Annotated in this window: 98 protein-coding genes and 5 riboswitches; of the genes, 67 read left to right on the top strand and 31 right to left on the bottom strand. The window is 50.2% G+C overall.

The features are described from left to right. From Pmgp_RS06325 to Pmgp_RS06305, 5 genes are all read left to right on the top strand, one after another. Window positions 1–149 (top strand): ferredoxin family protein (locus Pmgp_RS06325; protein ID WP_192902814.1); only part of this gene is annotated, 149 nt, incomplete at its 5' end. 189 nt (window positions 150–338) lie between these two features. Next, window positions 339–1,679 (top strand): MFS transporter, encoded by a 1,341-nt coding sequence (locus Pmgp_RS06320; RefSeq protein WP_134213125.1) that lies wholly within the window; start codon window positions 339–341, stop codon window positions 1,677–1,679. A 442-nt stretch (window positions 1,680–2,121) separates the two neighbouring features. Continuing rightward, window positions 2,122–2,640: a pantetheine-phosphate adenylyltransferase gene (coaD, locus tag Pmgp_RS06315; RefSeq protein ID WP_134213124.1), complete on the top strand. Its 519-nt coding sequence runs from the start codon at window positions 2,122–2,124 to the stop codon at window positions 2,638–2,640. 45 nt (window positions 2,641–2,685) lie between these two features. Next, window positions 2,686–4,089, top strand: a complete 1,404-nt coding sequence (locus Pmgp_RS06310) for a radical SAM/SPASM domain-containing protein (RefSeq protein WP_134213123.1) — start codon at window positions 2,686–2,688, stop codon at window positions 4,087–4,089. A gap of 212 nt (window positions 4,090–4,301) precedes the next feature. Next, window positions 4,302–5,471 (top strand): class I SAM-dependent methyltransferase, encoded by a 1,170-nt coding sequence (locus Pmgp_RS06305; protein WP_427910015.1) that lies wholly within the window; start codon window positions 4,302–4,304, stop codon window positions 5,469–5,471. 60 nt (window positions 5,472–5,531) lie between these two features. On the opposite strand, the gene Pmgp_RS06300 is transcribed toward Pmgp_RS06305, so the two are convergent. Then, on the bottom strand, window positions 5,532–5,801 hold the full coding sequence (locus Pmgp_RS06300; RefSeq protein ID WP_134213122.1) for a hypothetical protein: 270 nt from the start codon (window positions 5,799–5,801) through the stop codon (window positions 5,532–5,534). Between the two features lie 451 nt (window positions 5,802–6,252). Continuing rightward, window positions 6,253–6,383: riboswitch (FMN riboswitch) on the top strand. A 187-nt stretch (window positions 6,384–6,570) separates the two neighbouring features. Between Pmgp_RS06300 and ribD the strand changes: the two genes are divergently transcribed. From ribD to ribH, 4 genes are all read left to right on the top strand, one after another. Then, a complete protein-coding gene (ribD, locus tag Pmgp_RS06295) occupies window positions 6,571–7,662 on the top strand; it encodes a bifunctional diaminohydroxyphosphoribosylaminopyrimidine deaminase/5-amino-6-(5-phosphoribosylamino)uracil reductase RibD (RefSeq protein ID WP_134213121.1) in 1,092 nt (363 codons plus the stop codon). 12 nt (window positions 7,663–7,674) lie between these two features. Then, window positions 7,675–8,325, top strand: a complete 651-nt coding sequence (locus Pmgp_RS06290) for a riboflavin synthase (RefSeq protein WP_134213120.1) — start codon at window positions 7,675–7,677, stop codon at window positions 8,323–8,325. A gap of 57 nt (window positions 8,326–8,382) precedes the next feature. Beyond that, complete coding sequence (locus Pmgp_RS06285; protein ID WP_134213119.1) at window positions 8,383–9,588, top strand: bifunctional 3,4-dihydroxy-2-butanone-4-phosphate synthase/GTP cyclohydrolase II; 1,206 nt, start codon at window positions 8,383–8,385, stop codon at window positions 9,586–9,588. 342 nt (window positions 9,589–9,930) lie between these two features. Further along, window positions 9,931–10,404 (top strand): 6,7-dimethyl-8-ribityllumazine synthase, encoded by a 474-nt coding sequence (gene ribH / locus Pmgp_RS06280; RefSeq protein ID WP_134213136.1) that lies wholly within the window; start codon window positions 9,931–9,933, stop codon window positions 10,402–10,404. Between the two features lie 39 nt (window positions 10,405–10,443). Here the strand turns inward: ribH and rpmB are convergent, their stop codons facing one another. Beyond that, on the bottom strand, window positions 10,444–10,635 hold the full coding sequence (gene rpmB, locus Pmgp_RS06275; RefSeq protein ID WP_134213118.1) for a 50S ribosomal protein L28: 192 nt from the start codon (window positions 10,633–10,635) through the stop codon (window positions 10,444–10,446). A 95-nt stretch (window positions 10,636–10,730) separates the two neighbouring features. Between rpmB and recG the strand changes: the two genes are divergently transcribed. Both recG and Pmgp_RS19675 read left to right on the top strand, forming a co-directional pair. Further along, window positions 10,731–12,800: an ATP-dependent DNA helicase RecG gene (recG, locus tag Pmgp_RS06270; protein ID WP_134213117.1), complete on the top strand. Its 2,070-nt coding sequence runs from the start codon at window positions 10,731–10,733 to the stop codon at window positions 12,798–12,800. A gap of 349 nt (window positions 12,801–13,149) precedes the next feature. Beyond that, on the top strand, window positions 13,150–13,323 hold the full coding sequence (locus Pmgp_RS19675; RefSeq protein WP_192902813.1) for a hypothetical protein: 174 nt from the start codon (window positions 13,150–13,152) through the stop codon (window positions 13,321–13,323). 182 nt (window positions 13,324–13,505) lie between these two features. Here Pmgp_RS19675 and gpr read toward each other — a convergent pair whose 3' ends face one another. After that, on the bottom strand, window positions 13,506–14,489 hold the full coding sequence (gene gpr, locus Pmgp_RS06265; protein ID WP_134213116.1) for a GPR endopeptidase: 984 nt from the start codon (window positions 14,487–14,489) through the stop codon (window positions 13,506–13,508). Between the two features lie 153 nt (window positions 14,490–14,642). Here gpr and rsmD point away from each other — a divergent pair, with 153 nt between their 5' ends. The 3 genes from rsmD to Pmgp_RS06250 are packed head-to-tail and all read left to right on the top strand — an operon-like array spanning window position 14,643 to window position 16,176. Then, window positions 14,643–15,218: a 16S rRNA (guanine(966)-N(2))-methyltransferase RsmD gene (gene rsmD, locus Pmgp_RS06260; RefSeq protein WP_134213115.1), complete on the top strand. Its 576-nt coding sequence runs from the start codon at window positions 14,643–14,645 to the stop codon at window positions 15,216–15,218. Between the two features lies 1 nt (window position 15,219). Then, complete coding sequence (gene coaD, locus Pmgp_RS06255) at window positions 15,220–15,711, top strand: pantetheine-phosphate adenylyltransferase (RefSeq protein WP_134213114.1); 492 nt, start codon at window positions 15,220–15,222, stop codon at window positions 15,709–15,711. An 18-nt stretch (window positions 15,712–15,729) separates the two neighbouring features. Next, entirely contained in the window at window positions 15,730–16,176 is a 447-nt protein-coding gene (locus tag Pmgp_RS06250) for an ATPase (RefSeq protein WP_134213113.1), read from the top strand. Window positions 16,177–16,187: 11 nt separating this feature from the next. Here Pmgp_RS06250 and Pmgp_RS06245 read toward each other — a convergent pair whose 3' ends face one another. The 3 genes from Pmgp_RS06245 to ylbJ form a co-directional block, all read right to left on the bottom strand. Continuing rightward, window positions 16,188–17,240 carry a phosphotransacetylase family protein gene (locus Pmgp_RS06245; protein WP_134213112.1) on the bottom strand — a complete coding sequence of 351 codons (1,053 nt, stop codon included), beginning with the start codon at window positions 17,238–17,240 and terminating at the stop codon, window positions 16,188–16,190. A 10-nt stretch (window positions 17,241–17,250) separates the two neighbouring features. Continuing rightward, on the bottom strand, window positions 17,251–19,353 hold the full coding sequence (gene acs / locus Pmgp_RS06240; protein ID WP_134213111.1) for an acetate--CoA ligase alpha subunit: 2,103 nt from the start codon (window positions 19,351–19,353) through the stop codon (window positions 17,251–17,253). Between the two features lie 342 nt (window positions 19,354–19,695). After that, on the bottom strand, window positions 19,696–20,946 hold the full coding sequence (ylbJ, locus tag Pmgp_RS06235; protein WP_243119748.1) for a sporulation integral membrane protein YlbJ: 1,251 nt from the start codon (window positions 20,944–20,946) through the stop codon (window positions 19,696–19,698). Window positions 20,947–21,083: 137 nt separating this feature from the next. On the opposite strand from ylbJ, the gene Pmgp_RS06230 reads away from it, so the two are divergent. The 19 genes from Pmgp_RS06230 (at window position 21,084) to Pmgp_RS06140 (ending at window position 39,345) form a co-directional block, all read left to right on the top strand. Further along, the gene (locus Pmgp_RS06230) at window positions 21,084–21,587 is read left to right on the top strand and encodes a YceD family protein (RefSeq protein ID WP_134213110.1); all 504 of its coding nucleotides are present in this window, start codon (window positions 21,084–21,086) and stop codon (window positions 21,585–21,587) included. Window positions 21,588–22,119: 532 nt separating this feature from the next. Continuing rightward, the gene (rpmF, locus tag Pmgp_RS06225; protein WP_134213109.1) at window positions 22,120–22,299 is read left to right on the top strand and encodes a 50S ribosomal protein L32; all 180 of its coding nucleotides are present in this window, start codon (window positions 22,120–22,122) and stop codon (window positions 22,297–22,299) included. 141 nt (window positions 22,300–22,440) lie between these two features. Next, window positions 22,441–23,019 (top strand): transcription factor FapR, encoded by a 579-nt coding sequence (gene fapR / locus Pmgp_RS06220; protein ID WP_134213108.1) that lies wholly within the window; start codon window positions 22,441–22,443, stop codon window positions 23,017–23,019. Next, window positions 23,016–24,041, top strand: a complete 1,026-nt coding sequence (plsX, locus tag Pmgp_RS06215) for a phosphate acyltransferase PlsX (protein ID WP_134213107.1) — start codon at window positions 23,016–23,018, stop codon at window positions 24,039–24,041. Before fapR ends, plsX begins: the two co-directional genes overlap by 4 nt. Further along, entirely contained in the window at window positions 24,022–25,014 is a 993-nt protein-coding gene (locus Pmgp_RS06210) for a beta-ketoacyl-ACP synthase III (protein ID WP_134213134.1), read from the top strand. Before plsX ends, Pmgp_RS06210 begins: the two co-directional genes overlap by 20 nt. Before the next feature lie 57 nt (window positions 25,015–25,071). Continuing rightward, window positions 25,072–26,022: an enoyl-[acyl-carrier-protein] reductase FabK gene (fabK, locus tag Pmgp_RS06205; RefSeq protein ID WP_134213106.1), complete on the top strand. Its 951-nt coding sequence runs from the start codon at window positions 25,072–25,074 to the stop codon at window positions 26,020–26,022. Beyond that, on the top strand, window positions 26,022–26,966 hold the full coding sequence (gene fabD, locus Pmgp_RS06200; protein ID WP_192902812.1) for an ACP S-malonyltransferase: 945 nt from the start codon (window positions 26,022–26,024) through the stop codon (window positions 26,964–26,966). The genes fabK and fabD overlap by 1 nt, the downstream gene beginning before the upstream one ends. 1 nt (window position 26,967) lies before the next feature. Next, entirely contained in the window at window positions 26,968–27,714 is a 747-nt protein-coding gene (fabG, locus tag Pmgp_RS06195; protein WP_134213104.1) for a 3-oxoacyl-[acyl-carrier-protein] reductase, read from the top strand. Between the two features lie 40 nt (window positions 27,715–27,754). After that, entirely contained in the window at window positions 27,755–27,985 is a 231-nt protein-coding gene (acpP, locus tag Pmgp_RS06190; protein ID WP_134213103.1) for an acyl carrier protein, read from the top strand. 64 nt (window positions 27,986–28,049) lie between these two features. Beyond that, entirely contained in the window at window positions 28,050–29,291 is a 1,242-nt protein-coding gene (gene fabF, locus Pmgp_RS06185) for a beta-ketoacyl-ACP synthase II (protein ID WP_134213102.1), read from the top strand. Window positions 29,292–29,430: 139 nt separating this feature from the next. Next, entirely contained in the window at window positions 29,431–30,138 is a 708-nt protein-coding gene (rnc, locus tag Pmgp_RS06180; RefSeq protein ID WP_134213101.1) for a ribonuclease III, read from the top strand. 319 nt (window positions 30,139–30,457) lie between these two features. Beyond that, a complete protein-coding gene (gene ftsY, locus Pmgp_RS06175; protein ID WP_134213100.1) occupies window positions 30,458–31,468 on the top strand; it encodes a signal recognition particle-docking protein FtsY in 1,011 nt (336 codons plus the stop codon). Window positions 31,469–31,767: 299 nt separating this feature from the next. Continuing rightward, window positions 31,768–32,025, top strand: coding sequence for a hypothetical protein (locus Pmgp_RS06170; RefSeq protein WP_134213099.1), 258 nt, complete (start codon window positions 31,768–31,770; stop codon window positions 32,023–32,025). 109 nt (window positions 32,026–32,134) lie between these two features. Then, window positions 32,135–32,932 (top strand): S-methyl-5'-thioadenosine phosphorylase, encoded by a 798-nt coding sequence (gene mtnP / locus Pmgp_RS06165; RefSeq protein ID WP_134213098.1) that lies wholly within the window; start codon window positions 32,135–32,137, stop codon window positions 32,930–32,932. Window positions 32,933–33,082: 150 nt separating this feature from the next. After that, window positions 33,083–34,132, top strand: a complete 1,050-nt coding sequence (gene mtnA, locus Pmgp_RS06160; RefSeq protein WP_134213097.1) for an S-methyl-5-thioribose-1-phosphate isomerase — start codon at window positions 33,083–33,085, stop codon at window positions 34,130–34,132. Window positions 34,133–34,282: 150 nt separating this feature from the next. After that, window positions 34,283–35,533: an adenosylhomocysteinase gene (locus Pmgp_RS06155; RefSeq protein WP_134213096.1), complete on the top strand. Its 1,251-nt coding sequence runs from the start codon at window positions 34,283–34,285 to the stop codon at window positions 35,531–35,533. 19 nt (window positions 35,534–35,552) lie between these two features. Beyond that, entirely contained in the window at window positions 35,553–36,854 is a 1,302-nt protein-coding gene (locus Pmgp_RS06150; RefSeq protein WP_134213095.1) for an amidohydrolase, read from the top strand. A gap of 214 nt (window positions 36,855–37,068) precedes the next feature. Then, entirely contained in the window at window positions 37,069–38,244 is a 1,176-nt protein-coding gene (locus tag Pmgp_RS06145; RefSeq protein WP_282432880.1) for a class I SAM-dependent rRNA methyltransferase, read from the top strand. Window positions 38,245–38,304: 60 nt separating this feature from the next. Further along, window positions 38,305–39,345 (top strand): GGDEF domain-containing protein, encoded by a 1,041-nt coding sequence (locus Pmgp_RS06140; RefSeq protein ID WP_153189192.1) that lies wholly within the window; start codon window positions 38,305–38,307, stop codon window positions 39,343–39,345. Here Pmgp_RS06140 and Pmgp_RS06135 read toward each other — a convergent pair. Then, window positions 39,329–40,747 carry an aspartate aminotransferase family protein gene (locus tag Pmgp_RS06135; protein ID WP_134213093.1) on the bottom strand — a complete coding sequence of 473 codons (1,419 nt, stop codon included), beginning with the start codon at window positions 40,745–40,747 and terminating at the stop codon, window positions 39,329–39,331. The two genes, Pmgp_RS06140 and Pmgp_RS06135, sit on opposite strands and share 17 nt — an antisense overlap. A 425-nt stretch (window positions 40,748–41,172) precedes the next feature. On the opposite strand from Pmgp_RS06135, the gene ylxM reads away from it, so the two are divergent. From ylxM to Pmgp_RS06080, 11 genes are all read left to right on the top strand, one after another. Next, a complete protein-coding gene (gene ylxM / locus Pmgp_RS06130) occupies window positions 41,173–41,517 on the top strand; it encodes a YlxM family DNA-binding protein (RefSeq protein ID WP_345789127.1) in 345 nt (114 codons plus the stop codon). Between the two features lie 26 nt (window positions 41,518–41,543). Beyond that, window positions 41,544–42,896, top strand: coding sequence for a signal recognition particle protein (gene ffh / locus Pmgp_RS06125; protein WP_192902811.1), 1,353 nt, complete (start codon window positions 41,544–41,546; stop codon window positions 42,894–42,896). A gap of 24 nt (window positions 42,897–42,920) precedes the next feature. Continuing rightward, window positions 42,921–43,187 carry a 30S ribosomal protein S16 gene (gene rpsP / locus Pmgp_RS06120; RefSeq protein ID WP_134213091.1) on the top strand — a complete coding sequence of 89 codons (267 nt, stop codon included), beginning with the start codon at window positions 42,921–42,923 and terminating at the stop codon, window positions 43,185–43,187. 18 nt (window positions 43,188–43,205) lie between these two features. Next, window positions 43,206–43,433, top strand: a complete 228-nt coding sequence (locus tag Pmgp_RS06115) for a KH domain-containing protein (RefSeq protein WP_134213131.1) — start codon at window positions 43,206–43,208, stop codon at window positions 43,431–43,433. 38 nt (window positions 43,434–43,471) lie between these two features. Next, window positions 43,472–43,912 (top strand): YlqD family protein, encoded by a 441-nt coding sequence (locus Pmgp_RS06110; protein WP_134213090.1) that lies wholly within the window; start codon window positions 43,472–43,474, stop codon window positions 43,910–43,912. Further along, window positions 43,902–44,420 (top strand): ribosome maturation factor RimM, encoded by a 519-nt coding sequence (rimM, locus tag Pmgp_RS06105; protein WP_134213089.1) that lies wholly within the window; start codon window positions 43,902–43,904, stop codon window positions 44,418–44,420. Before Pmgp_RS06110 ends, rimM begins: the two co-directional genes overlap by 11 nt. Then, window positions 44,410–45,165, top strand: coding sequence for a tRNA (guanosine(37)-N1)-methyltransferase TrmD (trmD, locus tag Pmgp_RS06100; protein WP_134213130.1), 756 nt, complete (start codon window positions 44,410–44,412; stop codon window positions 45,163–45,165). Before rimM ends, trmD begins: the two co-directional genes overlap by 11 nt. A gap of 169 nt (window positions 45,166–45,334) precedes the next feature. Continuing rightward, window positions 45,335–45,676: a 50S ribosomal protein L19 gene (rplS, locus tag Pmgp_RS06095; protein ID WP_134213088.1), complete on the top strand. Its 342-nt coding sequence runs from the start codon at window positions 45,335–45,337 to the stop codon at window positions 45,674–45,676. 76 nt (window positions 45,677–45,752) lie between these two features. Continuing rightward, the gene (gene lepB / locus Pmgp_RS06090; protein ID WP_134213087.1) at window positions 45,753–46,295 is read left to right on the top strand and encodes a signal peptidase I; all 543 of its coding nucleotides are present in this window, start codon (window positions 45,753–45,755) and stop codon (window positions 46,293–46,295) included. A gap of 26 nt (window positions 46,296–46,321) precedes the next feature. Then, a complete protein-coding gene (gene ylqF / locus Pmgp_RS06085) occupies window positions 46,322–47,173 on the top strand; it encodes a ribosome biogenesis GTPase YlqF (protein WP_134213086.1) in 852 nt (283 codons plus the stop codon). Window positions 47,174–47,263: 90 nt separating this feature from the next. Next, on the top strand, window positions 47,264–47,500 hold the full coding sequence (locus Pmgp_RS06080) for a twin-arginine translocase TatA/TatE family subunit (RefSeq protein WP_134213085.1): 237 nt from the start codon (window positions 47,264–47,266) through the stop codon (window positions 47,498–47,500). Between the two features lie 103 nt (window positions 47,501–47,603). Here Pmgp_RS06080 and nrfD (Pmgp_RS06075) read toward each other — a convergent pair whose 3' ends face one another. The 18 genes from nrfD (Pmgp_RS06075) to Pmgp_RS05985 form a co-directional block, all read right to left on the bottom strand. After that, a complete protein-coding gene (gene nrfD, locus Pmgp_RS06075; RefSeq protein WP_134213084.1) occupies window positions 47,604–48,776 on the bottom strand; it encodes an NrfD/PsrC family molybdoenzyme membrane anchor subunit in 1,173 nt (390 codons plus the stop codon). 31 nt (window positions 48,777–48,807) lie between these two features. Further along, window positions 48,808–49,623: a 4Fe-4S dicluster domain-containing protein gene (locus tag Pmgp_RS06070; protein WP_134213083.1), complete on the bottom strand. Its 816-nt coding sequence runs from the start codon at window positions 49,621–49,623 to the stop codon at window positions 48,808–48,810. A gap of 58 nt (window positions 49,624–49,681) precedes the next feature. Beyond that, window positions 49,682–51,127 (bottom strand): nickel-dependent hydrogenase large subunit, encoded by a 1,446-nt coding sequence (locus Pmgp_RS06065; protein ID WP_134213082.1) that lies wholly within the window; start codon window positions 51,125–51,127, stop codon window positions 49,682–49,684. Window positions 51,128–51,146: 19 nt separating this feature from the next. Then, on the bottom strand, window positions 51,147–52,145 hold the full coding sequence (locus Pmgp_RS06060; RefSeq protein WP_134213081.1) for a hydrogenase small subunit: 999 nt from the start codon (window positions 52,143–52,145) through the stop codon (window positions 51,147–51,149). A 199-nt stretch (window positions 52,146–52,344) separates the two neighbouring features. Next, window positions 52,345–52,463, bottom strand: a riboswitch (molybdenum cofactor riboswitch). A 71-nt stretch (window positions 52,464–52,534) separates the two neighbouring features. Further along, a riboswitch (cyclic di-GMP riboswitch) is annotated at window positions 52,535–52,625 on the bottom strand. 10 nt (window positions 52,626–52,635) lie between these two features. Beyond that, a riboswitch (molybdenum cofactor riboswitch) is annotated at window positions 52,636–52,758 on the bottom strand. 63 nt (window positions 52,759–52,821) lie between these two features. After that, window positions 52,822–53,295, bottom strand: a complete 474-nt coding sequence (locus Pmgp_RS06055) for a HyaD/HybD family hydrogenase maturation endopeptidase (RefSeq protein WP_134213080.1) — start codon at window positions 53,293–53,295, stop codon at window positions 52,822–52,824. A 460-nt stretch (window positions 53,296–53,755) separates the two neighbouring features. Further along, window positions 53,756–54,772 carry a hydrogenase expression/formation protein HypE gene (gene hypE, locus Pmgp_RS06050; RefSeq protein ID WP_134213079.1) on the bottom strand — a complete coding sequence of 339 codons (1,017 nt, stop codon included), beginning with the start codon at window positions 54,770–54,772 and terminating at the stop codon, window positions 53,756–53,758. Window positions 54,773–54,786: 14 nt separating this feature from the next. Beyond that, window positions 54,787–55,893 carry a hydrogenase formation protein HypD gene (hypD, locus tag Pmgp_RS06045; RefSeq protein ID WP_243119747.1) on the bottom strand — a complete coding sequence of 369 codons (1,107 nt, stop codon included), beginning with the start codon at window positions 55,891–55,893 and terminating at the stop codon, window positions 54,787–54,789. Next, window positions 55,883–56,110 (bottom strand): HypC/HybG/HupF family hydrogenase formation chaperone, encoded by a 228-nt coding sequence (locus Pmgp_RS06040; RefSeq protein ID WP_134213078.1) that lies wholly within the window; start codon window positions 56,108–56,110, stop codon window positions 55,883–55,885. Before Pmgp_RS06040 ends, hypD begins: the two co-directional genes overlap by 11 nt. Continuing rightward, a complete protein-coding gene (gene hypF / locus Pmgp_RS06035; protein ID WP_243119746.1) occupies window positions 56,101–58,425 on the bottom strand; it encodes a carbamoyltransferase HypF in 2,325 nt (774 codons plus the stop codon). The genes Pmgp_RS06040 and hypF overlap by 10 nt, the downstream gene beginning before the upstream one ends. Before the next feature lie 164 nt (window positions 58,426–58,589). After that, entirely contained in the window at window positions 58,590–59,318 is a 729-nt protein-coding gene (locus Pmgp_RS06030; protein WP_243119745.1) for a P-loop NTPase, read from the bottom strand. After that, window positions 59,315–59,728 carry a hydrogenase nickel incorporation protein HypA gene (gene hypA / locus Pmgp_RS06025; protein WP_134213077.1) on the bottom strand — a complete coding sequence of 138 codons (414 nt, stop codon included), beginning with the start codon at window positions 59,726–59,728 and terminating at the stop codon, window positions 59,315–59,317. The genes Pmgp_RS06030 and hypA overlap by 4 nt, the downstream gene beginning before the upstream one ends. A 130-nt stretch (window positions 59,729–59,858) precedes the next feature. After that, entirely contained in the window at window positions 59,859–61,028 is a 1,170-nt protein-coding gene (gene nrfD / locus Pmgp_RS06020) for an NrfD/PsrC family molybdoenzyme membrane anchor subunit (RefSeq protein ID WP_134213076.1), read from the bottom strand. Between the two features lie 29 nt (window positions 61,029–61,057). Continuing rightward, on the bottom strand, window positions 61,058–61,888 hold the full coding sequence (locus Pmgp_RS06015) for a 4Fe-4S dicluster domain-containing protein (RefSeq protein ID WP_134213075.1): 831 nt from the start codon (window positions 61,886–61,888) through the stop codon (window positions 61,058–61,060). A gap of 54 nt (window positions 61,889–61,942) precedes the next feature. Next, window positions 61,943–65,029 (bottom strand): formate dehydrogenase-N subunit alpha, encoded by a 3,087-nt coding sequence (fdnG, locus tag Pmgp_RS06010; protein WP_153189191.1) that lies wholly within the window; start codon window positions 65,027–65,029, stop codon window positions 61,943–61,945. A 16-nt stretch (window positions 65,030–65,045) separates the two neighbouring features. Next, window positions 65,046–65,166: riboswitch (molybdenum cofactor riboswitch) on the bottom strand. A 311-nt stretch (window positions 65,167–65,477) separates the two neighbouring features. Continuing rightward, a complete protein-coding gene (locus tag Pmgp_RS06000) occupies window positions 65,478–65,801 on the bottom strand; it encodes a hypothetical protein (RefSeq protein WP_134213072.1) in 324 nt (107 codons plus the stop codon). 32 nt (window positions 65,802–65,833) lie between these two features. Beyond that, a complete protein-coding gene (gene tatC, locus Pmgp_RS05995) occupies window positions 65,834–66,607 on the bottom strand; it encodes a twin-arginine translocase subunit TatC (protein WP_134213071.1) in 774 nt (257 codons plus the stop codon). 27 nt (window positions 66,608–66,634) lie between these two features. Then, complete coding sequence (gene tatA, locus Pmgp_RS05990; RefSeq protein WP_134213070.1) at window positions 66,635–66,844, bottom strand: twin-arginine translocase TatA/TatE family subunit; 210 nt, start codon at window positions 66,842–66,844, stop codon at window positions 66,635–66,637. 75 nt (window positions 66,845–66,919) lie between these two features. Continuing rightward, window positions 66,920–67,738, bottom strand: a complete 819-nt coding sequence (locus Pmgp_RS05985; protein ID WP_134213069.1) for a formate dehydrogenase accessory protein FdhE — start codon at window positions 67,736–67,738, stop codon at window positions 66,920–66,922. A gap of 230 nt (window positions 67,739–67,968) precedes the next feature. On the opposite strand from Pmgp_RS05985, the gene Pmgp_RS05980 reads away from it, so the two are divergent. The 4 genes from Pmgp_RS05980 to Pmgp_RS19670 all read left to right on the top strand — a co-directional run bounded on the left by Pmgp_RS05980 (window position 67,969) and on the right by Pmgp_RS19670 (window position 70,715). Then, window positions 67,969–68,751 carry a ribonuclease HII gene (locus Pmgp_RS05980; RefSeq protein WP_134213068.1) on the top strand — a complete coding sequence of 261 codons (783 nt, stop codon included), beginning with the start codon at window positions 67,969–67,971 and terminating at the stop codon, window positions 68,749–68,751. After that, on the top strand, window positions 68,748–69,110 hold the full coding sequence (locus Pmgp_RS05975) for a YraN family protein (protein ID WP_134213067.1): 363 nt from the start codon (window positions 68,748–68,750) through the stop codon (window positions 69,108–69,110). The genes Pmgp_RS05980 and Pmgp_RS05975 overlap by 4 nt, the downstream gene beginning before the upstream one ends. Window positions 69,111–69,408: 298 nt before the next feature. Next, entirely contained in the window at window positions 69,409–70,407 is a 999-nt protein-coding gene (locus Pmgp_RS05970) for an arsenic resistance protein (protein ID WP_134213066.1), read from the top strand. Between the two features lie 137 nt (window positions 70,408–70,544). Beyond that, complete coding sequence (locus Pmgp_RS19670; RefSeq protein WP_192902810.1) at window positions 70,545–70,715, top strand: hypothetical protein; 171 nt, start codon at window positions 70,545–70,547, stop codon at window positions 70,713–70,715. Between the two features lie 98 nt (window positions 70,716–70,813). On the opposite strand, the gene Pmgp_RS05965 is transcribed toward Pmgp_RS19670, so the two are convergent. After that, window positions 70,814–71,428 (bottom strand): deoxynucleoside kinase, encoded by a 615-nt coding sequence (locus Pmgp_RS05965; protein ID WP_134213065.1) that lies wholly within the window; start codon window positions 71,426–71,428, stop codon window positions 70,814–70,816. 207 nt (window positions 71,429–71,635) lie between these two features. Between Pmgp_RS05965 and Pmgp_RS05960 the strand changes: the two genes are divergently transcribed. Then, a complete protein-coding gene (locus Pmgp_RS05960) occupies window positions 71,636–72,361 on the top strand; it encodes a peptidoglycan recognition protein family protein (RefSeq protein ID WP_134213064.1) in 726 nt (241 codons plus the stop codon). Between the two features lie 286 nt (window positions 72,362–72,647). Continuing rightward, the gene (locus Pmgp_RS05955) at window positions 72,648–73,049 is read left to right on the top strand and encodes a hypothetical protein (protein WP_153189190.1); all 402 of its coding nucleotides are present in this window, start codon (window positions 72,648–72,650) and stop codon (window positions 73,047–73,049) included. A gap of 41 nt (window positions 73,050–73,090) precedes the next feature. Here Pmgp_RS05955 and Pmgp_RS05950 read toward each other — a convergent pair whose 3' ends face one another. Continuing rightward, window positions 73,091–74,647 carry a YifB family Mg chelatase-like AAA ATPase gene (locus tag Pmgp_RS05950; RefSeq protein ID WP_134213062.1) on the bottom strand — a complete coding sequence of 519 codons (1,557 nt, stop codon included), beginning with the start codon at window positions 74,645–74,647 and terminating at the stop codon, window positions 73,091–73,093. 1,083 nt (window positions 74,648–75,730) lie between these two features. On the opposite strand from Pmgp_RS05950, the gene Pmgp_RS05945 reads away from it, so the two are divergent. Beyond that, complete coding sequence (locus tag Pmgp_RS05945; protein WP_243119744.1) at window positions 75,731–76,045, top strand: hypothetical protein; 315 nt, start codon at window positions 75,731–75,733, stop codon at window positions 76,043–76,045. A 20-nt stretch (window positions 76,046–76,065) separates the two neighbouring features. Here the strand turns inward: Pmgp_RS05945 and Pmgp_RS05940 are convergent, their stop codons facing one another. Further along, a complete protein-coding gene (locus tag Pmgp_RS05940; RefSeq protein ID WP_192902809.1) occupies window positions 76,066–76,401 on the bottom strand; it encodes a DNA glycosylase family protein in 336 nt (111 codons plus the stop codon). Between the two features lie 318 nt (window positions 76,402–76,719). Here Pmgp_RS05940 and Pmgp_RS05935 point away from each other — a divergent pair, with 318 nt between their 5' ends. The 6 genes from Pmgp_RS05935 (at window position 76,720) to Pmgp_RS20535 (ending at window position 80,022) form a co-directional block, all read left to right on the top strand. After that, window positions 76,720–77,025 carry a hypothetical protein gene (locus Pmgp_RS05935; RefSeq protein ID WP_134213060.1) on the top strand — a complete coding sequence of 102 codons (306 nt, stop codon included), beginning with the start codon at window positions 76,720–76,722 and terminating at the stop codon, window positions 77,023–77,025. Between the two features lie 104 nt (window positions 77,026–77,129). Beyond that, complete coding sequence (locus tag Pmgp_RS05930) at window positions 77,130–77,357, top strand: hypothetical protein (protein ID WP_134213059.1); 228 nt, start codon at window positions 77,130–77,132, stop codon at window positions 77,355–77,357. Next, window positions 77,351–77,857 carry a GNAT family N-acetyltransferase gene (locus tag Pmgp_RS05925; RefSeq protein ID WP_134213058.1) on the top strand — a complete coding sequence of 169 codons (507 nt, stop codon included), beginning with the start codon at window positions 77,351–77,353 and terminating at the stop codon, window positions 77,855–77,857. The genes Pmgp_RS05930 and Pmgp_RS05925 overlap by 7 nt, the downstream gene beginning before the upstream one ends. A 171-nt stretch (window positions 77,858–78,028) precedes the next feature. Next, entirely contained in the window at window positions 78,029–78,688 is a 660-nt protein-coding gene (locus Pmgp_RS05920; protein WP_134213057.1) for a metallophosphoesterase, read from the top strand. A gap of 32 nt (window positions 78,689–78,720) precedes the next feature. Beyond that, a complete protein-coding gene (locus Pmgp_RS05915) occupies window positions 78,721–79,113 on the top strand; it encodes a hypothetical protein (protein WP_205077958.1) in 393 nt (130 codons plus the stop codon). Window positions 79,114–79,332: 219 nt separating this feature from the next. After that, window positions 79,333–80,022: a phosphatase PAP2 family protein gene (locus Pmgp_RS20535; RefSeq protein WP_134213056.1), complete on the top strand. Its 690-nt coding sequence runs from the start codon at window positions 79,333–79,335 to the stop codon at window positions 80,020–80,022. 58 nt (window positions 80,023–80,080) lie between these two features. Here Pmgp_RS20535 and Pmgp_RS19665 read toward each other — a convergent pair whose 3' ends face one another. Further along, window positions 80,081–80,236, bottom strand: coding sequence for a hypothetical protein (locus Pmgp_RS19665; protein WP_192902808.1), 156 nt, complete (start codon window positions 80,234–80,236; stop codon window positions 80,081–80,083). A 30-nt stretch (window positions 80,237–80,266) separates the two neighbouring features. Next, complete coding sequence (locus Pmgp_RS05905) at window positions 80,267–81,445, bottom strand: C40 family peptidase (RefSeq protein WP_134213055.1); 1,179 nt, start codon at window positions 81,443–81,445, stop codon at window positions 80,267–80,269. Window positions 81,446–81,891: 446 nt separating this feature from the next. Here Pmgp_RS05905 and Pmgp_RS05900 point away from each other — a divergent pair, with 446 nt between their 5' ends. Next, window positions 81,892–82,167: a hypothetical protein gene (locus tag Pmgp_RS05900; RefSeq protein ID WP_134213054.1), complete on the top strand. Its 276-nt coding sequence runs from the start codon at window positions 81,892–81,894 to the stop codon at window positions 82,165–82,167. 57 nt (window positions 82,168–82,224) lie between these two features. After that, window positions 82,225–82,509, top strand: a complete 285-nt coding sequence (locus tag Pmgp_RS05895) for a hypothetical protein (RefSeq protein WP_134213053.1) — start codon at window positions 82,225–82,227, stop codon at window positions 82,507–82,509. Here Pmgp_RS05895 and Pmgp_RS05890 read toward each other — a convergent pair. Next, window positions 82,506–83,444: an isoaspartyl peptidase/L-asparaginase family protein gene (locus Pmgp_RS05890; RefSeq protein WP_134213052.1), complete on the bottom strand. Its 939-nt coding sequence runs from the start codon at window positions 83,442–83,444 to the stop codon at window positions 82,506–82,508. The genes Pmgp_RS05895 and Pmgp_RS05890 overlap by 4 nt on opposite strands. A gap of 138 nt (window positions 83,445–83,582) precedes the next feature. Here Pmgp_RS05890 and Pmgp_RS19660 point away from each other — a divergent pair, with 138 nt between their 5' ends. From Pmgp_RS19660 to Pmgp_RS19655, 8 genes are all read left to right on the top strand, one after another. Then, on the top strand, window positions 83,583–83,747 hold the full coding sequence (locus Pmgp_RS19660) for a hypothetical protein (protein WP_192902807.1): 165 nt from the start codon (window positions 83,583–83,585) through the stop codon (window positions 83,745–83,747). Continuing rightward, entirely contained in the window at window positions 83,748–83,996 is a 249-nt protein-coding gene (locus tag Pmgp_RS05885) for a DUF1294 domain-containing protein (protein ID WP_134213051.1), read from the top strand. A 263-nt stretch (window positions 83,997–84,259) separates the two neighbouring features. Then, window positions 84,260–84,976 (top strand): sigma-70 family RNA polymerase sigma factor, encoded by a 717-nt coding sequence (locus tag Pmgp_RS05880; protein ID WP_134213050.1) that lies wholly within the window; start codon window positions 84,260–84,262, stop codon window positions 84,974–84,976. A 10-nt stretch (window positions 84,977–84,986) separates the two neighbouring features. After that, window positions 84,987–86,054, top strand: coding sequence for an anti-sigma factor domain-containing protein (locus Pmgp_RS05875; protein WP_134213049.1), 1,068 nt, complete (start codon window positions 84,987–84,989; stop codon window positions 86,052–86,054). A 355-nt stretch (window positions 86,055–86,409) separates the two neighbouring features. Beyond that, on the top strand, window positions 86,410–86,532 hold the full coding sequence (locus tag Pmgp_RS20530; protein WP_282432879.1) for a hypothetical protein: 123 nt from the start codon (window positions 86,410–86,412) through the stop codon (window positions 86,530–86,532). A gap of 62 nt (window positions 86,533–86,594) precedes the next feature. Next, window positions 86,595–87,140: a reverse transcriptase domain-containing protein gene (locus Pmgp_RS20060; RefSeq protein ID WP_205077956.1), complete on the top strand. Its 546-nt coding sequence runs from the start codon at window positions 86,595–86,597 to the stop codon at window positions 87,138–87,140. After that, a complete protein-coding gene (locus tag Pmgp_RS20825; protein WP_205077954.1) occupies window positions 87,115–87,435 on the top strand; it encodes a reverse transcriptase domain-containing protein in 321 nt (106 codons plus the stop codon). Before Pmgp_RS20060 ends, Pmgp_RS20825 begins: the two co-directional genes overlap by 26 nt. A gap of 301 nt (window positions 87,436–87,736) precedes the next feature. Further along, window positions 87,737–87,877: a hypothetical protein gene (locus tag Pmgp_RS19655; protein WP_192902817.1), complete on the top strand. Its 141-nt coding sequence runs from the start codon at window positions 87,737–87,739 to the stop codon at window positions 87,875–87,877. The last annotated feature ends 112 nt before the right edge of the window (window positions 87,878–87,989 follow it).

Raw genomic sequence — 87,989 nt, 5'->3', positions numbered from 1 at the left:
TGTACACGCTGAAGGAGGACGGTGAGCTGTCCTTTGACTACGCGGGCTGCCTGGAATGCGGCACCTGCAGGATTATTTGCCCGAAGGAGGGGGCGATCAGCTGGCAGTATCCCAGGGGCGGGTTTGGGGTTAGTTTCAGGTATGGTTAAACCATTGTAGGATGTTTGCTGTCCTTGCAGTTCTTTATCTTGTAATTACTGTATGTGGAGTAAATGCTCATTTCAGGAGCAGTTATTTAAAAAGTCGATTTTCAGGGAAGGAGGGTAGTTACAAAGTCGTTATTTTTATAAAAACTTAATAGTGAAGGTATGATATTAAAGAATACAAGGAGGATTGCTATGAATCAAGCGGCAGCCGAATTAGGCACAAAAGCGCAATTGTCCGACAAAGCAAGGAAAATGCTCAGTTATCGTTGGGTTTGTTATGGTATTTTATTGTTTACTTACGTTTTTGTATATTTCGACCGTGTTTGTCCCGCTGTTGTCGCGCCGGAGCTGATGAAGGAATTCGGCCTGACAGCAACAGCGCTGGGGGTTCTGTCGTCCATGTATTTTTATCCCTACGCGGCTATGCAGATACCGTCAGGTGTACTGTCAGACTACCTGGGGCCGAGATTTTCGGTGGGTACTTTCTTCCTTATCGCAGCTATCGGGACCATAATGTTTGGTCTTGCGAAAAGTTTCGGCATAATCATTTTTGGCCGCTTCCTGATGGGTGTCGGCGTGGCGGTCGTGTGGATACCTTGCATGAGGATCCTGGCCAACTGGTTCCGACCTAAAGAGTTTGCCACGCTGACGGGTACCATGCTCACTCTGGGTAACGTCGGCGCTATTATCGCTTCCGCCCCGCTGGCGTTAATAGTGGGCGCAATGGGTTGGAGAGCCGCGTTTTATTGGGTCGGCGCCGGCTTGGTAATAGTGGCCATACTGAACTTTATCCTGCTCAGGAACAAGCCGCAAGACATGGGACTGCCGACCGTTTCGGAAATTGATGGTGTGAATTACTACACATCGGCAGACGGCTCGCACAATGCGACCTTCCTGCAAAACTGCGGCAAACTGTTCAGAATGAAGAACTACTGGCTGATAGCTGTCTATGCGTTTATGATTTACGGTACGGTCATGGGATTCCAGGGACTCTGGTTTGTGCCCTACGCGCAGGATATCTACGGTCTCACTAAACAAGCGGCCGCCAACATGCTGATGATGTGGCCGATAGGTATGGCTATAGGCTGCTTCACCATAGGTTTGACTTCAGACCGGGTGCTGAAGTCGAGGCGGAAAGCGTCTCTCTATGGCATGATAATCTACATCATCGTCTGGCTGCCTGTGGTTTTAGCGACTGGTCATATTCCTGTAGGAGCTTTCTACCCCTTGCTGTTCATCATGGGCTTTTTCTGCGGCAGTTACGTGCCCAACTACGCTCATGTATCCGAGGGGCAGCCGCACAGCTTTATTGCAACAGCAAACGGTATGGTAAACATCTGGTATTTCGTTGGGGGAGCATTTTTCCAGACTATTATGGGCCGTGTACTTGACGCCTACGGCAAGGTCGGCGGCAAGTTTCCGGTTGAAGCTTACCAGAGAGCTTTTTGGATTTGTATAATCGCGCTTGTTATCGGAGCAATAGCCATGTACTTTACAGAAGACTCCAAAGAATTGCAGAAGACGAAGGCCTGATGTGAAGCTGTTTTTTTAAAATTAAATGTTATAGTGTGTATTTATGTAAAAAAGAGCAAGGTAGTCTAAAAGAAAAAAGATATAAAGAAACAGGGAGTATCTCAAAGAGATTTTACAGTTCGTTGTAAACGGACGCGTTAAAGTCGCAATCGGTTTTGGGGGAGGGGGCATGGATACCGGTTGAAAGCCGGCATTCCATGCCTTCCGGCTTTAGTGCCACATCTTTTATAAGTAAAGGTGATTTTTATGCGCTATGTCTTGTGTAAAAAAGGGAAAAGCGGAAAAACTTCAAGTGCAGGTTACGTGTATATTGAGGAACATGGTTGGATCAATATTGAACTATTCCTCGATAGAATTAGAAAATATGTAAAGAGATTTGAGCAAGAACTTGGCAGCACGCAAAAAAAAGCAAAGTTGAGTTTAAACCAGGAGGTGAGCTAGCATGCGTGCCATTTACCCCGGAAGCTTTGATCCAGTAACCTTTGGTCATTTAGATATTATTGAAAGGGCTTCTTTGCTCTTTGACAGTGTAATTGTGGCAGTTTCCCGCAATCCGTTGAAGAATCCACTCTTTTCAACAGAAGAGCGGGTTGAGATGCTCAGGGAAGTCCTTGCGCTATATCCCAATGTTGAGGTGGATTCATTTGAAGGTTTGACGGTGGATTATGCGCTGCAAAAGAAGGCCAAACATATCGTGCGGGGGCTGCGGGTGATCTCTGACTTTGAAAACGAGTTTCGCATGGCACTTACAAATAAAAAGCTGACAGGTGTTGTTGAAACGATATTTTTGATGACTAAAGCTGAATATTCCTGCATAAGCTCAAGCACGGTAAAAGAATTGGCATCTTTTGGCGGTTCACTGAGTTGCTTTGTACCACCTCTGGTAGAAGAGAGATTAATTGAAAAAAATAAAAACCGGTCATTTAAGCTGGAGAAAATTCAAGAAATGTGCGCAGTTTAATATGGTTGATTTTTATTATTAAATAGCTGAAAGAAGGCAGAAGTCATGAGTCTGGCTACAAAAGTTCTTGGAGAAACTACTTTAAAAATGGTAGTTAATTATGCAAACAAAAATCCTGAAAAAGGTATTCAATCTCTTTTAAACCTGGCTGCAAGGATCCCTTTCGACCCGGTATACCGGGAGATGGTTCGTGATGCCGAAAAGGCTTTCCAGAACAAGAACAACAACTGGTATCAATTGTTTATGAGGTTTTTTAGAGAAGCGCACCCCAGGGTCAGGGAACGCCTGTTTACAAACATGTTTTTAAATGCCTGGTTTTTGGGGGTTCCAAAACAACGGGAGATGAGCGAGAAACTAGGTGTCAACATACCGTTTGCACTGCTTGTTGACCAGACTTCCAGGTGCAACCTGCGCTGTACGGGTTGCTGGGCTGGCGATTACAGCAAGGAGCAGGAGTTGAATTACACAACTTTCGTAAGAATTTGTGGCGAAGCCAGGGAACTGGGCATCTATTTTATAGTGATTTCAGGCGGAGAGCCGCTTATGAATAAGGACGTCATACTTAGGCTGGCTGCCAGGTATCCGGATATGGTTTTTCATGTCTATACCAACGGCACCCTTATAGACGACCGTTTTGCCGAAGAGGTAGCCCGGCTTGGCAATATAGCTTTTGCCATCAGCCTGGAAGGGTTCCGGGAAAACACCGATAAAAGGCGGGGACAAGGTGTATTTGACCGTGTAATGAAGGCGATGGACACCCTCCATAAGGCCGGAGTGATATTTGGTTTTTCCGCCACTTACACCCGCTACAATACTGAAGAGGTCGGCAGTGAAGAATTTTGGGATCTGATGATCAAAATGGGATGCACATTCGGCTGGTATTTTACTTACATTCCCATCGGGAGGGATATAAACCTTGATATGATGGCCACTCCGGAGCAGCGCGCCTTTATGTACCGGCAGGTGCAACGTTTCAGAAAGACCAAGCCGATAGCTGTTATTGATTTCTGGAATGACGGAGAAGCTGTAAACGGGTGTATCGCCGGTGGCCGCCGCTACCTGCATATCAACGCCGCCGGGGAAGTGGAGCCCTGCGCGTTTGTTCACTACGCCACAGATAATATCAAAAATATATCCCTGCTTGAGGCGCTGAAATCGCCGCTTATGCAGGCCTATCAAAAAAGGCAGCCTTTTAACAGCAATATGCTTCGCCCCTGTCCCATTATTGACAATCCGGAGGCTCTGGCGGAGATTGTCGCCGAAACGGGAGCCCGCTCTACACAGATAAACTCCAATGGGGGAGCGTCGGAGCTTGCTAAGAAGCTGCGGGATTATTCTCGCGCCTGGGGACGTGAGGCTGACATGCTCATTGAAAGCAAGCAAAAGGCCAAGGCTTTACGTAAAGTAGTTGAATACGCAAACATTTTCTATTATCATAAATCCTCATGAATAATTTACCAACAATAGTTAAATAATTTAATTAGGGAGCGGCCGAACCTGCTAAAAAACAGCGGGATTAGTCTCGCGCCTGGGACAGGTGACCGTCCTGCTCTGTGAAAGCAAACAGCAGGCCGAAGTTGCCACGTCATGAAGGGAGATCCGTAAAGATGAAAGTGCCGCTGAGTCAGATCTTTAACCGCTTTGAAACGGAGATGGATGATTTGGAAAAGAAACTGCTGCAACAATTATTCAGTCACATAAATACAGGTGCTTTTGCGGTTGTTTTCTGGGATGGGTCCGAGGAACAGTATGGAGAAGGTCAGCCTTTCTTCAAGCTGATAATTCGGGATAAATCAATTGTCGGAAAGCTGGTAAAAAACCCGGCCCTGGTTTTCGGCGAAGCCTACGTTGACGGTCTAATAGAACTGGAAGGCGATATCGCCGAAGTGATCAGGCTAATACACTTGAATAAGGAGTTTATCGAGAAGTATACCGGCGGCAAGGCTGTTCAAAGGGTCGCTTCCCTGCTCCGCCACGTTTCAATCGAAAAACAAAAAAAAGATGTCCGGCACCACTACGATATCAGCAATGATTTTTTCGCCCTCTGGCTTGATCCCACTATGAGCTACTCTTGTGCTTATTTCAGATCCCCGTCAGATTCACTTGAAGAGGCCCAACTGCAAAAAATCGACCACAGCCTGAAAAAATTACACTTGAAAAAAGGAGAAACACTTCTTGATATAGGCAGCGGCTGGGGCTGGCTGATCATCAAAGCCGCTCAGCGGTACGGGGTAAAGGCTACCGGTATAACCGTAAGCAAAGAACAATACGAAAAGACAAAGCAGCGGATTACAGATCTGCAGTTGGATAATTTAGTAGAAGTATTGCTGATGGACTACCGGGAGTTACTAAAAACAGGACGTAAATTCTCCAAGATAATAAGCATTGGTATGTTCGAACACGTGGGCAGGGACAACATGCCGGTCTACATGAAAGCTGTGCGGGATCTGCTGGAACAGGGCGGCCTTTCATTACTACACACCATAACCCATCCTGTCGAAGGCCCGGTTAACCCCTGGATCGAAAAATACATATTCCCGGGCGGCTACATTCCCTCACTCCGGGAAGTTATCTGGCTCCTGCCTGACTATGATTTTCACCTTCTTGACATCGAGTGCTTACGTATGCATTATGCCATGACTTTAGACCGCTGGGCGGAAGGGTTTGAAAAAAACGTACATATAGTGCTTGAAAAATACGGTGAAAGTTTTGTCCGCATGTGGCGGATGTACCTGCGCTCATGCGCCGCGTCGTTCCGTTACAGCGGGCTCTCGGTGCACCAGATTCTCTTTTCCAAAGGTCTTGTCAACGATCTGCCGCTAACCCGTTAGCGCTAATTTTGAAAGAGGTTTCCCGGATTTTTACTGATGGCGTAATTTTTACCTATACGTCTAATTCTTATTGTCTTTTTTAATAAACTCTTTTACATATTGCTCACCTTCTTCGCTGAGCTTATAGTGATTCTGATCGTCTAAAACAATGTATCCTTCTTTTACCAGAGAAGATACTGCCGTCTTTGTTGCATCATGAGGCAATGGACGGTAAGACGGGCATCCTGCGCAATATCCGAGGCAGGATTCATGTATGCGTTCTTCAGTTAATTTATATAAATCGAGAAGCAGCAATTTTTTGTCCTCATCTAAGTCCTTTACTTTAAGCAACCAAATACACCCCCTTATAGAATTTCTATTTTTAGTTCCTATTCCCCTCCCCCAAAAATGCCGGTTTAACCGAGCCTTCTATTTTTTACTGATGCGATAATCCATCAGGTGATGTATATCTGCAAATATGAAAGTGATGTATTATTACATAAAAGAAGGCAAATTCCAATCAACTGATGCATATGTTCATCGCATGAAATTTTTCTCTGGATTGCATAATCATTAAAAAATCCACATTCCACGGGGTAATTTTTGTTTTCAATCACTTCTCCGGGAGTGCTGATATGCTGGCACGATAATTGCTTTAATATAATAACGTCGGATATTTGCGTTATAGGTGCGCACTGGTTATTGCCAGGCCTGGTTGCCGCATTTTAATATGACACGATTATTGACATATCGCAAATCGGGTCATATAATAGCTTTATAAGTTTATACGGGAAAATAAATATTAAACCTTCAGGGACGGGTGTAATTCCCTACCGGCGGTAAAGCCTTATAAGCTGAGCCCGCGAGCCCTAACGGGCAGATCCGGTTAAAGTCCGGGGCCGACAGTTAAAGTCTGGATGGGAGAAGGTGAGTGTTGGCCTTTTTAAAAGTTCGCTTTTCTTAAGGCTGGCTGTCTTTTTCTTGTTGCTTTCAAACCCTGAGGTCTAACGCCCCAGGGTTTTAATTTGTTTTTTAACCGGCTACCGACTACCAAAAAGGTAGGCTAAGAAATCTTTTTAAGTTTTTTGCCGACTACCGACTACCAAAATGAGGCTGATAAATGGACAGGATCTTCATGAAAACCGCTCTGGAACTGGCCGTCAGAGCCAGGGGACGGACCAGCCCCAACCCCATGGTCGGCGCCGTGGTGGTCAGGGAAGGGAAAATAATCGGACAGGGTTATCATCTGAAGGCCGGTACACCGCACGCTGAGATTCACGCGCTTAACGAGGCGGGGCAGGAAGCAAAAGGAGCGACACTATATGTGACTTTGGAACCGTGCTGCCACCACGGGCGCACCGGCCCGTGCACGGAGGCGGTAATCAACGCGGGTATTGCCAGGGTTGTCGCCGCAATGGCCGATCCTAACCCGCTGGTTGCCGGCAAGGGGCTGGCAAGGCTGCGAGAGGCCGGTATAGATGTGACGCTGGGTGTAATGGAGAAGGAAGCGCTCCGGCTGAACGAGGTGTTTATTAAGTACATCACAACCGGCAGCCCTTTTGTGGTAGCCAAGGCAGCCATGAGCCTGGACGGGAAAATTGCCACCCGTTCCGGCAAGTCAAAGTGGATCACAGGCCCGGCGGCGCGGGCTTTCGGGCACCGGCTCAGGGACTGGTATGACGCGATACTGGTGGGCATCGGGACGGTACTTGCCGACGACCCATCTCTCACAACCCGGCTGCCGGGCGGCGGGGGGCGTGATCCGGTCAGGGTGATCCTGGACAGCCGGGCGCGTATTCCGCCGCAAGCCAGGGTATTAACCCAGCAGTCCGAAGCTCCTACTATTATAGCTGTTACTTCCGCGGCGCCGCCGGAGAGACTCAAGACGCTGCGCGAGTCAGGCGCGGTGGTGCTGGTGGTCAATGAAGGGCCGCGGGTTGACCTGGCTGAGCTGTTGAGAATTCTGGGCTCAAGGGGGATTACCTCCGTTTTAATAGAAGGTGGGGCGGGTGTGCACGGCTCTGCGATCAGCGCCGGGCTTGTTGACAAAGTGGCCTGGTTTATCGCTCCTAAGATTATTGGCGGAGCCACGGCGCCCGGCCCGGTAGGGGGTACAGGCGCGGACGACCCCGCCGGGGCGTCGGCGCTGGAGAGGGTCCGGGTGAGACGCCTGGGGCCGGATATACTGCTGGAAGGATATTTTAAGCATTGAGGTGATAGATGGTTGTTTACAGGAATAGTAGAGGAACTGGGAATTATCTCCGCTGTCCGCCGCGGGGCGGATTCAGCCCAGCTTGTTATTGAAGCGTCAAAAGTGCTGGAAGGCAGCAGGGTGGGCGACAGCATTATGGTAAATGGTGTATGCCTCACCGCCGTTCATTTCGGCGCGACCGGCTTTACCGCCGACGTTATGGCCGAAACACTGGATAAATCCAACCTGGGCGGTTTGAGGACAGGTGACAGGGTGAACCTGGAAAGGGCGCTGCGCCTGAGCGACAGGCTGGGAGGACACCTGGTCAGCGGACATATCGACGCGGTGGGGAAAATAGCCGGGCGGCGGCAATATGACATAGCCATCTTAATTGAGATAAAGGCTCCCGCCGAGGTTTTGCGTTACATTATTAAGAAGGGCTCTGTGGCAATAGACGGGACCAGCCTTACTGTGGCGGATTTAGGGCCCGACAGCTTCCAGGTCTCGCTGATCCCGCACACAGCCCATATGACCACCCTGGGCTTCAAAAAACCGGGAGACACGGTAAACCTGGAAGGCGATCTGATTGGGAAGTACGTGGAGAGGTTGCTGAACCTGCAGGAAAACAGCACCGGCAAGTCAAAACTGAGCATGAGCTTTTTAGCCGAACACGGCTTTCTCTAATAAAAAGCCGGTACCCAAACATCATCAATGTCGAGGGATAAACAAGGGGGCAGTTAAATGAAATTCAACAAAATTGAAGAAGCTATTGAAGACATCAGACAGGGCAAGATCATTGTCGCGGTAGACGATGAAGACCGTGAAAACGAAGGCGACCTGATCATGGCCGCTGAAAAGGTAACCCCGGAAGCCATTAACTTCATGGCTGTCCACGGCAGGGGCCTCATTTGCCTGCCGATTACCGGGCAGCGGCTTGATGAACTGGAATTGCCGGCCATGGTAACCAACAATACCGACCCGCACGCTACCGCTTTTTCCGTTTCCATCGACGCCGCGTCATGCACGACCGGTATTTCCGCACACGAAAGGGCCATGACTGTCAAGGCCGTTCTCGATCCTGACACCAAGCCGGCGGACCTGCGCCGCCCCGGTCATATTTTCCCGCTGCGCGCCAAGGAAGGCGGTGTGCTGAGGCGGACGGGGCATACCGAGGCAACCGTTGACCTGGCCAGGCTGGCGGGACTGTACCCGGCCGGTATTTGCTGTGAAATCATGAAGGAAGACGGGACTATGGCCAGGGTGCCCGAACTGATGGAGTTTGTCAAAACTCATAATTTGAAAATCATCACCATAGCCGACCTGATCCAGTACAGGCGCCGTACTGAGCGCCTGGTGCGCAGGGTTGACGCGGCGAAACTGCCGACCACGTACGGCGAGTTTAACGCTGTTGCTTATGAGAGCGTCCTGGACGGCAAGGGGCATATCGCCCTGGTTATGGGTGACCTGGAAAAGGTGGAAGCCCCTCTGGTACGGGTGCACTCAGAGTGCCTGACGGGGGATGTCTTCGGCTCAATACGCTGCGACTGCGGCGACCAGTTGGCGCGGGCCATGGAAATGATTGCGGAGGAGGGCACGGGTGTACTCTTGTACATGCGCCAGGAAGGACGCGGCATCGGGCTGTTGAACAAAATACGGGCCTATAACCTGCAGGATCAGGGCAAGGATACAGTGGAAGCCAACCTGGCACTTGGTTTTCCGGCCGACCTCAGAGACTACGGTCTTGGGGCGCAGATCCTGTCCGACCTGGGGCTTAAAAAAATAAAGCTGATCACCAATAACCCGCGTAAAATCGCCGGCCTGGAAGGCCATGGCCTGGAGGTAGTACAGCGGGTGCCGATCGTAATCCGTCCCGGCAAGAACAACCGTTTTTACCTTGCCACCAAACAGAAAAAACTGGGCCACCTGCTCAACATCAGCGAACGCTAAGTAAACATGTCGTAAGCTATAGGACGTAAGGCGTAAGCATAAATGTCGTAGGCCGTAAGACGTATGGCGTAGGAATGCATGGGTGAGACAAGGGGACGGTTCGCTTGTCTCATCCCAGGAAGACTATAAGCAAGAAATAGTCGTAAGGCGTAGGGCGTAAGGCGTAGGTGTGCAAGAAAGCTTCATAAGCCAAAGACCCAAAAGGAATGCAGGATATACCTACGGCCTACGCCCTACAGCCTACAACAAAAACCCAAGAGGAATACAGAATATACCTATGGCCTACGACCTACGACAGACCAAGAAGGAATACAGAATAAGGAATGTGAAGGGAGATTAATGATGCCAAAACTTTATGAAGGACATTTACTGGGACAGGGACTTAAATTCGGGCTGGTAGCGGGACGTTTTAACGAGTTTATCACCAACAAGCTGATCAGCGGCGCTCTTGACGCCCTTAACCGGCACGGTGTGCAGGACCAGGATATCGAGGTGGCCTGGGTGCCGGGTGCGTTTGAAATACCTTTTGTCGCCCGTAAAATGGCTTCTATGAAGAAATATGACGCGGTTATCTGCCTGGGAGCGGTTATTCGCGGCGCGACCCCGCATTTTGACTATGTGGCCGGCGAGGTGGCCAAGGGTGTGGCCAAGGTCGGGCTGGAAAGCGGTGTGCCCGCCATATTCGGTGTTATTACCGCCGACACCATCGAGCAGGCTATCGAGAGGGCTGGCACCAAAGCCGGCAATAAAGGATGGGATGCGGCTGTAACCGCGATTGAAATGGCAAATTTGATGAAGAATATGAATGACCGGTAAAAAATAAAAAACGGCATGCGCCGCTTTTTAACAATCTGCTTATATGGCACGCTGGACCTTGCCGCTTCTCAGACAGCGGGTGCAAACCAGCACTCTTTTGGGGGTGCCGTCAACGATAGCTTTGACCCGCTGCAGGTTCGGGGACCAGGTCCTTTTAGTGCGGATATGTGAGTGACTGAGCTTAATACCGACGACGATGCCCTTGCCGCATACGCTGCAATTTCTGGCCATGAAAACACCTCCTTTGAAACCACTCCTTCATTCTACCAAAAAATTTTTTCGGCTGCAAGGGCGGATTCTATGTCGGGCTGTTTGAGAGGTTTTTTATGGCGGACAATTTTTTGCTGAGACCAGTGCAGGGCATTAAAATGGTGGGGCCGCGGCGGGCCGTGACCCTGCAGAAGCTGGGTATATTCACAATCAAAGACCTGTTGTATCATTTTCCCAGGCGTTATGAGGACCGGACCCGGCTGCGCCCGGCGGGCGCCTGCGCGCACGGGGAATCTGTCACCGTGCGCGGGACTGTCCTCACCGCCCAGGATTTAAAACCGAAACGCGGTTTGACTGTTACTAAACTGGCTGTGCATGACGGAGTCGGTATTTTTTATGCCGTCTGGTTTAACCAGCCTTTTATCAAGAAGAATCTCCCGCGGGGTACAAGTGTTTTTATAACCGGCAAGGTGGAAAAAGGTTTTGGCGCAACCCAGGTAATAGTGGAAGAATATGAGGTGGATGACGGTCAGGACAGCCTCAGTGCCGGGCGCCTGGTCCCGGTCTATCCTTTATCGGCCCAGTTAAACCAGCGCCTGCTCCGCTTAATGGTAAAAACGGCGCTGGACGGTATCGGCTCCTCCGGTGAATTTCTGCCTGGAGAAATTATCAGGAAATTTGCCCTGCCCGGTTTTGCGGAGGCTGTTTCAGACATTCATTTTCCTGTCGGGTTAAGCGGCGCTGAGTCTGCCAGGCGGCGTTTTGTTTTTGAGGAGCTGTTTCTTTTTCAACTGGCCTTGGCGGTGCGGCGCAGGCATATTGCCGGCAGGAGGAAAAGCCACCGCTACCTGCCTGAAGGCAAGCTGTTGAAACTATTTAAGAAAAACCTGCCCTACCAGCTAACCGCCGGTCAATTAAAAGTATGGGAGGAAATATCGGGTGACCTGGAGGCGCCGGCGCCAATGAACCGCCTGCTGCAGGGGGACGTGGGCGCCGGCAAAACGGTAATATCGGCCCTGGCGCTGCTCAGGGCTGTGGAAAGCGGGCTGCAGGGCGCCTTGATGGCCCCAACTGAAATACTGGCAGAGCAGCATTACCTGGGTATGAAAGACGCCCTGGAATCCATCGGAGTGCAAATTGGCCTGCTGACCGGGGGCACTAAAAAAAAGGACAGGGATGAGCTCCTGCGAAGAGTCCGGGAGGGTGAATTGCAGGTGTTGATCGGCACCCACGCCCTGATCCAGGAAGATGTTGATTTTCAAAAACTTGGCCTGGCGGTGGTTGACGAACAGCACCGGTTCGGTGTGCGTCAGAGGGCGACGCTTGAGCATAAAGGGCATTATCCTGACACCCTGGTGATGACCGCGACACCGATCCCCCGCACCCTGGCCCTGACCCTCTACGGGGACCTGGATATTTCAGTGATAGGCGAGCTGCCGCCCGGCAGGCGCCCGGTCAAAACATTCGCGGTTTTACCCAGTGCCCTGCCCAAAGCCTTCAACCTGATCAGGGAGCAGGCCGCCCTTGGCCGGCAGGCATATATAGTATGTCCCTTGGTGGAAGAGTCGGAAAAAATTGATTTGCAGGCAGCGGTAGACCTGGCTGAAAACCTCGCCAGGACCGAATTGAAAGAACTGCGGGTGGGGCTGCTGCACGGCCGCATGAAAGCGGAAGAAAAAGACGAGATAATGGCCTCTTTCCGGCGGGGGGAGATTAAGGTCCTGGTTTCAACCACGGTTATCGAGGTGGGAGTGGATGTTCCCAATGCTACAGTTATGCTGATCCTGGACGCCGACCGCTTCGGACTGGCCCAACTGCACCAGCTCAGAGGCCGGGTGGGACGCGGCAGCCACCAGTCATACTGCATTTTGCTCGCCAGCCCCAAAACCGAAGAAGGCCGCGCCAGGCTGAAGGCGATGACCACAACCACAGACGGCTTCGCCCTGGCCGAAGAAGACCTGCGCCTGCGCGGTCCGGGTGAATTCTGCGGCACGCGCCAGTCCGGCCTGCCTGAATTTAAAGCAGCCGACCTGCTGCGCGACTGGCGGGTCTTGGAGACCGCACGGGAGGAAGCCCTGAACTGGGTCAAACAAGACCCGCTTTTAAAGAAAGCCGAAAGCCAGGCGCTGCTCAGCGAGATGAAAGAAAGGTTCGGCGCCGCCGGGAATTTTATTGGAGTAGGCTAATAAATGTCGTAGGCCGTAAGCCGTATGTCGTAGGTATGCATGTAATTCTTATAAATATTTGGGTTTAACTTGTTAGTAATACAGGAAATATCTACGGCCTACGCCCCACGACAGAATCCAAAGAGGAATGCAGAATATTCCTACGGCCTACGACTTACACCCTACAGCGGGTTTCAACACTATCGACGGCTCTATCAACAAACTGCGCTGACTTGTCATTTCAAGTGCGCATTTTTTTGATTTATTATCAAGTTTTTCTTTTTTTATATGGATTTTAAAGAAACATTTTATCAGTATATATAGGTTATTTTGATTAATACTATATTAAAATAAACATGGAGGTGTTTTTATGGCTCATAGGAAAAGGACCAACGCGGGAAATTTCCAAATGAATAATAAGGTCCGTGATTTTGCAAATGAGGTTGGACGTGAAATAGCCGTTGATTTTAAGGACCCGGCTAACAGGCGGAAAAAGGGGTTTGCCAACCCAAACGCAAATCAAAACTGGTATCAAAAGTCATAAGTTAGTAAGGGAACAAGTTCCAGGCATAACGAAACAGGGTTGAGTTAATACTAGACTCAGAAAGAACCGGGTAGTAGAACTAAAACGAATCAAATCATCCCAAAATAAAAAACTTGTCAACCCACTCTCCACAAATCAGTAAGACAGGCAGCAAGCGAAAAAAAACATCCGCTTGCTGCTTTTTAATTCAAATACATACTGTATTGTTCAGCATTGATGGCAGGGTGCAGGGCCATGGAAACCCCGCCGGCAATAATTTTTGAGGTGCTTAGAATCAGATCGTCGATCTCTTTGGGGGTTACCATCAGGTTCCCGGCGAAAGGCGCCAGGACACTGTTAATCACATCCTGGGCGTAATCGGGGCTAAGATTATTGTATATCTGTGAAAACATCGGGTTTTGCTGGAGCTTCTCCAGAAAATGCTCTGAGGTTACCTGGGCTATTACCGCCGCGTGGACAACTGTGGGCACACCAATGGCGATAGTTTTCACACCCATCGTTTCTTTGTTGATGCCGGTGCGCTTGTTGCCTATACCCGAACCGGGGCTTACTCCCGTATCAGCAAGCTGAATGGTGCTGCCGATCCGTTCCACACTACCCGCTGCCAGGGCATCAATGGCGACAATCAGGTCCGGTTGAATTTTTTCCACCACGCCCTTGATTATTTCTGCCGTCTCTATGCCGGTAATGCCCAGGACGCCTGGCGCCAGGGCACTTACTGAACGCATGCCTCCCTGTAATTCCTCGGGCGCGTATTTATACAGGTGCCGTGTAACTATGGTCTGGTCTACCACCCTTGGTCCCAAAGAGTCGGGCGTGGCCTGCCAGTTGCCCAGGCCGACCAGCAGCACGTTGGCATTTTCCGGCAGGTTAAAGAGTGATGACAGCTGCGCGGCAAGAATCTCTGCCACTTCTTTCTGGGCCACACGGTTGTTGTCCCTGATTGCGGGGGCATCGATTGTTATATAGGTGCCTATCGGCTTGCCCATCATCTGCGCCGCCTGGGGTTCAACTATTTTGACTACGGTTACGGTGGCGTTTTCGTAATTATGCCGGTCAACCACCGCTCCCGGAATTTCCGTCTCCAGTTGGCCCCTGACAATGTCGTGCGCTTCGATTGCCAGGTCAACACTGATATTGTTATTCTTGAAAAAGTCGAGATTCAAAAAAACACCTCCAATTTATTTCAACCAGTAGTAGGGTATCCTATTAAAGTGGTGTTATGCAGTAAAAAAATCATGTAATTCGTAAAATTACGAAAAAAATCGATTTTATAAATTAAATATGCTATAATAACTGATTAAAGGAAGGGATTTTACATTTTACGTGTTATTTCCGGTTCTGCCAAGAAGCGCAGGCTGAAATCCCCCCGTGGGATGGCGGTAAGGCCCACATCTGACAGGGTAAAAGAAGCTCTTTTTAACATAACAGGAAGCCGTATCCCAGGCTGTTTTTTTCTTGATCTATTTGCGGGAACCGGCAGCATCGGCATAGAAGCGCTGAGCAGGGGCGCCTCCAGCGTGGTTTTTATAGAAAACAACAGCAGGAATATCCAGGTAATCAGGGAAAACTTAAAGAGCACCGGCTTCACGGAAAAAGCCCGGCTGATCTGCCAGGCCCTGCCGCCTGCCCTTAATGCTCTGGGCAGGGAAGGCCTGAAGTTTGATTTGATTTTTTTAGACCCGCCATATTTAAAGGATTTTGAGACAAGCACCCTGGCGGCTGTGGCCGCCAACTCCCTGCTCAAGACTGAAGGGAGAGTCATTGTTGAAAGCAGCAAAAAATGTGTCCTGCCCGGGCGGGTAGCGAATCTGGAAATGTCCCGGCAGGAAAAGTACGGAGATACATTGCTTTCTTTTTATCAAATTAACGGTAGCACGGGGGTGAAAAACTAATTTGCGAACTGCAATTTGTCCGGGAAGTTTTGATCCGGTTACACTGGGTCATTTAGACATCATCGGAAGGGCCTCTTTGCTTTTTAACAAGCTGATCGTGACAGTTTCCCGGAACCCGATTAAAAACCCTCTTTTTACAATAGAGGAACGCGTGGAAATGCTGAAAGAGGTACTTGAGCCCTATCACAATGTTGAAATAGATACCTTTGACGGCCTGACTGTCAATTATGCTATTAAAAACAAAGCTATTGCTGTTGTACGGGGGCTCAGGGTCATTTCAGATTTTGAGAATGAGTTTCGCATGGCTCTTACCAATAAAAAAATTGCCTGCCATATAGAAACCATTTTTTTGATGACCAAAGCAGAGTATTCGTTTATTAATTCCACTACGGTAAAAGAGGTAGCGGCCTTTGGTGGTTCGGTAAGGGGCCTGGTGCCGCACCAGGTTGAACAAAGGCTGAAAGATAAGTTTAAAACCAGTCTTAAAATTTGAGGGGGGAAAGATAACAAAGTGGATCTTTTAAGCGCTCTTAACGAATTGGAAGAATTAATTGAAACCAGCTCAAAAGTTCCTTTTACCAGGAAGGTGATGGTGGAAGAGGAGCGCCTGCTTGACCTTTTGGACCGCATCAGGACAACCATGCCGGAAGAAATTCGCCAGGCCAAGTGGATCATTCAGGAGCGGGAGAAAGTCCTGGGCGATTCACAAAAAGAGGCCATGCGCATTTTGGACGATGTCCAGAAGCAGGTTGAGAGAAAGGCTGACGATAGTGAAGTAGCTCGCCAGGCCAAAATCGTAGCAGAAGAAATAGTCGCCAAGGCTGAATCCGTAGCCAGAGAAATGCGTGAAGGCGCCAAGGGATATGCGGATGATATTTTAAGTAATCTCCAAGACAGCCTGGGCAAGATTATCAGCCAGATCGAGCAGGGGCGCTCTGAACTGAGGCTGATGAAATAAGCATGGAAAAACTACTGCAGGGCTTTTAAGATACCTCGCCAGTCAATATGTTTTTCCGTGTTTGCCAAAGCCATGTTTACCGCCTTTTCGTCATCAGCCCTGATCCTTCTTGTTACTTCAGACATTTTTTCAATAGTGGTATAAGTGTCGAGATGAACCAGAATAAGCGGCACACCCTTTTGCTCGGCACGCGCGACGACCTTAACATCGGGGTAAAGTCCTCCTGTCAGGATGAGCGCCGATGTATTTGTTTCCAGCGCCGCCAGAGCTACCGCGGAGCGATCTCCCCCGGTAATTACCGCTTTGTTGGCAGCCCGCCTCAGGTAGCCTAAAGCGCTTTCCGCAGTCATAGCGCCAATGACAATGTCTTCTACAATACGGTCCATTTTATCTCCGCCGGCCAGGACTTCTCCACCCAGAACATCGTAATATTCCTTTACCGACGGTGAGGTTATTTCCGGTTGGCTGGGCACCACACCCAGAGTGCGGTAGCCGAACTCCTCCAGCACCGGGCGGTAAATTCCCTGTGTCTTGGCCTGCAGGGGCCGCGGCACGTTGTGAAAGATATTCCCGTATACCGGCACCCCCTTGCACTGCATGTAGCTGTTGATGAAAATGGCGTGGTCGAGGCTGTAGTCGTTTTCTATCCTGATCACAAATACCGGAACGGCCGTAAGTTCCTGAGCCAGGCTCGCGGCGTCAAGACCCAGGCAGCCCATGATGTGCGGGAAACCGGCGCCCCCGATGATCACCATGTCGTTGCCGGAGACCACACTCTCGTAAGCCGCCCGGATGGTCTTCATTGATTCACAAGAGTTGTGGCGGCCTGACAGGTAGTTTGGACCGGCCATGTAGGGCACGATATTTTCCAGGGGCTGTTCCATGCGCAGCACCTGTTTCATCAGCACAGCGTCTTCGTCTTCACGGGATGCCGCGGCGGCAGGGCTGCCAACCGGCTTGAAGTAGGCTACCCGCAGGCCCTCCTGGCGGAACTTTAGAGCCAGGCCCAGTCCGGCACTGGTTTTGCCGCTGCCCGGTGTTCCCATCACATACAGGTTTTTCAACTTGAGCACCTCACGATATGGTTATTTTCACGTCCAGGGCGCTGATGCCCTGGCTGTAGGCGAAAGCGGGATTTATGTCCATCTCGGTAATCTCGGGAAAATCGGTAACCAGCTTGGCCACCCGCCCGATTGTATCGACAACGGCATTTATATCAGACGGTTTTTCTCCCCGGTAACCTCGGAGCAGGGTGTAAGCCCGGGTTTCTGAAATCATCTTTTCTATTTCTTTGGTGACGAGCCCGTTGGCCAGCCGGAAAGCCACGTCCTTCAGCAGGTTTACATAAATGCCGCCCAGGCCGAAGGCTATCAGCGGGCCGAACTGGACATCCCTGGTCACGCCGATGATCAGTTCCACGCCTTTCGGCATCATTTTTTGCACCTCGACCCCGTATAAAACAACGCGGGGCAGGTAACGGTGGACATTGTCCATAATCTCAATGAACCCCTTGCTTACTTCATCACGCGAACTCAGACCTATTTTCACACCGCCGACATCAGTCTTATGCATGATCTGGGGAGAGGCTATTTTCAGTACCACCGGGAAACCTGCCTGCTCCGCGAACTCTGCCGCTTCCTCCGGGCTGTTGGCCAAAAACGTCGGGACGGCGGGAATACCATAGGCGGATACTATCTCAGCAGCTTCACTGCCCAGCAGCACCAGCCTGTTGTCTCTTTTGATGTCGAACAGGGTGGCCTTAACCGTTTTCAGATCCAGATCAGGAAATGAGAGCTGTTCCTGCTCCTCCGGCATGTCCCTGATCCTGCCGTAGTTTGCCATGCCGCTGATGCTGGTTATGGCCGGCTCCGGGAATGTAAAACAAGGTATCTGCGCCTGGGCGAGAGTTTCAATCCCCTCAGCCAGTTTTTCACCGCCCATGAAGGCGGCAAAGACAGGCTTGTCCGGGTAGGTCCGGCGCATGTCAAGCATCGCCCGCGCGGTCTCCCGCGGTTCAGTAACCGCTGTGGGGCAGACCAGGACTACAGCGCTGTCTACACCAGGGTCGGCCAGCACTTTTTCCAGCGAAAACCGGAACCGGTCGGCTTTGGCATCCCCCAGCACATCTACAGGGTTGTAAATATTGGCTTCCGCGGGCAGGCGCTCCCGCAGGGCGTCTATGGTCTCCTTGGTAAAGCGGGCCATGGCAAGGTTTTTTTGCTCTATACTATCGGTGGCGATAATGCCCGGGCCGCCTGAATTGGTTACTACCGCCACCCTGTTACTCCTGGGCACCGGCTGTTTGGCAAAGGCCACAGCCAGGTCGAACAGCTCGGACATCTCCCTGGCCCGGATAATGCCGCACTGCCTGAACGCTGTTTCGTAAGCCAGGTCGCTCCCCGCCAGGGCGCCGGTGTGAGAGGAAGCCGCCTGGGCGCCGGCCTGGCTGATCCCCGATTTTAAGATGATGATGGGCTTCTTTTTCACTGCCCGCCTGGCCACCTCGAGGAAGTGAGAGCCGTCTTCCACATCCTCAATATAACAGAGGATCACTTTGGTGTTGGGGTCTTCAGCGGCGTCTTCAATGAAATGGGCCTCGGTCAGGTCGGCCTTATTGCCCAGGCTGACAAACTTGCTGAAACCCAGGCCTGCCCTAAAGCTCCAGTCCAGGATCGACAGGACCATGGCGCCGCTTTGTGAAATGAACGCGATTTCTCCTTCCAGCGGGTACCCGGCCGCGAATGAGGCGTTGATAGGTGTGTGGGTATCCATCAGGCCGACACAGTTGGGCCCGAGCAGCCTCATTTTGAAATTGCGGCAGGTATCCAGCAGCTTTCGCTCCAGTTCCAGCCCTTCTTTGCCGGTTTCCTTAAAGCCCGCGGTGATCGCCACCAGATGTTTGACGCCGCTTTTGCCGCACATCTCGGCGATTTCCAGCGACCTGGCCGCCGGCACCGCCAAAACCGCCATTTCAGCCGGTTCCGGTGTCTTATCCACAGAAGGGTAGCAGCTCAGCCCCTCTATTTCAGGCTCCTTTGGATTTATGGGGAAGACTTTACCTTTATAACCACAGCTAATCATGTTTTTCACAATCACGTTGCCGATCTTGCCGGGTGATTTTGAAGCGCCGACTATTGCCACCGACTTGGGGCTGAACAGGCTGGTCAGGTCGGTCAAGTTTTATTCACCTGCTTCTCTGCTGCGACTTTTCACTGGTGCCTGTTTTATCTTTTCCATAATGTAGAGGAAAATTCATAAAAATAATGTCGCAGGCTTCTGCATTCCTTTTAGGTTTTGTCGTAGGTCGTAAGTCGTAGGCCGTAGGCATATACTGCATTCCTTTTGGGTTTTGTCGTAGGCTGTAGGGCGTAGGGCGTAGGAATATACTGCATTCCTAACAAGTTAGATCTAAAGACCTATAAGAATTACATGCATACTTACGGCTTACGGCCTACGGCTTCAGTAGTTTCGTGTGCGACTAAAGTCGCACCTACAATTATAAGCACCAGAACATTATCTTTACAGCTTTATCCTTGTGATGTAAAGCCTCAGGCTGCGGGCGGTGTGCAGGAGCAGGGCTGTGGTAATTATTGTGGTTAGTAAGAGAATAAAGAGGAAAAAAACCTTCAGGTTAAAACCAACCACGCCGGCATCTCTTAACAGCCCGGCAGCGGCCATGACCGGGGCCGCTGTTTCTTCAAGAGAGCCGGCCCACCTGCAGGCCAGGTAGGTGTAAAAACCGGCCAGACAGGTATGGCAAATACGTGAAAATATAAACGGCCGCATCCTGATGTCAGTGTCCGCGATCATGCTCGCCGCCTGGGCATGGACTGAAAGCCCGCTCCAGGCCAGGATCATCCCTACCGCGACCACCTGTTGGAGCAGCGGGGCCGCAGCCTCGCTGGCCAGTTTAGAGCCTATGGTCATTTCAAAAAAACCGCTGCCCAGCGCCGGTAAGATTTCGCGTGCGAAACCCAGCGGCAAAAGAAATACGCCAAGAGCCCTGGCAATAATCTCAATAATTCCGGCGGCGCTCATCAGCCTGATGAGCACGGCGAACAGAATGATAAAACCGCCTATGTTAAGCAGGTTGGTAACCGATTTTTTCACGGCGTCTCCCATTATTTTGCCTGCAGGCCTTTTTTCCTGTCTTTGCGTCTGCAGCATCTTGCTGAAGGCCTGTCTCACCACGCCGCGCCCGCTGACAGGCGGTTCCGCCAGGCGCTCGGTGTCGCCGGCGGCGTAGAAGCGCAGGAGCAGGCCCAGGGTCAGGTTTGATAAATAATGGGCGGCGGCGATTAACATACCCAGGCCGGGGTTGTTGAACATCCCGACCGACACGGCGACCAGCATGAAGAGAGGGCTGGAGTTGTTGGTGAAGGACATCAGGCGCTCAGCCTCGACCCTGGTGCAGAGGCCGTCGGCGCGCAGTCTGGCTGTGAGCATGGCGCCAATAGGATAGCCGGAGGTAAAGCCTACCGCCACAACAAAAGCCCCCGCGCCGGGCACCTTGAAAAGGGGCCGCATGACAGGCTCCAGGAGCACTCCCATAAAATTAACCACGCCGAAACTCATCAGCAGCTCGGAAGCTATGAAAAAGGGCAGGAGTGAAGGAAAAACTATGTTCCACCAGGTTTTGAGACCTGTGACTGAACCTTCAAAAACGATGCGCGGGTTAAAAATCATGGCGGCCGTGAAAGCCAGCGCCAGCACCGTCCAGCCCAGCCTGGCAGCATCTTTGCGGCTGGTGTTTTTGACCTTTATGAACAATTTAAATTCGCTCCTTTTGGGACAGCCTAAGAAAGTATATTGTTGCAGGCCGGCTGTAATGAGTCAAAAAGGAAAATTCTTGACAAAACACTGCCTTCTTAATATAATTTGTGGTGTTGAATTCGGAGTGATATATTGTGCTGCAGCTTGATGTTGCCAGACTAAAAAGGTCTCCAGGGGATACGGCCAGTTTTGACCTGCTGGAGGATTTACCGCCGCTGGAGTTATCCGGGGAGGTTATCAGCTTTGCGGCGCCGGTTAACGCCCGCCTGTCCGCTTTAAATACCGGCAAAACTATTGCCGTTACAGGGGAAGTCGGCGGTAAACTGGAGCTAAAGTGCGGCCGTTGTCTGGGGACGTTTATTTACGATTTTGCAGTACCCTTCGAAGAAAATTATGCCATGGCGCAGGATACGGCAGCCGGGAACCTTCTTTCTTTCTCCGGGGATTATCTGGACGTGACGCCGGAAGTTGAAAAAAGTATCTATCTGGCCCTGCCGATGAAAGCTTTATGCAGCGAAGAATGCCGGGGGCTTTGCCCCGTGTGCGGCAAAAACCTTAACGAAGACGCCTGCGGTTGTGCCGCGGAAGAAATTGACCCGCGTCTGGGCATCTTAAAAGACCTTTTAAAGAAAGAGTAACGCCTATTCATAAGACCTGAAGTGCGGGTAATCCGTACTCTAAGGAGGTTGTAAGCAGCTACAAAATAGTTAAATAAAAGTATGTAAAGAATGATAATTCATTGACACGAACACCTGTTCTATTTTATAGTGGACACAGGAGGTGAGTGGCATATGAGAGTTAAGTAAAATTTAGAGAGGAAAAGGTTTCTAAGCAGTTACATCCGATGAGGCGTCGCAAAGACACGCGGTGAAAGTCGGGCGCGGAGGTTATATCAACCAGGCGGTGGGTAACACCCCCTTCCGGGCAGAACCCAGCACTCAACCTAGCGTTTGATAGGTAAGAGAATTAGAGAAGGTTTTATCTTTCCGCTAGGGATGTAATCTATCAAGCATTAGGTTGAGTGTTGGGGCGGCATTTCTGCCACCCGGAATATGGACGAGAGTCCATAGCTCAGCAGTTGAATCCTGTGAAACTGCCTCCCGTATAGTCGGACGGGAGAGAAATCTAAACAAATGATTTGTTTAGATTTCAGAAACCAGGTGTGTAAAAATGGGAGTACCGAAAAGGAAATCTTCCAAGCAGCGTGGCAGGCAACGGCGCGCCGCAAATATGAAGCTCGAAGTTCCCGCATTGGTCAATTGCCCGCAATGCCATGCCCTGGTCATGCCGCACCACCTGTGCCCCGAGTGCGGGTACTATAAGGACAGGGAAGTAGTTGCCACGAAGTAACCAAAATATAGACTACTGTCAATAAGCTCTTTTAAAGGAGCTTGTTTTTTTCCATTAACTTGCAAATAAACTTAATGTGCATTATACTATATTTAGTACCTGGTACTAAATTTTTTGTTGATATTTGACAGTGGTGAGATTATGGGCGGATTGAGCACAAATAAATCGGAAAGACAGCAGCGCCTGACCAGGTATCTGGAGAGCGACCCCTTCCTTACGGATGAGGACCTGGCACAGATCTTAAAGGTAAGCGTCCAGACGATCAGGTTGGACCGGTTTGAACTGAAAATACCCGAGCTGAAGGAAAGGCTGAAAAGCGTGGCCAAGGGTGTTGTTGCGCTGCCCAGAACACTGTCAGGCAGGGAGATGATGGGCGAGCTGGTTGATCTGGATGTCGGCAGCGCGGGGATGTCGATCCTGCCGGTCAGGCCTGACATGACTTTGAGCAAGACCCGTTTTTTAAGAGGCCATCACCTGTTTGCCCAGGCCAACTCACTGGCAGTGGCGATTATTGACGCGGAGGTTGCTTTAACCGGTATCGCCAGGGTCAGCTTTAAGCGCCCGGTTGTATGCGGTGAAAAAGTACTGGCGAGGGCGGTTATTAAAATAAAAAAAGGCAATAAGTACATGGTAAAGGTTACTTCCTACGTAAAAGATGAAGTTGTATTTCAGGGCAGGTTTCTGATTGTTGCGGAACCTGAGGAGGTCGTGCCCCAGTGAAAATAGCTGTGGATGCAATGGGTGGGGACCATGCTCCCCGTGAAATAATAATAGGCGCCCTCCAGGCCGCGGCTGAATACGGGCTGGAGATAATCCTGGTGGGAGATGAAGCGCGGATTAACGCCGAGCTGGCCGCTCATAACGCGGGCGGGGTAACTGTGGTTCACGCCACCGAGGTAATCAGCATGGGCGAACATCCTGCCATTGCGGTGCGCCGTAAAAAGAATTCTTCAATTGTCAGGGCCACCAGGCTGGTTAAGGAAGGGGAGGCCGACGCTGTGGTGTCCGCCGGCAGCACCGGCGCCGCTATGGCCTCGGCGCTGCTGAACCTGGGCAGGATCAAAGGGATAGACCGCCCTGCTATTGCCGGGGTGCTGCCCAACGAGAAGGGTTATACAGTGCTATTGGACGTCGGCGCCAATGTTGACTGCAAACCCCAGCACCTGCTTCAGTTTGGGATCATGGGCTACCAGTACTCCAGTAAAATTCTCGGCAATGCCGACCCGCGGGTTGGACTGCTCAGCAACGGTGAAGAAGATACCAAGGGGAATGAAACTACCCTGGCCGCTCTGCCGCTCCTTAGAGGCGCGGGCATTAATTTTATTGGCAATGTTGAGGGCAGGGATATCTTCGAAGGCACAGCCGATGTGGTGGTGTGCGACGGTTTCGCGGGGAATGTGGTGCTGAAAGCCGGTGAAGGAATGGCCAGAATGCTTTTAAAAATGATGAAAGAGGAGATTTCAAAAAGCCTGCTGGCCCAAATGGGTACGCTACTGGCCGGGCCGGCTTTAAAATGCCTGCAAAAGCGTTTGGATTATGCTGAATACGGCGGCGCTCCCCTGCTGGGTGTCAACGGAGTGTCGGTGATATGTCATGGAAGTTCCAAGGCCAAGGCGGTCAAAAACGCGATCAGGGTTGCCAGAGAGTCGGTGGATAACCGTCTGGTCAACGCTATCAGTTTGAATATAGAGAGTATAAAAACCAGGGGGGGCTGTGGAAATCTTGCCGAAGGAATTGATTAACGTGGGAATTGCCGGTGTGGGAGCGTATGTGCCCGACCGAGTTCTTACCAATGCTGATCTTGAAAAAATGGTGGATACAACCGACGAGTGGATTATTAACCGGTCAGGTATCAGAGAGAGGCGGATCGCTCCGCCTGAAATGGTGACGTCGGATTTTGCGGTTGCCGCCGGCCGGCAGGCAATCGCCGGCGCGGGAATTACAGCTGAAGATGTTGACCTGGTTATTGTGGCCACCAATACACCTGATATGCTTTTCCCTGCGACCGCCTGTCTGGTGCAGGACAGGATTGGAGCTAAAAAGGCGGGCGCCTTCGACCTGGCCGCGGGTTGTACGGGTTTTATGTACGCGCTGGTAGTGGGAAGCCAGTTTGTTGCCAGTGGTTCCTGCCGGAATGTGCTGGTGATCGGGGCGGAAAATTTATCTAAAATTATTAACTGGAAGGACCGCAGGACCTGTGTTCTCTTTGGTGACGGCGCCGGGGCGGTTGTTTTGAGGCAGGCCGCCCCGGGCAGCGGGATCCTTGCCCAAAAACTATGGGCCGACGGGTCCGGCGGGGAATTCCTGACGCTGCCCGCGGGGGGGGCCAGGAACCCGGCGACCCATGCAACCGTGGAAAATAATATGCATTTTGTTCATATGAGGGGCAAGGAAATCTTTAAATTCGCTGTCAGGGCAACAGGGAAAGCGGCTGAAGAGGTGCTTTCCTTAGCCGGGCTAAAAACGGCCGACATAGACTTTTTCATACCGCACCAGGCCAATGTCAGAATTATTGAGGCCGCCGCAAAAAGGCTCGGCCTGCCAAAGGAGAAGGTGCTGGTTAATGTGGACCGCTACGGCAACACTTCAACGGCTTCAATGCCGATTACCCTGTACGAGGCTGTGCGCTGCGGCAAAATTAAGAAAGGGAACCACATTTTGATGGTGGGCTTTGGCGCCGGTTTAACCTGGGCCGCGGCAGTTTTAAAATGGTAAAGCAAAATAAATTTCAACTGAAGATTATTCAATCTGTATTAAAGGGGGCTGAAGGCATTGATCCGGACCGTGTTATGTGAGTTGCTCAATATAGAATACCCCATTATACAAGGCGGCATGGCCTGGGTTTCCACCGCGGAACTGGCCGCGGCTGTTTCAGAAGCGGGCGGTCTGGGTGTGATAGGCTCCGGCACGGCCACACCGGAATGGCTGAGGGATCAGCTGCAAAAGGCCAGAGCGCTTACCAGCAAGCCGTTTGGCGTTAACGTCATGCTGCTCTCGCCATTTGTGGATGAACTCATGGCAATTTTAAAAGAAGAGCCTGTGGCTGTGGTGACTACCGGGGCCGGTAATCCCGGCAAATATGTGCCCTCGCTGCGGGAAGTCGGGACAAGGGTGATCCCTGTTGTTTCTTCTGTGGCCTTGGCTAAAAGGCTGGTCAGGGCGGGTGTGGACGCGCTGATCGCCGAAGGGATGGAATCAGGCGGCCATGTTGGGGAACTGACAACCATGGCCCTGGTGCCGCAGGTAGTGGACGCTGTTGATATTCCGGTGATCGCGGCCGGCGGGATTTTTGACGGCAGGGGGTTGGTGGCGGCCCTGGCCTTGGGAGCGGTAGGCGTACAGATGGGCACTCGTTTTATGTGTGCTCAGGAGTGTACCATTCATCCCCGGGTTAAGGAATTTGTGATTAAATCAAAGGACCGCGATACAGCGCTTACAGGTGTGACTACCGGGCACCCGGTACGCGCCCTGCGCAATAAGTTAACCAGGAAGTTCGAAGAAATGGAAAGCCGCAACGCCCCGCCGGAAGAGCTGGAAAAGCTCGGTACGGGAAGCCTCAGGCTGGCTATGGTCGAGGGTGACATCGAGTACGGCACGGTGATGGCCGGACAGGTTTCTGCCATGGTAAGCCGGGTACAGCCCGTACGTGAGATAATCATGGATGTGGTCGAAAGCGCCGGCTTGGTGTTAGATCGTTTAAATCAACAGGTGGTGAGGACATAATGAAAATAGCCTTTGTATTTCCGGGGCAGGCCTCCCAATATGTGGGTATGGGAAAAGAGCTCCGCCGGGACTATCCTGAGGCGGCGGAGATTTTTAAGCAGGCGGATGAAGCCCTGGGTTTCTCATTGTCAACCCTGTGCTTTGAAGGGCCCGAAGAAGAGCTGAATTTAACCGCGAATACCCAGCCGGCCGTGCTGACAACCAGTTTGGCCTGTCTGGAAGTGCTGAAGAGTGTGGGCGGCCCTGTGCCTTTCGCGCTGGCAGGCCACAGCCTGGGAGAATACTCCGCTCTGGTGGCTGCCGGCTCACTGGAATTTGCCGACGCTGTCCGCCTGGTCCGCAAGCGCGGGCAGTATATGCAGGAAGCTGTTCCTTTAGGTGAAGGAGGTATGGCCGCGGTCATGGGACTGGCCAGCGCGGCAGTGGTGGAAGTGTGCCAAAAGGCCTCGGAGCCGGGTGTTGTTATTGAGGCCGTTAACCTGAACTGCCCCGGGCAGGTGGTTGTGGCGGGGAATACCGCGGGGCTTGAAGCGGTTGAGCCGCTGCTTAAGGAAGCAGGCGCCAGGCGTGTGGTGCCGCTGCCGGTAAGCGCCCCCTTCCATTCCAGCCTGATGGTGCCCGCCGGGGAAAGGTTGGCCGTCGATTTGGAGCAAGTTGTGATCAAAGATCCTGAGATACCCGTGGTGGCAAATGTCAGCGCTGACCTGGTCCTGACGGGGGCAGAGGTAAAAGATTCACTGATCAGGCAGGTATACAGCCCCGTGCGCTGGGAGGAGACTATTTTAAAGCTGCTTGAGCTGGGCAGTGAAGCTTTTGTCGAGGTTGGCCCCGGCAAGGTATTGAGCGGTCTGGTTAAAAAAATAAGCCGTGAAGTATTAATAAGTAATGTTGAAGATAAGGCAACTTTGGAAAAAGTCCTTGCGTTAACCAGGGAGGTTAGCTAAAATGGTTCTGAACGGAAGAATTGCCATAGTCACGGGAGCTTCCCGCGGTATCGGACGGGCTATCGCCAAAACCCTGGCCCGACAAGGGGCGGCAGTGGTTTTGAATTTCGCCAGCAATGCCGGCGCCGCGGCCCAGACAGCTCAGGAAATCAGCAGCGCCGGCGGCAGAGTGCTGACCTTTCAGGCTGACGTGGCGGCGCCTGACGAGGCTGCCGCTCTGATGAAAGCAGCTAATGCCGAATTCGGCCGGGTTGATATTCTGGTTAATAACGCAGGTGTTACCAGAGACAGTCTAATTTTCCATATGAAAGACGAAGACTGGGATAAAGTACTGGGTGTAAGCCTTAAAGGAGCCTTTAACTGCACCAGGGCGGTCGCCCGGGGTATGCTGAAAAACCGTTACGGCAGAATTATTAACATCAGCTCGGTGGCAGGACTGATCGGCAACAGCGGGCAGGCCAACTACTGTGCGGCTAAAGCCGGTTTAATCGGTTTTACCAAAGCCATGGCCAAGGAACTTGGCTCGCGCAATATAACTGTGAACGCTGTGGCGCCCGGGTTTATTTCCACGGAGATGACCGCCGGGCTGCCGGAAAATGTTAAGGAAACGATGCTTTCCCAGATACCGCTGAAAAGGTTCGGCGGGCCGGACGAGGTGGCTGAACTTGTCGCCTTCCTGGCTTCTGACGCCGCCGGGTACATTACCGGACAGACTATTGCGGTGGATGGTGGGATGGCGGGTGTCTAAAGAGTTTGATGTTTAGCGCTGGAAGGGGGTGATTTTAATAATGGCAATTATTGATAAGGTTAAGTCAATTATTGTTGAGCAGCTGGGAGTTGAGGAAGAGGACATAAAAATGGAGTCATCCTTCGTCGATGACCTGGGGGCCGACTCTTTAGATATTGTGGAACTGGTAATGGCATTGGAAGAAGAGTTCGACCTGGAAATACCTGACGAAGACGCTGAGAAAATAAGGACTGTAGGCGAAGCTGTAAAATATATCCAGGAGCATCAGTAAATCTATCTAAGGTGCGAGTCCCGGGTGGAAACCACGGGACTTTTTTGAAGGGGAGGAATCATTCTTGCGAAAACGGGTTGTGATTACCGGCCTGGGAATAGTGTCTCCGGTGGGGACGGGCCTGGAAAAATTCTGGTCTTCTTTAACTGGCGGCGTCTCCGGGATCGGACCGGTAACCAGGTTCGATGCGGCCCAATTCGGCACTAAAATAGCGGGAGAAGTTACGGACTTCGAGCCAACCCGTTATATTGGTAAAAAAGAAGTACGGCGTATGGACCGTTTCACCCAATATGCAGTGGCAGCTACTGAAATGGCTTTGCAAGACGCCGCCCTTGATTTAGAGGTGGAAAACAGGGACAGGATCGGGGTTATTTTGGGCTCCGGTGTCGGTGGTATCGAGACCCTTGAAGATCAGGCCAGAGTCCTGGCTGAAAAAGGGCCCGGGCGGGTTAGTCCATTTTTCGTGCCCATGATGATTGCCAATATGGGAGCGGGGCAGATTGCCATCAGCCACTGCCTGAGAGGACCGAATATTACCAGTGTTTCGGCGTGCGCGTCCAGCAGCAATGCCATTGGGGACGCCTTTAAAATGCTGCAGTGCGGCCGGGTGGATGTGATGATCAGCGGGGGCAGCGAAGCGGCTATCACACCTCTGGCCATGGCAGGGTTTATTTCCATGAAAGCCATGTCCACCCGGAATGAGGAGCCGGAGAAGGCCAGCAGGCCTTTTGACGCGGGCAGGGATGGTTTTGTAATAGGAGAAGGGTCGGCCATACTTGTTATGGAAACCCTGGAACACGCCCTGAACAGAAACGCCAGGATTTACGCCGAGATAGTTGGTTACGGCAGCACTTGTGACGCTTATCACATGACGGCGCCGGAACCGGAAGGTTACGGCGCGGCCAATTCCATGAAGGAAGCTTTATGGGACGCCGGAATTGAACCAACTGCCGTGGATTATATTAATGCCCATGCTACCGCCACACCACCGGGCGATAAAGCCGAGACTCTGGCGATTAAGAAAATATTTGGACAGCACGCGTACAAACTGGCGGTAAGCTCAACTAAATCCATGACCGGTCACCTCCTGGGCGCTTCAGGCGGCCTGGAAGCGATGGTATGTATTCTGGCTATCGTCAACGGTGTTATTCCACCAACCATCAATTATGAGCAGCCTGATCCTGATTGTGACCTGGATATTGTCCCCAACACGGCCAGGCAGGCTGATGTTAATGTCGCTCTGTCAAATTCATTCGGCTTTGGCGGTCATAACGCCACTCTGGTTTTTAAAAAGTTCCGGCCCTAAGCGGAAGGAGGACACACCTCAATTGGGGGTTATCCTCTGGGGCTGAGGAATGTCCCCAAGCGGACAAATGAAGGTATGTCCCAAATAGTATGGAATTATTTTAATCGCCCTTTAAATAAACCTTATTGTGGTGATACAGGTGGTTAAAACTAAAGAATATTTAGAAAGTCTGAAAAAGAGGATTGGTTTGAGCTGGCATGATTTGGACCTGCTTGAGCAGGCCCTGACACACAGCTCATTCACCTATGAAAGCCGCCAGAACAGCTCTGAGAATAATCAGCGTCTCGAGTTTCTGGGTGACGCTGTACTGGGGCTGGCGGTGAGCGATTACCTTTATCGCAACCACCCCCACCGTGACGAAGGAGAACTGACCAAACTGCGCGCGGCGCTGGTATGCGAGCCCTCCCTGGCTAGAATGGCGAGAGAACTGGAGCTTGGCTATTGTTTAAACATGGGGAAAGGGGAGGAACGCTCCGGCGGCAGGGAACGTCCTTCAATTCTGGCTGACGCCTTCGAGGCCTTGTTGGGCGCCGTTTATTTAGACCAGGGACTTGACCAGGCCGCCAAGCTGGCCATAGAGTTTCTAAGGCCGGTAATTAATGATGTTTTGGAGGGGCGGCTGGACAGGGATTACAAGACGGAGTTGCAGGAGTACGTGCAGCAGCGCGGTAATGAACAGGTTCAATATGTGATCCTGAAAGAACAAGGTCCCGATCATCATAAGATTTTCACAGCAGGCGTCGTTTATAAAGGTGGTTTGGTTGGCAGCGGGGCCGGCCGCTCAAAAAAAGAAGCGGAACAACAAGCCGCCAAATCGGCGCTGCTTGAATTGAGACGTGAGAAGTGAGACGTGGGAATTGGGAAGTGAAAAGTGGGAAGTGGGAATATCCCGCATTCCTTTGTGGTCATAGAGTTCGAATAAATTCGAACCTACAAATTCGGTCGTTGTATGGGTTTTTGTAGGTCCGGATTTATCCGGACTTGTTGCGTAAAACAAATAATCATAGAATTGGACAAGAGACCTTGACGCGGGAGAAATAAGTATCCTTATTGCATTATGCGACAGAGGAATACCTGGATTCTCACGTCTCACTTCTCACGACCCAAGTCCAACATCTCACGTCTCACGTCCCAATTCCCACGACTCAATGGGAGGTTTTAGCGTCATGGGTTTGTTCAGCCGTTTAAAGGAAAGCATTAAAGGCGGCTCACAGCAGGCTGCCGCCGCCAGCGAAACAACACAAGAGCCGGAATTGGAAAAAACAGGGTTTTTCGGGCGCTTAAAAGAGAGTCTCACCAAAACCAGACAGAGTTTTGTAGAGAAAATTGACAACCTGGTCCACCGGCACAAAGCTATTGACGAAGACCTTTACGAAGAATTGGAAGAAATTCTGGTACAGGCTGATGTCGGAGTAAATACCGCTATGGAGCTGGTCGAGAAGACGCGCCGTTCCGTTAAAGAGAGGCGCGTGGATGATGCCGGTGAACTGAAAGCCATTTTAAAAGAACACATCAGAGAAATGCTCGGCACTGATACGGCGTCTTTAAATATAACAGATGAAACTCCCACAGTGATTATGGTGGTTGGTGTCAACGGCGTGGGGAAAACCACCACAATCGGCAAACTGGCCCACTATTACAAGTCCCGGGGGGCTAAAGTGCTGCTGGGTGCGGCTGACACCTTTCGCGCGGCGGCTATCGACCAGTTGGAAATATGGGCTGAACGGGTTGGGGTGGAAATTATCAAACACCGGGAGGGGGCCGACCCCGCGGCGGTTGCTTTTGATTCCCTGCAGGCGGCGAAAGCCCGCCGGGCTGACCTGCTGATCGTTGATACGGCAGGCAGGCTGCACACGAAAGCCAACCTTATGGAAGAATTGAAAAAAATCAGCAGGGTACTGGGCCGCGAAATGGCCGGCGCGCCGCACGAAGTGCTGCTAATTTTAGACGCCACCACCGGCCAGAATGCTGTCAACCAGGCCAGGTTATTTGGAGAGGCCGTCGGTATTACAGGTATAGCTTTGACCAAGCTGGACGGCAGTTCCAAGGGTGGAGTCATTATAGCGGTAAAACAAGCCCTGGATATACCTGTTAAGTTGATTGGTATTGGAGAAAGCCTGGAGGACCTTAGGCCATTTTCGCCCGGTGATTTTGCAGACGCTCTTTTTGACGAATAACCACAGCTTGCATGTAAAGACCCTTAAGCCAGCCAACAATTAACCGCCGGCAGCAAGAACATAATCATATAGTTACGATTAAGCAAAGCCCTGGAAATACCTCATCTTCCACGGGCTGTGTTTTTTTGCCCTTCTTATATTTTTCAGTGGTCCGGGAAACATTATTTTTAAATATAAGGGTGTTCTTCAATTGCAAAAGGTAATCAGTTATTTGAGCTGAAGAAAACTAGAAGGCAGGTTCATTAGTTGAATGTAAAATTACCTGTTAATTTTCATGAACACAGAGAGGTGGTACAAAGATGCCGGTATGTCCGGTATGCAACAGCCTGGCTGCGGCAAAAAAGGATTGTCCCCGCTGCGGTAAAATACTGCTTGACGCCGGTTTGCTTCAGGATTTTTATGACGATTACAGCGCATACCTTGATCAAGGCATTTATGAGGACGGATACAGACATTATAACGAGGTCTATTGTATTCACCTGTTTTACTGCCCACACTGTCATTTTGATGTTACCCTGGGATTTAAGAGGCTGGAAGAGGACAGGCTGATGGATTAAAACCCAGCCAATTTATTATGCAAAAGAGGAATAACCACAGCTAAGTAGAATAATAGCTTGATTTGGAAACAGTTTTCTACAGCCGTTGGAAAATAAGGAGGCCTGGAAGTTGAAAGTTAAAATAGCGGTGATAGGCGGCACCGGTGTATATGACCCGAGTATGCTGACTAATATGCGGAAAGAAAAAGTAGTGACGCCTTACGGGGATGTTGAACTTAAAATAGGCAGCTACGGGGGCAAACCGGTCGCGTTTATGAACCGCCACGGTGAGGGGCATGCCATACCGCCCCACCTGGTAAACTACCGGGCTAATATCGACGCGCTGAAAAGGATCGGCGTGAAGAATATACTGGCGACAGCAGCTGTGGGTTCACTCAATCCAGATATGCAGCCAGGGCACTTAATATTTGTCGACCAGTTCCTGGACTTCACCAAATCCAGGCAGTATACTTTCTATGACGGCGGCGCGGCGGGGGTGGTGCATACCGACATGACCAACCCTTATTGCTCCAAGCTAAGAGAGTTGCTGTCACGCGCCGCTCAGGGCTTTGGGTATGTCTCACACCCGGCTGGTGTTTATGTTTGTTGTGAAGGGCCAAGGTTTGAAACCGCCGCTGAAATCAGGATGTACCGCCTGCTGGGAGGCGACCTGGTCGGTATGACTGGTGTGCCGGAGGCCCAGTTGGCCAGGGAGGCTGAAATGTGTTACGCAACCATAGCCATTGCCACTAACTACGCGGCTGGTATATCACCTGCCCGCTTGACCCACGCGGAAGTGCTGGATATGATGGGCCGGATCAGCGAGAAGATCAGAAAGCTGCTGATGCAAACCATAGCCTGGATCGAGCCCGGCCAGCCCTGTGAATGCCACCCGGCTCAAAAAGATAAAGAATTAGACGGCAGATAGGATGCAGGATTAACATATATCTGCATTAAGGACTAATTTATAAAGATATTTTAGTGTCATTATTACTTGAAAAAAGTATATTTTAATCCTGTAAATCTTTGAAATCCAGTAAATCCTGTCAATTTGTTTTATACGGGAAAGGAAGAAAGTATGCTGGAGACAATGCGCTGGCTGCCTGGTGAAAACTGCCTGGAACTGCTTGACCAAACCCGGCTGCCATCAGAAGTTGCTTTTATCAAATGCCGCTCATACCGGGATGTCGCAGCAGCTATTAAAAAGCTCGCGGTGCGGGGTGCCCCGGCTATTGGCGCGGCTGCCGCCTACGGGCTGGTCCTGGCGGCACAAGAGGCGGCAGCCTGTTCATACAAGGAGATGATTAAGAGTTTAGAGACGGCGGCTGGTGAACTTAAATCCACCAGGCCTACAGCGGTGAACCTGAGCTGGGCGCTGGAAAGGATGCTTGGCAGGCTGCGGGAGGCTGCTTCTCGTGACCTTGCGTTACTGGGCGGGCTGCTGCTTGAGGAAGCTCATGCAATTTATAATGAGGACCTGGCAGGCAACCGCAAAATGGGGGAGTACGGGCAGGTGTTGATTCCCCCAAAGGCGAGTATTCTCACTCACTGCAATGCGGGAGCGCTGGCCACAGCGGGCTACGGCACCGCGTTGGGAGTAATCAGGGCAGCTAAAGAAGCTGGGAAGGAAATAAGTGTTTTTGCGGATGAAACAAGGCCCCTGCTGCAGGGGGCGAGGCTCACGGCGTGGGAAATGCTGCAGGATAGTATTCCTGTAACTTTAATTACTGACAGTATGGTTGGTTATCTGATGGCGAAAGGGAAGGTGGACCTGGTAATTGTCGGAGCGGACCGTATCACCGCCAATGGTGATGTCGCCAACAAAATAGGCACTTATGGTGTGGCGGTTTTAGCCAGGACCCACGGCCTGCCCTTTTACGTGGCCGCCCCTGTTTCCACAGTAGACCTCAGCCTTGATTCTGGTGATAAAATACCTATAGAGGAGCGGGAGCAAAACGAGATAACCCACCTGGCCGGATGCCAGGTGGCCCCCGCAGGCGTACAGGTCTGGAACCCCGCATTCGATGTTACGCCCAACCACCTGGTCACAGCGATCATCACCGAGCGCGGGATAATACGGCCGCCGTATCAAGAAAATCTAAGAAAAACAATTGGACAGGATAATTAACTTTAAGAATTCAGGATTCAGAATTCAGGAGTCAGAAGAAGTAATTTTTTTGTTTTTTTATTCTGAATTCTGACTCCTGACTCCTGAATTCCTGTATCATTATATTTATAAACATACCTCAAAAAAAAATTAATTGAGGAGGAAAACAAAATGCCTGATTATATTGTGAGAGATATTAACCTGGCCCCGGCCGGGAGGCTGAAAATAGACTGGGTGCGCGCTCATATGCCGGTGCTGAACGCGATCAGGGAGGAATTTGAGCGGGAGCGTCCTTTTCAGGGACTGAGGGTGGCGCTTTCCATCCACCTGGAGGCTAAAACGGCCTACCTGGCTGAAGTAATCCGGGCCGGCGGGGCTGATTTGGCGGTTACCGGCTCAAACCCGCTTTCGACCCAGGATGACGTCGCCGCCGCGCTGGCTGCCGCCGGCATGAAGGTTTACGCCTGGTACAACGCCACCTCCCGGGAATACAAAGACCACCTCCTGCATGTCCTTGACTGCCGGCCGCAGATAATAATTGACGACGGCGGCGACCTGGTTAATTTGCTGCACACTGTGCGCAGGGAACAGGCGGCGGAAGTAATCGGCGGCTGTGAGGAGACCACCACCGGGGTGCGGCGCCTGGAGGCCCTGAACAGGGAGGGGAAGCTGTTGTTCCCGATGCTGGCTGTTAATGACGCTTTCTGCAAGTTCTTGTTTGACAACCGGTACGGCACCGGGGAATCCGCCTTGTCAGCGATAATGCGCACCACCAACCTGGTTGTGGCCGGTAAGGATGTGGTTGTGATGGGCTACGGCTGGTGCGGGAAAGGTGTCGCCATGCGCGCCGGCGGTTTGGGAGCCAGGGTCATTGTTTGTGAAGTCGACCCGGTCAGGGCCATTGAGGCCTGTATGGATGGGTACCGGGTGATGAGCAGCGAGGAGGCTGCCGGGGTCGGTGACATATTTGTCACAGTGACAGGCTGCCGGGACGTGCTGGGCAGGCGCCACTTTACCAGGATGAAAGACGGGGCCATACTGGCCAACGCCGGACACTTTGACGTCGAAATCAACAAGCAGGAACTGGCCGGGCTGGCCCAATCACACAGTCAGGCGCGTCAAAACATTGAACAGTACAGCCTGCCGGACGGCCGCAGGATCTACCTGCTGGCGGAAGGCAGGCTGGTTAATTTGGCGGCGGGGGACGGGCACCCTGCTGAAATTATGGATATGTCCTTTGGAATCCAGGCGCTTTCAGCCAGGTATATTAAAGATAACGCCGGTGCGATGGATAAAAAGCTGTACCGCGTGCCGGAGCTGATAGACAGGCGCGTAGCCAGCCTTAAGCTAAAGTCTCTGGGCATAGAGATCGACAGGTTGACTTCGGATCAGCAATCTTATTTGAACGACTGGCAGCAGTAAAATTATGCGGAGGGGTTTTATGAGCAACTTATTAATTCAAGGCGCAACTGTACTGACGATGGAAGAGCACGACGCTGTTTTTAAGGACGGGGAAATTGCCGTTGCCGGAGACAAGATCATTTCAGCCGGCCCGCGCGGTTCGGTTCCGGGAGAATTCAAGGCTGACCGTGTGCTGGACGGGTCAGGTATGGTTGTCATGCCCGGTTTTGTCAACTGCCACACGCATGCTGCGATGACCCTGCTGCGCAGCTACGCGGACGACATGCCGCTGATGCAGTGGCTTAATGAAAAAATATGGCCGCTGGAGGCGAAAATGCGGCCTGAGGATTTTCACTGGGGAACAATGCTGTGCTGCCTGGAAATGATCAAGTCCGGCACGACCACTTTTGCCGATATGTATTTTGAGATGGACCTGGTTGCCCTGGCTGTGGAAATGAGCGGCCTGAGGGCCTGTCTTTCGCGCGGTATGATTGGTGTGGCGGCAAACGCCAAGACCGCGGTAGATGAAAGCATCAAGCTGGTGGAGGAATGGCAGGGTAAAGCCGGGGGCAGGATTACCACCATGTTCGGACCGCACGCCCCGTACACCTGCCCGCCGGAATACCTCAAAAAGGTGGTAAAACTGGCGGCTGATCATAACGTTGGCATCCATATTCACGTAGCGGAGACCAAAGACGAAATTGACCAAATAAAGGGAAACTACGGCCTGACACCAGTACAATACCTGGACGAAAACGGTGTTTTTGATGTGCCGGTGCTGGCGGCGCACTGTGTGCACCTAAATAAGGATGACATTGCCATCCTGAAACAGAAAAATGTGAGAGTAGCACACTGTCCGGAGAGCAATATGAAACTTGCCAGCGGTATTTCGCCCGTCATAGAATTACTTGATGCCGGGGTAGTGGTTGGCCTCGGCACCGACAGTGCCGCCAGCAACAATAACCTGGACATGATGGAAGAAACCCGCAGCGCCGCCCTGCTGCAAAAAGTGGCCACCGGTGACCCGATGGCGCTGCCTTCTTTTGCCGCGCTGAGAATGGCCACCACAGACGGCGCCCGTGCTCTGGGACTGGAGGATGTCGGACTGATCAAGCCTGGCATGAAGGCAGACCTGATCCTGGTTGACTTCCGCCGCCCCCACCTGTATCCCAGGCATGACCTCTATGCTCACGTGGTTTATGCCGCTCAGTCCAGTGATATTGATACAGTTATCATCAACGGTAAAATCGTCATGGAAGGCAGGCGGGTTTTGACCATGGATGAAAAAGAGGTAATGACACAGGCGCAAAAATGCGCGGACAGGTTGGTTGGAGAGGAATAGTAAAACAAATAGACAGGATTTACAGGATTTTTTAGGATTGACAGGATTAAAAATTATTTATAAAGCATAATAATAAACTTACATTTTCCTATGCTTTAATGCCTAATATACATGTTGTTTATTATTGAATTTTTAAAATAAGATTAACTCCTGTAAATCCTTTTTTAAATCCTGTTAATCCTGTCAAATTGTTTTTTCTGGAGTGTGACTTAATTTGGCTGTTGTGAAACTGGCTGGGAATATGAAACACAGGGTCTTAGCCGGGCATCCCTGGGTTTACGGTACAGAGGTGTCAGAAATCAGCGGAGATTTTCAGCCGGGCGATCTCGTGGAGGTTATCGACCAGCGGGGCCGGTTTGTGGGACGCGGCTATATTAATCCAGCCTCGCAGATCCTGGTCCGGATCCTGAGCAGGGACAGCAGCGAGCTGATAGATCGCGATTTTTTTGTCAGGCGGATCAAGGCTGCCCTTGCTTACCGCCGGCATGTAGTCCGGGATTCTGACTCGTGCAGGCTGATTTATGCCGAAGCTGACTTTATACCTGCTTTGATCGTGGACAAGTTTGGAGCTTACCTGGTGCTCCAGACCCTGGCCCTGGGCATAGATAAGTATAAAGATTTGATTGTTGATATACTTGAAGAGCTTTTGGAACCGCCCGGGATTTATGAGAGAAACGACGCCGCTGTCCGGGAACTGGAAGGGCTGCCGCTTAAGTCAGGTTTTTTAAAGGGACCTTTTGAGACTCTGGTAGAGATTAAAGAGAACGGCCTGTACTTCCTGGTTGACCTTGCGGGAGGACAAAAAACCGGTTACTTTCTTGATCAGAGAGAAAACCGGACTGTTTTGCAAGGACTGGCGCGGGACGCCCGCGTGCTTGATTGCTTTTGCCATACCGGGGCCTTCAGCGTCTACGCGGCACATTTCGGAGCGAAAGAAGTACACGGTATAGATATTGCTTCGCCCGCGCTGGCCGTGGCTGAAAAAAACGCCCTCAGAAACGGTTTCGGCGGAATTTGCCGGTTTTACGAGGGCAACGTATTTGATGAGCTGCGGGCATTGGAGAAAAAAAAGGAGAAGTATGATTTAATCATCCTTGATCCCCCTGCTTTTACCAAGTCCAGGAACTCGCTGGAAGGAGCGGTACGGGGCTACAAGGAGATTAATTTGAGGGCTATGAAACTGCTGCCGCCGGGAGGTTTTCTGGTTACCTGCACCTGCTCCTATCACCTGCCGGAAAGCCGCTTTCTGGATGTAATCCAGGATGCGGCCCGGGATGCCGGCCGCCAGGCGCGCCTGATTGAGCTGAGACGCCAGGCTAAAGATCATCCAATGCTGCTCGCCGCACCTGAAACATATTATTTAAAGTGCGCTGTAACCCAGGTGTGGTAAGGCATGGGCCAAAAAATGGATTATTTTTATTGGCTATGATATTTTTGAGAAGGGAATTTGTTGTTTATACAAAATATAGTATTCATTATGAACAAGTTATTCGATTTGTTTTGGCGGGGTAAGATTAAAAATTCTCTGCTGGCCGGCTTTTTGCTCCTGGCTTTGGCGCTGGTATCTGTCACTATTGCTGTCAGCCACCATTATTTAAATATTGTTATGCCGGAAGCAGGCGCCGCTGCGAGGAACATAGCTGTTGCAGCCGTCCTGGTTGTTATATTATTTCTGCCCGTGGTTATACTGGTAGCCCGGAAGATATCCCACCCATTGGAAGTGATGGCGGAAGTAGCTGATGAAATTGCCAGGGGCAACTACGGGATCACATTAGACCTGGGCGCAAACCGTGAGATCAATACTTTAGCTGTCAGCTTCAATAGAATGTCGATGAAGCTGAAAGAGCAGCGCGAGGTGCTTCTTAAACAAATAGCCTTGCTGGAAGCGCAGAAGCAGGAAATTGCCGCCCAGAACGAAGAGCTGTCTGAAGCCAATGCCCGCCTCGAATTGATAGCGATCACCGACCAGCTCACCGGCGCTTATAACAGGCGTTACATCATGCGTGAAATTGAACAGGAGCTGGCCATCTCCATCAGGCACGGCCTGCCCCTGTCAATAATCATGATCGATATAGATCATTTCAAAAATGTCAATGATACACACGGCCACCAGGTTGGCGACGAGGTCCTCAAAGAAATAGTCCAGGTCTTGTCTTCAAGCATAAGGACATCTGATTTGCTCGGCCGCTACGGCGGGGAAGAGTTTATCGTCATCGCTCCTCTTACCGGCCTCCAGGAGACCCTGATCCTTGCCGAAAGGCTCAGGGAAACCGCGAGCAAATGGCCCTTTGAAACCACCTATGGCTTTTTAAAACTAACCATAAGCCTGGGCGTCGCCACCTATGACGGGAAGTCTGAGGCTTACCCGAGCTCGCTGCTGGATCAGCTGCTGGCCCAGGCTGATGCGGAAATGTACAAGGCTAAGGCTTTAGGCCGCAACAGGGTCAGTCCGGAACTGGCGGAAAAAGATGCAGTTACTTCTTTATCATAGTTTTTAGAATGGTTTTAACCCCTGAAGCCGCGACACTCAGGAAACCTTTGTGAGTGGAGAATATATCCTCCAGTGCTTGTATCAGCACGTCAATTTGTTTCTTGGTAATATTTAAAGGCGGCTCCAGCCTGATCACATTGGGATTGTTCAAAGTGTAGGCCGTAATGATGCAGTACTTGTTCAGCAGTTCGCCCGCCACCAAACTCCCCATGTATTCCTCTGAAAGCTTGCCGGACATACCCATAGACACTTTTGCAGCCAGACCCCCTGGCTGGTTGAATTCGATGCCGGCCATTAACCCGCGGCCCCTGACATCTTTAATCAGGGGGTATTTTTGTTTTAGGTTGTGCAGGTTTTCCAGCAGGTAGGCCCCGCTTTCCCGCGCTTGCTCCGGCAGGTTTTCTTCGTAAATTACTTCCAGCGCGGCTATGCCCGCGGCCGCGGCCCAGGTGTTGCCCCCGAAAGTTGAGGTGTGGAGCAGTGCTTTATCCATACCGCCGTATGCTTTTTTCCATATTTCATCTGTGGTTATGTAGGCTCCCACAGGCATGATGCCGCCGCCGAGGGATTTAGCCAGGCACATGATGTCAGGGGTCGCGCCGTCATACTGGCAGGCAAACATTGCGCCGGTACGCCCGAACCCGGTCTGTATTTCATCGATGATCAAAAGCGAGCCGTATTTGGCGCAGAGCTCTCCCGCGCGGGAAAGGTAACCGGCAGGAGGAATGATAATGCCGCCTTCGCCCTGAATAGGTTCAACAATAAACGCCGCGGCGTTTTTGTCCTTCAATTTGCTTTCCAGGGCGACCAGGTCGCCGAAGGGTACTGATTCTAAGCCGGGCAGCAGCGGCTGAAAGATTTTTTGGTATTTTTCACGCCCGGTTACCGAAAGAGCACCCATAGTTTTACCGTGAAAGGACCCCTCACAGTAAATAAGCCCCTGCCGCCCGGTAGCGGCGCGCGCGAGTTTGAGCGCTCCCTCCACAGCTTCAGCCCCGCTGTTGCATAAGAAAGAACGCTGCAGGGCGCCTGGCGTGACCAGCGCCAAATTTTTGGCCAGGGCGCCCGCCAGGGTATTCAGGGAGGCCTGGAGCAGGTTGGGCATTTCTTTTACCTGTTCCATGGCCGCCAGTATTTTAGGGTGGTTGTGCCCGTGGTTCAGGGCTCCGTAGGCGCCCAGAAAGTCAAGGTACTGCTTGCCCTCATTGTCCCAAACGTAAACACCCGAGGCTTTTACGAATTTTTTATTAAAATCAAGCATCCCGAGCATCATGGCCAGCCCGGCGTTCAGGTAAGTTTTGTGGTTTTCCGCCACCTGCCCCCGGCTTTGCTCAATGGCTTCGTTAAGGGATACTAATCCGGCAGGCCTGGAACTCTGCTCTTTTGTAAAGGATATTTTCATGGGTTACCTCCGTAAAAAATAAAATGATTACACTGTCAGCTCAGTATAAAGATAAAACAAATTGACAGGATTTTTAAGGACAAATAGAATACAGGAGTCAGAATACAGGAGTCAGGAGACTGAATATATAAGATCTTTTTTATTTCTGATTTTAGACTTTTGACTTTAAACTTCTGACTACTGAATTCTGAATTCCTTAAACTATTATCCTGTAAATCCTTTTAATCTTGTAAATCCTGTCAATTTGTTTTAATGATAGAAAAGGGATGTCCCTAGTTATTGTTTCTCTTTTTCCCTGAAATAACCTCCACGGCAAGATAAAAAAACCAGCAATTTTCTTGACAATACCGCGACAATTAAGTAGAATCTTTCTGTAAAGGTAAACACCTTGGCAGGCAAGAAAAACGAAAGCGGCGGTGGCGGGATTGCTGGAGAAAGTCGACCTGATGAACCTGCTTTTTGATTTTTACGGGCAGCTGTTAACCGACCGTCAAAGAGATTATATGGAGCTTTATTACGCCCACAACCTGTCCCTGGGGGAGATAGCTGAAGAGTTCAAGGTCAGCCGCCAGGCGGTTTACGACACTTTGAAAAGGTCCGGGCAGCTTCTGGCACAGTACGAGGAGAAGCTCGGGCTAGCGGCAAGGTTTAAGGCTGAAAGAAATAAGCTGAGCTGCGCCGCGGCTTTGCTGGACGAGTCAGGGAGTGTCCAGTCCGACGGCAGGATCCGCCGGGCCAGGGAAATTATAGATGAGATTCTTGAGCTTTAGCGCAGTATATAAAATAAGGGGGGTAAATGATGTTTGCCAGCCTCGCTGAAAGACTGCAGGAAACTTTTAAAAAATTACGCGGCAAGGGACGCCTCACTGAGTCGGATGTGAATGAAGCTCTGCGTGAAGTGCGTTTGGCCCTGCTTGAAGCCGATGTGAACTTTAAAGTTGTTAAAGATTTCATTGCCAGGATCAAAGAAAGGGCAGTGGGACAAGAACTGCTGGCCAGCCTGAACCCGGCCCAGCATGTGATCAAGATCGTGCATGAAGAGCTGACAACGCTTATGGGCGGTTCAAACAGCAGAATTAATTTAGCTCCCAAACCCCCGACTGTGGTAATGATGGTCGGCCTGAACGGGGCCGGCAAAACAACCACCTCCGCGAAACTGGCGAACCTTATGCGCAAGCAGGGCAGAAGACCGCTCATGGTAGCGGCCGATGTTTACCGCCCGGCAGCGATAAAACAGCTGGAAGTGCTGGGCGGGCAGCTTAACCTGCCTGTATTCAGCATGGGTGATCAGCTTGAACCGGTAGCCATTGGCCTGGCGGCAGTAGAGAGCGCTGCCGGCGCCGGGCGGGATATGGTTATAATTGACACCGCCGGCCGGCAGGAAGTTAATGAAGAGCTTATGGCAGAGCTGGAAAACATGAAGGAAACCATCAAGCCGCATGAAATACTGCTGGTGGTAGACGCCATGACCGGACAGGCCGCGGTAAGCGTGGCCGAAACCTTCAACAGCCGACTGGGGCTGGACGGCGTGGTCCTGACCAAGCTGGATGGTGACACCAGGGGGGGAGCGGCGCTGTCGGTGCGCTCTGTAACCGGGAAGCCAATTAAATTTGTGGGTGTGGGTGAAAAACTGGACGCTTTGGAACCCTTCCACCCGGAGCGTATGGCCGAGCGGATTCTGGGCATGGGTGATATGCTTACCCTGATTGAAAAGGCCCAGGAGAATTTCAACGCTGATCAAATGGCCAAAATGCAGAAAAAACTCCGCAGCATGGAGTTTACACTGGAGGATTTTCTGGACCAGCTCAACCAGGTCAAGAAGCTGGGGCCGATTGAACAGGTTTTGAGTATGATCCCGGGGCTGGGCGGGAACAAAAAACTAAAGGACCTTAAGGTGGATGAAAAGGAACTGGTTTTTGCGGAGGCGATTATCAAATCGATGACTCCCGCTGAGCGCAGTGATCCGGAGCGTGTATTGAACGGCAGCAGGAAAAGGCGGATCGCCAAAGGCAGCGGCACTACCGTGCAGGAAATTAACCGCCTGCTGAAGCAGTTTGAGCAGACCAAGAAAATGATGAAACAGTTTATAGACATGGAAAAATCGCTGAAAAAGGGCGGCAAGATGCTGAAAAACCCTTTCTTCAGCTAAGTTAAAATAAGGAGGTGAGGGCGCGTGGCTGTTAAAATCCGCCTGAGAAGAATGGGTGCGAAAAAAGCCCCGTTTTATCGTATTGTAGTTGCTGATTCCCGCTCCCCGAGAGATGGCAGGTTCATTGAGGAGATTGGTTTTTACGATCCTCTGAAGAACCCGGCGGTAATCAAGATCAATGAGGAAAGGGCTCTGGACTGGCTGCAAAAAGGGGCTCAGCTTTCCGATACCGCCAAAGCCTTGTTTAACAAGGCCGGGGTCATAAAGAAAACGGCGGGAGACGGTCAGTAGATTAGGGAGGCTGCTATGATGAAAGAACTGGTGGAAAACCTGGCCAAAGCTCTCGTTGACCAGCCCGAAAAAGTTGTAGTGAATTTAATTGAAAAAGACAAATCAACCTTGATTGAACTGAAAGTAGCCCCGGAAGATATGGGGAAAGTGATCGGCAAACAGGGCCGCATCGCCAAAGCCATAAGGACCCTGGTCAAGGTAGCCGCGACCAGGCAAAAGAAGAAAGTAATTGTTGAGATTATTTAACAAAGGGATTCTATTTAGCCCGCTGGAGGAACTCTTGCATGCAAAGTCTGACCCTGATCCGGCCTGTTCTTATAAAAACGATAGTCACCGAGAATTATAAGAAAACCCTGGCTGCTGAGCTTCAGGAGGCGGTCCGGCGGGTTGAACTGGATCTGCAGCACCTGGATTTCCAGGAAAAGCGCCTGCTGGCCGAGCTGGAAAAGAAGAACCCCCAGGGGGTCCCCGACGCCAGGCATGATTTGGAACAGGAACGCAGCCGCAGGCTGGCCAGCCGCCAGAAATTGATTGACAAACTTAAGGAAGTGGGGCAGCTGGCCCTGGGGGCAGAGGTAATTTCAGGCAAAATGGAAAGCCCTGTCGAAATTAAGGCCGGAGATAACTGGGGGCAGGTAATAGGCATGGAAATTATCCTGCAGGATGGCGTCGTTTCCGCCATCAGGCAGGGAAGCGCCGGAGGGAGCGGCAGCAGTGAGCGGTGAGTTTATTGCCATCGGCAAGGTCCTGAAAACGCAGGGTAACCGCGGTGCCGTACGGGTGCTGCCACTTACTGATTTCCCCGGCCGCTATGAACAACTAAAGGATGTCTATTTATCAGTCAAAGGCGTCCGGCAGGTTATGCACATTGAAGAAGCAGTGCGGCGCCAAAAATTTATTGCGGTTAAATTTAAAGAAATCAGCGACATGAACGCCGCGGAAGGTATACGAGGGGGAATACTGGAGGTAACCCGTGACCAGTTGGTCAAACTGCCGGAAGGGAGCTATTATATTTTTGACATAATCGGCCTCAGTGTGTACGGCAGCGGTGGGGAGCAATTCGGTAAAATTACCGAGGTGCTTCAGACCGGGGCTAATGACGTATATATTGTTGAAACCGGAGGCAAGCCACTGTTAATTCCGGCCCTAAAGCAGGTTGTTAAAGAAATTGACCTGCCCGGGCGGCGTATGGTGGTTGACCTGCCGGAAGGACTGATGGATGATGAAAATTGACATTCTGACTCTTTTCCCGGAAATGTTTGACGGTCCCTTCTCCTCCAGTATTGTTAAAAGGGCGCGGGAGCGCGGCTTAATTGAGATCAACCTGGTGAATATCCGCGATTTTTCAGCCAACAAACACCACACTGTGGACGATACCCCTTACGGGGGCGGTGCTGGTATGGTGATGGGGCCGGAAGCAATTTTTAAGGCTGTTGAGCATGTGCGGGGCCAGGCCGGGCGGGCGTCCCGCCGGGTGGCGCTGATGTGCCCGCAGGGCAGGTCTTTCAACCAGGCGCTGGCCTGGGATTTAGCCGCTGAAAAAGAGCTGATCATTATTTGCGGCCACTACGAGGGTGTGGACGAGCGTGTCCGCGAAATGCTGGTGACCGACGAGATATCGATCGGGGATTATATCCTTACCGGCGGCGAGCTGCCGGCCATGGTGGTAGTGGACGCGGTGGCCCGTCTCATTCCCGGAGTGCTTGGGGAAGCAGCTTCGGTGGAAGAGGAATCCTTTAACGCCGGCCTGCTGGAATACCCTCATTACACCAGGCCCAAGGAATACCGCGGGCTGACGGTGCCGGACGTCCTTCTCAGCGGCCATCATGAAGAGATCAGGAAGTGGCGGCGCAAGCAGTCTTTGCTCAGGACCCTGCTGCGCAGGCCCGAGCTGCTTTCACAGATAGAATTGACCGGGGAAGACAAAGATATTTTGAAAAAGATGATTAGAGAACTGCAGGAAATTGGCCTTGATTAGGGCTCTAAGGCGGAGTTAAAGGCCTGCGGCCGATACTCGCTGGTTTTCCAGGAAATTTCTTGCCGCTTATAATCGTTTATGCTATAATTACCTTTGTTGAGCGTTAAAAAGGACTTTATGTTTATGTAAGATATTGTTTGAAGCAATCTTCGGGAAGGAGGGATTTTAGATGAACCTCATTCATTCAATTGAACAGGAGCAAGTCAAAAAAGACATAGTTAAATTTGCACCTGGCGATACTGTAAGGGTGCACGTTAAGGTGGTTGAAGGCGGCCGGGAAAGAATTCAGATCTTCGAAGGCGTGGTAATAAGGCGCCGGGGAGGCGGCCTGAGTGAAACTTTTACTGTGCGAAGGGTATCCTATGGTGTGGGTGTAGAAAGAACATTCCCCATGCATACACCCAAAATTGAACGTATTGAAGTCCTCAGAAGAGGCCGGGTGCGCCGGGCAAGGCTTTACTACCTGCGCGGGCTGCGCGGCAAAGCCGCCCGTATTCAGGATAAGCGTTAAAGAACGAGGGACTGGGCTTTGTACAGTCCCCTTTCGCTTTATAAGGCTGAGCCTTGCGGCTTAAGGGGGTTAAAGAATGGACCAAAAGGATCACAAAAGCGAAGCCGGGAAAAGAAGTCTGGCTGTGGAAATTATCCAGTCGCTGGTCGTTGCGGTGGTACTGGCCCTGCTCATCCATACTTTTGTGGTGCAAAACTTCCGTATTCCTTCTGCTTCCATGGAGCCTACCCTGCAGATCCAGGACTATATTTTTGCGAGCAAAATTACCTACCGTTTTTCAGAACCTAAACGGGGGGATATTGTAGTTTTCAAGTATCCCAGGGATACAAAGCGCTATTTTGTCAAAAGGCTCATAGCGACAGGCGGGGAGACTGTAGCCATACGGAACAGCCAGCTTTATATCAACGGCCAGCAGGTAGCGGAAGATTACCTGCCGCGGGGCCTGCGTTTTTCTGATTTCGGTCCTGTGGAAGTGCCTGCCGGAAACTATTTCATGATGGGGGACAACCGCAACAACAGCAGTGACAGCAGGGAATGGGGGTTTGTGCCCAGGAACCTGATTGTGGGCAAGGAGATTTTTATCTATTGGCCGCCGTCGAGAATAGGCGTCGCGCGCTAAACTAAAACCGCAGATGGGGATCAGGTATGGATATACAGTGGTTTCCCGGCCATATGGCCAAAGCCAGAAGGCAGGTTAAAGAGGATTTAAAGCTGATTGATGTTGTAATTGAGATTATAGATGCCAGAATACCGGCCAGCAGCCGCAATCCTGACATCAACCAAATAGCCGGGGGAAAACCCCGGCTTATTGTACTAAACAAGGCTGACCTGGCCGAACCGGCCTTAACCAGGCGCTGGGTGGATTATTTTAAAAAAACCGGCAGCCCGGCTGTGGCTGTGGATTCCCATGGCGGCAGGGGGGTGCGGGAAGTGCCCGGCTATATTCAGGAGTTGTTTGAGCCTAAAAAGGCCAAACTGGCGGCGTCAGGGAGAAGGCCACGGCCTGCCCGCTGCATGATCCTGGGCATCCCGAATGTGGGTAAATCACTTTTCATAAATAAACTGGCAGGCCGCCGGGCGGCAAGGACTGAAAATGTACCGGGAGTCACCCGGGGCCGCCAGTGGCTCAAGGTCGCCGGTGACCTGGAGTTGATGGACACCCCCGGTATACTCTGGCCAAAGCTGGGGGACGAGCTGGTTTCCTTCCGTTTGGCTGTTACCGGCGCTATTAAAGAGGAAATATTTGACTTGAACGCCGTGGTCGGGGAACTGCTGGACTGGCTGGCCGGCCATCATCCTGAATCAATCAGGGAACGCTACAAAATAGATGAGTTGCCGGAAGACCCACAGCAGCTGCTGGAAGCAATAGGCGCGCAACGAGGTTATTATCAGGCGGGCGGTGTAGTGGATTCATTAAAAGCCGCCAAAACCGTGCTCAAGGAGTTCCGGGGCGGTATACTGGGCCGTTTTACACTTGAAGAGCCGGCGGAATCCTGAAAATTATACCCGGCCGTAAAGCAGGATATTTTCAAATGACACCGAAGTATATATTAATCGTGGGCAAAATCCTTAGGCGGGGGGATTTATATGTTTCCCAATCTGGGAATGTCTGAGTTGGTCCTGATTTTGATTATAGCCCTGGTTATTTTCGGGCCCAGCAAGCTGCCTGAAATAGGGAGGACTCTGGGCAGGACGATGAATGAATTTCGCAGGGCCTCATATAACAGTTTTCAGGAATTTGACGATATAGCAAAGGAAGTAAAGGAAGTAAAAGAAGATGTCAAACAGGCTGCCAATATAGCCCAGGGCAAGCTTCCGCATTAAACCTTGATAAAACAGATTGATTGCATTTCAACTGGCCGGAAATAACCAGGCAAGTTTTAATATTAATACGAAAGGGGGAGCATATGCTCCCCCTTCCCAGGTATTAAGCATGCACACCCGGTTTTGAGGGGATGCTGCTTTCGTGCGACAGGTACTCCTCTTTGGGCAGGATGGGGAAGTTTTCAACCACGAAGCAGTAGAACAGGATTAAGAAACTCCACATGCCGATGGTGATCAGGAATTCCCAGAAAGACGGAAAATAGCTTCCTCCCACGCTCTTGGCCATACCTGTGAAAACCACGTTCATACGGTTGAACACTACGCCGGCCACAACTAATACCGAGGCGGTCACCACCCCCCACAGCTTGGTGCGGATGGCGGGAATGGCGTACAGGAAAATAGGCAGCAGCACAAACACGATCATTTCGATCAGGAACATATTGCTCTCGTATGAGCCGTTAAATGCCTGCGACATAACACCCCGGTAATTCAGATCAATTATTTTAACAATAAAGTAGATAATCATCATCCACAAGGTCACTTTGGTCAAACTCTGGAAGACAGGCAGCTCCGCTTCGCGGCGGTAAGCCCTGGCCGCCAGAGTCCCTTCGATGGTGACCATGGCCGGCCCCAGGAAAAAGGCTGACCAGACAAAGAAGAAGGGGATAAGCATGGACCACCACAGGGGGTTCAGTTTATCTACCGCCACAATATACAGTGAGCCGAGAGACGATTGGTGCAGGGATGGCAGCACTATGCCCAGAATGAGCAGCGGGGTCATCAGGGCGCCCAGAATCTTTTTCAGCGACGGGCAGTTCACTTTTTCAAAGAAGATATCCCCGAACTCCAGGACCTGGACTGTGGTGTACAGCGATATGCACCAGAACACTTCGAACAATACCGAGTGGAAGCCCCAGTAGAAGAAAGGCCGCCAGAAGTTATACCACCGGCCGATATCCAGGAAAAGACTGATCAGGGAGATGATATAGCCGATCATTGAGGTTAGTAGTGCGGCCCGGGCGATGGGCAGGTATTTGTCTTTGTGCAGCACGTGCACGATCAGGGCGGTGCTGAAACCGCCGCCTGCCAGGGCGATGCCGCAGAGCAGGTCAAAGCCGATCCACAAACCCCAGGGCCACCGGTCGCTCAGGTGGGTAACTGAGCCCAGGCCGAAGTAAAAGCGGTACAGGGCGGCTATAACCGCGCCGATTACAAAACATATAAGTAAAAGTCTGAACCAGGTTATTCTAAAACTCCAGTTCCTTGGCTTGGACATTAAATCTCACCCCCAATTTAAAAGGTTTAACTTATTTTGGATCTACAGGGCCGTACATTTCGTGCTCGTCGTGCGCAACGGACTTACCCTTGGTATAAAGCCTCATGGCAGTCAGAAGGGCGCCCCAGCCTACAAAGATATAAGGTGTCCATTTCAGCACCTGCCAGGTATAAGAGGGGATGGACCTTTCGGTTACGTTGACCTTGAAGCCAAGCTGGTCAAAAGGCACGTCCGAAATGTACATCCAGGAAGTGCCGCCGTATTCCTTTTCACCATACACGTGCTTGACATACTGTGCATTTCCGTTAATTCTCTTCCAGCCCTCTGCGAGTAAAGCTTCCTTTTCACCGTACTTCAAGGCGCCGGTAGGGCAGGCGGACACGCAGGCTGGCCGCTTGTTGCCGTCAGTCATCCGGTCGTAGCAAAAACGGCACTTTTGCACGTACGGGAATCTCTCTTCGTACTGAAACTTGGGTATGTCAAAGGGGCAGGCAATCATGCAGTACCTGCAGCCAACACAGTAGTCCTGGTTTAAATCGGTGGGCTTATAGATAACCGCTCCTTCTTTTGTTTTGACGAAAGAGTGCGTAAAGCAGGCCGACTCACAGGCTGGCTCCTCACAGTGCATGCACTGCCTTTTGACAAAACGCCACTTGCGCTGGGTGCCCTGCCCGACCAGATTATAGTTGACCTGAGTCCAGGTGTCCGAATCCATCTGCAGGGGGACATCCCAATTCTCAGTATTTTGGGCAACCCTGTCGGGCAAGTCGTTCCACGATTTGCAGGCTGTAACACAGCTCCGGCAGCCGATGCATTTGGTAACGTCCACCAAAACACCGTTTGACATTATTACACCTCCTATTTCCGCTCCAATAAAGGTTGTCTGTCAAAATCATATAAGGTAGTTAGATAATAAATTTCTTGGGCTCCTTCGCAACACCCTTTATCTCAAGAACATGAACCGCGCAGGCGATGCAGGGGTCGAAGGCCCGGACTATACGCACCAGTTCAATTGGATTTTCGGGATCTTTAACCGGCGCTCCCACCAGTGCCTGCTCAATAGGACCAAGCTGTTTCTTGGCGTCCCGCGGACCGCCGTTCCAGGTGGTGGGCACCACGGCCTGGTAGTTGTCTATTTTGTAATCCTTAACTACGATCCAGTGGCCAAGCGCGCCCCGTGGAGCCTCGTGCAGCCCTACCCCCGCGCCTTCCTTGGGAATGTCAAAGGGGGCGTAAGTGGGCTGGCCCGGCACCAGTTGGTTCAGCCATTCCACCATGGCGTGCGCAATCTGACTGGTTTCCAGGGCTCTGGCGAAATGCCTGCCGTGCACGGAGAAAGCTTTTTCTCCCAGGCCCAGCACATTTGATTCCTTGTTTACCCACAGGCGGGCCAGAGGTCCGACCTCAAAAGGCAGGCCGTCATAGCGCGGAGCTTTTAGCCATGAATAACCTTCTTTTTTGTATGGGTTGGGAACAGTAGCGCCTTCACCGGGGTACTTGCCGGTTGACTTGTCATCGTACCAGGAATATTTTACTTCTTCGGTGATTTTCTTTTTATCGAAGCTGCCATATTGTCCCTTACTGTAAATACCCCGTTTGAAAAACTGGTTCTGTCCGTCAGGGTCGTCCCCGTCAGTAAGCTTGAAAGCGCCATAGGCCAGCATGTTTTTACAGCCGGTGCCGATAGTAAACCAATCGTCATAAGCTTTAGTTACGGCCAGCGCGTCCGGAATGTACACATTGTCAATAAACGCTGTTATTTCCTGCAGGTAGTTTTTATACTGTGTAATTTTTTCAGGTGTTACATGTTCGGTCACACCGCCGGCGGTAAAGGATGTCACGTGCGGCATTTTTGCCCCGAAAATCGCACCCATTTCATGGGCTTTTTTGCGTACGGTCAGGGCCTGGATGTAGTGTTCCACGGCCTTGTCGTTTACATCTTTCGGCAGGCGGTAGTCACCTTCGTAGCGTGGAATGAACGGTGCCGTTTCAGGTCCTTTAACATAGTCCAGCGCCGCCAGGTGGTAAAAATGCAGAATGTGCGACTGCAAGTAATTTGCGCCCTGAATCAGGTTGCGCACAATCCTGCCGTTGGTGGGCGGCTTGACATTAAAAGCGTCGTCCAGGCACAACATGGAGGCGGTACCGTGGGCTATCGGACAGACGCCGCAGATCCGCTGTACGATGTGGCAGGCGTCACGGGGGTCACGACCTTTTAAGATTAACTCGATCCCCCGGAATAAGGTCCCGCTGGATTTAGCCTCGACTACCTTATTGTTGTCCACTTCCACCTCTATTTTCAGGTGCCCTTCTATCCGGGTTACCGGGTCAACAACAATTTTTTGGGCCACAGTAAATTTTCACCTCACACTAAAGTTTTCTACTATCTCTTCTCTTTTCCAATATCTCTGTTTTCTGTGGTTCAAACTGAGCGGAGGCTGGCGCCTGCTTGTTGGTCAGCGGGTAGGAGCCGTATATCGGTGAGGCCCCGTCCGGGAAAGTCGGCTCGGAACAGGCCATGCAGGGCGCTCCCGCTTTTACGCACCAGTTCACGTTGTTGTTCCAGCCGCGCACCGGGCAGTCCGACATAGCGATAAAACCTTTGCAGCCCAACAGGGAAAGGCACCCCTCATCGCCAATAAAGGTGGCGAACTTACCGGCGTCAAACGCCGGGCGGCGCTCGCAGGACTCGTGGATCGGTTTCGGATAAAACATCTTGGGCCGGTTATGCCTGTCCAGCTCGGGTATTTTACCGTATTTCAGAACATAAACTACAGTGCCCAGGAAGTGGTCAGGGTGCATCGGACACATTGATAAATTAATGACCTTTTTCGGGTCAACAACTTTATTAACCCCCACAATACCGGTCGGGTTCGGCGCTCCCCCTGGAATCCCGCCGTATGACGCGCACTGGCCCGCCGCGATAACTGCCATGGAAGCTTTGCCCAGCGCCTGCACGGCCTGAAGAATGGTAATCTCCTTGCCGCCCATTTCGGTGATGGTGCAGTACCTGCCTTCAGCTTTAAGCGGAATGGCGCCTTCCACAACAAGTATAAATTGATCTTTATAATTTTTGATTGCTTCTTCAAATATCTCTCCGACATGATGCCCCGAGCCGGCTGAAATATTGGGGTGGTATTTCAGGCTGATCACATCAAGAATCACTTTCTCGATGACCGGGTCAACACTGTTCAGCAGCGATATGGAGCACCCGGTGCAGCTTGCGCCCTGCAGCCAGATTACCGGCGGCTTACCCTCGGCGGCCATGGCCAGAGTCTCGTTTATTTCGGGGCCCAGCACTGAAATCAGGCTTGCTCCGGCTGCTGAAGTCATGCAAAGCTTTATAAACTCACGCCTTGATAAACCCAAGTCCTCATCCCTCCTAATTGCTATTTATTTACTCAACTCAATTTCGCGCTGCTAACGAGAGTCATATAATGCCTCTAAGCGTACCCCCTTTACTTTAGGATACTTGCAATCTCCCGGCCTTCATAACAATGGAAAATTGCATTATAAAAATAAATAATGCCGGAATGCATTGCAAAAAGCAAAGCTAGTCCAGCATCATTTAGCCAAACCCAACTCTCCTTTTCACAATGGAAGGCGCTCCAGTTTCCTCGAGAACCCTAACGTCCTGTAACCATGGCTGCTGCTTTAGGTTTTAAAGGATCGGAGAGTGACACGACAAAAGCTTTGCCGCTTTATAAAAAAGGACAAAGCTTTACCTGACATTACCCACCCCAGTAAAGTCCATAAGTCCTTGCGGCCTGGCAGTCATGGCCCCAATAAAGGCCTTTAGACCCATGGCTTTGCGTCACCGGCTTTCGCGCGGTTTTGCCCAACACGATTATTAAAGATCTGTACATTTTATACTTCCCCTTTCCACAATGGGAGGCGCGGCAGTTTCCCAGCCGCACCCTAACGGCCTGGCGTCCATACCTCGAAAGGCTAAGGTCATCCAGGCTCGGAGATTTTTTAATACTATTCAACCAGATTGTTAAAAATCCTGCAAATGTCAAAAAGAAATTTTATTAAACGTCCCAGTTTAAATGATAAGGCTGCTGATTTCCTCTTTAACCAGTTGCACCAGGCGGGGCAGGGTATTTTTAACAGCTGCGGTAAGCTCTGTGCCGAATTCTATTTCAACAGGTTGGACCCCGAAGATTACAGTCTGAGGCAATACACCCAGAGATTTGGCCATGGACAGTACTTCAGCCAGGTTAATATCGTGCAGGGAAACTGCCTGCCCCGGCTTCTGCAGCATCAGCTCATCCACCGGCATGCGCAGAATGGAGCCCGGTTCCGTGCCGGCATCAACGCAGTCAATAATAATAGCGCTGTCGGCGTCTTCCAGCAGGTATAACAGGTCGATACCCGCGGTGCCGCCGTCGATTATTTCCACAGAGGAGGGGAAGCTCTCTTTTTTTAGTTCATTTACAGCATGGACGCCGATGCCTTCATCTGCCAGCAATAAGTTGCCGACCCCGATTACAACAATCCTTTTTTCAAAATCGGGCATAACATACCTTCCTTGCCATAGAAGTTCAACTGCTGTAACTGTAGGTGCGGCTTTAGCCGCATTCAGTTAGTAGCCAGAGTCGTCCATGGTGTTGAAACCCGCTTGGCTCCTCTGCTCCGCGTCGAGTGAACTAACAGCTCGCTTCGGGCGAAATTGGACCGCCTTCAATTCGCCGTCCTGGCTCAGTTCAGGCTTTCGCGAAATACGTTGGGGACATGCCTCTCAGTAGAGTCAGGCTAAAGCCAGAGGTGTGTCCCCTAACCGCTGTCTCGCGAATCCAATTTCGCAACCTCAGCTTCGCTGAGTTCACTTGCGACGCTCCGCAATGGAGCAGCTTGTTTCAACACCATGGACTTAGTGTTATCTATATTCAGGCTTTGTCCGGATAAATCCGGACCTACATTTGCCTGGGGCTTGTTTATTCTGTCTCCTGACTTCTGTCTTCTGAATTCTAAAGAAACTAACAAATCCGGGGCAGGGGGGCGCTGGCCAGCATGTTGATTTTGCGCGTGCCGCCCAATGCTGTTTTTAAATACACATTGCCGCTGCCGGCGCGGACTTCACCGATGAGCCTGGAGTTTTCGCCCAGGCTGTCCTTTTTCATAAAGTCCAAAAGGTCCGCTGCCTCATCCGCTGCCGCGGCAATAAGAAATTTGCCTTCGTTGGCCAGGTACAAGGGGTCGAGGCCGAGCAGTTCAGTGACTCCCCTGACAGAATCGTCCACCGGCAGGGACTGCTCGTCCAGCCAGATGTCGACCCTGGCAGACTGGGCAATTTCCTTGGCGTTGGTGGCCAGGCCTCCCCTGGTTAGATCACGCATTATTTTAATGCTTTTAAAACGCTTGAGCAATTTCTCTATGATCAGGTTTAAAGGAGCACAATCGCTTTCCACCTTGCTGTCAAGCCCCAGAGTTTCGCGCTGCAGCAGGATGGCGAGCCCGTGGTTGCCCAAACTGCCGTTAACCAGCACTTTATCACCAGGCTTCAGCCGGCGGTAGCCCAGGTTGACCTGCGGCGGCAGGAGGCCTATACCGGTGGTTGTAATAAAAATTTTATCCGCCTGCCCCCGTCCGACGACTTTGGTGTCACCGGCAATGATTTTTACACCCGCTTTAACCGCTGTATCCGACATGGAGGCAACAATCCTGGCCAGTTCGCCCAGCGGCAAACCTTCTTCAAGGATAAAGGAAGCGGTCAGGTACAGCGGCCTGGCGCCGCTCACAGCTATATCGTTGACAGTGCCGCACACGGCCAGTTTGCCGATATTGCCGCCAGGGAAAAATATGGGGTCCACCACGAAAGAGTCGGTGCTGACAGCCAGGCGGCCTTCCTGCATGCTGAATACGGAGGCGTCACTGAGTTCGTCCAGCAGTTCATTGCTGAAGCCGGGCAGGAAGTATTTCTCTAAAAGCTGGTGGGTCAGTAGGCCCCCGTCGCCATGAGCGAGTAAAATTAATTCATTTTCGTTTGTGCTCATTTTCTCACTCCTTTTCACTTTGCCGCCCATTCGTACTGGTAATACGCGGCACAGGCCCCTTCCGAGGAAACCATGCAGGGGCCGACCGGGTTTAGCGGAGTACATGATTTAGCAAATAGAGGGCATTGGGGGCTGGTGAGCTTGCCCTTTAAAATATCGCCGCAGGCGCACCCAATAAGCGGGCGGGAAGCGGGGACCTGCAGCGGGAACCTGGCTGCGGCGTCATAAAGAGAATACTCTTTTTTAAGAGCCAGGCCGCTTTGGGGCACCAGCCCAAAACCGCGCCAGAGGGCATCAGCGGGTTCAAAATATTTTTCCATTATCGCCCTTGCTTTTTTGTTCCCTTCCTCACGTACCAGCCTGGTATAGCCGTTGACAGTTTCAGGACGGCCGTCCGCAATCTGGTTCAGCAAAAGGCAGACTGAAGCCAGGAGGTCCAGCGGCTCAAAACCGGTGATCACGGCTGGAATGTGATATTCCCCTGAGATAAATTCAAAGGCCTGCCTGCCGGTTACCGCGCACACGTGACCCGGCAGGATGAAGCCGTCAATTTTTAGCTCAGGGTCGCTTAGAAGCGCTTTCATTACCGGCGGGACCAGTTTGTGCGATGAGAGGACTGAATAATTTCGCAGGCCCTGGGCGACAGCCAGCTCTAAACTTAAAGCAACAGCCGGTATAGTGGTTTCAAAGCCAACACCCAGAAATACTATTTCTTTTTCAGGGCTGCCGGCGGCGAATTCCACCGCGTCGGCAGGCGCATAAAATATTTCCACCCGGGCCCCGCGGGCCCGCTCCACTTCCAGGGATGAGTCTGTCCCCGGCACCCGCAGCATATCGCCAAAAGTGGCAATAGTAACTTCAGGCCTGCCGGCCAGGGCGATCATCTTATCTATGTCCCCCTGGTCAGTGACACAAACGGGACAGCCCGGGCCGCTTCTAAGTTCAAGGTGCCCGGCCAGCAGGCTCCTCATCCCGCTTTTGGCTATGGCCATGGTGTGGGTGCCGCAGACCTCCATCAATACAGGCGGGCGCCCCAGGCGGCGGGAGGCCTTTTCCGCCAGGGAGGGTAGCCTGGCTAAAATCTTTTGTCCCAAAGCCGGATCGGGCATGTTATTCAGCAAGCAGAATCTCCTCCCACAGCTTTAGTGTCGTTTCAGCATCGCTCAGGTCAATCTTGCCGATAGCGTAGCCGGTATGGACCATCAAATAGTCCCCTGGTGTAATCTCCTCGTCAACTAATGTGATACTGATTTTCTTCCGTACCCCGAAGGTTTCCACGACAGCCCAGTTTTCAGCCAGATTCACTTCAATAACCTTACCCGGTATACCTAAACACATTTTTTAAGCCACCTCCAGTGTGCAATCATGACCTGCCCCAGGGCTATACCACCGTCGTTGGCGGGTACCTGGCGGTGATAGAGCGGCTGATAGCCGTTCGCAGCCAAAAGATTTTTTACTGACTGGAATAGATACGGGTTTTGCCAGGTCCCCCCGCTGAGCGCCACCTTTTTCAGGCCGGTCCGCCGGCTGATTTCCCGCACTGCTTCAAATATGATTTTTACCAGTGTTTTATGAAAACGGGTGGCGATAATCTCAACCGGTGTGTGATCTGAACGGTCTTTGATAATCTCCGCCAGCATCTCGCCCGGGTTGATAATCCCTTCTTTAATTGCATAGGGGTAGGGGGAAAGAAGATCACCCTCTGCGCCGGCCAGGACTATTTCACCCAGCTCGACCGCGGCCTGCCCCTCGTAGTGATTTTCCAGGCATATTCCCAGTATCGCTGAAACAGCGTCAAAAAGCCTGCCGCAGCCAGAAGACAGAGGCGCGTTGAAACCTTTTTCGATCATCTTTTCAATTAAAGGCAGTTCTTTATCTTTAAAAATCTCACGCGCCGCCTGTTTCCCCGCACCGCCTAAAAAAGTATGCAGGTATGACACCGCGGTGCGCCAGGGCTGCCTTATGGCAGCCTCACCCCCCGGCAGGGGAACCGCCGCCAGATGGCACAATCTATTAAAGCCGGTATAACCGCCGGTGATTATTTCAAAGCCCCAGAGAGTGCCGTCTGTACCATAACCTGTCCCGTCAAGAATAACGCCGATAACTTCTTCGTCTTCGATGCCGTTTTCCGCCAGGCAGCCTGCGAAATGCGCGTGATGGTGCTGCGTCTCAACGAGGTGAAGGGCCGGTATGCGCCGGGCCACCTCAGCTGAGGCGTAGCCGGGGTGCATGTCATAAGCGACAATCTCAGGCGTCACGCCTATTAACCTTTGAAAATTGATCAGGCTGGAGAAAAGGTTTTCCTCTCCTTCCAGGCAGTCAATTTCACCTATATACTGGCTCATAAAAGCCTGGTCTCTCTTCAGCAGGCAGAAGCTGTTTTTCATTTCGCCGCCTACCCCGAGAATAACCGGTGCGGGCGCATCGCGCCTGACCGCGACAGGGTGGGGCACATAGCCCCTGGAACGGCGAAGTATATGGGTTCCCCCGTCGATGACGCGGGCCAGGGAGTCGTCGCAGCGGTTGACAATGTCCCGGTTGTGCCAGAGCAGGTAGTCTGCGATTTCACCCAGTTCATCCAGTGCCCGGTCATTGTCCTTTACCAGCGGCAGGCTGCTGTAATTGCCGCTGGTCATGACCAGCAGGTCGAAAGGCCCGGTAAAAAGCAGGTAATGCAAAGGCGTATAGGGAAGCATTACGCCCAGCGTTTTTAAACCGGGCGCCAGTTCCTTAGGCAATAAGTAGCCGGGTTTGCGGGCAAGGATCACTATAGGCGCCTGGAGAGAGCTCAGCAGTTTTGCTTCATCCTCATTGGCGCGGCAGTATTTCTCCACTGTCCTTAAATCCCGGCACATTACGGCGAAAGGCTTGCATTCTCTCCCTTTGCGCTGTCGTAAAACTTCCAGGGCCTTGCTGTTCATGGCGTCACAGGTCAGGTGGAAGCCGCCCAGCCCTTTAAAAGCAAGGATTTTACCATCCTGCAGCAAATCCCAGCAGGCCTGCAGCCAGTTTTCCCTGCCGGCGACCTTTATCCCCCGGCGGTCGACTAATTCAACCTGCGGCCCGCAAAACGGGCAGGCCACCGGCTGGGCATGGAAGCGACGGTCGGCCGGATTATTGTATTCCCCGGAGCAATCGCCGCACATCTGAAAAGAAGCCATGGCCGTATAAGGCCGGTCATAGGGAATTTCTCTGGTTATGGTAAAACGGGGCCCACAGTTGGTACAGTTGGTAAAAGGGTAATTGTAATGCCTGTCGGCCGGATCGGAGACATCCTCAAGGCAGGCCGGACAGGTGGCAACGTCAGGCGGCACCAGGGCTTCCTTGTCCAGGGCGGTGTCACTGGACAGGATCTGAAAATCCGCATACCCGCGGTACGGGAGCTGATACAGCTTGTAACCGGTAATCAGAGCTAACTTGGGCGGGTTATCTTTGAGTTCGTTTGAGAAACCGGTCAGGTTCGCCTCTTCTCCTTCAGCCTCGATAATCACGCCGCCGGCTGAGTTTAACACACTGCCGTTTATTTTCCAGCGCCGCGCCAGATTGTAAACGAAAGGGCGGAAGCCCACTCCCTGGACAACCCCTTTTATGACTATGTGGTATCTGGTAATGTTTTTTCCTTTTGGGTTAAGATCTTGTGTGATTACCGCCAACCCCCATATAAAGAACCTAAGAATAAACCATTACTGTCTTTATGGATGTAGGTGCGAATTTATTCGCACAAATTCTGAATATTACCAACAAGTTCGGCGCTGGCGCGCCCTGTTCGGTTGAAACCGAACCTACATCGTTTATTTTTATATCTGCCTGTGTCATTCTAAAGACATTTTTGACTGATGATCTGGTCCAGCTGGGCGGCAAAGTCCGTTTGCAGAAGTTTTGCCGGGCTGCCCAGGGCGTCTTCCAGGTCATAATCGAAATCAATGGAGCCAAGAAAGGGGACACCCAGGTTGAGCAGTTCAGAAGCAACCTGTGAACCCTTTTTTGTTTTCATGTTTTCCAGTATGCCGATGACGGTAATGCCAAGTTCGTTTAAAACCTTTAGTTCACGCTTTAAAACTTCTTGAGCAACCCTGGACGGAGTGGTAACAAGGAGAAATTCAACTCTTTTGATTAAACGGATTACATCAAGCACCGGGTCACCGGTGCCCGGGGGCATATCTATAATCAAAAAGTCAAGGTCCTCCCAGCGGGTTATGGCCAGTATTTCAATGATGGCGTTGGAAATTTCACTTCCCCGCAGCGGGGAAGGGTTATTGCCGGTGTAATAAGTAATTGACATGAAACTAATGCCGTTAAATTTCGGCGGGACAATACCCTTTTCCTCCTCCGGGTAAATCCCTTCGACCCCGAGTATGACGTGTGTGGAAGGGCCGCAGAAGTCCAGGTCCAGCAGTCCTGTCCGGTAGTTATGTTTTGCCAGGCATAACGCCAGGCTGGCAGCTGTTTGACTTTTGCCGATGCCGCCCTTGCCCCCCGAAACCGCTATTATTTTTTTGACATTTTGGAATCGCTTGTTAATAACATTAAGTCTTGGGTCCATCATTTCTCACCTTCAATATAATCTATCCAGACCCCGCGCCCGCTGGTTATCTCAAAATCCGGACTGCCGCAGCGGGGGCACCTGACATAAACGTGCGCGACTTCCGGGACAAAGTGGATGGCCTCGGAGTCTTCTTCAGAAAGGTCCTGCAGGGAGTCGCTGTAGTACCAGTCTTCCCCGCATACTTTACACCGCAGAACACATTTATCCACCTCAAGGCTGATTTTTTCCATGCTCAGGGCGCCGCCGCCCTGCTGCAGGATATTCTCCATGGCAAAGTTGAAAACGTCCAGTTCTATCTGCTGCAGCTCGCCCACCATGACTTTTACCCGCACGATCTCTTTGAGGTTTTCTTTTCCGGCTTCTTTCAGCACAGTCTCGACAACTGCTTCCGCCAGCGCCCATTCATGCATTTTAACACATCCCCGCAAAGATTTGCTGACTATAGTCATACCAAGAATTAGGGGGGAATATTATATTCCCCCCTAAACAATACTTTAAAACATTTTAAATTATCAGTATAGGCTTGTCAATCAATTCTTTTTAAGCGTGGAAACCTGCCCCGTGCGAGTGACCGCCGCTATGCACATGCTCTTCCTTGGGCAGGATCGGGAAGTTCTCAACAACGAAGCAGTAGGCTAAGACCAAAAAGCTCCACATGCCAAGTGTGCACAACCATTCCCAGATGCTGGGGAAGTAGCTGCCGCCCATGGCATCAGCCATACCGGTAAACACCACGTTCATCCGGTTGAATACAACACCGGCGACTACCAGGATGGAGGCGGTCAGGACACCGCCCTGCTTGTTGCGGATAGACGGTGTGGCGTACATGATAATCGGCAGGATGATAAACACGATCATCTCAATCAGGAACATGTTGCTCTCAAAGGACCCGTTAAAGGCCATGGAAAGCACGCCGCGGTATACCAGGTCGGCAATTTTAACAATGAGGTAAATGATCAGCATGACTAAAGTTACTTTTGTCAGGCTGGAAAATACCGGTGTCTCAGGTTCCCTGCCGTAAGCCCTGGCGGCCAGGGTGCCTTCCACGGTGACCATGGCAGGCCCGAGGAAGAAGGCGGACCAGACAAAGAAGAACGGGATGATCTGGGACCACCACAGCGGGTAGAGCCTGTCAACGGCCACGATGTACAGCGAGCCGAGTGAGGACTGGTGCAGTGAGGGCAGCACAATGCCCAGGATCAGCAGGAAAGGCAGCATGGCATGCAGTACCTTCTCCAGGCCGGGGCACTTGATTTTTTCAAAGAAGATCTCTCCGAACTCAAGCACCTGCACGGTTGTATACAGTGAAATGCACCAGAATACTTCAAACAGCACGGAGTGGAATCCCCAGTAAAAGAACGGGCGCCAGAAGTTGAACCAGCGGCCGATATCCAGGAAAAGGCTGACCATTGATATGATATAACCGATCAGCGATGTTAATAAAGCAGCGCGGGCGATCGGCAGGTATTTATCCTTGTGCAGCACGTGCACAATAAGCGCGGTGCTGAAGCCGCCGCCGGCCAGGGCGATGCCGCAGAGCAGGTCGAAGCCGATCCACAGGCCCCAGGGCCACTCGTCGCTCAGGTTGGTCACGGAGCCCAGGCCGAATACAAAACGGTAGAGGGCGGCGCAAACCGCGATCACTACTAACAAAATAAGCAGCTTTCTGAAACCTGTCATTCTGAAAGTCCAGTTACGTCCTTTTTGCATTTAATCTCACCTCCAATTGTCAAAAATTCTTATTTGTTATCCACCGGTTCATATAATTCAGACTCGTCATGCACTTCGGCGTGGCGCTTGGTGTAGGCGCGCATGATGGTCAGGATGGCGCCCCAGCCGAAGAACAGGTAGGGAGTCCATTTGAGCACGTCCCAGGTCAAAGACGGGATTGACCTCTGGGTGACGGGCTTGCCGAAAGCTTCCGTCCTGAAGCCGATCTTGTCGAAAGGAACGTCGGATATATACAGCCAGGAAGTACCGCCGTATTCCTTCTCACCATATACCCCTTTAACGTATCTGGGATTTTTATTGATTCTGTCCCAGGCTTCGGCCAGCAGCTCTTTTCTGTCGCCGAACTTTAGGGCGCCAGTGGGGCAGGAAGTTACGCAGGCCGGTTCCAGACCTTCTTCTTTCATGCGGTCATAGCAAAAGCGGCACTTTTGCACGTAGGGGAAAGCCTTGTCCCACTGGAAGCCGGGTATGCCGAAGGGGCAGGCGATCATACAGTAACGGCAGCCGACGCAGTAATCCTTATTCAGCTCGGTTGGCTTATATATGACTGCTCCTTCCTTAGTTTTAACGAACGAGTGGGTAAAGCAGGCTGATTCACAGGCCGGCTCGTTGCAGTGCATGCATTGTCTTTTTACAAAGCGCCACTTTAGATTGTCGCCATCTTCTATCACGTAGTAGTTTACGTTGGTCCAGGTATCGGCGCTCGTTTTTCCAGGGCTGTCCCAGTTATTGGAGAATGTGCCCAGTTTTGCCGGCAGGTCGTTCCATGATTTACATGACACCTGGCAGCTGCGGCAGCCGATGCACCTGGTAACGTCTACCAGGACACCTTTTGACATCGTTACACCTCCGGTTTCTGCTTGAAATTAGGTGTTTATGGTTTTCACCAAGCTTTAAGCCTTCTTAACGTTGCAGAGAAAAGCTTTTGATTCAGGTATCATCACGTTCGGGTCTCCGACGCTGGGCGTTATGTCGTTGGCCGTGGCGCCTGTGGCTATCCCCGAAAAACCGTAGTGCCAGGGCAGTCCGATAAGCTCAATTTCCTTGCCGTCAATCTTGAACGGCTTGATAATCGGCAGGACGTTGGCCCTGCACTTTATTTCGCCGCGGATGGAACTGACAGCTACCATATCACCCGGCTTGACTCCCAGCTTCTTGGCCAGACCTGGAGATATTGAAGCGAACATTTCCGGCTGCAGTTCCGCCAGGTTGGGGCAGCTTCTGGTTACGGCGCCGCTCTGGTAGTGCTCAACCAGGCGGTGGGTCGTACCGATATAGGGGAAGTCCGGAGACGCCGTCGGCGCCAGCTTGGCAAAGTCACCCTTGTATTTAACAGCCACCGGATTGTTTTGCTGTTTACTCATCAGGTTGTTTACCGGGCTCTCCACCGGCTCGTAGTGTTCCGGCAGGGGGCCGTCCTTGCAGCCGGTCGGCGCGAACAGCCTGCCTACACCCTCGGTGGTCATAATGTAGCAGTTAACGGCTGACTTGTCCGGGGTGATAAAGGCGCCGGTGGTCGCGTCTTTAAAGCCGAAGTCAGGCACATCATTGTTGACCCACTGCGCGCCGTCCCAGGAAACCAGCATTCTCTTGGGATCCCAGGGCTTGCCGGAAGGATCGGCCGAGCAGCGGTTGTAAACGATGCGCCGGTTGGCCGGCCAGGCAAAGGACCATTTCGGGAAGAGGCCGAGGCCGCTCTTGTCTTCCCGGCTGCGCCTCTGCGATGCGGGAACCTTCAGTACGGGATCCTCAAACATATAGCCGGCGTAAATCCAGACGCCGCATGCCGTTGAACCGTCGTCCTTAAGTTTTGAAAAGGCGTCCAGCGTGGCGCCGTCGGCTACAGTGTACCCGTTCATTTCCTTGGCGATCTTCATGATGTCCGGCTCGTCATGGCCGGGCAGGTCGTAATCCCAGACCATATCCAGGATGGGGGCGGGGAACTTGCCGCCGGCCTGGTATTCCTTGCGGACAGCCTTAAATATTTCATAAGCGATCCAGAGGTCGCTCTTGGCCTTCCCGGGCGGCTCAACCGCTTTCCAGCGCCACTGGATCCAGCGGGAGCTGTTGGCCACTGTGCCTTCTTTCTCATAGGAAAAAGCGGTGGGCAGCAGGAAAACCTCGGTCTTGATATTGGCCGGGTTGACCCCCGGGGCCTTCCAGAACGAAGCTGTTTCTGTCTCAAACAGGTCGACGGCTACCATCCAGTCAAGGTTTTCAAGTGCTTTGCGGGCAACAGTCGAGTTTGGTCCGCCTACCGCGGGGTTCTGGCCCCAGGCGAAGTACCCCTTGATTTTGCCTTCAGACATTTGTTGGAATATTGCCTGGTGAGAGTGGTCTTTGCCGTCATGTTTGGGGACATAATCGAAGCAGAAGTCGTTTTCCTTGGTTGCTTTGGCTCCGTACCAGGCTTTCAGCATGCTGATCAGGAACTTAGGCTTGTTCGACCAGAAGCTGGTCTTGGGAGTCTCTTTGTCGAGATAATCTTTAAGCGTGGGGTGCAGTGTGGCGTTTACTGAACCAAGATAACCGGTCAGATAGTGATAAAGTATACCCTGGTCAGTGGAACCCTGCACGTTTGACTCGCCCCGCTGGGCGTTGACACCGCCCCCGGCGATGCCGATGTTGCCCAGCAGCAGCTGCAGCATGGCTGTGGCCCGGACGTTCTGGCTGCCGTGCGAGCTCTGGGTGATGCCCATGGCGTAAATCAGGTTGCCGGCTTTGTCCGGCTTGCCGGTGGAGCAGTACAGGTCACATACTTTCTTAAACACATCTTCTGGTGTGCCGGTAATCTTGCATACTGTTTTGATATCATAACGGGATACATGCTTTTTCAGGATCTGGAACACGCACCGTGGATCCTGCAGGGTCGGGTCTTTTGCTATAGCATCCCCGTTCATCTGGTATGCCCATGTTTTTGTGTCGTACTTGCCGTCGGCAAACCCGGTAAACAAACCGTCGCTGAAACCATATTCCGGGTTTACCAGGAAGGAAGCGTTGGTATAGTTAAGGACGTAATCATAAAAATACAGGCCGTTCTGAATAGCGTAGTTCATGATGCCGTAAAGGAAAGCTATGTCGGTGCCGGGGCGAAGAGTAGCGTAGATATCAGCCTTGGCTGCCGTTTTGGTAAACCTGGGATCGGCGACAATCAGCTTGGCGCCTCTGGTAGCCATGGCGATTCCCATATGGCGCATAACCTGCGGGTGGTTTTCCGCGGGGTTGGCCCCGATAACCAGGAACACGTCACCGTTTTTATAATCAGTAAAACTGTTGGTCATAACACCCCTGCCGAACGTTTGGCCAAGACCGGCCACAGTGGAGGAGTGTCAGAGGCGGGCGTGGTGGTCGATATTAATGACCCCCATGGCACGCTGCATTTTTTGGAAGAGATAGTTTTCCTCATTGTCACAGGACGCGCTGCCGATGTGGCAGATGGCCTGTGTACGGTTAACCGTGACGCCTTTTTCGTCTTTTTCTTCAAAGGTTTCGTCACGAGTTTTCTTAACTCTTTTCGCGATTTCTGCAAGGGCCCAATCCCAGTCTTTCTTCTCCCATTTATTGCTGCCGGGAGCGCGGTAAAGCACATCCATAATCCGCCGGTTGTTGACAACTCTCTTGCGGTTTTTGTCAACGATGGTATTGGCGTCGCCGAGTGCAATACCTTTGGAGCACATGGAACCCTCATTGTTGGGATTATCCGGGTCACCTTCGATGTGAATAACCCTGTCACCTTCGGAATAGACAATAAGACCGCAGCCGCAGCCGCAAAAGGCGCAGACTGAAGCGGTTTCTTTGGCTTTTTTAATCTTCAGGGGCCCTAAATCAAAAGTGGGGAGCTTGTCTTCAGCTGTGCTGGCAAACGCGGGTATAGCGGTTGCGCCTTCCAGCAAAGCTGTTCCGGCAGTGCCCAGACCCAAAAATTTCAAAAAATCGCGACGACTGATTTTTTGCTTCACAAACCTGACCTCCTTTGACATAAAAGTGCGCACTCTCAGTCATCTCGTTTTATCTCCTTTCCAAGTCCGGGAGGCATACCGGTTTCCCTATATACCCTAACGACCTGGAAATCATAGCTTTAAGCCTTAGATCGCCAGGTTCGGAGATGTTTAACTTAGATTGCTGGGAAAAATATTTTTACCCTCTCCTCTGTAAATACTCTTGTGGCTTGCCTCCTTTCTTTTCTTTAAAAACTTTAATCCTTCGGCTACATCATTTTTTAAAATTTAATAAAGGTAATAAAGCCGTAAATTAATTATATGAGTAGCCTACAAGTTATCTAATTTAATTCTGTATAATTATTTTTTTTACCTGCAAATAAAAATAAAAATTTCTTTGTTTTATAAAGAAATTTTAAATATTTACAGGGTGTTGTTGAAAGTAGATGCAATTTAAGCTATGAACCGGTTTTGTTATTATGAGGCGGTTCTAATTATTATTATCTATTTTGTTCATGTCCTTATTTCTACAGCATAATAATTCGTTGTCTTGACTGTCGGCAAATCTCTCAACCTGGATGACACGGCTGCCTTCGGAGTACACAATTAGTTTGCAGCCGCAGGCGCAATCATCACAGATGGTAATATATTCGGTAGCTTTATTTAACTTCACCGGGCCGAGCACAAAAGCAGGCTTGTTTTCCGGCGGGGTGACTATAGCCGGAGCTGCCCTAACCTCTTCCAAAAAGGTTTTTCCGGTTGTGCTCAAACCCAATATTTTAAAAAAATCACGCCTGTTGATTTTATGCTTCACAAACCCGACCTCTTCCCATGTAACATGAAAGGCTAAAGCGTTTGGGCGTTAGCCATTTCGGCTTCTTGCTCCCGGCGTTTCCTGCGGGCTATGCCCCGCTCAACAATCCGCACCACCAGCACGCTTGCTTCAAAAAGCAGGTACATGGGGCCGCTGACGATCAAACAGGTTATGATGTCAGGGGTAGGGGTAATCACAGCGGCGATAACCACTACCGCCAGAATGGCGTAGCGCCTGTTTCTGGCAAAGAACGCGTAGCTGACTATCTCCAGTTTCGCCAGGAAATAACTAATCAACGGAAATTCAAAAACAATGCCGAAAGGCAGGAGAAACGAAATGGTGAAAGAGATGTATTTGTCAATTGTCAGCATCGGCGCCAGGGTAGGACCGGCAAACTGCAGCAGGAACGTGACGCCGTAGCGGTACACGCCGAAAAACCCGAAAGCCACTCCGCCTATGAAGCAGAGAAACGAAATCAAAACAAAGAAAGTAAAAGCAAACCTCTCATTTTTTTTCAGCGCAGGAATAATAAAGCTCCAGACCTGCCACAAAATGATCGGCAGCGCAGCTAAAAATCCCGCAAAAAACGAGAGCTTGATTTTAACAAAAATTGCTTCAGTAACGCCTGTGAAAAACACTTTTTGACCGAGTTTGGTCAGTGGTTCCATCAGGGTGGCCAAAATCTGGTCACTGAAGAAATAAGCAGCCACAGCGAGCACTATGGTGCTGATAATAGACACGATTAAAACCCGACGCAAATCTTCAAGATGTTCCATCACAGACATTTCGTCGGTTTTCTTAGACATTTTTTACCCTCTCTATGAGCAAAAGGCTTAGCCTTTCGCCGCTTCGATTAGTTGTTCTTCTTTTTTATCTTTAGTTGCGCTTGACTCTACTTCATCCATTATTTCCGAGGAGGAACGGCGAAATTCCCTGATCGTCTTGCCTACAGCTTTCCCCAGTTCGGGTAGTTTGCCGGGGCCAAAAATAATCAAGGCCAGTATTACAATTATAACTAATTCAGGCGCTCCAATATGCGGCATGAGCTATTTACACCCCTTTCATAATTTAATAGTACATTTTTTGACAGAAGCGAGCAAAACTCCTGCAGGTGAACATTATTTTTCATGTTCCGGCGCCGGTTCGTCAACCTGCTGGTTGAAATAACCTTCACGCATGGCCAGGACATCCAACTGCACTGTATTGATATCCTCCCAAAGCAGGTTCAAAGGTTCACCGCCTGCTTTATTTTCATCGACGGTTTTGATATAACCGCGGCATTTTTCACAAAAATAAACGCGGTACTTTTCCATCCCTTCGACCGTAAAAAACTGGGACTCATTGTTTGTGCAGTACGGGCAGCCAAGGCGGTGAAAACGCCATTTAATCTCACATAAACCGCAGAAAAGCTGACGTTTGCCGGTCCCTTTTTCCAACAGGGACAGGGTGGGTTTGCCGCCGCAAACCGGGCAGTTTCCCTGCAGCCACTGCTCAAGGTCATAGAGTGATTGCGCCTTCAGGGCATATTGCAGCATGAACGGCTTAACAGTGTGATTGAGTAAGAAACCAAAGGTTTCCGCCGGAAGGTCTTGCTTCAGTAATGATAGCAAGTCGGTACCCGGCTTAAAAGCCGCGGCCACAAACAACTCCTGCTGTTCAGGCTGGGCAGGCAGGGCGGCTTCAATTTGCTCCAGTTCCCCGGCCAAATCCGGCATGAATTTTTTAATTACTCCGGCAACTTGATGCAGGGTAACAAAAAAATCGCCGGCTTTTACCTGGGGCGGGCAGATGTTAAGCAAAGGGGTCGATGCGATCATGCCCGATTGTAATGCTTCAGGGGCAGGGGATGCAAAAGTTATGGCGCCCTCCGGCACTTCAACCTTTAAAAATTCCTGATTAAAGTCCACCAGTACTTTCTGAAGAGATTGGTCCAGCATATAACCGCCTGCTTTCGTTATAGAGTATAATTCCCAGATGCTTTTTCACTTATGGTCTGCCAAGAATATAACAAGCGAAAAAATGCTTGTCAATTAATTTATTTATCCTCTCAAATCTAAACCTACAAAAAGTGCCAAATATTATATAAAACCATAAAATATTTTTTCACGGCAGGTAAAATTGTCCTTGGCAACAAAAACATAATGTAACAGTGTTAGGAGGTTGTCAATTGGACCTGTCAAACTTAACTGTTAATGAGATCAAGAGGATAGCGGGCAGTCCGGCAGAAGTAAGTGAGGACCTGCTTGCAGCCCTGCTGAGTGACTCCAGATCAGGTGTGCGGGATATATACAGGAAATTAATGCGGGCCAGAAGCGCGGCGGAAGCGGAAAAACAACGCCTGGCCAGGATGCTGTTGTATGAGAATGATTTGAAAGCCAGGGGCATTCACCCCGTGGCGGGGGTTGATGAAGCCGGGCGCGGGCCACTGGCCGGTCCGGTGGTGGCCGCTGCCGTAATCCTGCCTGACGGTACCTTTCTCACCGACTTGAATGACTCAAAAAAACTAACCGCCGCCAAGCGTGAGGTCCTGGCCGGGCAGATCAAAAAGACAGCTCTGGCCTGGTCGGTGGGGATCTCTTCAGTGGAGGAGATTTTTGAGGAAAACATCCACCGGGCCGGCCTGAAAGCCATGCTCAAGGCAGTTTTGGGGCTGGAACTTAAACCTGCCCATGTGCTGGTGGACGGTTTTAAAATTGACCTGCTCGAATGCCCTCAGACGCCCATAATTGAGGGAGACGGCCTGAGCGCCTCCATCGCCGCCGCTTCAATCATTGCCAAAGTAACCAGGGACAGCCTGATGGACTCCTACCACGAGCTTTACCCGCAGTATGGCTTTAACCGCCATAAAGGCTACGGTACACCGGAGCACCTCGCGGCACTTGCCGAATTTGGCCCGTGCCCGATCCACCGGGCTGGGTACAAGCCCGTACAGGAGTGTCTGAACCTATGACGATACGCAGAAAGCAGTTGGGCTCAAAAGGAGAAGAGGCCGCCTGCCAGTATTTGAAAAAGAACGGGTACCGTATCCTTTGCAGGAATTACAGCTGCAGCCTGGGCGAAATAGACATAGTGGCGCAGGAAGGCGAGTATCTGGTGTTTGTCGAGGTGCGCTCAAAGAGCAGCGAAGGGTTTGGGCTGGCCGAGGAGAGCATAACCAAACGCAAGCAATCCAGGCTAAGGCAGTTGGCCTGGTATTACCTCAAAGCCGAAAGGAAGACCGGCAGCGACTGCCGTTTTGATGTCATTGCCGTGGAATTTGACCTTGATGACAGGGTTAAACGGCTGGAACATATAGAAAACGCTTTTTAAAAATAAATATGATTATTCCTTTTCTCAGTAACATACTTGGGTTGCCTTGCAAGTCTTTTGCCAATGAAACAAATTGACAGGATTTACAGGATAATAGTTTAAGGAATTCAGAATTCAGAATTCAGTAGTCAGAAGTTTAAAGTCAAAAGTCTAAAATCAGAAATAAAAAAGATCTTATATATTCAGTCTCCTGACTCCTGTATTCTCTTTGTCCTTAAAAATCCTGTCAATTTGTTTTATCTTTACACTGAGCTAACCGTATAATCATTAGAATAAATTCTATACGAGGAGATTGCAGTTGAAAAAAATTAATCTTTTTTTCCTCCCGTCCCGCAACATAACACTGACCATTCCTCTGGTGCTGACGGTGGGGTTTATAGCAGGGCTGTTTTGGGATACCGGCGTGCTGAAAAACTATTTGCTGACAGCCACAGTGCTGATGATCTACCCCACCATGATCGGGTTTAAGATCAAGGAAATAGTGGACCTGAGCCACACCAGGCTGCTGCTTGCCGCGTCAGTGATCAACTTTGTTCTGGTCCCCGCGCTGGCTTACATCCTGGGTGTGCTTTTTTTGCTGGGTGACCCGCAGCTTTTCGCCGGCCTGGCCATTGCCTCCCTGCTGCCCACCTCCAACATGACGATAGCTTTCACTCATTTCGGCAAGGGGAATGTGCCGGCCGCTGTCAAACTCACCGTGCTCAGCCTTGTCGCCGGCTCGCTGCTGGCGCCCTGGTACCTTCTGGTAATGGTCGGCGGCTATATCCATATAGATCTGCTGGCTGTGCTGAAGAACATCTCCATAGTGGTGTTCCTGCCGCTCTTCCTGGGGGTCTTCACTTATCATCTTTTACTGAAGAAATACTCCCAGGAGCAGTTTGAAAAGTCGGTCAAGCCCTGGCTGCCGGCGGTTACCGCCTGGGGAATGGTGTACATGCTTTTTACCGGTATCAGCACCAACGCCCGCCTGATTGTTTCACAGCCTGGCCTGCTGCTCAGCTCGCTGCTGGTCTGGGTGGTTTTTTACTTTGTTAATTATTTTATTTCCATAAAAGCAGGCAGACTTTTTTTCAACAGGAAGGACTCGGTCACCCTTGTTTTCGGCACTGTCCTGCGCAACCTGGCGATTTCAATCGGCCTGGCGGCAGCGTCTTTTGGTGTTACCGCGGCTTTTATGGTTTCGCTCGCTTTTTTATTTCAGGGCCAGTCTGCCGCCTGGTTCATCAGGCTTAATGACAAGTATAAGATTTTTCCTGAAACCGGGCGCCATATGCTGAAAACCAGACAGGCAAAATAAGAGGTGGTAGTATTGTGCGAATAAACTCGCACCTACAATTAATTAATTTTTTATGATTGTTAATAATGTGGTAATAAAACCGTAAGATTTATGTTTTACCTTGTATATATTGAAAAAACTAAAAGGGGGTATGTGCGGTGATGAACAGGGATGAATTGTTGGAGGCCATGGAAAACACCATAAATGATATTAATCAGGTTAAAGAAAAAATCAATCAAACTGGTGAGCCGAGCATATTGGACCAGCTGCGGCGTAAGCTGAAGGAACTGGTGGACCAGCACTTCAGGCTGATCGACCAGTTGGGTTGATAGGATAAAATAAACCGGCTTGACCGGTTAAGATACTATTATAGAAATTTTCTTAGTAAATTGCTCTCTTGGCGGGAGCAATTTATTATTTTTGAGATTTATAGGTTGATGGCGTTAAGAACCGTACTGACAATGAATTCCTGATCTTTTAAATTATTAACGAAATCCAGGCTGTCCACATCAATAGTCAGGAGGGGGGAAAGCCTGTAGTTCTGGTAATAGTCGCTGTATTCCTGATGCAGGGCCCGCCAGTAACTTTCAGCAACCATGAGTTCGTCGGGCCTGCCTCTTTTTTTGATTCTCCGCATGGCCTCTTCAGCCGAAACATTAAGATAGATTACGATGGAAGGCGGCTTTAACGATTCTATCAGGTTATTGAAAAGTGATTTGTAGACATAGTATTCCTCAGGTTTGAAATCACCGGACTTATAATAGAACGACGCAAAGATGGGATCGGAGTAAATGGACCTGTCCATAATCACTTTGCCGAGTTTTAGCGCTTCTTTATATTGGACAAACCTGTTGTTGAGAAAACTGATCTGCATGGGGAAGCACCATTCTTTTCCCTCGGTAAAGAATTTTCCCAAAAGGTCGTTTTCATCCCTGAAGATTTCCTCATATGGAACCAGGTTAAGCCTGGCGGCAATGATTTTTAAAAAAGATGTTTTACCTACGCCGGTCATACCGTCAATTACCACAGTAATATCAGACAAAACTCATCACCCCGTGCCCTAACGATACCGTTAATATTCAACAGTTGGAAAACCAATCCCTTTAAATGATATTTCCACCGCATCTCAATATTGCAAAAATATTTATAGTATTGGATTTCTCTGGCAGGATAAATGCAAAATATGTAAAATTTTACTGTTATATCGTCTGGTTATTTTCACTAAGAAAAAACGAAGGGAGGAGTGTAAATGCAGGAGTATGAAATAATACAGGACTTTTTGCAGTTGGGCAGAGAGTATAACCGTCCAGGAACAGAACTGGTCCCGCAGGGCTTAACTGTTCACGAAACGGCTACGCCGGGAGCTACAAGCAATAATGAAAGCGCTTATTTCCATAATGCTTATAGGGAAGCTTCCGCGCACTTTTTTGTTGATTACAGCGCCATTGTCCAAATAATACCTGAGGATGAAGTTGCGTGGCATGCCGGGCCTACTGCAAACAGAAGGTTTTTATCTGTGGAACTGTGTCATTTTACCGATCCCGAAAAATTTCAGGAAGTGTGGAAACGTGGGGTATGGCTGGCGTCAATGCTTTGCCGGAAATACCAGTGGGAACCTTCTAATATGAATCAACTGAACAGCCATGCCTGGGTAAGCGAACAATGGGGAGAGACCGACCACACAGACCCGGTAGGCTATTTTCAAATGCACGGCAGGACCTGGGAAGACTTCGTGAATGACGTGGCTAAAAACATGCAGGGAGTGATAGAGCCAATGGCCAAGCTTATTGAAAAAGAGCCCTGGAAAATCGAGCAGGGCATTGCGGCGATCAAGAACCTGTCATTACGCGGCATTCTGGTTGAGCCAGACCAGCATATTGCAAAATTAAAGGATGCGGATGAGAATTCATTGGACTGGGTGTTGTTTGTCGGGCTGGACAGGATCGCTGAAAAAGCTGGGATTAAGAAAGAATAATTTAGTTTTCAGATAAAAGCAAAGTGGCGTTTCCTGTTTGACACATGGCCGGGTAGGCTGATAAGTCCTTTACCAGTTTTAGCATAGCCCGGTCTTTTTGTTTTGCCTGGACCTTTTATAAGCTGCCAAACCCCGGGTGAAAATTTGCCTTGAATTTTACATCGGATAGATTGAAAACAGAATAAATGTTCGACAAATTCATGCGGCAGGATTTTATAAGTTGATCAAGAAGTTCAATAGCAGCGGCAGTTCATGAATTAACCTTCGTCCGGAAAGGTGTAAATACATGAAGGAAGGCAGCATAAATAAAAAAGGGCCGAAGAAAAGTATATGGGCTTTGTTCAGAGATGCCCTTGATGAGGCCATGGAGAAAGATTCCGTTCAGCATATCCGGAAGACTTATGATGAAATTCTGGATGCAAAAGAGGAACATGGGGTCGAGCAAGGCCTTTTCGTGGTAAGCCTTTCGGAAGAAGCACAGCAGGATCCCGTCCGTCAGATCAGGGAAATATATGATAAAAAAATGGAACCTCCCGTCAGAGCGGGGGACAGGCCACCGTCCAAAGATCCTTTCCAGAGTGTCAGAGAAAGCTACCTGCAGCTTTTTGAAAGAAAATTTGATCAGGCGGACGCTGAGAATGAAGGAGAAAAACAAGACCACAGGCCCTGGTGGAAAAGGTTGTTTTAGCATCTGAATCAAAAAAACAGAGGGCACCTGTCATAATCAACCTAAAGTAATAAGCTTCTGTCAAGGGAACGATACTGCATAGCCTCCGCCAGGTGGTGTTCAGCTATTAGCTCGGAGCCTTCCAGGTCTGCAATGGTAAGCGCTACCTTTAAAATCTTGTCATGTGATCTGGCGCTCAGGGAAAGCCTGCCAAAGGCGTCTTTAAAAAGACTGCGGGCTGCTTTTGTCATAGCGGCATACCGCCTGATTTCCTTTGGCCCCATCTGGGCATTACAGGCAGGCGGCTGGCGGCTGCCGCCTTCTTCCGTTTGCTGGCGAAACCTGGCCCGCTGGCGCTCCCTGGCGGCCTCGACCCTGTTTTTAATGGTCTGGGAGTTTTCCGGCTTTTCGGCGGCGGAGATTTCCTCGTATAGCAGCCTGGGCACTTCAATGCTTATGTCAATCCGGTCCAGCAGCGGGCCAGACAGGCGCGTGATATACCGTTGCGCCTGGTTAGGAGTGCATGAGCACTCGCGCACAGGGTCGCCATAGTAGCCGCAGGGGCATGGGTTCAGCGCGCCGACCAGCATCAGCCTGGCCGGGTAGGTTAAGGAGGCACTAACCCTGGAAATGGTCACCACCCCGTCTTCAAGGGGCTGCCGCAGAGCTTCCAGGGCGTCTTTTTGAAACTCGGTCATCTCGTCCATAAACAATATCCCCTGGTGGGCCAGGCTGATTTCACCGGGGCGGGGTATCCTGCCCCCGCCGACCAGTCCTATGGTGGAAGCGGTGTGGTGCGGTGACCGGAACGGCCTGTTGGTAATCAGAGGCAGTCCCGGCTTGAGCAATCCGGCCAGACTGTAAATCTTAGTCACCTCTATGGATTCCTCAAAGGTCATCTCCGGCAGTATACCCGGCAGGCGGCGCGCCAGCATGGTTTTGCCCGAACCCGGGCTGCCCACCATGATCAGGTTGTGGGCTCCGGCAGCCGCAACTTCAAGCGCCCGCTTGGCAGACTGCTGCCCTTTAACATCCGAAAAATCCAGTTCACTGACCCTGCTGCTTTTCATAAGTTCTGTCAGATCAACCTGACAGGGGTTTATTTCAATTTCACCCCGCAGAAAACCGGCCAGCTCAGCAAGGCTGCCCGCGGGGAAAATATTCATTCCCTCAACGACAGCAGCCTCGGATGCGTTTTCCGCCGGTACTACAACCTCACTTAAAGAGGACTCCCTGGCTGCCAGCACATTTGGCAGGGCGCCTGTTACCGCCCGCAGGGCCCCATTGAGGGAAAGCTCGCCGATATACACAAAATGACCGCACCGCTCCGGTGGCAGCTGTTCGGTGGCCGCTAAAATTCCCACGGCTATTGGCAGGTCGTAGATCGGACCTTCTTTTTTTAGGTCGGCGGGGGCAAGGTTAACAGTAACCCGCTTAACGGGAAATTCGAGGCCGGAATTCTTTATAGCGGCGCGGACACGGTCCTTCGATTCCCGCACTGTTGCGTCCGGCAGCCCTACTATGTCAAAGCCAGGCAAACCCTTGGAAACATCAACTTCAACCTCCACAACTTGGCCTTCCAGGCCGTACAGGACAGTACTCCTGACTATAGCTATCATCGGGGCCTCCAAAGATACCAATTTTTTAACAATTGTTCGACCACTGCTTTGCTTATTGCTTCCGGATAATGAAGCTATTGGCTAGTGTTTCTTTGTCATTATCTAAGAATACAAAATGGCAATTCCAAATAAATAAAATGGTGTTTAAAATGCAATAAATAGACAGGCTCATAAGATGGTCATGAAATGTCGCCATTTGTCGAAACGCCCCAAAACCACAACGACCACCCTTCTTGGGCGGTCGTATTATTACCACTTTCATCCTTGATTCGGTAGTTTTCGGTAAATCCCTTCTTGTTTCCTTTTGAGATTATCTAAATTCTACCTTTGAAAAAGGTGTTTTTGGCATACTCTTCATTAATACGAGCCGGGTTACTTTTTTACCTATCATTGAATTCAACCCCTTCATTTAGGAATTAAACTAGGAAAACCAACTCTCTCATGGAGTTGTTTTTCCTCCCGTTTTATCCTTTATTCAACGTTTTTAGTTGAACTCCTTTTATTTGGTGGGATTTCCCCCCTTTAGGAAAGCGTTCCAATTAAAAGCGGGAAATGGTAAAATAAACGAGAAGTAAAAAATAGTACAGCCGGTAAAAAAAGTGTGGTGTTAGAATTTTTTAACGGAGAGTACTCTTAAAATTACTTCGCCGTGCAAGCCACTGCGCTACAACTACCGTTGTGATTTTACTTTGCTAAGGCTTTCAAAATGTTACTTATCCACATAAATGAAAGTACCCAGCGGTATGCATTGCGCCTAGTGACCAGGGTATGCTAATACCAGACTGAAATATCTCTTCTCTCAGCCCTCCTCCGGGAGGGTTTTCCATTTTCCGACAAAACCTTTTGAAAAAGATAATTAAAGGAATATAACAAATATAGTGGAATTGAAATTATTGCCTTTGTCAGCTACGGAAATAAGCCGTTTGGTTAAACAAGTAAAAAGAGGGATGTTATAAGTAAAGTTAATGATTATTTGCTGTAATTCTTAATTTTATTAAGTTTAACAAATAAAGATTGATAATTTGGCTATTATAGTAGTATAATTTTACATACCCTAAAAAAAACAGCCAAGAATATGGAGGTATGGCAGAATGGCATTTGAAATTTACAAACCTAGAGAGAAAAAGGTTAAAAAAGGAATTCATTGTTTCATTATCAAAGAATGCAATTGTGCTCAACAAACATGTGTGTGAAAAACTGCAGGCACAAAAAATTGAATTAGCTTATGATAAGGATACCAACACTATAAGAATCAAGGCTTCGGATGAAGGGCAAACATTAAAGAAAACAAAGGTATTCGCAAGAGGTTTCTTCAACCATTTCGGCATTGATAAGAAGGGCAAGTTTATTGGAAGGTATGATGAGAGCGAACAAGCAATATATGTAGACATAAGCTAGAGTTAAAGACGTGAAAATTGTTAAGAACAAGTACAACGGGAGTGTACCATGTTTTGTGTAAATGGGTAAAGCCACCGAATATCGGATAAACTAATAAAGGCTCTTACCTGGCCAGGAGGATAGGGCTCTGCTGGCTTCATGTATAAAACTTTCCGCTTGGAAATTCCAACCCCTCTTAAATCCTCATCAGCCAGGGACAGGATGGCCTGAGGTTCAATATCAGCACATAACCGGGTAATCCTGCTCCAGATTGTCCTGGCAACCTGAACGGAAAGCTGCTGGCCGGTGATCGCCCTCAGCAGTGAAGAAAAGTAATCTTTCCTGAGGGTTAGCGTGCAGGCACCAACCAGATTCATTAAATCTCCTAATCTGGGATCTGAAGCCGATAGTTTTATAATGGCTGTGTTTTCTTTATGGAAAATAATTTTAGGCATAATTATCAATTCCTTTAGTAGTATAGGCAAAAGGCTTTTATGTAATATTATAGAACAATTTGTCGGAAATTAATTAATCTTAACTCCGAGGACATTATAAATATTTGTAGAAGTCGAATAATAATTAAGAAAAGGGGGGTAACAACCGAGCTATAATAAAAAAGTATTGATAAATTAGCTGTTATAGTAGTATAATTTTGCATATGTAAAAAATAACCAAGAATATGGAGGTTGTGAAATATGGTATTTGAAATTTATAAACCCAGAGGGGAAAAGGTTAAAAAGGAATTTATCGTATCATTATCTAAGAACGCGATTGTCCTTAATAAACATGTGCGTGAAAAACTCCAGGCCCAGAAAATTGAATTAGCTTATGATAAAGATACCAAAACTATTAGAATCAAGGCATCGGATGAAGGTCAAACATTAAAGAAAACAAAGGCATTTGCCAGGGGATTTTTCAACCATTTCGGCATTGATAAAAAAGGCAAATTCATCGCAAGGTACGATGAGAGCGAAAATGCAATATATGTGGATATAAGCTAACCTGCTGGCAATGCAGGTTTTACTTTAAGATACTAATTAGTAATGACTAATACACTATTATTTAGTTTAAGGCACTCTAACTATACTGGAGGGTCTTATTCTTTTTGGATGTAGCTTACCATTTTAGTATTGTCTATAACTGGTTTCAACATTACAGCAAGGATTCTTTGAAAAGAGAATTTGAAGAAAACAATCTGCAAATTATTGAAACATATTCTGATGTTGCTGGTAAAGAGTATGACTCTGAATCACCGGAATTGGCAATCGTCGCACAAAAAAAGAATGGCCTTCATGTCCTGTTAATGAAAACGGGGGTAGATCATAAGTGCTGATCAGAAGAGAAAAACCGGAAGAATTTTCACAAATATATGATTTGGTAAAAGTTGCTTTTCAGACGGCAAAAGTTGCAGACGGCAAGGAGCAGGATTTTGTCAATCAACTGCGCGGCAGCGGTAATTATATACCGGAGCTTGCTCTGATTGCTGAGGAAAACGGCAAATTGATTGGACATATAATGTTGACAAAGACTTGTATCGTAAGCAGCAGCACTAGATTTGAAACACTTCTTCTGGCGCCGGTTTCAGTTGTTTTGGAGTACAGAAATAGAGGGATAGGTTCCGGTTTAATAAAGGAAAGTTTCAGATTGGCAAAAGCAATGGGATACACGTCCGTCATGCTTGTTGGGGACCCTGCATATTACCATAGATTTGGTTTTAAAGGCGCATTTAATTTTGGGATCAAAAGTAGATACAATATCCCTGATGAATATGTAATGGCTTGCGAATTAGTACCGGGCGCCTTGTCTGGAATCAGCGGAACAGCTGATTTTTAAATTAGTATATGTGCTATATATCTTAAAACCGTCTGAGTTCCGGCTGAGATTATGCTTAAAATCAGCAGCTACTGAATACAAATTTCGTCTTGTTATTATTAAGAATTTGTGTTAGTATACTAATTATTCCAAATAATCAGACAAAGCGGAGAGAAGGCAAGAAGAGTTTTTATGCAGTATGTATTATCCGACCTTCACGGAAAATATGAAGGGTTTATGACTTTGTTGGATAAAATCGGCTTTGGTGACAGTGATAAGATGTACATCCTGGGCGATGTAATAGATAGGGGCGAAAAGCCCATCGATTTACTGGAATACATAACGAAGCAGAGTAATATGGAGTTGATTCTGGGCAACCACGAAGAGATGTTTCTGTCCTACCTTTCCAGAGGAAAGAACTCAACAATGGATTTATGGGTGGATAACCTGGGCGGTACGACTCTCCAACAGTATGAAAGGCTTTCCCAGGAAAGAAGAAATAACGTTCTTGACTACCTTCAGAGCACGGATTTATATAAGATGGTGGGCAATTTCATTCTGGTGCACGCCGGAATAAACATCTCGGACTCAAAGGACAGTACGGTAGAAAAAATAATGGAGTCACAGAAAAAAGACGACCTGCTCTGGATCAGGAGCGATTTTTACAGGAGAAGTGCTTTCGCGGGGAGAACTGTTATCTTTGGTCACACACCCACCTCGGTCCTGCACGACAAAAATTACATTTGGTTTGATGAGAAATATGGCGACAAAATTGGTGTTGACTGCGGAGCAGCCTATGGCGGAAAAATTGGCTGCCTCAGGCTGGACGACATGAGAGAGTTCTATGTTTGATTCTATGATTCTTAATATCAGGGAGTTTTTAGATGGGAATAATAATGAAATATGCCTTAGCTTGGGTTGGGCTTGTAATAATAGCAATTCTTAATGGAGGGGTCCGTGAAAAATGGTATCGCCCTCACATGGGTGAGCTTACCGCCCACCAGCTTTCCACTCTCACCGGCATTATGCTATTCGGCGTATACATTTGGATCCTTACAGGAATCTGGATTATAGGATCAGCTGGGCAGGCATTTGCTATAGGTGGAGTTTGGGTTGTTCTCACAATAGTGTTTGAATTCATTTTCGGTCACTATGTTATGAAACACTCCTGGGACGACCTGTTGTACAACTATAATTTGCTTAAGGGCAGACTATGGGTATTGGTGTTGGTCTGGACCTTACTTGCCCCTTATGTTTTCTACAGCCTTCATTCCTAAAACTTGATTCAAAAAAAACTCTGTCTTAGACGTCCCACCTGTACGGGTGGCCTTCTTTTTTGTTGTCTGGGATGCCAACGCTTAAACTATTCTCTATTGATTCAGAGACTCTTCTTGTAAGTTTTATAATAATTATAAGAACTATTGATCTGGCAAAATAAAAAAGATAGTATTATTAAGGTTGTTTTGTTGGAATAGATTCTTACAGAGGGTGTGAGGGTGATCAGACTCGAAGGATTAAAAAACTCTTTACATAGCTCACCCCTGGGCAAACTGGGTTCACGCCTGACCTGGGGAATTGCGGCATGTTCTTTGCTTCTGCTGGTGTTTGCAAAACTGGTAGAGGATCTTTTATATCAAGAGCTTGGTTTGTTTGACATGGTGGTGGGTGATTTCATCCGCAGTTTTGCCAGCAGCGGTGCAACCAGTGCAGCTGTTGTCATAACCCAGGCGGGGTCTGCGTCAGTGGAGATTAGCTTGATGCTGTTGGTGGGATGGTACTTGCTGTTTCGTTTGAAACATAAATGGGAAGCAGTGGTACTATGCGGCAGCCTGGCTGGCGGTTGGCTGTTGAATACTGTGCTTAAACATACTTTTCACCGCACTCGCCCGGATATCCAGCACCTGATCGAGGTGGGCGGCTACAGTTTTCCCAGTGGGCACGCCATGATCTCCACAGCTTTTTACGGGATGCTGGGTTATTTACTGTGGCTTAACCTGCGTGAGCGGGCAAAGCCGGCCTGGCCTGTGGTCATAATAACCCCGTGCCTTATATTTTTCATAGGGGGCAGCCGTGTTTACCTTGGCGTGCATTTTCCCAGTGATGTAATCGCCGGCTTTGCGGCGGGAGGCGCTTGGCTGGCAGTTTGTATCATCGGCCTGGAAACAATCAGGAAGAACAAAAGTTAAAACCCCGGCTGGCTGCTATTATAACAGAGCCGGGGTCTTATAAACATTACAAAACAAATTACTTGCGGCTGTCGGTATTAATTACGTCGCCGCATTTTCTGCACTTGAAAAACCTGTAAACTGAATCCTCGTCTTCAGTAGTAAAAAGATGTTGCGTCTCACCGCCGCACTCACAGTCGAATTCACTCTCAGAGTGGTTTTTTCCTTGTTCCATTAAGAACATCTCCCAGTAAATTTTTTGTGGTTACCTGAGATAGCGGCACGCTCCCAAATACCTTGCGCTGTAATATGATGCAGATAATGAAGTAATGGTGACATCTCCCGTGCCTGAGCTGGAATGTATGAACTGATTATCCCCTATGTAGATGCCGACATGCGAAGGACCAGCTTCATAAGTGGAGAAAAACACAAGGTCTCCCAACTGCGGCTGACTTACCTTGGCGCCGGAGAAATATTGCTCATCCGCCGCACGGGGAATACTGATACCAAAGTGGTTAAACACATAATAAGTGAAACCTGAACAATCAAAACCTGATGGTGATTTGCCCGCCCAGACATATGGTGTGCCTAAGAACTGCTTGGCGAAAGCGACCAGGGCCGGGGCTTTGCGGTCCACATCCCCCCTGTTGGGAATAGCTGACCGGGGTTTTGCCGACTGCAACGCTGTCAGGGTTGCCAGGCCGGCGATGCCGTCAATCTCCAGGTAATTATCTGCCTGGAAAATGGCTACGGCGCTTCGTGTCCCCGCACCGAATTTACCATCGAGAGGTCCCTGGTAGTAACCCAGCTCGCTCAGTCTGGTCTGAAGTTTTAGCACGTTGTTGCCGGACATGCCTTCCTTGTAAGGCGGCTGAGCATTGTTTTGGGTTGTGTCAGTCCTGGTCGATGTATCACCTCTGGAAACTTCTGAACTGATCAGACTCAGCGCTCTCAGCGTGTCCATGCCGGCAATGCCGTCGGCAGCCAGCTGGTTGGCTGACTGAAAGCTGGCCACGGCGCTGCTTGTGCCGGAACCGTATGAGCCGTCCAGAGCGCCCTGATAATACCCCAGGTCATGCAGTCTGGCCTGCAGTCTAAGCACCATGGTGCCCGACGAACCAACTTTCAGCGGGAGCTGGTCACCACCGGAAGGTGCGCTGGTAATGTCCAGAGCCGTGAGTGTGGCCTGGCCGGCAATACCGTCGGCCTCAAGGTTGTTGTCAGACTGAAAACTGATTAAAGCACTGCGTGTTCCGGGGCCGAATGATCCGTCGAGAGCACCCCGGTAGTACCCCAGGTCGCACAATCTTGCCTGCAGATTAAGCACACTGTCCCCGGACATGCCTTCTTTAAGCGCTTCTCCTTCAGCATATACAGGCAGGCTTAGGCTTAAAAAAACTACTGTTGTCAACAGCAAAACAAAAATAATAAAATTTCTCTTCATATTTAACCTCACTTTATTTTGGTTTGTGAAACTAATTTTTTAAAATCGCCAAATTGTATCTTTTGGTTATACTTGTTCTTTCGCCCAACACATCGTAAATTCCTTCATAAAAATACAAAATTCTTAAAATTATTGGCAAACTGGCAAAAAAGCAACAGGATTTTCAATGCCCGCTAATTTTAAATACCATATTTATTCAGTAATTTCTAGCAACTGACAAAAGGAAAGAGCAAACGAGCATTGAATAAAATATATGCGGATCCTGGCATAATTTTGGCGGATAATTTGGGGATAAATATATTTGATGACAGTCTGATCCCTGGCCTCAACTATAAAAAATGCTTATAATAACGGATAATTTAAAAACAGATGATGCCGGAAATTTAGTAAATACTGGTGAATGAAGTAAAGATTTAGCATAAACATTATTTGGAAGGAATGATAAAATGGCAGAGTATTTGGTTATTAAAGTAGAACAACTTAATAAAAAAGAAGATGATTTTGAAGAGAGGGAAGTATTCTATTTCGAACATTATGCTGTCTTAAATGAAGACCTGTTCAGGGAGACAGAACCGAAGTCAGCTGTAATATCAGCTGCTTCAGGCCATAAATTTGATGTGGTTCCAGGTATTTATAAGTTAGTTTTCCTGGAGGAAGAGCATGATCGCAATACACTAGTATCCGCCGAATTCCTCAAAAAGGTAGACCTTTGGCAGGAATAGGCTGCAAGCAAATCATACTTTGATATATAGAAATATATGTTGCTGAGAGGCGATTAGATGAGTAAGATCTATACCACTGTCCATCATCCTGATGCGGGCCAGGGTCTGCTATGGTTTGAAATAAAGGGCAAAAAAATATACACAGCGGGGCAGCACCCTGATGGTCCGGGTGTACTGCCTTGGTTTGAGATTGTGGGAAGCTCTGTTTATGCCACCGAGCATTGTCCTTACAGGAAGGTTACGCTGCCGTTGTTTACCATAATGTCAGGCGGGCTGTATACTACAGATTATCACCCGGATGGAAAAAACATGTTTCCCTGGTTTGAGATCAGAGAACCCTAATGCATCGATATGCTGCCCCGTATATTGACCGGTTCAAATCTGTCCAGTAATTTGCCGTCAACTACAACAACTACCGGGTATTGGCCGGCATTAAAGGCTGATCCGATCTGCCCCTTTGCATCTATAGACAGAATTCCTCCCTCGACTTTTTTTAGCTTATAAAGCCTTTTCAGGGCAAGTTCCACAGCTTCCTGAGGCGACGCGCCCGCCGATATTTTTTCATCGATGAACTTGGCAGTGAGTGTTTCTATAAATGCTTCTCCGACACCGGTGCACACCGTGGCGCTGGTCCCGGAGGCAAAGATGCCGCCGCCCAGGCTCGGCGTGTCACCAACCCTGCCAGGTTTTTTTAATGAGCAGCCGCCTGTGGAAGAAGCCGCTGCGAGGCCGCTGCCGTCCCAAGTCACACACCCCACCGTGTCGCCCCTGTACTCAAGGCCGGTGAATAAATTTTGCGTCGGCGTCTCGCCTCGCGCCAGGCTTTCCCGGGCTTTGCGCCAGGCCTCCAGCTGTTCTTCAGAGATGCAGTTAACCTTCGGAAAACCATGCTGGCGCGCGAACTTAAACGCTCCGTCCCCGGCTAAGATGACCTCATTGGTCTTTTCCATCAGCACGCGGGCCACCGAAATGGGGTTTTGAATATTGCGGATAGCTGCGACAGCGGAAAAACGTACGGTCGGGCCGTCTACGATGGCCGCGTCCATCTCAACTTCTCCATCCATATTGAGTACAGAGCCGTAGCCGCAGTTGAATTTAGGCGAGTCCTCCAGTGCCCTCAGCACCGCCTCCAGCGCCTGGGTGCGGCTTTTTGCCAATAGCCCGTATCCCAGCAGAGCCGCCTCCTGCAGAACTGCCATGTACTCTTTTTCCCTGCTTGTGTCCAACCCGCCGTGTAATGCTATAATTCCCATGCCTTTAGTCTGGGCATAGTGCATTTCTTCTATGCATAATATTTTCTCACTTTACTTTAAGACTTTTTGAATTAAATACAGGAAAATAATAACCGGCATAGAATAAAACGGGTATAAGCAGTATCGGTTTTTTTCTCTTAAACATTAATTGAGGGAGAAGCTGTGAGAGAAAACAGGGAAACAGTGGCGCAGTATGTGCAAATATACACATCTGTTTGTCCTGAATGCGGCAGGACATATGTTTCAGGCGGCAGGACTACAACTATTACAGCACCAAAACAGTCTCAGGCGGAGGATACAGGCTGGCTTATGGACCAGTATATATAAATGATTATATATATCATAGCTGTTAACTTAGCTGCCTTTTTGATGATCTGGTATGATAAGGTCTTGGCCAGGTTCGGCAAATACAGGATCCCTGAAAGCCGTCTTTTGCTAGTGGCCCTGGTGGGCGGTTCGGTTGGTTTATACCTGGGAATGCATTTGTTCAGGCATAAAACTAAGAAACCGCTTTTCATAATTGGTGTCCCTGTGATTTTTATCGCCCAAATATTGATTTTCCGCAATTTTCATTAGTTGTTAGTCAGTACTGCCTGATTTTTTAGATTGCCTGCGTTTTGAATGAATTTATACGAATACCTTTTCTTAGAAGAAAATTTGCCATTAACGCTTCCGGAGAACGAACTATTGTACTGCCGGTTTTTTATTTTAGCGTGGATTATCTTTTAGGCCCCTCAAAAAAGCCTCATTTTTCGTATAAAAAGATAGGAGTGGTCTACAGCCAGCCCCTATAGCACACGGAAAAGAGGTGTTCCGCAGGCAAAAAGGGGAGTGAAAACTTGCATCCTGTACAGGTTGAAGAGGATATCAGAAAAATCAAAGAAGGTGACCGCTTACTCAGGGAAGATTTCCTGGACAACAATAAAGCTTTTATCCATAAAATTGCTTGTAAATTCTCCAGGCGGTATTTGGAATGGGGCAGGGATGATGAGCTTGCTGTTGCCCTGGTGGCTTTCAACGAAGCCATAGATCGTTTCCGCGCGGACACGGGGGTCCCTTTCCCGGCTTACGCCAGGATCGTTATTATGAGCAGGCTCACTGACCACAGGCGGCGGGAGAACAGGAATACTTCCGTTGAGGTTCCCCTGCCGCAGCAGGGGGAAGAATCAAACAGCGCGGAATTCAGTAAAGCCTGGGAAGTTTATTTGTTGGAAACCGCTGCCAGGGAAAGGGCGGAAGAGATTAGGGAGTATGAAGGATTGCTGAGAGAATACGGCGTGTCATTTGAAGATCTGGTCAAGTGTTCACCGAGGCACCGTGACACCCGCCGTTCCCTGATCTTTGCCGCCGCGGAACTGACCAAAAGGGAGAACCTTTTAAAAGAGTTCAGAGCTAAAAAAAAGCTGCCGCTGATGGAGTTGGAGAATTGCACCGGTATTAGCCGCAAGACTCTGGAAAGGGGCCGCAAATATATAATTGCCATTTCACTTCTTATTTCCAGGCAGAATGACTTTCTGCACCTGAGTTCTTACCTGAAATTGCCTGTCGAGGGATAGGAGGCCTAAGATGGAAGAGCGTGGTATTGTCACTAAGATCAAAGGGAAATCGTGTATAGTAATCACTCCTGAAGGTGAGTTCAAGAAAGTTCCGCTGCCCGGCGGTGGTTTAACCGAGATTGGCCAGGAGATAACTTTCAGGGAAAAAAGAGAAGTTCCATACCTGAGACATTTTGTGTTGGCCGCTTCAATGCTGCTGGTTTTCATTCTTGCCGGCAGGTTTTATTCCAGCCAGGCTCCGGAAGCCTCCGCCTATATGACCATAGATATTAACCCCAGTATTGAGCTGGCGGTGGCAAGTGACGGGACAGTGGTTTCAGGCAGCGGCCTGAACAGTGACGGTGTAGCCATAATTTCAAAAGTTAAGGTAAAAGGCCGTGCCCTGCCCGAGGCGGTTGAGCTGATTATAAAGCAGGCTATCACCGATGGTTATTTGTCTGCCGGGCAGGACAATGTTGTACTGGCGACCATCACCTTTGATAATGGTGACGATGCCGCGATAGATTTGGAGTCTGTCTACGGGGCGATTAGAGAACCTATGGACACAGGCGGCCTGGACGCTGAAGTGATCATCACACCCGTACAGCCTGAAGTGCGCCGGGAGGCATTAAAATCCGGCGTATCCACCGGCAGGTTCCTTTTGCTCCAGAAGTCGGCCGAAAAGAGTATAGAATTCAGCGCCGGCGAAGTGGGGACTATAAACCTGGGTCAACTGGAAAAAGAGAAGAAGTTTTCTATCATTCACCTGTTAAACGACTCGGAACAAGGAGCTGATACCGGCAGTACGGGAGAACAGGGAAATATGCCGGACCGACGGGGAATTTTTGTTGAGCGCTATAACCCGTCAGGCAAAAATATACCAGGAGCGGATAAAAAGCTGGATCAGGAAGACAATGCTGCTGACAACAAAAAGCAGGACAAAGATAACGGCAAAATAAATATGCCCGGCCATGACTTAAATAACGGAAATAAGGAAAAGGATTCCCAGCGGGATGAAAACAGCGGAAAATCCAAGGGCAGGTCAAACAATAAAGATGACCGTTCCGGCGGCGACCAGGGCCGCAACGGCAACCACTAACATATCCAAAACTACGTGAGATAAGTGAGACAAGGGAAGTGAGACAAGGGTGAGACAAGGGGACGGTTCGAAAGCGCCGGGATAAACCGGCATAGAGTAGGGGATGAAAGAGCCCTACGTGGAAGGTGAAGCTGCACCACCACGGCCCCGAGTCATGCGCGGGTGGTCGTGAGGCCGCACGTGAAGCGTTGACAGGGGGAAACGCAGGCCAGCCATTGAGCTCCGAAATCACCCTTCCGGGGTGCCGACCTCGTGAACCGGCAGGGAAGGCAATACGGTATAACGGCGTAAAGAACGCAGCGAGCCGTATACCGGCCCCGCGGAGTCAGAGACCCTGAGCATGCGTGGACACTCTATGTTCGAGAACCGGGAGATCTCAGCGGCACCCATTGGCGCAAGATGCCGGCGGGTCGGCCAGGGAAGGCCCGTGGCCGTAATCCTGGCATGTACGCCGCTGAGAAGCCAGACACCGGTATAGTACCGAAGAAGGTGCCGAACAAAATTGGTTAACCGATGGCGGAGGCGCTGGAGGGAAGGCCGGTGACCAAGGGAAATTCTGAAGAGACGACTGCGAACTGTACGCAGAGACAGGGGGAAGCATTGAGCGGGCTTGACAGAATACGTGAAGCAGCGAGGAGAGACAAGAACCTCCGTTTCACCAGCCTAATGCACCATGTTACAGTCGATCTGCTCCGGGAGGCGTATAATGCCTTAAAGCGAAATGCGGCACCCGGAATAGACGGGGTGACATGGCAGCAGTATGGAAATAAACTGGAGGAAAATTTGTCAAACCTCCACCAGCGTGTGCAAAGTGGCAGATATCGCGCAACGCCCTCAAAGCGGGTCTGGTTACCCAAACCGGACGGGAAGCAACGCCCCATCGGCATAGCTGTACTGGAGGATAAAATAGTTCAACAGGCAGTAGTATGGGTACTAAACCAGATATACGAAGAGGACTTTGTAGGTTTCAGCTACGGATTCCGACCGGGACGCAGCCAGCACAACGCACTGGATGCACTATGGGTAGGAATCACACAGCGGAAAGTAAACTGGGTATTGGATGCAGACATACGCAGTTTTTTTTGACACCGTTGACCACGAATGGCTGATGAAGTTCATGGAGCACCGTATTGCAGACTCACGGGTGCTTCGCCTAATTCGCAAATGGCTCAGAGCGGGAGTATCCGAAGATGGCCAATGGTCAAAGACGACGGTGGGCACACCTCAAGGGGCAGTTGCATCGCCAATTCTGGCGAACATCTACCTGCACTATGTTTTTGACCTGTGGGTAAACCACTGGCGAAAGAGACAGGCCCTTGGAGAGGTGGTTGTCGTGCGTTACGCCGACGATCGTGCGCCACGAAGGCGCAGGGCTGCATGAGAGCCCTAAAGCCATGCTTAATCGAAGATGAGGGAAGGCCCCTCGGAGCCGCCATGCAGGTGGAGGCTTCAAACCACCGTAAGCTGCTGTGGACAAAAGCCATGGTAGTGAGCGTTACGGAAAAGGCGGAGCGAGACTTCGTCAGGTATGTGCCAATGGAGACGAACACCAGTGAACCGTTGATAAAGTGTCGAAAGCGTAGGAACGTCATCAAAACCGGGGGGTAGTCGTTAACCCGGGATAAATCTGGAGGAAACCTGTTTACCGGCCAGGTGGTGACCGGCATGTAGGCGGCGTGAACGTGGCACAGGCTTTGATTAAGAACGTGGGAACCTGCCCTCCGATGCCAAGGGAAAACTCCAAGCGGAAGACCCGTAAGGACGAAAGTACCGATGCGGAGTGCAGGGGCGGAACAGCCTGTAGTAGTGACGAAGCTCCGTAATGGGAGTGGAGCGAAGGGGCTGTGTTATCCAGTTTTGAACAATGGTCAACCGCAAGGGAGGAGCCAATGAACAAAACAAAGTCGTATGATATCTCCAAGCACGTGGTGTTGG

It is taken from the genome of Pelotomaculum propionicicum (genome assembly GCF_004369225.1).
Lineage (GTDB): Bacteria > Bacillota > Desulfotomaculia > Desulfotomaculales > Pelotomaculaceae > Pelotomaculum_B > Pelotomaculum_B propionicicum.
The sequence above is the reverse complement of the archived record's forward strand: the minus strand, read 5'-3'. Positions and strand labels throughout refer to the sequence as shown.

Excerpts from the sequence above, each read along its gene's own strand:
- Pmgp_RS06320 (WP_134213125.1), top strand. The coding sequence starts at position 339 with ATGAATCAAGCGGCAGCCGAATTAGGCACAAAAGCGCAATTGTCCGAC.
- coaD (WP_134213124.1), top strand. The coding sequence starts at position 2,122 with ATGCGTGCCATTTACCCCGGAAGCTTTGATCCAGTAACCTTTGGTCAT.
- Pmgp_RS06310 (WP_134213123.1), top strand. The coding sequence starts at position 2,686 with ATGAGTCTGGCTACAAAAGTTCTTGGAGAAACTACTTTAAAAATGGTA.
- ribD (WP_134213121.1), top strand. The coding sequence starts at position 6,571 with ATGGACAGGATCTTCATGAAAACCGCTCTGGAACTGGCCGTCAGAGCC.
- Pmgp_RS06285 (WP_134213119.1), top strand. The coding sequence starts at position 8,383 with ATGAAATTCAACAAAATTGAAGAAGCTATTGAAGACATCAGACAGGGC.
- ribH (WP_134213136.1), top strand. The coding sequence starts at position 9,931 with ATGCCAAAACTTTATGAAGGACATTTACTGGGACAGGGACTTAAATTC.
- rpmB (WP_134213118.1), bottom strand. The coding sequence starts at position 10,635 with ATGGCCAGAAATTGCAGCGTATGCGGCAAGGGCATCGTCGTCGGTATT.
- recG (WP_134213117.1), top strand. The coding sequence starts at position 10,731 with ATGGCGGACAATTTTTTGCTGAGACCAGTGCAGGGCATTAAAATGGTG.
- Pmgp_RS19675 (WP_192902813.1), top strand. The coding sequence starts at position 13,150 with ATGGCTCATAGGAAAAGGACCAACGCGGGAAATTTCCAAATGAATAAT.
- rpmF (WP_134213109.1), top strand. The coding sequence starts at position 22,120 with ATGGGAGTACCGAAAAGGAAATCTTCCAAGCAGCGTGGCAGGCAACGG.
- fapR (WP_134213108.1), top strand. The coding sequence starts at position 22,441 with ATGGGCGGATTGAGCACAAATAAATCGGAAAGACAGCAGCGCCTGACC.
- fabD (WP_192902812.1), top strand. The coding sequence starts at position 26,022 with ATGAAAATAGCCTTTGTATTTCCGGGGCAGGCCTCCCAATATGTGGGT.
- fabG (WP_134213104.1), top strand. The coding sequence starts at position 26,968 with ATGGTTCTGAACGGAAGAATTGCCATAGTCACGGGAGCTTCCCGCGGT.
- acpP (WP_134213103.1), top strand. The coding sequence starts at position 27,755 with ATGGCAATTATTGATAAGGTTAAGTCAATTATTGTTGAGCAGCTGGGA.
- ftsY (WP_134213100.1), top strand. The coding sequence starts at position 30,458 with ATGGGTTTGTTCAGCCGTTTAAAGGAAAGCATTAAAGGCGGCTCACAG.
- Pmgp_RS06170 (WP_134213099.1), top strand. The coding sequence starts at position 31,768 with ATGCCGGTATGTCCGGTATGCAACAGCCTGGCTGCGGCAAAAAAGGAT.
- mtnA (WP_134213097.1), top strand. The coding sequence starts at position 33,083 with ATGCTGGAGACAATGCGCTGGCTGCCTGGTGAAAACTGCCTGGAACTG.
- Pmgp_RS06155 (WP_134213096.1), top strand. The coding sequence starts at position 34,283 with ATGCCTGATTATATTGTGAGAGATATTAACCTGGCCCCGGCCGGGAGG.
- Pmgp_RS06150 (WP_134213095.1), top strand. The coding sequence starts at position 35,553 with ATGAGCAACTTATTAATTCAAGGCGCAACTGTACTGACGATGGAAGAG.
- Pmgp_RS06135 (WP_134213093.1), bottom strand. The coding sequence starts at position 40,747 with ATGAAAATATCCTTTACAAAAGAGCAGAGTTCCAGGCCTGCCGGATTA.
- ffh (WP_192902811.1), top strand. The coding sequence starts at position 41,544 with ATGATGTTTGCCAGCCTCGCTGAAAGACTGCAGGAAACTTTTAAAAAA.
- Pmgp_RS06115 (WP_134213131.1), top strand. The coding sequence starts at position 43,206 with ATGAAAGAACTGGTGGAAAACCTGGCCAAAGCTCTCGTTGACCAGCCC.
- Pmgp_RS06110 (WP_134213090.1), top strand. The coding sequence starts at position 43,472 with ATGCAAAGTCTGACCCTGATCCGGCCTGTTCTTATAAAAACGATAGTC.
- trmD (WP_134213130.1), top strand. The coding sequence starts at position 44,410 with ATGAAAATTGACATTCTGACTCTTTTCCCGGAAATGTTTGACGGTCCC.
- rplS (WP_134213088.1), top strand. The coding sequence starts at position 45,335 with ATGAACCTCATTCATTCAATTGAACAGGAGCAAGTCAAAAAAGACATA.
- lepB (WP_134213087.1), top strand. The coding sequence starts at position 45,753 with ATGGACCAAAAGGATCACAAAAGCGAAGCCGGGAAAAGAAGTCTGGCT.
- ylqF (WP_134213086.1), top strand. The coding sequence starts at position 46,322 with ATGGATATACAGTGGTTTCCCGGCCATATGGCCAAAGCCAGAAGGCAG.
- Pmgp_RS06080 (WP_134213085.1), top strand. The coding sequence starts at position 47,264 with ATGTTTCCCAATCTGGGAATGTCTGAGTTGGTCCTGATTTTGATTATA.
- nrfD (WP_134213084.1), bottom strand. The coding sequence starts at position 48,776 with ATGTCCAAGCCAAGGAACTGGAGTTTTAGAATAACCTGGTTCAGACTT.
- Pmgp_RS06070 (WP_134213083.1), bottom strand. The coding sequence starts at position 49,623 with ATGTCAAACGGTGTTTTGGTGGACGTTACCAAATGCATCGGCTGCCGG.
- Pmgp_RS06055 (WP_134213080.1), bottom strand. The coding sequence starts at position 53,295 with ATGCCCGATTTTGAAAAAAGGATTGTTGTAATCGGGGTCGGCAACTTA.
- hypE (WP_134213079.1), bottom strand. The coding sequence starts at position 54,772 with ATGAGCACAAACGAAAATGAATTAATTTTACTCGCTCATGGCGACGGG.
- Pmgp_RS06040 (WP_134213078.1), bottom strand. The coding sequence starts at position 56,110 with ATGTGTTTAGGTATACCGGGTAAGGTTATTGAAGTGAATCTGGCTGAA.
- Pmgp_RS06030 (WP_243119745.1), bottom strand. The coding sequence starts at position 59,318 with ATGATGGACCCAAGACTTAATGTTATTAACAAGCGATTCCAAAATGTC.
- hypA (WP_134213077.1), bottom strand. The coding sequence starts at position 59,728 with ATGCATGAATGGGCGCTGGCGGAAGCAGTTGTCGAGACTGTGCTGAAA.
- nrfD (WP_134213076.1), bottom strand. The coding sequence starts at position 61,028 with ATGCAAAAAGGACGTAACTGGACTTTCAGAATGACAGGTTTCAGAAAG.
- Pmgp_RS06015 (WP_134213075.1), bottom strand. The coding sequence starts at position 61,888 with ATGTCAAAAGGTGTCCTGGTAGACGTTACCAGGTGCATCGGCTGCCGC.
- tatC (WP_134213071.1), bottom strand. The coding sequence starts at position 66,607 with ATGTCTAAGAAAACCGACGAAATGTCTGTGATGGAACATCTTGAAGAT.
- tatA (WP_134213070.1), bottom strand. The coding sequence starts at position 66,844 with ATGCCGCATATTGGAGCGCCTGAATTAGTTATAATTGTAATACTGGCC.
- Pmgp_RS05985 (WP_134213069.1), bottom strand. The coding sequence starts at position 67,738 with ATGCTGGACCAATCTCTTCAGAAAGTACTGGTGGACTTTAATCAGGAA.
- Pmgp_RS05975 (WP_134213067.1), top strand. The coding sequence starts at position 68,748 with ATGACGATACGCAGAAAGCAGTTGGGCTCAAAAGGAGAAGAGGCCGCC.
- Pmgp_RS05960 (WP_134213064.1), top strand. The coding sequence starts at position 71,636 with ATGCAGGAGTATGAAATAATACAGGACTTTTTGCAGTTGGGCAGAGAG.
- Pmgp_RS05955 (WP_153189190.1), top strand. The coding sequence starts at position 72,648 with ATGAAGGAAGGCAGCATAAATAAAAAAGGGCCGAAGAAAAGTATATGG.
- Pmgp_RS05950 (WP_134213062.1), bottom strand. The coding sequence starts at position 74,647 with ATGATAGCTATAGTCAGGAGTACTGTCCTGTACGGCCTGGAAGGCCAA.
- Pmgp_RS05945 (WP_243119744.1), top strand. The coding sequence starts at position 75,731 with ATGGCAGAATGGCATTTGAAATTTACAAACCTAGAGAGAAAAAGGTTA.
- Pmgp_RS05940 (WP_192902809.1), bottom strand. The coding sequence starts at position 76,401 with ATGAATCTGGTTGGTGCCTGCACGCTAACCCTCAGGAAAGATTACTTT.
- Pmgp_RS05935 (WP_134213060.1), top strand. The coding sequence starts at position 76,720 with ATGGTATTTGAAATTTATAAACCCAGAGGGGAAAAGGTTAAAAAGGAA.
- Pmgp_RS05920 (WP_134213057.1), top strand. The coding sequence starts at position 78,029 with ATGCAGTATGTATTATCCGACCTTCACGGAAAATATGAAGGGTTTATG.
- Pmgp_RS05915 (WP_205077958.1), top strand. The coding sequence starts at position 78,721 with ATGGGAATAATAATGAAATATGCCTTAGCTTGGGTTGGGCTTGTAATA.
- Pmgp_RS19665 (WP_192902808.1), bottom strand. The coding sequence starts at position 80,236 with ATGGAACAAGGAAAAAACCACTCTGAGAGTGAATTCGACTGTGAGTGC.
- Pmgp_RS05905 (WP_134213055.1), bottom strand. The coding sequence starts at position 81,445 with ATGAAGAGAAATTTTATTATTTTTGTTTTGCTGTTGACAACAGTAGTT.
- Pmgp_RS05900 (WP_134213054.1), top strand. The coding sequence starts at position 81,892 with ATGGCAGAGTATTTGGTTATTAAAGTAGAACAACTTAATAAAAAAGAA.
- Pmgp_RS05895 (WP_134213053.1), top strand. The coding sequence starts at position 82,225 with ATGAGTAAGATCTATACCACTGTCCATCATCCTGATGCGGGCCAGGGT.
- Pmgp_RS05890 (WP_134213052.1), bottom strand. The coding sequence starts at position 83,444 with ATGCACTATGCCCAGACTAAAGGCATGGGAATTATAGCATTACACGGC.
- Pmgp_RS05885 (WP_134213051.1), top strand. The coding sequence starts at position 83,748 with ATGATTATATATATCATAGCTGTTAACTTAGCTGCCTTTTTGATGATC.
- Pmgp_RS05875 (WP_134213049.1), top strand. The coding sequence starts at position 84,987 with ATGGAAGAGCGTGGTATTGTCACTAAGATCAAAGGGAAATCGTGTATA.
- Pmgp_RS20530 (WP_282432879.1), top strand. The coding sequence starts at position 86,410 with ATGTTCGAGAACCGGGAGATCTCAGCGGCACCCATTGGCGCAAGATGC.
- Pmgp_RS20825 (WP_205077954.1), top strand. The coding sequence starts at position 87,115 with ATGCAGACATACGCAGTTTTTTTTGACACCGTTGACCACGAATGGCTG.